This is a genomic window from Saccharopolyspora karakumensis, assembly GCF_004349225.1.
Lineage (GTDB): Bacteria > Actinomycetota > Actinomycetes > Mycobacteriales > Pseudonocardiaceae > Saccharopolyspora > Saccharopolyspora endophytica.
The window spans coordinates 1-115343 of record NZ_SMLA01000012.1 but is presented as its reverse complement, the minus strand read 5'-3'; the positions used below and the strand labels follow the sequence as shown (position 1 = coordinate 115343).

Here is a 115343-nt window from a genome sequence, read left to right as displayed (position 1 = left end):
TGCGCGCGGCACCCGGGGTGCGCATCATCGCGACCAGCCGCGAAGCGCTGCACGTCCCCGGGGAGCACGTCGTCCCCGTTCCGCCGCTCAGCTTCACCAGCTCCGACGAAGGTGGCGGTGACGGGAACCCGCTCAGGTACGAAGCGGTCGAGCTGTTCGTCCAACGGGCGGCAGCCGCGGTGCGCGGGTTCACCCTCGACGCCGAGAACCACGAGGCCATCGCCAGGTTGTGCGCCCGGCTCGAGGGGATGCCGCTGGCCATCGAGCTCGCGGCGGTGCGGCTGCAGTCGATGGGCGTCAACGAGATGCTGGACCGCCTCGAAGACCGGTTCCAGGCGCTGTCCACCGTCGTCCGGGGCGCACCGGCCCGCCACCAGACCCTGCGCGCCGCGGTGGAGTGGAGCTACGCGCTGTGCTCGCCCGCCGAGCAGACCGCGTGGGCGCGGTTGTCGGTCTTCCCCGGGGGGTTCGACCTCGACGCGGCCCTCGCCGTCATCGGGCACGACTCCCTGACCGCGCAGGAGTCCACCGACGCGGTGACGGGCTTGGTGAGCAAGTCGGTCGTGCTCCGCCAGGTCCGCAGCGCCGGAGCCCGCTACCACATGCTGGAGACCATCAGGCAGTTCGGCCAGGAGCTCCTCCGCGGCAGCGACGCCGAGCTCGACGTGGGCCGCCGACACATGCACCACTTCGCCGACCTGGCGGCTCGCGCCTGCCACGACTGGTCGGGACCCCGGCAGCGGGAGTGGTCCTCGATGTTGCGGCGCGAGCAGGTCAACTTCCGGGAAGCGCTCCGCTTCGGCTTCGACAACGACGCGGACCCGTCCGTGGCCGTGCGGACGACGGTGGACCTGCGCCACCTCTGGGTCATGGGCGCCGGCCGCGAGGGCCGGGAATGGATCGACAAGGCCGTCGCCGCGCTCCACGCCGACACGCCGCTGCGGGCCGAGGCGCTCTGGGTGGCGGGATGGGTCCGCCAGGTCCAGGGCGAACCGACCGGTTCCTCGGCGATCTTGACCGAGTGCATCGACGCCGCCCGGCGACACGGCGATCAGGTGACGCTCGCCCGAGCCGAGCTGTTCCTCGGCGTCAACAAGCTGATCGGCGACGAACTCGACGAAGCGGAGATGCTGCTGTCCGGTTCCCGAGCGATGTATCGGTCGCTCGGAGCTGAGGACTCGGAATCGCTGATCGGGTTGGCCGCCCACGGATGGCTGCGCCTGATCGAGGGTGACAGCCGGGAGGCCGAGGAGATCGCCGAGGAATGCCGCCGGCTCAGCCGGGACATCGGCGAATGCTGGGCGGCGACCTGGGCGCTGTGGGTGCTGGGGCTCATCGGCTGGACCCGTTCCGACGACATCCTCGCCACGGCGGCGCTGCGCGAGGCCATCGAGATCAAGCGGGAGCTCGGCGACTGGCTCGGCATCCCCTGCTGCGTGGAGGTGCTGGTCTGGGTGCTGGCGGAATCCGGGCAGCACCGGCGCGCAGCGCGGCTCATGGGCGCGAACCGGGAGCTCTGGGTGCCGATCGGCCAGCCCATGTTCGGATTCGTCACCTACCTGCAGGCCCACGAGAACTACACCGCAACCCTGCGGGAAGCGCTGGGCGATGCGCAGTTCGAGGCGGAGCACACCGCGGGGAGCCACCTCTCACCGGACGCCACGGTCGACTACGCGCTCGGGACACCTCGGCAGACCCGCACTGCCGCTTCATCACCGCTGACCCGCAGGGAAGGGCAGGTCGCACGACTCGTGGCGGAGGGGCTGACGAACCGGGAGATCGCCGAGCACCTGGTCATCTCGCCGCGCACCGCCGAAGCGCACGTCGAGAACATCCTGACCAAGCTGGGCTACACGTCGCGGGCTCAGATCGCCGCCTACGTCCGCGCGGACCACAGCCCTGATTCCCGTCCGGCTCAGTCCCGGTGAGCCGCGTGACCCTCACGCCTGCGCGGGGTCGTCGAGGTCCGGGAATCAAGCGTCCCCGGCCAGCCGGGGCGCGGGAGCCATGGTCACCGCCACGCGGACCGCCTCGAGGTGGGTCCGGCAGACAGTGCGAGCGCTGTCGGGACCAGGACGGGCGCGGGTGCCCACGGAGTCGCAGATCCAGTTGCCGGTGCACGGGTTGCGATACACGTGGGATGTCTGTTGCGAATCGTGGCTCGTGATTCGGGGCGAGGACATGGTCGAAACTTTCTGACGTGATGTCGGGCGCGGTTCTGATGCGCTCCACGCTCCCCCACGGGCTAACGCTCGACCAGGGCAAAACTACCGAGTTTCCTACGTAGGTCGCGCTCGATCTCGGCAGGCTCCCCGGGATGCGCAGCGAACTACGCAGTGCCACGGATGTCTCCAGGGCCGCGACCGAAGACCCTGGACAAGTCCCAGAACGGCCGACCTAGGCACCGCGATGCTCTTGCAGAATGACCGACAGCACCGACCCGCACCCCGCGCGGATCGGCCCGCGCCCGCTGAGACCCTGCGGTTCGGCTCGGACCTGGTCGCTCCGTGCGGCTGCGGCCGCCGTGCAGAGCACGGGTCTTCGGCACCGGCTGAAGCGACGGTTCCGCCTTCCGTGCCCGTCACGCCGTCGGGAGTGGTTCTCGGGTTCGCTTGCGCATCGCGGCCCAGTAGAGGACGCCCGGGACCAGCAGGCCGATGATCCACGCGATGTCGGCGCCACCCAAGTACCTCACCAGGGGCCCGGTGAAAACACCGTCCACGTTGGAGAAGGGAACCTGCACCGCGAAGCCGACGAAGTAGGCGATCAGCGCGGGCGCGCACCAGCGGCCGTAGGCGCCGTCGGGATCGTACATCGCCTCCAGGTCGTACTTCTCCTTGCGCAGCAGGTAGAAGTCGACCAGGTTGACCGCGCTCCACGGGGTCAGGAAGTAGAGCAGGAAGTGCAGGAACAGCACGAAGTTCGACAGGAAGTCACCGCGCCCGAGCACCGCGATCACGCCGCCGAGCACGCCGACCAGCGCGATGTAGCCGATCCGGGCCGCCGGCGACAGCCCGACCTTGCGGGTGAAGGCGCTCATCGTGGTGGCCACCGTCATGTAGCCGCCGTAGATGTTGAGCACGTTGATGGTGAGCTTGCCCAGGGAGATGGCCAGCAGCAGCGGCAGCACCAGCGCGTCCCCGCCGAGGCCCACCACGTAGGCGACCTCGTGGCCCTTGAACGCCTTGCCCGCCACTGCGTACGCGAGCGCGCCGAACGACATCGCCCAGCTGGCACCGAGCACCGTGCCGCCGTAGGTCCACCAGAACGTCGCGCGGAGGGAGGTGTTCGAGGGCAGGTACCGCGAGGTGTCGGCGACGTAGGGACCGAACGTGAGCTGCCACGACGCGGTCAGCGACAGCGCGAGCAGGAACGCGGGCACGTCCAGCTCCGCGTTGGCCAGCACCGGTCCGAGGTCCTGCGTGGTGACCAGCCGGAAGGTCAAGTACACGAACATCACGACAGACACCGTCGACGCCAGCCAGCCGAAGCGGTGGATCAGCTGGTACCCGACGATGGCCATCGTCGCCGACAGCCCCGCGTAGAGCACGATGCTCAGGTCCACCGGCAGGCTGGTGATCGCCGACAGCGCCTGCCCGCCCAGCACGTTTCCGCTGGCGAAGTACCCGAGGTACATCAGCACCACGAGCACCAGCGGTAACACCGCGCCGTACACGCCGAACTGGGCGCGGCTCTGGACCATCTGCGGGATGCCCAGTTTCGGCCCCTGAGCCGCGTGCAACGCCATCGGCACCCCGCCGACGGCGTTGCCCATCGCGATGGCGACCAGCGCCCACAGCGGATGCGGACCGACGAGCACGGTCAGCGCGCCGGTCACCGCCGAGGTGATCTGCATGTTGCCGGCGAACCACAACGTGAAGAGGCTGCGCGGGCTTCCGTGCCGCTCGCCCTCCGGGATCGGGTCGATCGACCTCCGCTCGACCTGCAAGCCACCGGCCATGTGCCACTCCTCACCCCGTCGAGTTCAGTGCGTTCCATTAGTCGCCGCGACGAACCCCGGAGCAATGCCCGAGGTGGGCTCGGCGTCTTGGATTCCAGACGGATGCGCACGAGCTCCGCGATGCCACGGAGCGCGGGAGGGACCGAGCCCGCTCTTGCCGATGCGGGTGGTACCGGAGGACTCTCGTACCAGATCTGACGTTCAGCGCGAGGGCGTTGTGCCACGCCGGGGGTGTCGCGCATGATCGGCCGCGATACCCGCTCGGACGAGGGAGAGAGCTGTGACGCTGGACGACTCGACGATCGACCCCGCGGAACTCGCGGAGCTGGACCTGTCGAAGGCCAGCGCGGCGAGGGTCTACGACTACTGGCTGGGCGGAGCGAACAACTTCGCCGTGGACCGCGAGGTCGGCGACAAGATCGTCAACGCCGTTCCCGGAGTGCCCGCCGCCGCCCTCGCCAACCGCTCCTTCCTGCGCCGCTCGGTGCAGTGGTGCCTGGCCAACGGGATCGACCAGTTCCTCGACCTCGGATCCGGCATTCCCACCGTCGGCAACGTCCACGAAGTGGCTCAGCAGGGCAACCCGTACGCACGCGTGGCCTACGTCGACAGCGAACCGGTCGCCGTCGCCCACAGCCGCAACCTGCTGCGCGAGAACGCGACGACCACGATCCTCCACGCCGACCTGCGCGACGTCGACGAAGTCTGCGCCGCGCAGGAGGTCGAAGGCCTGCTGGACTTCGATCGTCCGATCGCCCTGCTGACGTTGCTCGTCCTGCAGTACTTCCCGGACACCGGGCACACCGCAGAGATCGTGCGCCGTTACTGGGAGAAGCTGCCGCCCGGCAGCGTGCACATCCTCTCGCACGTGACCGACGACGAACCCGCCATCGACGGCGGTGAAGCGGCCAGGCTCAGCCAGGCGATGGCCACCCCGACCTACGCGCGGACGCACGCCGAAGTCCGCACCCTGCTCGGCGACGCGCCCCTGGTCGATCCCGGCCTCGTCTTCGCGCAGCAGTGGCGCCCCGAGGCGAGCAACTTCGAACCGCAGCACTCCTGCGTCTACACCGCCATCGCGCGGATCGGCACCGAGTGACCCGGCCGTTCGAATCGGCCGCTCAGCGCGCCGATTCGAACGGACTCCAACCGAACGAGGTTCGACGCGGTCGCCGCTCAGCTTCGAACGACCACCTCGCCTTCACCTCGATGCAGCGGCTCGACGAGGAAGATCAGCACCACGCGGCGTCAAGGCGCCGGGCGCCACCATCTTCGCCCTGAGCGCGAAAAACGTTCGCCTAGGAGTTCAGCTCTCGACGCCTCCGGGGCGACATGTTCGACGACGACGCCACTTTCGTCGTACGCGGAGTGCGCACCGGGCCTGCGGGTGGAAGTCTGGCAGCGACCCACTCGACGGTTTCTCGACCGGCTACGAGGGCCCCGCGGTCTGAACGGGGCTGCTTGTTCGACGCCGCTCACCCGGTACCCGACCGTTCACGAACGATGTGACGTGCGGGCCGGGCCCGGCGCAGCGCGCACCACGAGGTCGGTCGACGAAGTCGATCCTCTGGAGGAGCAGCAATGAAGTCCATTCCCCTGTGGGTGGCCGTGCCGGTGACCGTCGCCGTCGCCCTGCCTTTCGGCCTGTGGCTGGGCACGTGGTCGCTGCCGGTGTGGCTGGCGTTCATCGTGTGGGCCGAGTACTTCGCCCTGGGCGCGAAGCCGGTGGTGCTCCGCGTGGTGGTCCCGTCTTTCCTGAGCGGCGTCGTCAGCGCGGCGATCGCACTGATCTTCTCGTTGCTCGTGGGCACGGTCGTGGGCGACGCAGCGATCGTCGCCGCCGGCGACGTGTCGTGGTTCGTGGGCCTCCCGCTGGCGCTGGTTCCGCTCATCTACGTCATGCAGTTCCTGCCGTTCGCGCGGGACACCGGGAGCCTTCCCTACTTCAACGGCCTGTCGATGGGCCTGGCGACGTACTTCATCGGGACCTACGCGAACTTCGGCGGACTGTCGCTGCCCGCCGACAGCGTGCTGCTGCCGCTGATCACCTCGGTGCCCGCGGTGCTGGGCGGGCTGCTCGGCGCCTTCCTCGGCTGGTTCAACGTCGCCATCATGACGCCCTTCGGCCGCCCGGCACCCCGGCCGGCCGACACGGTCGTCGACGCCTGACCGCCGAGGCGGTCACCACCCCGAAGGGCGCACGTTGCCCATCACGCGGGTGACGGTGATCTCGATGACCACGCGTTGGGGGTTGGGGCGAGGCGGCCGGTAGCGCTGGGCGTAGCGCCGTTCTGCTTCGGCGACGGATTCCGGATCGTCCCTGACCAGCGCGGTGCCTTCCAGGGTGCTCCACCGTCGCCCTTCGACCTGGCTGACCGCGACCTTCCTGGCGGGACCGCCCGCCAGGACGTTGCGCACCTTCTTGGTCGCGGCGCTGCTGATGATGCGCGCGATGCCCGTTTCAGGATCGAAGGTGGCGCCGACAGGGACGAGGTGCGGGCTGCCGTCGGGACGCTGGGTGGCGAGCATGCAGATCCGGCGTTCCCGCCAGAAGTCGTCGCCCTCCGAGGCAGGCGCAGCTGGATCGGTGGTCATGAATCCGCTCCGTGGTGTGGTGGATCGAGCTCGTCGCACACCAACAGAGGACGCGACCTCGTGGAGCGGGCAACGCGCCAATCCTCCCCAGCCCGGCAAGCGGAGCCCCTCCGGCCCGGTTCGGCGTTCACGGTTGGGCAGCTGGTGGGGCTAGCCTTTCGGCATGCGTTTCGGCTTTGATCTCGGCTGGGTTCGGGTGATCGTGTGAGCGCCGATCTGCGGGCGTTGACCGAGATGATCATCGCCGACCACCCCGTCAGCGAGGGCGAGCTCCGGAGTGCGGCCAGGGGCCTGGATGCGGAGACCACCAGCGTCCTGATGGACGCCCGCGCCCGGCTGGATCGCCTCCGGGCGAGGGACCGGGAGCTGTCGGTGTTGATGTCGAGCCTGCGGGAGCTCGCCGAGGTGCGCGACCTGCAGCCGCTGCTGCAGAAGCTCGTGGACCGCGCCCACGAGTTGATGGGTACCGATCTCACCTACCTCTCGGAGTACGACGAGGGGACCGACGAGCTGTTCGTCCGGGCGAACAGGGGCGCGTTGTCGGCCAACATGCGGGAGCTGCGGGTACCGGCCGGTGTCGGCCTCGCCAGCCAGGTGGTGCGCACGCGCGCCCCGCAATGGACCGCGGCGTACGACGTCGGATCCTTCCCGCACGACAGCGAGGTGACCGCCGCGGTCCGGGCCGAGCAGATGCGGTCGATCCTCGGCGTGCCGCTGATCGCCTCCGAGCGGGTGCTCGGGGTGCTGTTCGCGGCCGACCGCTCCACGCACGGGTTCAGCACCGAGCAGATCGCGCTGCTCACCGCGTTCGCCAACCAGGGAGCGGTGATCCTGCAGACCGCACGGCTGCTGGCGGCCGAGCGCGAAGCCGCTGCCCGGGCGGAGGCGGCCAGTGCCGAGGCCGAGCGTCGGGCGGCGGCGATGGAGGCCTCGGCCAGCTTGCACGAGCAGTTGACCCGCTTGGTGCTCGCGGGCGAGGGGTCGGACGCGATCGCGCGCGTTCTGGCCGACGCGTTGGAGCGACCGGTGGCGATCGCCGACCGGGAGCTGGGCGCTCTGGCCACCAGCGACGAGGAGGCTGCCGCGTGGTGGACCGACGGCCGGCTCTCGTCCGGGGCGCTGGCGGCCGTGGAGACCGGCCGGGGCACCGCCCGCTGGGTCGACGTCGGCGAGGGTGGGGTTCTGGGGCTGGTCGCGGCGATGGCCGGTCGCACCCTGCTCGGTGTGCTGCTCGTCGGCGGTGAGCCTCTCGACGAGGTGCAGCGGCGGACCATCGAACGCGGTGCGCAGAGCCACGCCCTGGTCACCATGCGGAGCGACGCCGTCGCCGATGCCGAGGAGCGGGTCCGCGGTGAGCTCGTCGCCGATCTGGTCTCGGGACGCGACGACTGGGCCTCGCTCCGGCGGCGAGCCCAGCAGCGAGGAGTCGACCTGACCGGGTTCTGGACACCGGTGCTCGCGGTCGGTTGGGAACAGCAGCGGTGGAGCCTCGCTCGGGCTCTGAGCGGACTGGACCCGCGCTGGTTGGTCGCCCAGCACGACGCCGGTGTGATCGCCCTGGTGCCCGGGGAGCCCGATCCGCACGACCTCGCGCGTCGCGTGCACGGCAGGCTCGCCGAGGCCGGGGACCGGGGCCTCGTGGTCGTCGGTGGAACCCACCCCGCGGAGCAGGTCCCGGGCGAGGTCGTCGACGTCACAGCGCTGTCGCGGATGCTGCCCGGCGTCGGGGTGGCCGATGCGGGCGTCGCGGCACGCGACTACGCCCCGTACCTCGCCCTCTTCGGCGCCAACGGGCAACGTGCCCGCACCTTCGCCCGAGGGCTGCTGGCACCGCTGCTCGACTGGGACGCCGCTCACCGGAGCGATCTGGTCGCGACCCTGGACGCCTACTTGGCGCAGAACGCGAGCATCACCCGGTCCGCGGAAGTGCTCTTCGTTCACGCCAACACGGTCAAGCAGCGGCTGGAGCGGATCACCGAGCTGCTCGGGCCGCAGTGGCGACGGCCGGAGCAGCAGTTCCGGCTCGGCATCGCCGTGCAGCTGCATCGGATGTCCGAAACCGACATGTGAACGACGTGATCGTGGCCTGTTCGGACATGTGCGCCCGGTCACCACTGGGGTTCCCTTGGTTCGTCACCCGTTCAAGGAGGAACTACTCGTGGTCAGCAGAATTCCGGGCTTCCGCAACCTGAGCATCAGCGAGCGGCGCAAGATCGTCGTCGAGACGGCGGGGATCGACATCGCCGATCTCGCGGCCTTCGACGCGGACGGCTTCGACGTCGAGGCCGCGAGCCATCTGAGCGAGAACGTGCTCGGCACCTTCGCGCTGCCCGTCGGCGTGGCCACCAACTTCACCGTGAACGGCGAAGACGTGCTCGTGCCCATGGTCACCGAGGAGGCCTCCGTGATCGCGGCGGCCAGCAACGGGGCCCGGTTCGCCCGCGCGCTCGGGGGTTTCCACACCTCCAGCACGGGTTCGATCATGCAGGCGCAGATCCAGCTCGTCGACCTCGTCGATCCGCACGCCGCTCGGCTGCGCCTGCTCGAGGCCCGCACCGAGCTGATGGATCTCGCCGCCGCCCAGGACCCCAAGCTGGCCGAGGTGGGCGGTGGGGTGCGCGACCTCGTGGTGCGCACGGTGAACTTCGACGACGAGACCTACGTCGTCGCCCACCTGGTCGTCGACGTCCGCGACGCGATGGGCGCCAACGCGGTCAACACCATGGCCGAAGCGATCGCCGACCGGGTCGCCGAGGTCGCCGGCGGTCGGGTCGTCCTCCGAATCCTCACCAACAAGGCCGACATGCGGCTCGCGCGGGCGCGGGCCGTCCTCGACGCCGAGACGCTCGGTGGTCCGCCGGTCGTCGACGACATGGTGCACGCCTACAAGCTCGCCGCCGGTGATCCCTACCGCGCCGCGACCCACAACAAGGGCATCATGAACGGCATCTCCGCGGTCGTGCTGGCCACCGGCAACGACACCCGCGCCGTCGAGGCCGGCGCCCACTCCCACGCCGTCGGAGCCGAGGGACGCTACACCTCGCTGTCGACCTTCGAGGAGAACGCCGACGGCAACCTCGTCGCCACGCTGGAACTGCCGATGCCCGTCGGGCTCGTCGGCGGCGCCACCAAGACCCATCCCGGTGCCCGCGCGGCCGTCGCCCTCACCGGGGTGTCCTCCGCGTCCGAGCTCGCCGAGCTGATCACCGCCGTCGGGCTCGCCCAGAACATCGCCGCCCTGCGCGTGCTCGCCAGCGAAGGCGTCCAGCGCGGCCACATGTCCCTGCACGCCAAGAACATCGCCATCGCTGCCGGTGCAGGACCCGATGAGATCGCGCCCGTGGCGGCCCAGCTGATCGCGAAGAGGAACTTCGGGCACGACCAGGCCGAGGCCGCGCTCGCCGAACTGCGGAGCGGTCGATGACGTCGCCATTCGCGCTGGCGCTGCAGGCCGAGGAGGCGGTCGTGCCCGTTGAACTCACCAGGTTCGCCTCGCCCGCGGCCGCCACCGCCCTCAGCCACTTCGATCGAACGGAGCAACGCTGATGTCCCGACTCATCGAGGTCTGGGGTGACACCGTCGACACCAGGCACATGGGCATGTCCATCGCGCTGGGTGCCGGGATCGCGGCCCCGGCCTTCCTGCTCGGCAGGGCCTTCTTCACGGCGACCGTGGCCGACGAGACCCTGGCGGAGTCCTACGCGCTGCTGCTCGGCCTCGTGGCCTGCCTCGTCGCCGCGGTGATCGCGGCCCGGTTGTTCAAGCCGAAGCGGATCGTCCGGGAGAACTCGACGATCACCGAGAGCAGGCGCGAAGCGCTGGAGGCCATCGCCGCCGACGGAGGCGAGTGGACCGACCCCGCCGAGCTCTCCGCCGAGGTGCAGGAGGAACTTCGCCTGCTCGGGCTGTACGACGTGCTCGTCGAGGCCCACGAGGAAGCGAAGCGGAGACAGGAGGTCCACCCATGATGGAAGCGTTCCTGTGGGCCTTGAGCATGGGCCTCGTCGGTGCGATCGTCTTCGCCGCGATCGGCCTGGTGTCGGGCACGGACGAAACCGCTGTGGTGGCACCGCTGACGCTGCTGGTGGTGCTGCTCGGCGTCCCGCCGGCCGGGGTGTTCAGCTTCTTCCTGGCGGCCGTGGTCGCCAAGCACATCACCCACGCCATCCCCACGACCCTGCTCGGCATCCCCGGCGACACGATGACCGTGCCGCTGCTGGGCGATGCGCAGCAGCTCCGCGAGCTAGGGGTGCCGCACATCGCGCTGCGCAAGGCCATCTCGGGCGGCGTGGTCGCGGCGTTCATCGCGGTGCCGCTGGCGGTGCTGTTCGCCTGGATCCTCTCCCCGATCGCCGACGAGATCGGCGATCTCGCGCCGTGGATCTTCGCCGGTGCCGCGATCCTGATCGCGCTCACCTCGAAGGGGCGCTGGGCGGCGGTGGGCGCGCTGTTCCCGTTCGTGCTGCTGATCGTCGGGATCAACCAGTTCGTGTCGACCCAGCTCGGGTACTCGCTCAGCATCAGCTTCTTCCTCGGCATCGCGACCGGCCCGCTGGTGGCGGACCTGTTCCTGGCGCTCTCCCCCACCGGCCGCAAGACCCTGCACCGGGACGGGCCGACCGAGTTCGCCCTAGCCCCGGACGTGCGGACGTGGAGCGGCCGGATGCCGAACCCGTTGAAGGTCCTCGACCGCAAGCAAACGGCCTACACCTCCGGGGCCGCGGTCGTCTCGAGCGCGACGTTCGTGTTCTCGCCGGTGGCGATGACGGTGCTCATGGGCGAGGTGGTCGGTGCCCGGATCAAGAACGGCTATCACAAGCTCACCTCGAAGATGGCCGTGCGGAACGGAACCACGGAGTCCACCTACATCGCCGAGACGATGATCCCGCTCATCGCGCTCGGCCTGCCGCTGTCCCCGATGGCGGCGGGCCCGGCGGCCCCGCTGTTCAACGCACCGCCGGTCTACACCGTCGACACCGGGACCGGGCAGACCCACAACCTGCACAACTTGCTCGAGACCTGGGAGTTCCTGGTCTTCGGCCTGCTGGCGGTGACGATCGCCTGCCTGATCGCGTACCCGTTCGCGATGACCAACGCCCACCGAGCGGCCTCGTGGGTGCTCAAGAACGTCTCGCACGAGGCGATCATCGGCGCGTTCGCAGGCCTGATCCTGGTGATCTGCCTCTACGAGGGCGGCCTGCTCGCCGTGCTGGTGACGCTGACGGTCGGCCTCATCGGCGGACTCATGAACCGCATGTTCGGCATCCACTCGGGCGTCCAGTTCATGGGCTACTACGCAGCCGTCCTGACCGTACCCGCGATCATCGCCCTCGGTTGAGCCAGGCGGTCGGGGACGGGACGTTTCCGGCCCCTGGCCCGCGAGATCCGACCGAGTTCCCGGCCTGGGCGATCCGCTGAGGCCGGGAACCGATGGGCGTCGGCGACGTTGCCGACGACACCCGCGACGGTGCATCCGAGGAGAGTCGGCCGCTGATGCTCGGCGCTCCTGGGATCGGAGCATCGCGACCAGTACGAGCGCCTGCTGTGACGGATCAACCTCGGTCGCGCATCAGCAGCGCCCGCGCCCCCTCACGACCTCCCCGAAGCACACGACTTGTCACACATCGAAGTCGCACGCCGTCCAAGATGTGATGGTTGTTAACCCATCCAAGCTAATGATTTGAAGTAGCGATAACCGTGGGTTACATTCGGGTGGAGCATCACGGTTTGGTCACGGCGCATCGGCCTCTCGGCGGTCGCCTTGTGCGGCGGTTGTGGCCGGATCTGTCCCCGACGTGGAAGGCGCACGTGAGCGAACTGCACAACGCGGGCCGCCCCTCCCCTGGGCCCGCACCGGACGTGCGGCTGACCTGCCGCATCGGCAGCACCTGGACCGCCTGCGAGTCGGACGCGCCGCGTGCCGCCGCTGCCGACGCGATGAGCGTGCGCGCGTGGTGATCAGCCCGCCCTGGGCCGCGCAGGTGCCCGTCGGCGCGCGGGTCCGGATGGCGGTCCGACGCGTGCGCGAGTCGCTGTCCGGCCTCGCCCTTCGGGCCGCCGAGTCCGCACCGGCCGAACACGCGCGAGATGCCCTCGCCGACGTCGATGTGGCGGCTTCGCCTGCCGATGGCGCGCTCGTGTCCGCTGCCGACGGGGTTCCGCTGCACGTCGACGTCGACGGCGATCCGGGTGCGCCGGTGACCGTGGTGCTCTGCCACGGGTACTTGGCGGACAACAACTTCTGGCACTTCCAGCGCACTTCGCTCGCCCGCGACGCCCGAGTGGTCTCCTACGACCACCGGGGCCACGGCCGGTCCGCGGTCGGCGGGTTGGACGGGCTCAACCTCGACCAGCTCGGCCGCGACCTGGCCGCGGTGCTCGACCAGGCCGTCCCGGAGGGGCCGGTCGTGCTGGTCGGGCACTCGATGGGCGGCATGGCGGTCATGGCGCTCGCCGAGCAGCGCCCGGAGCTCTTCGGTGACCGCGTGGTCGGGGTCGGGCTGGTGACGACCGCGGCCGCACCGGTCAACGGCCGGGCCGTGCTGCCACCCGAGGCGGCCAACCTCGTGCTGGCCATCATCGACCGGCTTCGGCTCACCTCGGTCTCCTGCCGGGCCCTCAGGAACGCCGCGCTCGCCGTGGCGCGAGGATTCTCGTTCGCCTCCCGGGTACCGCCGTCGGTCGTCGACTTCGTCCTCCAGCTGACGCGATCGAATCCCGTCCACGCGTTGGTGGCGCTCGTCCCCCAGTTCCTGACGCTCGACAAGCGCGCGGCGCTACCGGTACTGGGCAACGTGGCCACGCTCGTGGTCGGGGCCGAGCACGACGTGACCATCCCGTCGGAGCACAGCGCCGCGATCGCCCGGGAAGTACCGGGCGCCCGGCTCGAGATGATCCCGAACGCGGGCCACATGGTGCCGCTCGAACACCCCGCGATCATCGACGAACTCCTCCACCAGCTCATCTCCCACGCGAGCGCGCCACGCGCCCACCCGGCCTGACCGCCTCGGCAGACTGGTAGGTCAGCTCGTCCCGTAGGCCTTCTCACCTCGGATCAAGGTCTCGGCGACCTGGGTCCGGTCGTTCTGCCGCGGGTCCACGGTGAAGATGTCGCGGTCCAGCACCACGAAGCTGCCTTCGCGTTGTAGGCCTCGCGCAGCACGGCGGCTTTGATCGAGACGAACACGTTGTCGGCATCGGACCAGGCGGTCGCCGGGTTGTCCGAGGCCAGCGCGGTGTGTTCGACGCGGTCGTAGAACGATCTGATCGGGTAGGCGATCTCGAACTGCTCGCGCGAGAGGTTCCGCCGGTACGCCTCGTACTCGGCGAACAGGAAGATCGAGTGGCTGATCACGCCGAAGGACATCCGCGCCGCGACGACCGCAACGCCACCCCCGACCAGATAGTGCACCTGCACCAGCTCACCGAGCGGATGAACGACGCCGCGGACTGGGCCGACTTCCACAAGCTCGACGAGACGTTCCACCTCGCCGTCGCCGCCGCGACCGGGATCGGCGCGGTTCAGCAGGAGTACGCGCAACTGCTGCGCGAGCTCTACCGCTACTACGTGCCCTACCCGTGCAGCACCTGCGCGAGTCCAACCGGGACCACGTCGAACTCGTCGCAGCCCTCCGCAGCCGCGACGCGGCGTCGGCGGGCGATGTCACCGAGCGGCACGTGGCGGCCCTGCACCAGGACATGTACGTCGGGCTCCCACGCCGCGAAGCCGAAGCAGTTGAGCAGCAGCAGGATTGAGCCGAACGCCTTCTCGCACGAGGTCCGTCCCCAGTGGACGCTCGCGGCCGTCGATCCTCAGGCGGAGCGGGCTCAGTCGTTCTCACCAGCCGAGGATCGCGGCTCATGACGCAGCGAAGCGCGCGCCCGGCGGTCTCGCCGCCGGGACGCGCGCCCGTTCTCACCGCTGTGCAGGCACGGGGACGTCGGCCGCTGCGCCGACGTGGAAGGTGAACCGCGCCTTGCCGATCCAGATCTCGTCGGCATCGAACAGCTCGATGCGCTCCACGGGCCGCCTGTTGACGTAGGTCCCGTTGAGCGAGCCGCCGTCGTAGAGGAAGAACCGTCCGTTCTCGATCTCCAGCTCCGCGTGGTACCGGGACACCGTCACGTCGTCGATCACGATGTCGCAGTCGCGGTGCCGCCCGATCACGGTCAGCGGTGCGGAGATCACGAACTCCGCCCCCTCGTGGGCCCCTCGGTCGACCACCAACCGCGTGCTCGTCCCCGCCTCGCGCGGAGTCGGGATCAACTCGCCCAACCGCCCGGTGACGGGAAGCTCCTGCCTCGGCGCGTCGTGCGACGTGCGCTGGTCGAACAGTCCGGCGACCTCGGCGATCTGACCCATCAGCTTTCCCTTCCCGCAACCAGTGGATTCGGCTCTCGAAGCGTTCCCTCCCCGGGGAACCTCCACGAGCATGCAGGCCTGCGAGGTTCCGCCGACCAGGCATTTGGTCCCGGTTCGGCCGTGTTCCGCGTCACGGCAGCTGGGCGCCGGTCCGGCTGACGAGCACCGGAGTGACACGCGGGGCGCATTCGCACGTCTGGTGCCGGGCGTGCGCGCTCAGCCCCGGCTCGCCGTGTAGCGCAGGACGTTCTCGGAGGTCTCGCCGGAGCGGAACATCCGGCCGAAGGTGTTGATCGACTGGTCCACCGCGCTCTGCAGGGAGACGTTGAGCCACTCGTCGATGAGCGCTCGCTGCTCGCGGATCGCCGGCGCCGGCAGGGCCGCCAGCTCGTCCGCCCATTCCGCGGCCACCGTCACCACCCTCTCCCGCGGGACGGTCTTGTTGATCAGCCCGGTGTGCGCCAGCTCCCCCGCGGTCTTCGGCTCTCCGGTCAGCAGCATCTCCTTGGCGGTGGAGAGCCCGACGTAGTGGTGCAGCAGCGCGGCGTCGACGACGGACGGGATGCCGAGCTTGACCTCCGGGAGCCCGACCAGCGCCTCGACGTGGGCGACCCGCAGGTCGGCGGCGAGGGCCAGTTCGAAGGCGGCTCCGATGCACGCCCCTTCGAGCGCCACGACGGAGATCTGCGGTGCGTGGCGGACGGCGCGCAGCAGCGAGCCGATGCCGGCGATGATGCCGCGGGCCTCGGTCTCGGACACGCCCTGGAAGGTGCCCAGGTCCATCCCGGCCGAGAAGTTCCGTCCCCCGGTGCCGGTGAAGACGAGCACGCGGCAGTCCTCGGAAGCCCCGACGACCGCTCGCTCCAGCGCCGCGACGTCGCTCGCCAGCAGGGCGTTGGCCTTGGCCGGGCGGTTGATGGAGAGGGTGCGGACCTGGCCGTTGTCGCTGATGTCGATGGTCATCGGACGGTCTCCTCCGTCGTGCTCGTGTTGCACCGGCGAGCGCCACGAGCTCGAGGAGAAGCGACAGCACATCGGCAACGTCTGACCTCCGAGCGGGACCTCGGGCGAAGCCGAGGCGGCGCGGCGTTCGATGGGTCAGCGGGCCTCGGTCGGGCCGTGGTTGATCGTCGTCAGCGCCTCGTTGACCTCGAAGATCTTTCCCCGGATGCCTTCGACACCCATCGACTGCAGGCGTTCGGAGTGCATCGCCAGGTACCGCTCGGCGTCGTCCTCGGACTCGAAGAGGTAAACGCCGCCGGCTTCCCCGGCGTCGCGGTTCTCCGTCCAGATCTTCCAGATCAGACCGGGCTCGTCGTTGATGCTGTGCGCCAACTCGGCGAACGCCTCCGCCATGGCCGCACCGAACGGCCCGTCCATGGGGAAGTCGACCTGGAGCAGATGTGGCACGTGGGCACTCCTCTCGATGCGGCGGGACGCGCTGCGCTCGGGACCACGGTACGCGAGGCCTGCGGTGGCATCACCGCTGCGATCAGCGGTCGCGGCGAAGAATTCGGCGTTGCCGATCGGTCGGAGCGGGACGATCGACAGCGCCGGGACCGGTCGAGTGTCGAACCTCGAGCGCGCTGGAGGTCAAGGGCGCGGCGAGCGAAATTCCCGTTCCGGAACCAGTTCGTCCTGCTGCGAAGCGACCCGGTTCAGGTGCGCGCGCGAGGCCTCCCGCGCCGCGTCCGCATCGCCCGCGGCGATCGCCTCCAGGATCGCACCGTGCTCGGCCAGGGTCTGGGGCAGGCTCGCGAGGTAGGAGCCGGCGTCCTTGTACGACTCGCGCAAGCAGGTGTTCACCGGGTCCATGAACCAGGAGAAGAACGGGTTCCCGCCTGCGCGCGTGACGATTTCGTGGAAGCGCACGTCCTCCTCGAGGCACACCTGGTAGTCGCTCATGTGCCGTTCCACGCGTCCCAGCGACGCGCGCAGCTCGGCCAGGTCCTCGCCGGTGCGGCGCGCCGCCGCCAGCGCGGTCACCTCGATCTCGATGATCAGCCGGGTCTCCACCAGCTGCTGGAACGTCGTCGCGTTCATCCCCAGCATCAGCGAGTAGTGCCGGACGATCGCCGAACCGTCCGGTTTGGACACCGTCATCCCGCGGCCGGGCCGGATGTCGACGAGCCCGCGCTGTTCGAGGATGCGACCGGCTTCCCGGATCACCGTCCGGCTGACCCCGTAGCGCTCGACGAGCTGCGGTTCGGTGGGCAACCGGTCCCCCGGGCGCAAACCCTGCGCCAGCAGGTCGTTCTGCAGGCGTTCGGCCACGACGTCCGGCAGGCGCGGCGGTCTTTCCGGCGGCGGGCCTGCGGTCCGCGCGCTCGGTGCGGCCGGGATCGGGGGTTGCGACGGGGCCATGGGAGAACTATCGTCCGATCATCATACGAAGTCAACGGACGACACCTGTTCCCCGGTAGCGGGCCGGCAGTTCGGCCACGCCGCGTTCTTCGTCTCGCGTCAGCGCCACGAAAGCAGAACCGGATGCCTCACAACGACGTGATCACCTGCCGGAACTTCCACACGGGCACCTGGCACGACGCCTCCGACGGCGTGATCGAGCGGCACAACCCCGCGACCGGCGAACTGGCCGCGATCGCCCCTCGCTCATCACCGGCGGACGTCGACGCTGCGGTGGCCTCGGCCGCGACCGCCTTCCGGACCTGGCGCAGAACCCTTCCGGCCGACCGCGCCCGGTACCTGCACGAGCTCGCCGCGGAATGCGCGCACCGCGTCGACGACATGGCCGCCGCCATCACGCGGGAGCAGGGGAAGCCGCTGGACGAAGCGCGCGGCGAAGTCCGGAAGTTCATCACCGCGCTGCACTACTACGCCGAAGAGGCGCAGCGGGTGTTCGGGCGGACCATCCCCAACGACGTCGCCGGTTTCACCAGCATCGTGGAGAAGGAACCCATCGGCCCGGTCGCCGGGATCGTCCCGTGGAACTACCCGATCGAGCTGATCGGCTGGAAGCTCGCCGGGGCGACCGCGGCCGGGTGCACCATCGTCATCAAGCCCTCCGAGCACACCCCGGGCTGCGCGCAGGTCCTCTCCGAGTGCATCGCCGCCGTCTTCCCCAGCGGCGTGGTCAACTTCGTCCACGGCGACGGGGGAACCGGTCAGGCACTGGTCGAGCACCCGGCGATCCGCAAGGTCGCCTTCACCGGGTCGATGCGCACCGGCCAGTCGATCTTCCGCTCGGTCAACGGGATCACCGGCCTCTCCCTCGAACTCGGCGGCAGCTGCCCGATGATCGTCACCGAGCGGGCGGACATCGGCGCCGCGATCACCGGCGCCGCGCGCCGTTCGTTCCGCAACGCCGGGCAGATCTGCATCGCCATCAACCGGATCTACGTGCAGGACGGCGTTCACGACGAGTTCCTGACCGGCCTGGCGGCTGCCGCCGACGCGCTGGAAGTGGCCGACGGGATGGAGGTTCCGTCCGCGGACGTCGGTTCGATGACGATGGAGGAGACCTACCGCCGCACCCTCGACCACATCGAGGACGCTCGCGAGCGCGGCGCCTCCGTGGTCGCCGGGGGTGGACCCGTGGCGGAGCTCAAGCCCGGCCTGTTCCTGCGCCCCACGGTCGTCGCCGACGCACCGGACGAGGCGCTGGTGATGCACGAGGAGACCTTCGGCCCGCTCGTCGGCGTCTCGCGGTTCTCCGACCTCGACGACGCCATCGAGCGGGCCAACGCCGCGCCCGGCGGGCTGGCCGCCTACGCCTACACCGACGACACCCGCGAAACGTTCGCGCTCGCCCGCGAACTCGACTTCGGCAACGTCGCGGTCAACAACGTCGACGCCGGAATCATGAACGCGCCCTACGGCGGCCGGCGGGAGAGCGGTTTCGGTTCCGAACACGGCCACGAGGGCCTCGAATCCTACTTGCAGCTCAAGCACATCAGGCTTCGCCACGGCGCGCGGTGAGGCGCGGAAGGACGTAGCAGCATGCTCATCGGCATCGATCTCGGCACCTCCACCTGCAAGGTCATCGCCGTCAACGGCGACGGCGAAGTGGTCGCCAAGCAGAGCCGCGACTACGCCATGATCAACCTCCGGCAGGGATGGGCCGAGCAGGACCCGGCGGAGTGGTGGCGCGCCACCGATGAGGCGATCGCGGCGCTGACCGCGGCGCTGCCCGAGGGCGGGCGGGAGGTGTCGGGGATCGGCTGTGCGGCCAGATGCACGGGCTCACCGCCCTCGACGCCTCTGGCGAACCGCTGCGGCACGCGATCCTGTGGAACGACCAGCGGGCCGCCCCGCAGTGCGACTGGATCACCGAACGGGCAGGCGGGCTCGACGAGCTCCTGCGGATGACCCGGAACCGGATGCTTCCCGGTTTCACCGGCGGCAAGATCGTCTGGTTCCGGGAGAACGAACCGGAGCTCTTCGCGCGCACGGCACGCGTCCTCAACCCCAAGGACTACCTCCGGCTGCGGATGACCGGGACGTGCGCCACCGACGTCTCCGACGCCTCGGGCACCGGCCTGTTCGACGTGGCCCGCCGCGCTTGGTCCGACGAACTGCTCCAGCTGCTCGACATCGACCGCTCGCTGCTGCCGGGCGTCGTCGAGTCCACCGACCGGACCGGGCGGGTGAAACCCGACCTGGCCGAGCGGTGGAACGTGCCCACCGGCACTCCGGTCTTCGGCGGCGGCGGAGACGCGGTCATCCAGACGACCGCGATGGGTCTCGTCGACGCGGGCGCGGTGGGGTTCACCCTCGGCACCGCCGGGATCGTCGCCGGTGGCGCGTCCTCCTGCCCGGACAACCCCGGAGGCCGGGTCCAGGTGTCCTGCGGCAACGCGCCAGGACGCTGGCACTGCATGGGCGTGTCGCTCAGCGCGGGCGGGGCCTTCCAGTGGTTGCGCGACGCGCTCGCGCCCGCCACCACCACCGATCCGATCTCCTTCGACCGGCTCATCAGCCTCGCCAAAGCCGTCGACCCCGGTTCCGACGGCCTCCGCTTCCTGCCCTACCTGCTCGGCGAGCGGTCCCCGCACGTCGCCCCGGAGGCGACCGGCAGCTGGGTGGGACTGACGCCGATCCACCACGTCGGCCACCTGGCGCGCAGCGTGATGGAAGGGGTGCTGCTCAACCTGCGGGAGATCCTGGAGGTGTGCCGCGACGCCGGGCTCGACTGCGAGCGCGTCATCGCCTCCGGCGGTGCGACCAGCGAGTCGCTGTGGCTGCAGATGCTCGCCGACGTGCTCGACCGGGAGATCGCCGTGGTGACCGGGTCCTCCGAGGGCGGCGCCTACGGTGCCGCGCTGGCCGCGGGAGTCGGCGCCGGCGTGTGGAGCGACTTCGACGAGGCGCTGGCCGGGGTGAGCGTGGAGCGCACCTTCGTCCCCCACCCGGGACCTGCGCGGGAGTACGACCGCGTCTTCCCCGCGCACCGGGAGCTCTACGCCGGGCTCAGGCCTGTCTACCAGGCCAACGCCGAGGTCGTGTGATCAGCTGCTTCTCGCCGGCGCCCGCGAGACCTGCGATGTCAACGTCCACACCCCGGGAGGGAACATGACCGACCTGTTCGCGCTCAACGGCAGGAACGCGATCGTCACCGGCGGCGCGCAGGGCATCGGCGAGGCCATCGTGCTCGGTCTCCGCGACGCCGGTGCCCGCGTGTTCATCTGCGACGTCAACCCCGACACCGGCAGGGCGTCGGCCGAACGCCACGGCGTCGAGTTCGTGACCGCGGACGTCACCGATCCCGACAGCGTGGACGCCGCGTTCGAGCACGTGGTGAGCGCGGGCGGTTCCGTCGACGTCGCGGTGAACAACGCCGGCATCGTGCACAACCACCCCAGCGAAGACCTCGATCCCGCGGACTGGCGCCGCGTGATGTCGGTGAACCTCGACGGCGTGTTCTACAGCTGCCGAGCCGCGGGCAAGCGGATGCTCGCGCAGGGGTCCGGGAGCATCATCAACACCGGCAGCATGAGCGGCCACATCTCCAACCGCCCGCAGCCCCAGTCCGCTTACAACGCGGCGAAGGCGGGCGTCATCCACCTCACCAAGTCCCTGGCCGGGGAGTGGGCCGCTCGCGGTGTGCGGGTCAACTCCGTCTCCCCCGGCTACGTCGGCACCGAGCTGACCAAACGCGGCCTGAGCAACGAGGAGTGGCGCCGGTCCTGGATCGACGGCACGCCGATGAACCGCGTCGCCGAACCCGGCGAGATCGCCCCGGCCGTGGTCTTCCTCGCCTCCGACGCCAGCAGCTACTGCACCGGCACGGACCTCGTCGTGGACGGCGGCTACACCGTCTGGTGACCGGCCGTCCCCTCCCCGATGCCGGATTCGGGGAGGGGACGCGGTTTTCAGGACTCTTCGGTCAGGAACGCCAGCAGGTCGGCGTTGATGGTCTCCGCGTGCGTGGTGGGCATGCCGTGCGGGAGGCCCTGGTAGGTCTTCAGGGTCGCGTTCTTCAGCAGCTTCGCCGACAGGGGCCCGGAGTTCTCGTACGGCACGATCTGGTCGTCCTCGGTGTGCATCACCAGCACCGGCACGGTGATCTTGGTCAGATCATCGGTGAAATCGGTTTGGGAGAAGGCGACGATGCCGTCGTGGTGCGCCTTCGCCGCCCCCATCATGCCCTGACGCCACCAGTTCTGGATGAGCGCTTCCACCGGTTCCACGCCCGGCCGGTTGAAGCCGTAGAAGGGTCCCGACGGCAGATCGCGGTAGAACTGCGAGCGGTTGGCCGCCAGCTGCGCCTGCAAGTCGTCGAACACCTGCCGGGGAAGACCGCCGGGGTTGGCGTCGGTCGCGACCATCAGCGGCGGAACCGCGTTGATGATGGCCGCTGTGGACACCCGGGCCTCGCCGTGCCTGGCCAGGTACCGGATCACTTCACCGCCACCGGTCGAGTGGCCCACGTGAACCGCGTCCTTCAGGTCGAGGTGGGCTGTCACCGCGGCGAGATCGTCGGCGTAGTGGTCCATGTCGTGGCCTTCACCGGTCTGGCTGGAGCGCCCGTGCCCGCGCCGGTCGTGGGCGATGACCCGGTAGCCGCGCTCCAGGAAGAACAACATCTGGGCGTCCCAGTCGTCGGCCGAGAGCGGCCAGCCGTGGCTGAACACGATCGGGGTGCCCGAGCCCCAGTCCTTGTAGAAGATCTCCGTGCCGTCGGTGGTGGTGATGGTGCCCATGCAGTTCCTTCCTCGGGTCTGGAGCGACGCGGTGCAGCCGCGTGTCCGGGTGGACTCAACACCGCCCGATGCTCCGCACGCCCCGGCCGCCCCTCCAGGGCCTTAAGTCACTTCGCGCCCGGCACCCACCGTGCCAGGCATGTTTCGAGCCTGCGGCCGGACGGGTAGGTGGGGCGGGTGGCCGCACCGCTGTCCGACGAGTTCGCGCCTCTCGACCGCGCGTGGCTCAACACGGCTCACCAAGGACCCATGCCGCTGGTCGCGGCAGCGGCGGCGCGCGAGGCGATCGAGGCCAAGCTCGACCCGCGCCGGATGTCGGACGAGGCGTTCTTCCAGGTGCCGGCCGCGCTGCGCCGCTCGCTCGGCGAGCTGGTGGGTGCCGGTGGCGACGAGATCGTGCTCGGCAACAGCACCAGCTACGGCCTGAACCTGCTCGCGCACGGCCTGCCCCTGCGCGACGGCGACGAAGTGCTGCTGGTCGAAGGCGATTTCCCGGCCACGATCTACCCGTGGCTGCCCTTGCGGCGCCGAGGGGTGCGCCTGCGCACCGTTCCGGCGCCGTCCGGCGCTCTCGAACCGGAGGACCTGGACGCAGCGCTGACCGACCGCACCCGCGTCGTGTGCACGAGTTGGGTGTTCTCGTTCAGCGGTCATGCCGCGGAGGTGACCGCCCTGGTCGACGTGTGCCGTCAACGGGAGGACGTCACCTTCGTGCTCAACGGTTCCCAGGCGGTCGGCGCCCGCGCCGCCGACGTCTACGACCTGGGCGTCGATGCGCTGGTGAGCTGCGGTTCCAAGTGGCTGTGCGGCCCGTACGCGACGGGTTTCGGCTGGCTGCACCCCGCGCTCGTGCGGCGGCTGGACTACGAGCAGGGGTACTGGCTCGCCCAGGTCGACGAGATCGCGAACCCGCCCGGGCGCTACGCCCTGCGCCAAGACCTGGGCGCCGCCGCCTACGACGTCTTCGGCACCGCGAACCTCTCGGTCTTCCCCGCCTGGCACCGCGCCGTGTCCTTGCTGCTGGAGCACGGGATCCACGAGGTCGAGCGGCACGACCAGGCGCTGATCGACCAGCTCGTCACCGGTCTGCCTGCCGGGTGGACCCTGCGCAGCCCCGAAACCGGTTCGCGCCGTTCCACTCTCGTCTTCGTCGAGCCGGAACCACCGGACACCGTGGCGCGAGCGCTCCGCCGCCTGGACGGCGCCGGCGTCGACGCGGCCGAACGCGCGGGCAGGCTCCGCCTCTCACCGCACGTCCACAACACGCCCGCTGACATCGAGCGCGCCCTCGCAGCGCTGTCCGCCTGAGCGCCCACCCCGCGCGATCCCGGGGTGGGCGCCGGCGGCACCGGATCAGGCGAGGTGGGCGAGGATGGCTTCGACGATCTCGTCGGTCTTGGCGGTTCCGCCGACGTCGGGGGTGAGCAGTCCCGAGGCGGTGGTGGCCTCGATGGCCTCGCGGACGCGCGCGGCCTCGTCGGCCAGGCCGAAGTGCTCCAGCATGAGCGCGGCGCTGCCGATCGCGCCGATCGGGTTGGCCAGGCCCTGACCTGCGATGTCGGGAGCGGAACCGTGGACGGGCTCGAACATCGACGGGAACCGGCGGTCGGGGTTGAGGTTGGCGCTGGCGGCGAGCCCGAGGCTACCGGCCAGGGCCGAACCGAGGTCGGAGAGGATGTCGGCGTTGAGGTTGGACGCCACCACCACCGACAGGTCCTCGGGGTGCAGGACGAACTTCGCCGACATCGCGTCGACCAGCACGCTCTCGGTCTCCACGTCCGGGTAGTCGGCGGCCACGCGCTCGAAGACCTCGTCCCAGAGCACCATGCCGTACTGCTGGGCGTTGCTCTTGGTCACCGACGACACCCTCTTGCGCTCGCGCCCGCGCGCGAGGTCGAAGGCGAACCGCATGATGCGCTCGCAGCCCTTCTCGGTGAACAGCGCGGTCTGCAACGCCACCTCGTTGCCGGGTCCGCGACCGGCGAGGTTGCGCCCCCCGAGCCCGGCGTACTCGCCTTCGCTGTTCTCCCGGACCACCACCCAGTCCAGCGGGGTGTCGTCGGCCTTGCGCAGCGGCGAGGTGATGCCGGGGTGGAAGTGCACCGGCCGGACGTTGGCCCACTGGTCGAAGCTCTGGCAGATCCGCAGCCGCAGGCCCCACAGGCTGATGTGGTCGGGCACCGACGGCCAGCCGACGGCACCGAAGTACAGCGCGTCGAAGTCCTGCAGCGCTTCCAAGCCGTCGTCGTCCATCATGCGACCGGTCTTCTCGTAATACCCGCAGCCCCACGGGAACTCGGTCCAGTCGAAGGCGAAGCGGCCACCGGACCCCGCGGCCAGCGCGTCCAGCACGGCGCGGCCGGCGGCGACCACCTCGGTGCCCACACCGTCTGCGGGGATGGCGGCGATGGTGAACGTGCGCTGTGCTGACATCGGGTGACTCCCTGCTGCGTTTCGACTCGTGTTGTCACCGAGTGAAGACCGGCGGGCGACCGGACGTCCAACACGCGCTACCGATCCGGTTGATAGGTGCTGGCTATGTCGTCTGCTCCAGGTAGTCGACCGGCGCGTAGGAGCGGGCCACGGCCAGGAACGCCTGAGCGGCCGGTGTCAGCGGTGCGGACCGGCTGACCAGCGAGACGTGCAGCTGGGACGGCGGGTCGATGCGCGCGGCCCGGGCCCCGGCCCGGCGGGCCAGGGGTGCCCAGGCCGAGGGCAGCACGGCGAGCCCGACGCCCTGCAGCACCAGCGGCAGGATCGAGGTGCGGTGAGCGACCTCCGCCACGATCTCCAGGTCCTCGCCGGAGGCGAGCATCTCGTCGACGATGCGGCGCATCTGGCTGCCGGGCGGCGAGGCGATCAGCCGGGCGCCCGCCAGGGCCGCCCGCGGCACGGGGTCCTCCTCCGGGAAGCCCGCGTCGTCCGCGCCGACCACGACGAAGTTCTGCGATTCCAGCGGCAGCACGTCCACGCCCGGGGCCAGCACGCTGCCGGGAGCTCCGACCAAGCCGAGTTCGCAGGCACCGTCGCGGACCTTCTGCACCACCTCCTCCGGCGTGAAGGCGGCGTCCGCGCCGACGATCACGCCCGGGTGCTGCCGGGCGAACAGGCGGGTCAGCGTGCTGAGCGGCTCGATGCCGGGCGAGGGCATCGTGACCAGCTCCACGCGACCGCGCTGCACGCCCTTCAGCGAATCCATCGTGGCTCTGGCCGTGCGCAGGTCGCGCAGGACCTCGCGCGCCGGACCGATCAGCTCCTTGCCCGCATCGCTGAGCACCGCGCCGCGCCCGATCCGGTGGAACAGCCGGACTCCGAGCTCGCGTTCCAGACCGGCGACGGCCTGCGACAGCGACGGCTGCGCGATGTGCAGCTTCTGCGCCGCACGGCCGAAGCCGTCGTTGTCCACGATGGCCACGAAGTACTCGAGCTGACGTGCGTCCATCCGCACCTTCCTCGGGAGCCGGCGAACTCGGATCGGCCCAGCTTAATCGGCATGCACGCGGCTCACCGACATCGTGTTCAAGGTCCCGAGCTTCGTGATGAAAGCCGCCCCGCTCGGCGCTTTCGGCGCGATGGCCTACGCCATCGGCAAGTTCGGACTGTCCACGCTGTCCAGTCTCGGATCGCTGATCGCCCTGTTCTACATCACCTCGATCCTGTTCGTGGTGGTCGTCCTCGGTGGACTCCTCGCCGCCTACGTCCGGCTCAACCTCTTCCAGCTCTTCCGCTACCTCAAGGACGAGTTCTTCCTCGTGCTGGGCACTTCCACCGCCGAACCCGCCCTGCCCGGCCTGATGCGCAAGATGACCTTCATGGGCGCCGACCGCACCACCGTCGGCCTCGTCGTCCCGACCGGCTACAGCTTCAACCTCGACGGCGCCGCGATCTACCTGTCGCTGGCCACCCCCTACATCGCCCAGGCCACCAACACCCCGTTGAGCATCACCCAGCAACTCGGGCTGCTCGCCGTCATGCTGCTGACCTCCAAGGGCGCCGCAGGCGTCGCGGGCGGCGGGTTCGTCGCCCTGACCGCGACGCTGTCCACCGTCGGCACCGTTCCCGCCGCGGGCATCATGCTGATCTTCGGCATCGACAAGTTCATGTCCGAGTGCCGCGCCCTGGTCAACTTCTACGGCAACGCCGTGGCGACCCTGGTGATCGCCAAGTGGGACCGGAACCTCGACATCAACCGAGCCAGGCAGGTCCTCGCCGACCCCACCACCGCCGAACGCTCAACAGCACCCGAAGAACCCGACCCCACCACCGGCAGCACCGCCCTCACCCCGGGCGGCAGCCGGTGAGGGCAGTGCACTCGCCCGTTGGATCAGCAGGGATCGGGACCGTCGCTCACCGGGTGAGGACGGTCCCGATCCGGGTGGTCAGCTCGACGCCGCCACCGGTTCCTTCTCGGGGTCTTCGCCCTCGGCGGGGGCGATCACGAGCGAGCGATCGCCCCCTCCCTCGCCGAAGTCGGCTCGCAGCCACCTGACCAGCGACACCGCGACGATCGCCAGCACGAAGATCAGCGGGAACGCGGTGATGATGGACAAGGTCTGCAGGGCTTCGAGACCGCCGGTGTACATCAGCACGATCGACACCCCCGCCAGCACGATCGCCCAGAAGACGCGGTGCCACCTGGTCGGTTCCACGTCCTGCGGCAGGTCCTTGGACGCCACCGCGGCCATGGTGTAGGCCGAGGAGTCCAGCGTCGTGGCCAGGAAGACCACCATCAGCAGCAGGAAGGCCACCACCGCGAACGAGCCGAACGGCAGGTGCGCCAGGGTGGCGATGATGCCGGCCGTGTCGCCCTGGTTCTGCACGATGTCGGCCACCGGCACGATCTTGTTGAGCTCGAAGTACAGCGAGGTGTTGCCCAGCAGCATGAACGCCAGCCAGCACCCGGCGCTGCCGGCGAGGCACATCGCCCCGATCAGCCCGCGGACCGTGCGGCCCTTGGAGATCTTGGCGGTGAACAGGCCGACGAACGGTGCGTAGGCGATCCACCAGCCCCAGTAGAAGATGGTCCAGGTCTCCTCGAAACCGGATCCGCCCACCGGGTCGGTGTAGAAGCTCATCTCCACGAAGTTCTGCAGCAGGATGCCGAAGCTCTGGGTGAAGGTGTCGATCAGGAACACCGTCGGGCCCAGCACCAGGATGAACAGCCCGAGTCCGAGGGCCAGCCACACGTTGATGTCGGCGAGGCGCTTGAGCCCCTTCTGCATCCCGAGGAACACGCTCACGCCGAAAAGCGCCGTCCAGACCACGACGATCCCGATGTCCAGCGGCGTGCCCTTCTCCAACGGGGTCATCGAGGCGATGCCCTCGGACACCAGCGGGACCTCGAGTCCCAGCGACGTGCCCGCGGCTCCGATGAGGCCGAAGATGAACAGCACGTCGATCATCCGCCCGAGCCAGCCGTCGGCCCGGTCCCCGATGACTCCGCGGCACGCGTCGCTGAGCCGCAGGGTCCGCTGCTTGCGCACGTGGTAGACGTAGGCGAGCGCGAGCGCGGGTAAGCAGAACAGGCCCCACGCGGTGAATCCCCAGTGGAACAGCGGGTAGGTGGCGGCCCAGTCGGCCGCTTCGGTGCTGCGGGGCTGGATGCCCATCGGTGGCTCGACGTAGTAGTACGACCACTCGATGACGCCCCAGTAGATGATCCCACCGCCGATGCCCGAGGTGAAGATCATCGCCAGCCAGCTGTGGGTGGAGAACTCTGGTCTGTCGTCGCGACCGCCGAACTTCACCCGGCCGTAGCGGCTGAAGGCCAGCCACCCGAGGAAGCCCGCGACCGCGGCGGCGAACCAGAGATAGAGCCACCCGAACTTCCCGGTCAGCACACCGAGCGCGCTGTCGAGAGCCTGTTGACCACGTTCCGGGGCGACCATGACCGGGACGCAGATCGCGGCCACCAGCAGCACCGAGAACCAGAAGATCCGTCTGTCGATTCGAACTTTTCCGCCTGTCGCAGGGATGACGGAAGCACCTCCACATGTTCGTGGCCGACGACGGCCGGGCGGGTCGTGCCGCGCCGCGCCTCGTCGTCCGTGTCTCGCGGGCCGCCGGGAGCGAGCCGTGGCCGATGCGTGTGTTCCACGCCGGGCAGCAGGCGCTCTCCGAGCGGATGGGCGTTGCGATTCGACTGATGAGTCAGTTGCGCAACGGCGTAAACCTTGAGCCCTTTTGTCCGTCCCGTCAAGTGCCGGTCGCCGTAAGCGCATTTCAACTGGCATTTTTCGAGGCGCGCAACGCTGCGACCAGCTGCTCGCAGCTTTGCGACGAGCTCACGCGTTGCGATTGTCGCAATGCCTGTTAGTGTTCGGGGTCGTGGAGGACATGGAGTCGCCGTTGCGCGGCCGGGTGAAGGACGTGCTGCGCGCGCACCCGGGCAGCCAGCGCGCGTTCGCCGAGCAGATCGGGCTGGACGCCACCAAGCTGTCGAAGTCGCTGGCCGGCACGAGGCGCTTCACCCCCGCCGAGCTCACCCGCATCGCCGAGGTCGGCAACGTGACGGTGAACTGGCTGATCAACGGCAGCGACGAGGCCGACACGGTCGCCGCCGCCCCGCAGCGCTCAGCCGTCCTGGCCCGCACCACCGACGCGCGCGAGGCCGGGCGCCATCAGCAGATCCTCGACGCCGCCTGGCACCTGATCGCCGAGCACGGCTACCACGCGGTGCGGATCTCCGACGTCGCCAAGGCGTGCGGGGTCAGCGCGGCCACCATCCACTACCACTTCCCCGGCCGCGACGACCTGCTCACCGAAGCGCTGCGGCATTCGGTGCGGCAGGCGTTCGACCGGCAGGTCGCCGAACTGCACAGCATCGACGACGCGCACGAACGACTGCTGCGGCTGGTCGAGCTGCAGCTGCCCAAACCCGGCCTGCTGCGGCTGGAGTGGTCGATCTGGCTGCAGGTGTGGAACGAAAGCGCGCGCAACCCGGAGATGGGCGTGCTGCACTCGGATTCCTACACCCGCTGGCACGACACGATCGCCCGCACCATCCGGGAGGGCCAGCAGCAGGGCGTGTTCGTCAGCGACACCGACCCCGACGACCTCACGGTGCCGCTGACCGCGCTCATCGACGGCTTGGGCATCCAGGTGCTCACGTCCAGGCCCGGCCGCTCCGTCGAGCGGATGCGGCAGGTGCTGCACGACCACGTCGAGCGCGAGATCGTCCGGCACTAGGAGCTGGGTGCTGCTTCGCGTGGCGGTGCGGGTCGCGGAACCCGAGCGCCTCCGCGGACATGCGCCACCCCCGGTCCGCGAGCCGGCGGCCTGAGCACCGGGTGCTCAGGCCGCCGGTCTCATGCGGGCAGCGTGACGTGCTCCGGTGTGAGGTCGGTGATCCGGCTGACACCGAGCAGCTGCATGGTGCGGGTGATCTCGGAGCTCAGGATCTCCACCGCGCGGTCGACCCCGCGCTCGCCGCCGGCCATCAGGCCGTACAGGAAGGCCCGTCCGATCAGGCATCCGCTCGCACCGTTGGCGACGGCCGCGATGATGTCGGCACCGCTGAGGATGCCGGTGTCCAGCAGGATTTCGGCGCGGCCCTGGAGCTCGTCGACCACCCGCGGGAGCAGCTTCAACGGCGTGGGCGCGCGGTCCAGCTGGCGACCGCCGTGGTTGGACAGCACCACCGCGTCCGCACCGGCGGCGACGACGTCGCGGGCGTCGGTCGTGCTCTGCACGCCCTTGACCACGAGCTTGTGCGGCCAGAGCTCCCGCAGCCACTCCAGGTCGGCGAAGGTCACCGTGGGGTCGAACATGGTGTTGATCAGCTCGGCGACGGTGCCGTCCCAGGACGACAGCGAGGCGAACGACAGCGGTTCGGTGGTCAGCAGGTTGAAGCTCCACGCCGGGTGCAGCACGCCGTCGACGAAGGTGCGGGCGGACAGCGCGGGCGGGATCGTCAACCCGTTCCGCGCGTCCCGGTGCCGGGCGCCCGCGACCGGGGTGTCGACCGTGAGGATCAGCGTGTCGTACCCGCTCGCCAGCGCTCGGTTGACCAGGTCCTCGCTGGCTTCGCGGTCCTTCCAGAGGTAGAGCTGGAACCACTTCCGCGCGTTCGGCGCGGTGCTGGCCACGTCCTCGATCGACGTCGTGCCCATGGTCGACAGCGAGAACGGGATGCCGACCCGTTCGGCGACGCGGGACACCGCCCGCTCGCCCTCGTGCTGCATCATCCGCGTGAACCCGGTTGGGGCGAACGCGAACGGCAGCGCCGAGCGCGCGCCGAGGATCTCGGCGGACGGGTCCACCGCGGAGACGTCGCGGAGCACAGCGGGGTGGAACTCGACCTGCCGGAACGCCTGCCGCGCCCGCCGCAGGCTGATCTCCTCCTCGGCGGCCCCGTCGGTGTAGTCGAACGGCGCCTTCGGCGTGCGGCGACGCGCCAGCTGCCGGAGGTCGGCGATGGTGTGCGCCCGGGAGAGCCTGCGCCGGGTGCCGTCGAGCTCGACGGGACGTGGCCGCAGGAGGGGTTTCAGCTCTGACCAGCGGGGGATTTGCCGCTCGCTCACGGGTTTCCTCTCTTCGTCGATCGGTGGGTCGGGCGGTCCGCTACTGCGGCAGCATCCAGGCCAGCACGGTCGCCTGGAGGAAGACGAGCACGCAGAGCGCCAGCAGCAGTCCCAAGCTCCACTTCAGAGTGACCCGCAGCAGCGTCGCCTCCTGGTTGACCAGGCCGACCGCGCTCGCCGCGATGCTCAGGTTCTGCGGGCTGACCATCTTGCCCATCACACCGCCGGAGGTGTTGGCGGCCACCAGCAGGGCCGGGTCCACGCCCACCTTCTGCGCGGCCACCTGCTGCAACCCCGCGAACAGCGCGTTCGCGCTGGTGTCCGATCCCGTCACCGCGACGCCGATCCACCCCAGCACCGGGGACAGGAAGACGAACGCCGCGCCCGCGGCGGCCATGGCGGTGCCGATCGTGGTGGTCTGCCCGGACTGGTTCATGACGTAGGCGAGGGCGAGCACGCAGACGACCGCGAGCGCCGACCACCGCAGCGACTTCGCGGTGCCGACCAGGTCGGAGAAGGCGGCGCGCAACGGGATCCGGTAGGCGGCCACGACGCCGAATCCGCAGAGCAGGAGCAGGCTTCCGGGCGAGGACAGCCAGCTCAGGCTGAAAACCGTGGTGCTGGAGGGCTCCCCGGACGCGGTCAGCAGCTCGCCGTGCAGCCCGGGCCACGGGATCTTCACGGTCGTGGCGTCCAGGGCGTCGCCCAGCGGTTCCCACAGCTTGACCACCGAGAACACGACCACGACGAGGACGTAGGGCAGCAGGGCCATCGCCGTCCGGGCGGGGCTGAGCCGCTGCCGCTCGGACACGATCGTCCGCGTGGCGGCGGCAGCGCCGTCTCCGGGACCGTCGGCCGGCGTCGCGCGCCCGATGCGCTCGTGCGCCGCTTCGCCGCCGCGGGGCCGCCAGAAGCGGAGGAGCACCACCAGCGCGACGGCACCGACGAGGGAGGACACGATGTCGGTCAGCTGCACCGACATGTAGTTCGCGCAGACGAACTGGGCGAGGGCGAAACCGACGCCGGTCGCCGCCGCTGCCTGCCAGGTCTCCCGCAGGCCGCGACGTCCGTCGACGATGAGGACGAGCAGGAACGGCACGACCAGCGCCAGCACCGGGGTCTGCCGTCCGACGACGGCACCGATGTGCTCGTAGGGGATCCCGGTCAGCTCACCGGCGGTGATGATCGGGGTGGCCAGGGCGCCGAAGGCGACCGGCGCGGTGTTGGCGAGCAGCACGGTGACGGCGGCGCGCAGCGGTGGGAAGCCGATCGCGACCAGCATCATGCCGGTGATCGCCACGGGTGCGCCGAACCCGGCGAGGGCTTCGAGCAGTCCGCCGAAGCAGAAGGCGATGACCACGGCCTGGATCCGAGGATCGGGCGAGATCATGCCGAAGCACGTGCGCAGGTCCTCGAAGCGCCCGCTGGTCACCGTGAGCTGGTAGAGCCAGATCGCGGTGAAGACGATCCACATGATCGGCAGCAGGCCGAACGCGGCGCCCTGCCCGGCCGAGGACAACGCCATGCCGACAGGCATCCCGTAGGCGGCGACGGCGACGGCCAGCGCCGCCGCGAGCCCGGACAGAGCCGCCCAGTGGGCCTTCACGCGGAATGCGCCGAGCAGCACGAACACGGTGACGAGGGGCAGGGCGGCCAGCACGGCCGAGAGCACCAGGCTTCCGCCGATCGGCGCTAGATCCGGTTGGTACACAGGCGCGACACCTCTCTGAGTCAAGACCGCCAATGTCGACCTTTATGTGGTCGGACCATAAGGTGGCTGTACCCTAAGAGCCTCAGAACGGGATGTAAAGGTTTCGGGGGCACCGATGGCCGGGAGCGAGATCGACGACGATCCCCACGCGGGCGGATCGTGGCGCCCGGTGGCGCGCGCGCGGACCTACGAGCTCGTGATCGAACGGGTCGAAGAGCAGATCGTGACCGGCCAGCTGAAGGTGGGCGATCGGCTGCCCGCCGAGCGCGACCTGGCCCAGATGCTGGGCGTGAGCCGGGGCGCGGTCCGCGAGGCGTTCCGCGCGCTGGAGGCGCAGGGCGCGCTGCGCATGTCGGTCGGCACCGGACCCGACGCGGGGACGACCGTGGCCGCCACTCCCAGCAGCGCCCTGAACCGGCTGCTGCGCCTGCACGTCGCGCTGGCCAACTTCCCCATCCAGCACGTCGTGGACGCGCGGGTGATGTTGGAGCGCGAGAGCGCCCGGCACGCCGCCGAGCGCGCCACTCCGGCCGATCTGGAGGAGATGCGCGAGCTGCTCGAGGCCATGGACGATCCGGACTGCGACCGCGAGCGCTTCAACGAGCTGGACACCGATTTCCACGTCGCGATCGCCGAAGCGGGCGGTAACCGCCTCGTCGCCGACATGACGATCGCGATCCGCGAATCCATGCGCCGGCCGCTGCTGAACGCGTTCCGGGACCTGGGCGACGCGTGGTACCCGATTGCCGACGGGCTCAGGAACGATCACCGCTCGATCCACCAGGCGCTGGAAGCCGGCGACGGCGCCGCGGCGCAGGACCACGTCGAGAAGCACATCCGCGGCTTCTACCGGGACGGCTGGGGAGGCTACTTCTCCAGCTGACCCCGGCGGTCCGCTCGGTCAGTGCTGGTTGAGCCGGCGGTAGCGGGACGGGGTCGTGCCGGTGGCGGCGCGGAACTGGCGGTTGAAGTTCGACAGGTTGGTGAAGCCCACCCGGTAGCAGATCTCCGCGACGGGCAGCCGCGTGGTGCGCAGCAGGCGGGACGCCTCCGTGACGCGCATGCGGCTCACGGTGCGGCTGAAGCCGACGCCGGTGGCCTTGGAGAACAACCGGGAGAAGGCGTCGCGGCTCAGGGCCACCTCGTCGGCCACGTCCCGGAGCAGCAACCGGTCCGCGAGGTGGTCGGTGATGTAGCTCAGCGCCCGGTTGAACAGCTCGGTCTCCTCGACGTCCAGGCGGTAGGAACCGCCGTGGCTGTCGAGGTAGTGGCGGTCGGACTCGGGAGACTCGGCGAGCACGCTGAGCAGCTCGGTGACCGCGGCCAGGCGCCGCAGGCCGAAGGCGCCCTGGACGGCTTCCAGGGCCGCCGTGCCCTCCTCCGCCGACCGGCCGCCGAACTCGATGCCGCGCGCCGCGTCGTCCAGCAACGGACGCAGGGACTCCAGTTCCGGCAGGTTCTCGGCGGCGGCGAAGAACCGGTCCTGGTCGAGCTGCAGGACGGCGTCGCGGTTGCGCACCGGCTCGTCGTCGTCGAGGTGGGAGATCCAGTTGTGCGGGAGGAAGGACCCGATGAGGCACAGGTTTCCGGGCCCGAACGGACCCACGTAGTCACCGATCATCATCGTCCCGGAGGACTCGCGGACGAGGTGGACCTCCACCTCGGGGTGGTGGTGCCAGCGGGCCAGCGGGTGCGGCCAGTCGTGCTGGTGCCACCGCACGGAGCTCGACGGGTCCGGGACCACGAGTTCCCGCACCGGCGAGGCGGTTTCGCCCGTGCTGCTCCGCGCGGCGGCACCCACGGTCAGGCTCCCGCCACTCTGATCTGGATCTTGGTGTCGCCCGGTCGCGCCTCCGCCCCGCGCTCGAAGGCGGCGACGGCCTCTTCCACCGGGTAGGTCGCGCTGATCAAGTCGCCCAGATCTACCGACGGGGAAGCCGCCAGCTCGATGGCCCGCGGGTAGGCGTTGGCGTAGCGGAACACCGTCTCGATGCGCAGTTCCCGGGCTTGCGCGGCGGCGACGTCCAGCGGCACCGGATCCACGGGGATGCCCACCAGCACGACCGTCCCGCCCGGGGCGGGGGTCTCCCACAGCGAGCCGAAGGCGCGCGGGTTGCCGCTGGCCTCGAACACCACGTCCGCACCCCAGCCGTCGGTGGCCTCGCGCACCACGTCGGCCAGGTCCTGCCGGGTGGCGTCGACCGGGTGGATCGTCGGGTACGCCTCGATCTTGGCGAACTTCTCCGCAGCGACGTCCGAGATGTACACGCGGGACGCACCGCTGGCCGCGGCAGCGATGGCGGTGAGCACCCCGATCGTCCCGGCACCCGCGACGGCGACCACGTCACCGGGCGAGATCCCCGCCTTGGTCACCGCGTGGACGGTCACCGCGAAGGGCTCGATGAGCGCGCCCTCCTCTAGGGACAGCTGGTCGGGCAGCTTGTAGGTGAAGTCGGCCGGGTGCACGACCTCCGGCTGCAGGCAGCCGTCCACCGGCGGGGTGGCCCAGAACCGCACGTCGGGGTCGACGTTGTACATGCCCAGGCGCGAGGCGCGGGAACGCGGGTTCGGGATGCCCGGCTCCATGCACACCCGGTCGCCGACGGCCAGGTGCGTCACGCCCTCGCCGACCTCCAGGACGGTGCCGGAGGCCTCGTGGCCGAGCACCATCGGCGCTTCGACGACGTAGGGCCCGATCCTCCCGTGGGTGTAGTAGTGGACGTCGCTGCCGCAGATGCCGACGGTGTGCACGCCGATGCGCACTTCGCCGTGGCCGACCTGCTCCAGGCCGGGGACCGGGCGGATCTGGATCTCGTGCGGGCGTTCGAGGACGACGGCGTCCATCGTCTTCTCCTGCGGGGTGGGGGCGGTCGTGGGGTTCATCGTCGCAGGTCCTCTCAGGCGGCGTTGGCCAGGCGCTCGCGGCGCGGGAGCATCCGGCCGGTCTCGGTGGTGATGCCCGGCTGGGGTGGGTGGATGAAGAACGTGGTGATGGTGCCCAGCACCATCAGGCCCGCGAAGGCCCAGCACACGCCGATCGGGCCGATCACCGGCAGCAGCGCGGTGGCGATGCCCGGGCCCGCGAACGTGGTCAGCCCGGAGGCGAGGTTGTGGGCGGAGATCGCCGCTCCGCGGTGCTCCGGCGCGAGCGCCGGGAAGATCGCGCCCATGGGCACGAAGGCGGTGACCGACAGCGCGAAGAGCACGGCGGGGACGATCATCAGCGCGAAGCTCGCTCCGAACCACACCGGGAAGTAGGCGAAGGCCAGGGTCGCGATCGCCATGCCGCCGAAGCCGTACCAGCGCATCTGGCGCATCCAGCCGAAGCGGTCCCCGAGCCGGCCCCACATGATGTTGGAGGCGATGGTGATGGCGTTGGTGATCGCCCACAGGGTCATCCACTCGGGCAACGAGAACCACGCCTGGCCGCCGACGTCGTCGGTGGTCAGGTAGAGCGGCATCATCATCGGGAACGCGTAGAGCGTCAGGTTGCACAGCACCCGGATGACCACGGACAGCGCGATCTGCCGGTTCTCGACCAGGATCGTCACCCCGCGCAGCAGCTCGCGAGCGCGGCCCTCGCGGGCGAGCTCCCGCGAGCGGTCCGCCTCCGGCGGGGCACCGGGGACGAGGAAGGCGCACATGGCTGTTCCGGCCGCGACGAAGATCAGCGAGGCCCACAGCGTGGCGTACTCGCCGATCACGGGGACCAGCAGGCTCGGCACGTAGGCGCCCATGACGCCGATGCCCAGCGAGAACGAGGCCCAGAACCAGCCCATCGCCGAGGCCAGGCGGCTGGGGTGGACCGACTGGGCGATGAGCACGACGAACGAGTACATGAACAGCGGGTAGGCCACCCCGCGCAGGCTGTAGATCAGGATCGTGCCGACCACGCTCTGCAATCCCACCGTCAGGAAAAGGGCGTGCAGGACCATCCACAGGACGCCGCCGAGCACCATCAGGCGCCGGGCGCCGACGACTTCGGCCAGCACGCCGGTGGTCCACGCCGAGAAGGCGACCACCAGCCCGTACACGGTGAAGACGAGCCCGGCCTGGGTGGGTGAGAAGCCGCTCTCGACGAGGAAGCGGGACAAGAACGTGAGCTCGAAACCATCACCGGTCATGAACACGGCGAGGGCGAGGTAGCCGAACAGCAGGCGCCGCGGCATGCCGAACATGCGGGAGTCACTCCTTTGTGGACACCAATTGGGCAGCACCTGACGTGGGTGCGATCACACGTCAGAGGTGCCTGATGTCCACAAACTATGTCGGCGCGACGAACCGAACTAGACGGATAAACCGCCTGGCACTGATACTTTCGTGCGCCGCGCACCGCATCCGCCCCCGGCCCGGAGCACACATCGCGAGCATGCGGTGGGGATGGCTCCGATTCGGCGCGGACGGCCGGTCGTCAGCGGGCGGTGCCGAGCTCGTCGAGTTTCGGGAAGTACCAGCGCAAGACGCTCCGGAGCTTGTCGGCGCCCGGCCTGCCCCAGTCGCGCTGCAGCTCGGCGACCAGGGAGGTGGCGGTGACCGGTTGGGCGCCCGCGTTGGTCATGCGGACCATGGCCTGCTCGTGGGCGCTGCGGCTGATGCCGCCGATCGCGTCCTCCACCGGGTAGACGTCGTATCCCTCGCGGAGCAGGTCCAGCGTCGGGAACGCCACGCACACCTCGGTCCACAAGCCGGTCATGATGATCTTCTTCCGGCCGGTCGCCTCCACCGCGGCGCGGAAGTCCGCGTCCTCCCAGGAGTTCAGCGTGGTCCGGTCGACCTCCTCGGTGTCGGGCAAGGCGTCGCGCAGCTCTGCGATGGTGCCGGTGTTGACGCCGAGCTCGACGCCGACGGTGCTCAGCACCACCGGCAGCTCGTACGCCCGGGCCGCGCGGGCCACGGCGGTGATGTTGAGCATCATCTCGTCGTGCCCGATCGAGCGGACGGTGCCGACCTGCTCGGGCTGGTAGTCGATGAGCACCAGCGCGGCGTTGTCCGGCGTGAGCAGGTGGTCGTCAGCCCGCTTGGGAGTTACGCCTGCCATGTCGATCACCCCTGAGGTCGCTGCGGCGTGGGCGGTTCACCAGCCGGTCATGCGTCATCCACGATGCCCCGAGCCGCACCGTTGGGCTCGTCGGGAGCGCAGCTGATGAGCAGCTGGGCGGTGTGGGCGATGTGGTCGCGGAGCAGCTCCTGCGCACGATCGGCGTCGCGCGCGATGGCCGCTTCCAGGATCTCCCGATGCTCGGTGTCGAGATCGCGATCAGGTTCGCCGCCGAACGACACCGACCACTGCAGGTAGAGCTCGGCCTCCTGGCGCAACGACCGGGCGGTGTTCAGCAGCCGATGGTTGCCACAACCGGCCAGCAATGCGGTGTGGAACGCGGCGTGGGCCGCCGACCACTCGTCGCTGGGGCGGTCGGGATCGCCGAGGCCGTGGAACGGAGTCCGCGCCAGCGAGTGGTGCGCGGCCACCGCCTGCGACTCCCAGCGCATGTCGCCGTCGAGCACCGAGAGCCGCAGCACCAGCGACTCGACCTCGACCCGCGCTCGGGCCAGGTCCGCCAGGTCCTCGTGCGACAGCGGCGTGACGATGTAGCCCTGGTGCGCCCGGGTCGTCACCAGTCCGTCCGCGGCCAGCTTGGTGAGCGCCTCGCGGCACGCACCGACGCTGGCCCCGCACCGCTCGGACAGCTCCGGGAACTTCAACCGCTCCCCCGGCGTGAACCGCCCGCCCAGGATGTCGGCGCGAAGCCGCTGGTAGACGCCCTCGGTTCGCGTCGATCCACCGTTCTTGACCACATTCGGAACCTACCACGTTACGATTCTTCAGCAAACTTTCGAATCTTTGCCGTCAGTCGGTCCACCTCACGTAGAGGACCATCGCGAGGCTGTGGCTCTCGGTCCACAGCTCGACGCCCTTCATCGGGCCGTCGAGCCAGCGCGACTTGAGCTCCTCGGTGGCGCGCTCCGTGGTGACATCGATGATCTTCTTGATGCCGGCCTGCTCGTTGTCCCGATCTTCGGCGAGCAGTTCCTCGAAGTTGAGCTCGCCGTGGATGCGCTTGACCGTCTCGTACACGTCGAAGGTGTACTCCTCGGTGATCTCGACGTCGTAGCGCCGCGCCACGTCGGCGGTGTGGCCGGAGATGAACGCGTCGAAGTCGTAGGCCAGCAATCGGTCGAAGGCGCCGAGGTAGCGGTACATGTTCTCGGTGATGTCGAACGCGTGCAGCGGCACCCAGCCCGGACCGATCAGGTCGATGGCGACCATGACCTTCTCGTCCGGCAGGTAGACCACCACGTCGCCTTCGGCGGAGTGGAATCCCTCGCGGATCAGCTGGAACGTCCGGAAGCCCTTCCGGATCGTCTGATCGGTCTCGAAGGTCCAGGTGGGCACCGGGCGACGCGGGTCCTGCTTGGACTCGACGAACTCGGCCGTGCTCTTCTCGGCGATGATCTCCAAGTCACCGGAACCGACCAGGTGGGCGCCTCCGATGTGGTCCGAGTGCCCGTGGGAGTAGACCAAGGTGGTGATCGGCTCGTCGGTGACGTCGGCGACCGCCGGCTCGATGAAGCGCACGAGCGGCTCGGGCGCGTCGACCAGCACGACGCCCTCGCCGGTGGTGAAGAACAGGGATTGGTAGTTGCCGTTGGTCAGCACGAACACGCCGGGAGCCACCTCACGCGTCAGGAAGCCTGCGGTGAGATCGGTGATGTGATCGGGCTGCACGTGGGTTCGCGCGAAGGTCGGCATGACGCGCCTTTCCAGGGTGTTCCGCGGGTGAAGTGGTTCGGTTCAATCCGTGCCGGACGTCGTGGTGAGCACCAGCTTTCGCTTGGCCGCTCCGGCGACGAGGCGTCGGTGAGCTTCCGCAGCTCCGGTCAGCGGAACCCGCTCCACCTCGACCTCGACCTCGCCCTGGGCGGCGCGGGCGGCGAGCTCCTCGAACGCGGCGGCGCGGTCTGCGGCGGTGAACAGGAAGTTCGAGTGCGGCAGGAACCGCACTCCCCTGTTCCGGAACGAGGGGGCGTTCAGCGTCGCGTCCGGACCACCGGAGTTGCCGATCTGAACGACCCGGGCGTTCCGCCGGGCCACCGCGAGGGACGGTCCGACGACCGGCCCCCACACGAGGTCGAGGATCAGGTCCACCCCGTCCGGAGCCTCCGCCTGGAGCCGTTCCGCGAGGCCGTCCACGTCCGTCGACGACACCGCCGCGTCGGCGCCCAGCGCCAGCGGCACTCGGCGGCTGCCGTCGTCGCGAACGACGCCGATCACCCGGCCGGCGCCCAACGCCCTGGCCAGCTGGACCGCCACGCGCCCGACCTGACCGTCGGCCCCGAGGATCAGCACGTCCTCCCCGCCGACCAAGCCACCGGTGGCGGTGAGCGAGAGATGCGCGGCCAGCCCGGAGACGCCGAGCGCAGCCGCCACGTCCGGATCGAGGCCCGCAGGCACAGCGGCCGACATCTCGGCCCCGGCCAGCGGCACCGACTCCGCGAAGGAGCCGAAAGGCGGCTCCGGGGCGAAGAAGTAGCGGTGACCGCCGTCCTGCAACCGGGCCACTCCTTCGAGGCCCGCCACGAACGGCGGCGTGAGGCGCCTGAAGGGAATCTGCCCGTTCACGACGGCCAGGTCGACGGGGTTCAAGGCAGCCGCGACGACGTCGGCGGCGCCCATTTCCGGAGCCGGGTCCGCGAACTCCTCGACGACCGGCTCGGACCCCAGTTCCCGGACCACGGCGGCTAGCACTGCCATCAGCTCCCCTCGGACTCCACTCTGATCGCGGACGGTCTCGGCGCCTTCATCGCGAGGTTCCGCGGAGGGTGAGCCGCTGGAGCCACGACGGGTGGCTCCAGCGGCTCACCGTTTCCACCTGCGGACGTTCACTCCGCCCCGCGGGCGGCCTTGTCCTGGTGGTATTCGATGCCGACGCCGAACACGCCCTGGTACTTCTTGGCGATCGCGATGACGTCGTTGTACTTGTCGGCGTTCGCCCAGTCGCGGTGCAGCTCGTACAGGTACTGTGCCGACGTCACCGGGACGCCACCGGCCTGCACCATCCTGTCGACGGAGGCGCGGTGCGCCGTCTCGGACACACCACCGCTCGCGTCCTCGACGAAGTACACCTCGAATCCGGCTTCGATGGCCGACAGGACCGGGAACGCCACGCACACCTCGGTCCACAGACCGGCGATCACGATCTTCTTCCGGCCCGTGCTCAACACCCAGTCGACCACCCGCGGGTCCTCCCAGGCGTTGACCGTCGTCCTCTCGACGCGGTTGCGCACGACGTCGTCGTCCAACTCCGCGGTGACCTTCTCGAACACCGGTCCGCTGAAGGACTCCGCGACCGTGGTCAGCAGGGTGGGCACCCCGAACAGCCGTGCCGACGCGGCCAGCTGCGCGGTGTTGTCGGCGACCTCCGCGATGGTCGTGCTCTGCACGGAGAAGGCCATCTGCGACTGGTGGTCGATGAGGATCAGCACCGAGTCATCCGGTGTCAACAGGCTGCTCGCCGGGCGAGCCAGCTCGTTCGCTTCCTTCGCCATCACCATCTCCAACCTCGGAGTAGTTCCATGTGCATGCATCAAAACATTGGGCCGTTCCCGGTTATTCCAAGGGGTTTCGTGACTGGCGACACGCATCGGGAAGTGGTGGGGTGAACTCCGCTTCAAGCGCCCTTCTGCAGGCCCGCCGGTACCCCCGGGACTCAGGAGGAGCGCTTGAGCCACGGGTAGCGGCCCGTGTCCTGATCCCCGTAGTCGGGATCGATGTAGATGTGCAGCCGGTGGATCTTGCCGTCCCTGATCTCGAAGACGTTGCAGAAGCGGCCGCCGAGCCCTTCCGTCGCGCGCCAGGGCGTCCCGTCCGCGAGCTCGCCGTGCGTGACGCCCTCGACCACCACGCGGTCGCCTTCGGTGATGTAGTTGAAGTAGGGGACCTCGTGGACGATCGAGCCGAACAGCTCGAAGACGTCCGCGAACAGCGCCCGGACCTCCTCGATCCCGCGTGCCGGAGCGTGTTTGGGGAAGTAGACGTAGGAGTCTTCGGCGAACAGCGGCAGGAAGTCCTGCCCGGCGTCCATCTTCTTGAAGTACGCCTCGGCGACCGCGGTGCGATCACCGGACGGGTCATCGTGATGGGTCATCTCGTCACACCTCGCAGCGTGGGAAATTCGAGTCAGCGCGTGAGCGCGTGAGCACGGCGACGGAGTCGGGGCTTTCGGCGGCACCGGCTTCCCGCGGCAGGGACAGGAGCTGGCGCACGACGTTCCGGAGGGTGCTGACGGGGTCGGCCACGAGATCGTGGCTGCGCCAGGCGATGTGCCGGTCCGGGCGCACCAGGACGCATCCGCGGTCCCCCACCTCGCGCAGGCGGGACCACTCACCGAAGAGGTCGTCGTACTCGCAGCCGTACCCGATGCGGTGGCCGACCAGCCCGATCGACATCTCGTCCGCCACGGCGCTCGCGGCGTCGATCCACGGCGCACCACCGATTCCGGCGATGAGCGCGAACCGTCCGCCACCAACGATGTCCACAGTGGAAGCCCTCTGGTTCCCGCGCTGCAACCACGCGTGCGGGATGGGTGATCCGGGATGAGTGCTGGGCTGGTGGTAGAGCTCGGGATCCTCGTGGCGCGGCGGGAGAGACGTGCCGTCGTCGACGATCGCGGTCGAGGTGTAGTGCTGGCCGAGCTCGACCCCGTGCGCGTTGAACTGGTAGTTCTGCAGCGCGACCGCTTCGGCGAGCGCCTCGCGGCGCTGCCGTCCGGTCGGCGTGTCCGACTGCAGTTCGTCGAGGCTGCGCCAACCGTCCTCCGCGCTCTGGCCGGGGGCGAACCCGAACGCCTGGGAGAGCGGACGCATGTCCTGGACGCTCTTCATCGCCCGGTCGACGACCTGGCGGCCCACCGGGTGCCGCTCGGCGTGGTAGGTGTCCAGCAGGTCCTCCCCCGCCTCACCGCGCAGCACGGCGGCGATCTTCCAGACGAGGTTGTAGGAGTCCTGCACCGACGTGTTCGTCCCCAGCCCGTTGGCCGGCGGGTGGCGGTGCGCGGCATCCCCGGCGAGGAAGACCCGGCCCTCCCGGTATTGCCTGCTGATCAGGTGGTTGATCTGCCACTGGCTGACCTGCTTGATGCGCACCGCGACGTCCCGGTCGCCGATGGTGGCGTGAGCGCGCTCGGTCACGGCCTCCTCGGAGAGGTCGGGCTCGCCGTCGGCCGGGTCGTACATGTAGAGCATGACCCACTCGGTCCAGGGCTTGACGCAGATGAACGTGCCCGATCCGACCCAGTAGTCGTTGCCCGGCTGGCAGATCCAGTACAGCGTTCCCGGACGATGCCGGGTGTAGCGGCTCAGGTCGGCTTCCAGCCACACGTTGACCGCGCACCCGAGACCTTCCTCGCCGTCGAACTCGAAGCCGAGCTGCTTGGCCGTCGTGCCGCCGCCGCCATCGGCCGCGATGGCGTACCGGGACCTGATCGTGTACTCGGCTCCGGTGCTCCGGCGGCGGACGAGGCCGGTCACGCCGTTCTCGTCCTGGGAGATCTCGACGAGCTCGGTGTCGAACCGGATCGCGGCGTCGCGCTCCCGAGCCGCTTCGAGGATCACCGGTTCCAGGACGTGCTGCGGGATGTTGCACATCGAACACGGGCTGGCGCGGTCGTAATCGGCTTTGCGATCGACACCGCTGCCCCACGTCATCAGACGCGCGAGCTCGCGCCCGGCGAAGCTGGTCGCCCAGACGTTGTTGCCCATGAGCTCGTTCGGGACGGCGAGTTCCTCGACCCGCTCCTCGATCCCGAGGTCCCGGAAGACCTCCATGGTGCGCTGGTTGGTGATGTGCGCGCGCGGCGAGTGCGCCGTGCCCGCGTGCTTCGAGATGGTGATGGCGTTGATCCCGTGCTCGGCCAGCAGTGCCGAGGCGGTGAGCCCGGCCGGGCCGGCACCGATGACGAGCACGTCGGCGTCGAATTCGGCGGTGTTCATCGGGGACATGGGACAGACCTCCGGTGGTGCTTCGGCGGAAGCGTGTGGCGGGGTGGCGGCGGCTCGTCAGCCGGCTTGGTGAGCACCGGTCATCAGTGCGGCCAGGTCCTCCGGGTGGAGGAAGGACGGCGGAGGCGGAGGCCCCCAGTTGAACAACCCTCTGGCACCTTCCAGCGTCTCCGGGGTCCACAACTGGTCGTCGACGATGCAGTCCATGTCCGAGTAGTACTCGGAGAAGTTGCCGGCCGGGTCCTTGAGGTACCAGAAGAAGTTCGAGCCGGCGTGGTGACGACCCAGCCCCCACACGTGCCGGTCGGGGTTGTCCTCCAGCATCGCCTGCGCCCCGCGGCCGACCTCGTCCACGTCGTCGACCTGCCAGGACGTGTGGTGCAGGAAGTTCACCGGTGCCGCCATCACGAGCACGTTGTGGTGGTCGGTCGAACACCGCAGGAAGGCGCCGTGATCCTTGATGTAGTCGCTGACCTTGAACCCGAGGCCCTCGACGAACAGCCGCATGGTCGTTTCGTGGTCGGTGGTGCCCACGACCACGTGGCCGAGCTTGCGCGGTGCGACGCCGCCTTCGCGCAGCACGCCCGGCGCGCGTCCGGAGCGTTCGATGCGCCCGGGACCGTTGTACGGTGTGGGCGGTAGTTCCTCCTGGGCGATTCGGGCTGCGATGCGCGCGGTGATCTCGAATCCCGCCACGGGTTCGCGCGCGGTGACGGAGTTCTCGCCCCGCAGGACCGCGATTCCGAGTCGCTCGACTCCCCTGGCTATCCGGTCCAGGTCGTCGTGGTCGTCCACCCCGATGCTCAGTTCGAGCAAGCGGCGCGTGGGAGCTTCGACGATCTTCAGCTGGGCTCCGCCGTCGCGGGTGTGGAACCAGCCCTCCGCACCCCGGGTCAGTCCGAAATCATCGTAGTAGGAACGGGTTTGGGCGACGTTGGGCACGCCGACCGTGAGTGAGTTCAGCCTGTGCAATGGCATCGTTGCCACGCTCCTCTCGGCTAGGCACCGGCCTTCGCCGGGTTGGGGACCATCCGCTGCCGCATCTCACCGATTCCGGTGATGTAGCTGACCAGCTCATCGCCTGCGGACAGGAATCGCTGCGGAGTCCGCCCGAGGCCCACGCCCGAGGGCGTACCGGTGAAGATCACGTCGCCGGGCAGCAGCGGCGTCACCGCCGACAGGCGCGCGATCAGGGCGGGAACCGGGAAGACCATGGCGGAGGTGCGGCCCTTCTGCACCTGCTCACCGTTGATCGAGCACCCCAGTTCGAGGTCGTCCTTGTCGGGGAACTCGTCCGGCGTCACCAGCACCGGGCCGATCGGCCCGAACCCGCGGTGCGACTTGCCCAGGCTGAACTGCGGAGCGGGACCGGACAGCTGCAGGCGTCGCTCGGAGAGGTCCTGCCCAACGGTCAAGCCCGCGACGTGCGACCACGCCTGCTCCTCGGCGACGTTGTCGGCGTACCGGCCGATGACGGCGACGAGCTCCACCTCCCAGTCGACGTCCCCCTCGGGCAGGACGACGTCGCCGTTGGGACCGGTCAGCGACGAGGCGAACTTCGTGAACACGGTCGGGCTGTCGGGCACGTCGAGCTTCGACTCGGCGGCGTGCTCGACGTAGTTCAGGCCGATCGCGAACACCTGGCGCGGCTGCGGCGCGGGATTGCCGAGCCGAGCTGGTTCCACCGGCTCGCCCGGCAGCGCTGCGAGGTCGAGCGAACCGGCCCACTCGACCAGCTCGTCCCACCGCTGGAAGGCGTCAGCCACGTCGGGGTCGAACAGACCGGCGCTGGCCGTGTGCACGTCCACCATCGTGTCAGCGCCCTTGACCAGGCTCAATCGTCCATCCACGTTAGCCAGCCGCATGGCCGACCTCCTCGTTCTCGTTGCACGTGCATCGTTCTCCTCAACTGTGTACCCGGCCACATTCGAACCGTCAACAGACTTTCGAAAGTTGGTCTCCCGAGGGCTCACCGCGCACCCAGGTCCCAGGTCAAGCCGGTGGGGGCGACCCGGCGGCCGGTGGAGCCACTCGGATGCGCAGGCCACGGCCTCTGGATGCATGCAGTTGCATCTAGTACCCTGTGGCGATGAGCGAGGCGCCCGAGCAGGAAGCATCCACGCGCTACAAGGTGGCCGTGTGGCGCTCGTTGATGGAGGTCCACCAGTCGGTGCTCCAGGAGATCGAGCGGGACCTCGCGAGTGCGCACGCCCTGTCGAGCACCGAGTTCGACACGCTGATCAACATCCCGCCTCAGGGCATCCGGTTCAACGACCTCAGGGAGCAGGTCATCCTGAGCCAGAGCGCCCTGAGCCGCCTCGTCACGCGCCTGGAGCAGCGCGGCCTGGTCCAGCGCACCAGCTCGGTGAACGACCTGCGCGGCGTGGAGGTCGAGCTGACCGCGGAGGGCAAGAACCTCCGCCGCAAGGCCGCGCGCACCAACGCCGCAGCGGCCAAGCGCGCGTTCGCCGACCACCTGACCAAGGCCGAACTCGACACGCTCTACGACATCTTCTCCCGCCTGGAGAAGGTGGCGAAGGACTCCTGACGCCTGGTCAGCCCGCACCACGGCGCTTCTGATCGTCAGCGGACTCCAGCGGCTCCGCACTCCTGGCCACGAGCGCCGGAATAAACTGCCGCTCCTCGCGGTTTGCTTGCATGCGCATCGAACGTCCCGGCATCGGGACGGCCGCGCGAACCCGCGCGGGAGGAGCTGAGGAGGTGGCGAGGTGACGCAGGGAAAGTTCGACTTCACCGGCCGGGCGGTTCTGATCACGGGCGGATCCACCGGGATCGGCCGCGCGACGGCTCTCGCCTTCGGGCAGGCGGGCGCCTCCGTCGCGATCGGCAGCCGCGACGAGGAGGCGGGCCACGAGCTCGCACGGGAGATCGAGCAGGCAGGCGGCGCGGCGTTCCACCTGCGGACCGACGTGGCGAAGGACGAGGAGGTGGCTCGCCTCGTCGAGAAGACGGTGTCCAGGTTCGGCGGGCTCGACGCCGCTTTCAACAACGCCGGGACCTTGCCGCCCACCGGCGCGCTCGCCGACCAGACCGACGAGGACTGGGAGCGCACGATCGCCGTGGACCTCTCCGGCGTCTTCTACTCGATGCGGCACGAGATCCGCGCCATGCTCGCCGGCGGTGGCGGTTCGATCATCAACACCTCGTCGGTGGCCGGTCTCATCGCGGATCCGGGGATGTCGCCCTACGTGGCCGCCAAGCACGGCGTCGTCGGGCTCACCAAGGCCGCGGCGCTCGACTACGCGACGCAGGGCATCCGCGTCAACGCCATCGCCCCGGGACTCGTGCGCACCGGGATGATCGAGGGCTGGATGAACGATCCGGAGATGCGAACCACGGTGATGGGATACTCGCCGCAGCAGCGCGTCTCCGAACCCGAGGAGATCGCCGGTCTGGTGCTCTTCCTCGCCTCCGACCTGTCGCCGTTCATCAACGGAGCGGTCTACCCGATCGACGGAGGCCAAACCGCGCACTGACCCGAGCACGCGGGACGAACCGGCTCCACCAGGTCAACGTGCACGCACCCGACCGGGCCGTTCTCATTCTCGGGCGCGAGCGTCTCCAGCTCGACTTCCAGGGCGCCTGCCCTTCCCCGCCGCGGTGGGCTGCAGATCAGCAGCACGGGCCGTGCACGCCGTTGAAAATGATCACATCACCGTTGCGGTCGAGGCTGCCCCTACCCCACCTCCTCACCCGCCGGCCACGCCTTGGCAGTGGCACCGGCATTCGGCCACCTCCTGGCGAACGCCTCCGGCTCTCAGTTGCCTCGGATGGGCAGCTGCGACGTTGTCGCGTGCGCACCTGAGCACATATCGTGGAGGCAACCCGCCACGAGGTAGGAGTCGCGATGAGTCAGCCTTCCCCCACTCACGACCACGGGCATGGGCACGGGCATGGCCACGGGGGAACGCGGCTTTCGCGGCTGTGGGCGCGGTTCAAGCACGCGGTCATGCCGCACAGCCACGACAGCACCGAGATCGTCGACAACACCCTCGAGGCCAGCAGGCAGGGCATGCGCGCGCTGTGGATCTCCTTCGCGGGGCTGATGGTCACCGCCGTCTTCCAGGTGGTCATCGTCAGCTTCACCGGATCGGTCGCACTGCTGGGCGACGCCCTGCACAACTTCGCGGATGCGCTGACCGCGGTGCCCCTGGCGGTCGCGTTCGCGCTGGGACGCCGGGCGGCGACGCGGCGGTTCACCTACGGGCTCGGACGCGCCGAGGACATCGCCGGTCTCATCATCCTGGTGATCATGGCGGCCTCGGCCGCGTACGCGGGCTGGGAAGCGCTCCACCGCTTGATCGAGCCCCGGGAGATGAGCAACATCGGCTGGGTGGCCGCGGCGGGACTGGTCGGATTCGCCGGCAACGAGATCGTGGCCCGCTACCGGATCACCGTCGGCCGCAGGATCGGCTCCGCCGCCCTGGTCGCCGACGGGCTGCACGCGCGGACCGACGGGTTCACGAGCCTGGCCGTGCTCCTGTCCGCCGGCGGGGCGTGGATGGGCTGGCAGTGGGCCGATCCGGTCGTCGGCCTGGCGATCACGGTGGCGATCGCCTCGGTCCTGTGGGGCGCGGCCAAGGAGGTCTTCGCCCGGTTGCTCGACGCGATCGATCCGCGGCTCATCGACCAGGCCGAGTCGACCCTCGCCGGTACCGACGGCGTTCGGGCGGTCACCGGGGTCCGCATGCGATGGATCGGCCACTCCCTCACCGCGGAAGCCGAACTCGACGTCGACCACGACCTCACGCTGTCCCAGGCGCACACCATCGCCCACGACGCCGAGCACCGCCTGCTCCACGCGCTGCCCCGCCTGTCCCGGGCGCTCATCCACGCCCACCCGCACGGACAGCACGGCGACGCCGACCACGACGCCCTGCGCCACCACCGACCAACAGCCGCCATGGGATAGGAGCCGGAGCTCGGATTGCCCTGCACCTCCGACGTGCGGCAACATGCGTGCCCATGTACGCACACGAGGACTCCGCTGCGGAGATGTGGCGGGACCTTCCCGACCCGGACCACGTCGAGGCGGCCGCGACCGCGTTCAGGATGTTGTCCGACCCGACCCGCGTGCGGATGCTGTGGCTGCTGTGCGGATCCGAGCACGACGTCACCAGCCTGGCCAACAAGATCGGCGCCGCCCGCCCCGCCGTCTCGCAGCACCTGGCGAAGTTGCGCCTCGCGGGCCTCGTCTCCCTCAGGCGCGAGGGACGCCGAGCCGTCTACGCGGCGAGGGGCGGGCACGTCCGCCGCCTGCTGGCCGAAGCCGTGGAAGCCGCCGACCACCACCTCACCGGCACCGCGGACCACGACTGAACCCCAGCCCCGACGACAACGGCGCTCGACCGGCCGTGCGCCGCCGTTCGCGAAGAACCCGATCTTCCGGTCGCCGCTCTCGGCGGTTCCACTGTGGACGCGACGAGGAACCTCACCGCGCAGCGGTGTCCGTCCGCCATCCGCGCAGTGCCGCTCGCGCGGCGTAGTCGAAGCCTTCCGCCTCGTGCCGGAGCAAGTCGCTCAGCTCCAGCGTGACGAGACCGTGCACCAGCGCCCACAACGCCGAGGCGATCGCCATGGGATCTTCGTCGACGAGCTTGCCCGCGCTGATGCCGCGTTGCACGGCCTCCAGCAACGGCCCGAAGGCGCCGGCGCCCGCAGTGGCGACCTCCTGGTCCTGGTCGTCGTGACCACGACCGAAGATGGCCCGGTAGTAGTTCGGGTCGGCCAGCGCGCTGGAGCGGTACGCGTGGGCCAGCTGCACGAGCTCCTCGACCGGGTCGGGGTCCGGGTCCACAGACCGAAGTCGCCGGCTCAACCGGCGGAACCCCTCGATGTAGAGCGCGCGCAGCAGATCGGGCTTGCCGCCGAACAGCGAGTACACCGCGCTGGTCGAGGTACCTGCGGACTTGGCGAGATCGCGCAGGCTGAGGGCGTCGCTCCCGCCCTCGGTCAAGAGCTCACCCGCGCGATCGAGCAGCCGCAGGCGAAGCGTCTCGTCGTACACCTTCTTCCGTCCCATCAGCAGGACTGTAACCCAACGCCGTTTCGCAACGCTGCCTGCGCTCCACCCCTGTCGCCCCCAAAGAGGCTGCGCGTGTTGACCAATCAATCGAAACGTTGTTACATAAAGCTGTTACAAAACTCTGGTACCCGCACGGCAGCACGAGGTGGCGCCCAGCCGCGCAACGCTGTCGCCCAACCCCGAGGAGCAGTTGTGCAAGGTCTGGAACTCACCGACGCGTCGCGCTACATCGCCGGATTCGTGCTGCTGACAATCGTGGGGATCGAGTTCGGCGGGTGGTTCATGACCCAGGTGGTCCGCGGCAAGGTGCCGATGACCGCGTTCCAGAAGGACTTCGCGCGGGCCGGTCACGCGCACGCCGGAGCGCTCGTCACGTTGAGCCTGGTGACGCTGGTGCTCACCGACCTGGCCGGCATGCAGGGCGCGTGGGGGTGGATCGCCCGGATCGGAGTCCCCGCGTCGGCAGCGCTCATCTCCGCCGGATTCTTCTTCTCGTCGATGGGACGCGGCGAGGTGACGCAACCGAACAGGTTGATCTGGCTGGTCTGGCTGGGCTCGCTCTCACTCGGCGCGGGCGTGGCCACCCTGGGAATCGGTCTCCTGGCGGGGTGAACGGGCAGAACCCGAACCTGAAGCTCGTCGATCGCGCCCTCTTCTCCCTCGTCCGCTTGAGCCGCGCCCTGTACATGTGATCCCACGACGTGGGCGGGACACCAACGGGCGTCCCCGCCCACGTGTTCGTGGGACAGCTCGGTCAGCCTTCGGACCGCCTCGTCGCCAAGATCAAGCTTGGCACGAGGTGCGTGTCACCTGTGGGGCCCTCTTGGCGGGCGGGCGTCCAGGAGGACGGCGCAGGTGATCACCAGCGCCGCCAGGATGAGTGCGGTCGCGCCGAGTTCGGCGAGGGTTTCGGTGAGCATGGTCAGCTCCCGGGTGCGGGTTTCTCGGCGTCGCTGCGGACGCGCAGGCTCGTCAGCGTGACGGTCGCCAAGACCAGCACGATGACGCCGAGGGAGATCGGGGTCGGAATCTCGGGTACTGCGGGCCAGATTCCGTGGGCCCAGTGCAGCACCAGTTTTGCGCCGATGAACGCGAGGATGATCGCGAGGCCGTGGTTGAGGTAGGTGAGCTTGGCCAGGGCGGCGTGGAGCACGAAGTACAGGGCGCGAAGACCCAGCAGGGCGAACGCGTTGGTCGCGAACACCAGGTACGGGTCGTCGGTGACCCCGTAGACCGCGGGAACGGAATCGACGGCGAAGACCACATCGGTGGCGAACACCGCGACGACCACGATCGTGAACGGGGTCAGGGCTCGCCGTCCGCCCTCGCGGACCGTCAACCGGGTTCCGTGGTAATCATCGGTGACCGGCATCGCCCACCGCAGAAGTCGTACCGAGCGCATTTGCGACACGTCGCGTGCGTACTCGGCCCCGGTGAGCGCTTCGTGCATGATCTTGACCGCGGTGACGAAGAGGATTCCTCCGAACACCAGAAACGCCCAGGTACCGGCCTGCAGCAGGGCAGCACCGGCGGCGATGAAGACACCACGCAGCACCAGCGCGCCGACGATCCCGAAAAGCAGCACGCGCTGCTGCACGTCCGCCGGTACGGCGAAGCCGGCCAGCAACAGCATGAACACAAACAGGTTGTCCACCGACAAGGACTTCTCCACCACGAATCCCGTGATGAACTCAACGGCCTGGACACCGCCGAAGACCGCCCACAGCGCCAGGCCGAACACCAGCGGCAGCGCGAGGTAGAACACCGACCAGCCCACGGCCTCACGCATCGAGACCGCGTGCGGGCGGCGGGTGACCATGAAGTCCGCGACCACCAGGACGACCAGTCCGGCGATGCTGGAGGCCCACAACAAGGGTGAGCCGATCGAATCCGACGCAGCGGCGAGAACGAACACGGGAGTCTCCTCGAACATCGTCACGTCCGAGGTCTCCTTCGCCCGCCCGGGGCGGCCTCCCGGGGACACCAGCGGATGTCCGTCCTGACCAGGCAGGCCTTGGGAAGTACTCCCCTCCACCCGCAGTATCAGCCGCCCTCGGTGAGCCTGCCATCCGAAAGCGTGACGGATTCACACCAGCCCCACCCGAGCGTCCTGACGGGAACGGTCACCAGCACCTCTACCGGCTCACAAAACTGCCACCGCACATCGGAGCGCTTGATCGCGAGAGTCGCGCAGGAATGCTGATGCTGCGCATGTCGCTCGTCCGAGTGTCGGGTCGATGCGCGCAGTGGCGTTCGCGCCTCTAATGGGGTGTGGGCATCGAACCTCGGTAGATGACGGGACGTGGTAGCGGTGGTCGAGCGGCCGGGGGAAACGCGAAGCACGGAAATCGACAGCGACGAGTCCGGTTGGTCCACCACTGCTGCCGGCGGGGCGACGGCCCATCGCCGTGAATCCGCACCAGCGGGACAGGACCAAAAGGGGCGAACAACGATCGCGCCGACGGTGGTGCAGCAGATCGCACGCATCACCACCGAGGAGGTCTTCGGGGTCTACGCCGTCGGCGGTGGCATGGAGCGCGCGTTCGGCGCGATTCGAGAACGGATTCCAGGTGCGAGTGCCTCACGAACCTCCGGAGTGGTCGTGGAAGTCGGCGAAACGCAGTCGGCCATCGACCTGGAGATCGTGGTGGAGCACGGGACTGCGCTGATGGATCTCGCGCAGGCGGTCCGCAGCAACGTCATCACCGCAGTGCAGCGCATGACCGGCCTGGACGTGGTCGAGGTCAACATCGCGGTCAACGACGTTCACCTGCCCGACGAAGAGGATCAACAATCGGCGGCACCGACGCGCGTCGAGTAGCCATCCGGAATGGTGAGGCTAGCCCGCCAGACCGGAGCGGAGAGCGTCGTGCCGTACCGGGCTGGCGCGTCGGGACGTTCGTGCGAACGACGGCCCGGTCAAGCCCGTTCACCGCCTTCGCGGCGGTTGGTGGCGTAGACCGCTGCGGCGGCCTGAGCGAGTTGTGCCCATATCGCGGCCTCGGTCAGGCGGGCCTGCCGGATCTCATCGGTCGAGTGCTCCTTGGCCTGCTGCAGGCATTGCTCGGCCGATTGCGCGTACTCCTCGGGGTGCTTCATGCCGCACTCCCCTTCATCGCAGGTGCGCTCTTGAGGGCTGGATGCCATACCTGCTGACGGATGATGCGTCTGCCGACCCGATTCTAGTCCGGCACCGCAGCCTGCTCCACGCACGGCGACGCCTGCGGCGATCGAGCGCCGCGCTCGTCGGTCACCGGTGACACTTCTGTGGTGGGTGTGGGCAGAGGTGGCGGTGTGCACGTGGTTCCGGCGTGTTCCTCGGAAGAGCAGGCGCCTGCGGAGCTCGCCGGCCAGCGTTAGCCTTTTGAGCACACCACTGAGGTTGCTTCGGCAATACGGGTCTTGGGAGTGGTGGGGGGAGATCATGAATTCTGATGCAGTGCCCGCTGCTGGTGGGCCACGGCGGAGCCAGCGGCGTAGCTCGGGGAACGTCTTGCAAACCGCCGGGGGACCGGGCGACGTGCCCCCGGCGGGTGGCAGCGCGGGGCGCGGCAGCGACTTCTCCGAGCTCGTTCGATTGGTCAAGCAGAGTGGTCTGCTGGATCTCCGACGCACTTACTACGCGGCGAAGATGGCGGTCAACGGCGTGATGTTGGTGGTCGGGGCGGTGATGTTCGTCTTGCTGGGTGATTCCTGGTGGCAGGTGGTCACCGCGGTCTTGCTGGCAGGAGTGTTCACTCAGCTGGCCTTCGTCGGACATGACGCCGGACATCGTCAGATCTTCCGCTCCCGGCGGGCCAACGACGTGGTGGGGCTCGTCCACGGGGGCATGACGGGGATCAGTTACGGCTGGTGGGTCGGAAAACACCGGCTCCACCACAACAACCCGAACCACGAGGACGCCGACCCCGACATCGAGATCCCGGCGCTGGCGTTCTCCGCCGACCAGTCCCGCACCAAACGCGGCGTCCTTCGGTGGATGGTCAAGTACCAGGCTTTCCTGTTCTTCCCCCTCCTGCTGTTGGAGGGGATCCTCCTGCACGTCCACAGCATCCGGGCCGTGTTCAAGCGGGAGATGAAGGCGCACCGTGTGGAAGCCGTTCTGCTCGCCGCTCATGTGGTGGTCTACCTGGCTGTGGTGTTCCTGGTGCTCTCACCTGTCAAGGCGGTGGTGTTCATCGCGGTGCACCAGGGGCTGTGGGGCGTGTACATGGGTTGCGCGTTCGCGCCCAACCACAAGGGCATGCCCATGCTGTCGGCGGGACAGAAGCTGGACTACCTGCGCAAGCAGGTCCTCACCTCGCGCAACGTTCGCGGTGGCCGGTTCGTGGACTTCCTGCTCGGTGGCCTGAACTACCAGATCGAACATCACCTCTTCCCCAGCATGCCGCGGCCGAACCTGCGCCACGCCCAACAGCTGGTGAACGAATTCTGCACCAGCCGCGGAGTGTCGTACAGCCAGTGCGGCCTGTTCCGCTCCTACGCCCTGGTGCTGCGGCACCTGCACGCCGCCGGCGCGCCACTGCGGCACCCGTCGGTTTCGCAGCAGTGCTAGGCGTGTCCCGTGGATCATGAATGATTCGCGGATGGTGTGCGTTCGAACACGGTGCGGGGATGAGTTTCCGGCTGGCAGTGTGCATCGAGCACCCACGGGTGTTGCTCGCCCGCTGCGCGTCACCGAATGGCCAGACCAGCTGGACGCTTCCGGGCGGAAGGGTCGAGCACGGTGAGGATCCGTTCGACGCGGTGATCCGAGAGGTTGCCGAGGAGACCGGCTGCGACGCGGTGGTCGAGCGCTTTGTTGGGTGTGGACTCGAGGGGCATTCCCGTGGTTGAACACCGCTCGCCCGGGCCGATCCCGCACCAGAACGTCGACGTCTTCTACCGGGTCCGCATCACCGGCGGCGAACTCCGGCCCGAGCCGAACGGTGAGATCGCCGAGTCGGTCTGGACGCCGATTCCCGCCGTCCACCCACCTGTGCCGGTCATCGCTGGTCGACATCGGCCTCGCTCTCGCACAGGACCTTCCAGCAACGGGCCACGTCGCTCCCCGGTCGGCGGTCTGATCCAGCACTGAGGCCGAGGCCGGCCGCGAACGACCTCGAACAGGCGCTGGCCAAGCTCGCACCCACGGGCTCGCCGCCGCTTCCGCCGATGTCAGCGATCTTCCCGAAACTGACGTCGAGCGCGTCGAGGACCGCGTCGCCGTTGCCCACTTGGTCAGAACGTGGATCGGGTCGATCAGCGTCGCACCCAGCGGGGTGAGCTCGTACTCCACGCGTGGCGGCACCTCGGCGTAGGCCTGGCGGCGGACGAGTCCGTGCGCTTCGAGCCGACGGGCCAAGAGCTCCGCCCACCCAGCCACGTTGAGGATCTGTCGGGTTTCAGAGGGAGTTCTTGGTCCTCGCGTTCCAGGCCGAGAAGCCGGCTCGTTCTGCGTCGGCTGCGGAGCGGAACCAAACGCTGGCCTTGGTGCGCTCGTAGTAGGGCGACTGCATCGTGTGGTAGCGCTTGGACCGGGTGTTGCCCTTGATCCGGTAGCCGCTGCGCGGGGACTGGCCGTTCGGCTTCGCCTTCACCGCGCCCGGGTAGGGACCCGAAACCGGTTCTTCCGCAGGGGTTCCCGGATCAGGGATGTCCTCGCCGGTCTTCTGGACCGGGATGCCTTCGACGACGTACTCCTCGCTGAGGTCGGCGAGGCCGGCACCGGCGAGTTCCCCGCCCGCCTGGTCCGATCCGTCGTTGCCGGAGATCAGCACCGTGACCTCAAGGGTGCCGTCGGTCTCGCTGAAGGACGTGAAAGCGGGAGCGTCGTCCTCGGACCGCTTGGTGCGGGGGCCGGCTGAGACGGGCAAGGGTTTCATCGGCTCGGCCGGGGCCTGTTCGATCGCCTCGGGCTCTCGGATCGCGGGGAAGACCATGTGCCCGCCCTGCCGCAGCGGCCGGGACAGGAACATCGCGTTGGCCAGCGAACCCGTCGCGAAGCACAGCAGGACGAGCAGGAAGGTCCACACGACGGGCAGAGTTCCGCCGCCGAGCGGTGAGGCGAAGGCGAATGCGGCGGTGACCAGCAGCGCTGCCACTCCCCAGACGATCCATTGGCGCAAACAGGCGGTGGGCGCCCGGTGTCTTGACTTCGGCACGAAACACTCCTAGGTCTCCTGAAGAGTGAAATGATCGGCTGCCGAACGTTCTAACCACCCCTGTCGCGCACAGCCACCGGAGATCACCCGTCCGTGCTCGTACGGTGCGCAATTCACACGGCCGTGTGACGGTCATCGCTTCAGGCCGCAACGACGTCGGAAAACCCTTCGCGTCAGCGGCGGATCAGCCCGAGTTGCGCCGCGGAGGCGATCGCGGCGGTGCGGGAGTCGACGCCGAGCTTGGTGTAGATGCGGGCCAGGTGGGATTTGATGGTCCCCTCGGTGAGGTAGAGGCGACGCCCGATCGCTTGGTTGGACAGGCCGTCGGCGACCAGGGTGAGGACCTCGGTTTCGCGCTTGGTCAGCGTCGTTCCGGGCACGCGGAGCCGGTTCATCAGCCGGTCCGCGACCGCCGGGGCGAGGGTGGTGCGCCCGGACGCTGCGGTGCGCACCGCAGCTGCGAGCTCGTCGGGCGGGGCGTCCTTGAGGAGGTAACCGGTGGCGCCCGCCTCGATGGCGGGCAGGGTGTCGGCGTCGGTGTCGTAGGTGGTGACGATCAGGACGTGGGGCGCGCCGGGTGTGGCCGTGATGGCGGCGGTCGCTTCGGCGCCGTTCATCCCGTCGCGGAACTGCAGGTCCATCAGGACCACGTCGATGCCGCCGTCAGCGGCGATCCTGACGGCTTCTTCGGCCGTGGCGGCTTCGGCCACGACCGTCATGCCGTCCTCGGTTTCGAGCACGGCGCGCAGTCCCGCGCGCACGACGGGGTGGTCGTCGGCCAGGAGCAGGCGGATCTCGGCGTCGGTCACGGACGGGCCTCGGCAACGGTGTCGAAGGGCAGGTGCGCAGCCAGGGCGGTGCCGTGGCCGGGGGTGGATTCGACGGTGAAGGTGCCGCCCAGGGCGCGCACCCGTGCGCGCATGGCGGCCAGCCCGAACCCGCCGGATTCGGGGTCGGGTGCGGGCAGCTGGTCCGGGTCGAAGCCGTGCCCGTCGTCGACGACGTCGACGGCGATCTCCTCACCGAGGTAGCTCAAGGTCACCTCGGCGGAGCCGGCCTTGCCGTGGTGGACGCTGTTCGCCAGGGCCGACTGGACGATGCGCAGCAGCGCGACCTCGTGCGAGGGCGGCAACGGCACGGGATCGCCGGCCAGGTGGAACCGCGCGGCGATGTGGTGCCGGGTGCTGGTGGTGGCGCACAGCCGTTCCAGCGCTCCCGCCAGCGTGGCGCCTTCCAGCGTCGGCGGGGTGAGCGCGGCGACGAAGCGGCGGACCTCCGCGAGGTCGTCGGCCGCGGCCTGCCGCGCCTGGTCGACGTAGCGGGCGGCGTTGTCGGGCGCGGTGGGAAGCGCGCGTCCGGCGGCGCGCAGCAGCAGCTGGATGCTGGACAGCCCCTGGGCGACGGTGTCGTGGATCTCGCGGGCCAGGCGTTCGCGCTCGGCCAGCATCCCGGCGGTGTGCTGGGCCGCGGCGAGATCGGCGCGGGTCTCGGTGAGCTCCTGGATGAGGCGTCTGCGCTGCTCGCTCTCCCGGTACAGCGTCTGGTAGCCCCGCACGACGGCGACCGCGACCGCCGCGCCGAGTGCGGGGCCGATGGCCATCGCCGCCCCGAACTCGCCCTGGTGCGCGCCGTACCCCAGGATGGCCGCCACCGCCGTGACCACCACGACGACCAGTCCGGCGCGGCGCGGCAGCAGGTGGAGCTGCAGGAAGTACAGCGGGAACGCCAGCCACACGCCGTCGGCGGACAGGGCCAGCAGCGCCAGCCAAGCGGCTCCCACCAGCACCAGCCACAGCGCCGCGGCCTTCCGCGACCGGCGCACCCGGGGCACCACCGGCCCGGCGGCGTAGACCAGCCCGAAGGCGACCGCGGCGGCGACCACGAGGCCGGTGTGCGGGCGATCGCCGGCGATCGCCCGGCCGACGGCCAGGGCGAGCAGGCCGAGCACCAGCAGGTGCAGGCACAAGGTCAGTGCCCGGAGAGCGGGAGCGCGGGCCGGAACGATCGTGGTCACAGTCCGTCAAGTCTAGGGCGCGGCAGAACGCCCGGCCTCTGTCGAAAGTGACAAGCGGCGTGGCGACCTTCGATGCGGCGAGTGCTGCCCTGCGCCAGATGCCCGCGCACGGGGTCGACGGCGAGAGTCGACGTGTACCTCGCAGACCCAACGAAAGGACAGGCGGAAACCGTGTTCGTCGCCTGGAGAGACCTGAAGTTCGCCAAAGGGCGGTTCGCCCTCATGGGCGTCGTCATCATCCTGATTACCCTGCTCGTCGGCCTGCTGTCCGGTTTGACCGCCGGACTGGGGCAGCAGAACATCTCCGCGATCACGTCGCTGCCGGCGGAGCGGATCGCGTTCAACCAGCCCAGCAGCGGCGAGGACCTGTCCTACGCCAACTCCACCGTCACCGAGCAGCAGTGGCGACGGCTGGCCGAGGCGCCCGGGGTGACCAGCGCCGAGCCGTTGGGCATCACCACCACCAAGGCCACCGCCGGGGTCAAGAGCACCGGTGTGTCGGCGTTCGGGGTCGAACCCGGCTCGGCGCTCGCCCCCGAGAGCAGCAAGATCGGCGACGGCGCGGCGGTGCTGTCGGCCACCGCTGCCGAAGAGCTCGGCGTGGTCGCGGGCCAGAAGTTCACCCTCGCCGGCCAGGAGCTGGTGGCCGCCTCGGTCAGCGGTGACGACTCGTTCAGCCACACCCCGGTGATCTGGACCAGCCTGAACACCTGGCAGAAGACCGCGCCGCCCACCGACCGCGGCGACGGCCCGACCGCCACCGCGATCGCCTTGACCGCCGCACCCGGCACCGACCTCGCCTCGCTCGACGAGGCCGCGGGCACCACGACGGTGACGAAGGCCGACTCGCTGACGGCGATCGGTTCCTACTCGTCGGAGAACGGCTCGCTGCAGCTCATGCGCGGGTTCCTCTTCGCGATCTCGGCACTGGTCATCGGCGCGTTCTTCACCGTGTGGACCATTCAGCGCAGCGGCGACGTCGCCGTCCTCAAGGCGCTGGGCGCCTCGACCGGCTCACTGCTCAAGGACGCGCTCGGACAGGCCGTCGTGCTGCTTACCGGCGGAACCCTGATCGGCACCGGAATCGCGGCGGGGCTCGGTGCGCTGGTCGCCGGATCGGCCGTCCCGTTCACCCTCACGCCCGCCACCGTGCTGGTGCCTGCCGCGGTGATGATCGCGCTCGGCGCGCTCGGAGCCGCCCTGTCCATCCGCCGCATCACGTCCGTCGACCCGCTGACCGCCCTGGGGAGCGCCCGATGAGCCTCGAACTGAACGACATCACCCTCACCTACCCCGACGGGGATTCCGAGCTGACGGCCCTCGACCGCGTCAGCCTCCAGGTCCCGGCCGGAAGCCTCACCGCCGTGGTCGGCCCGTCCGGGTCCGGCAAGTCCAGCCTGCTGGCCGTCGCGGCGACGCTGATCACCCCGGATTCGGGTGCCGTGGCCATCGACGGGGCGTCCACCACCGGCCTGTCCCGCGGCGAGCTGGCCGAGCTGCGCCGCACCAAGATCGGCATCGTCTTCCAGCAGCCCAACCTGCTGGCGTCGCTGACCGCCGCCGAGCAGCTGCAGGTGATGGCCCAGATCGACGGCCGCGAGCCGCGCGCGGCTCGGGGCCGGGCGATGGAACTGCTCGACGCCGTGGGGATGGCGGACCTGTCCGGCAGGCGCCCGCACCAGCTCTCCGGTGGTCAGCGCCAGCGCGTCAACATCGCCCGCGCGCTGATGCACGACCCGACGGTGCTGCTGGTGGACGAACCGACCAGCGCTCTCGACCACGATCGCGGTGCGGCCGTCATCGACCTCATCACCGAGCTCACCCACCGGCAGGCCACGGCGACGGTGCTGGTCACCCACGACCGCACTCACCTCACCGCGGTGGACCAGATCGCCGAGGTGCACGACGGGCGGCTGCAGCAGCCCGCTCACCTCTGAAGCGGGCGGTTCCGGGAGACCGCAGGGCCTCCCGGAACCACGTCCTCAGTGGACGGTCACTCGTCGTCGGGCTTGGCGTGGTCCGCCTTGCCCGGGTTCGGGTCGCGGGAGAGGTCGATGAGCGGGTCGAGTCCCGCGCCTTCGGGAGCGGCGTGGTCGGGGACGCCGGGGTTGGGGTCGCGCGAGAGGTCGATCTCCGGGCGCTCGTCGCCGGTGCTCACACGGTCCTCCTGCGGTATCCAGGCGCCACTGCCGCGCCTGCTCTTTCGAACACCAGGATGCCTGTCCCCGGAACAGCGACGACCAACGCCCCGCCGCTCCGGGGCGCCTCGATGGTGCGAGCCGGGGCGTTCGCGCTCCTAGAGTGGGCGGGCCCGCTCCGCCACCTCCGGCAGGAAGGATTCCGCTCCGATGAGCACCGACCTCGTGACCTGCACCGTCGAGGACCACGTCGCCGTGGTGACGTTGAACGATCCGCCGATGAACGTCACCACCCTCGCACTCACCCGGCAGCTCAACGCCGTGCTGCGCCGACTCGCCGACGACCCGGCGACGCGCGTGCTGGTGCTGACCGGAGCGGGCGACAGGGCCTTCTGCGCGGGGTCGGACATCAAGGAGTTCCCGTCGCTGATCGCAGACGGTGACGTGGTGGACCGGAAGCTGTCGTTCGAGAACGAGACGTTCGGCCTCGTCGACGAGTTCCCGAAGCCCACGATCGCCGCGCTCAACGGGCTCGCCTACGGCGGCGGGCTGGAGCTGGCGGTGTGCTGCGACCTGATCATCGCCGAGGCGGGCACCGAGGTCGCGCTGCCCGAGATCAAGCTCGGCGTGATCCCGGCTTCCGGCGGGCCCGTTCGCGTCACGCGCCGGGTGGGTGAGGCCCGCGCCGTGGAGATGATGTTCTTCGGCGACCCGCTGCCGGTCGAGACGGCGCTGACCTGGGGCCTGGTCAACCGCGTCGTCCCCCGCGGCGACGCGCTCACCACCGCCCGCGAGCTGGCCTCGCGCCTGACCGAGCTCCCCGCCACGGCGCTCGCGCTGGTCAAGCAGGCGGTGCACAACGGCCGGGACGGTGACCGGGAGGCGATCCTGTCGACGTTGCCGCTGTCCGAGCGGGCGTTCGCCGCACCCGACGCGGCGGAGGGGGTGCGGGCCTTCCTCGGCAAGGAGGCACCGCGGTTCAACTCCGCACCCGAGCGGTGAGGACCAGGTGTTCGAGTGCGCGCCTCGAACACCCGGTCCCCTCCCCCGCGGTTCTGGGATCTCGTCCGCCCGCGAAGCGCTGACGATCTGAGAGCCGGGGCACAGTGCCGTGACGCGGTGACGCAGCAGGGCATCGCACCACCGAACGCTCCGGAGGCGCCAACCCCGCCACCGAGCTGCACCCAGAGGGGCGCACACCCGACGCCCCCTTCGCCGAGTGGAGATGCATGACATGACCGAGGTTCACGGCGTCGCCGACGTGAGCGCATTCGTCGGCCCATTCGGACGGTCGCTGGACAACTACGCCGTTTACACGCTCGACGCGACGGGAGTCGTCACCAGCTGGAACCACGGTGCGGAGCGGATCATGGGCGCCACCGCGACCGAGGTGATCGGCAGCAGCACGAAGGCGTTCTACACCCCCGAGCAGATCGCCAACGGTCATCCCGAGAAATCGCTCGAACAGGCGCGCGAGCACGGCTCGCACGTCTACGAGGACTGGCGCGTGCGCAAGGACGGCAGCTGGTTCTGGGCGAACGTGGTGATCACCGCGCTGTGGTCGCCGGACGGTGACCTGCTCGGCTACGCCAAGCTGACCCGGGACGACACCGCGCTCCACCGGCAGGTGGAGACCTCGCTGCGGCAGTTCCGCGATCTCTACGAGCTCTCCCCGGTCGCGATCGGCCTCTTCGACCGGTTCGGCCGCGTCATCGACTCGAACACGGCGTTGTGCGAGCTGCTGAACTACTCGCCGGAGGAGCTGCAGGGCATGCACGCGACGGCGCTGCTGGATCCGAACACACCGGGACTGGACGACATCTCCGCATCGTTCGCGCACGGGGCGCCGCCGGACGACCAGGCCGTGTACGAGCGGGCGTTGTCCCGGCCGGACGGCCAGACCGTCCACTGCGAGCTCCACATCGCGAAATCCCAGCAGTCGTGCGGTGATCCGTTCTGGATGGTGGTCTTCGAGGACGTCACCGACCGGAGACGCGAAGCGGAATCGCTGCGCTATTGGGCCTACCACGACGAGCTGACCGGCCTGTGGAACCGGGCGGCGATCCCGCAGCTGGTCGCCGGTACCGATGTGGCCCGGGCCGCGGTCCTGTACTGCGACATCAGGAACTTCAACCGCATCAACGAGGCGCTCGGCTACGAGGCGGGCGACGAGGTCCTGATCGCCGTGGCCCAGCGCTTGCAGGACGAGCTGCCCACGGGGTGGTCGGTGGCCCGCACGGCTGCCGACGAGTTCGCCCTCGTGTGCCCGGACGTCGCGGCGGAGGGCGGGATCTCCCAGATCGTGGCGACGGTGGCCGAGCTGACGCACGTGACGATCCCGGTGCGGGACCAGCGCGTCCAGCTCTCGGCCATGATCGGTGCCGCCGTGGGTTCCGAGTGCGGGGGCACCAGTGCCGATGACCTCGTCCGGTGGGCGTTCTCGTCCTTGCAGGAGGCCAAGAAGGCCGGGATGGCCAGCATCGCGTTCGCCGGCCGCAAGCTGATCGACTCGATCGACGGCCGGCTGGAGCTGGAGACCGAGCTCCGCGACGCGATCGACAACGACGAGCTGACGCTGCACTACCAACCGGTGGTGGGGGCCGACGGCGCGATCCGCACCTGCGAGTCGCTGCTGCGCTGGGAGCACCCCGAGCGCGGGATGTTGTCGCCGGGCACGATCCTGCCGGTCGCCGAGCGGGCCGGGATGCTGGCCGACCTCGACGCGTGGGTGCTGGGAAGGGCGCTGCACGACGCGGCGAGCTGGCCGGTGCCGCCGGGCGGCAAGCCCGTGAGCGTGGCGGTGAACGTCGCCGAGCTCATGCCCGGCGACCCGGCCTTCAACGACCTGCTCGAACGGCACGTCGCCGAGACCGGCATCGCCTGGGACCGCATCGTCATCGAGCTGGTCGAGACCGCGATCGTCGACCTGCCCTCCCGGATGCACGACAGCATGAACGACCTCCGGGCTCTCGGCGTGCGCTTCTCCGTCGACGACTTCGGCACCGGGTACTCCTCGCTCACCCGCATCCGGGACTTCCCGGCGCAGTCCATCAAGATCGACAAGGCGTTCGTCCAGGACATCACCACCAGCCGCGTCGACCGGAAGCTGGTCAGCACGGTCACCGACCTCGCTCAAGCGCTGGACTGCGTCACGGTCGCCGAAGGCGTCGAAACCCCGGAGCAGTTCGAGGTCCTGCGGTCCCTGGAGGTCGACGCCTACCAGGGCTGGCTGTTCTCCAAGGCCGTCCCCGTCCCCGACCTGACCCAGCTCATCGAAGCAGGCCCGATGACCTGGTGAGCTCGGGAGAAGCCTCGTTCGGCATCGTCTGCGGGAGTTGAGGTTCCAGGTCCCGGCGAGGCCGCTTCGCGCGGGGAAGCGGCCTCGCGGGGGGTGGGGTCAGGCGGGGCTGTGGGTCTTCGTGCCGTCGCGGCGCTCGGCGACCTCGGCGGTCATGTCGCGGAAGCGCTTCTCGGTGAGCGGGTAGAAGACCATGATCGCGATGCCGACCGCCGCGCAGCCGATCGGAACGATGCCCGCCGCGGCCCGGATTCCCCAGAGCGCGGTGGCGCTCTGCACCTCCGCGCCGCCGACGTAGCCGGCGAGCCCGATGGTGTAGGCCGCCGCGGCACCGCCGAGCGCCTGGCCGACCTTGCGGACGAACGAGAACACCGCGTAGGTGGTGCCTTCGGTGCGCGCCCCCGTTCGCCACTCGCCGTACTCGACCGTGTCGGCCTCCAACGACCACATCAGCGTGTTGACCAGGCCCAGCCCGGCGCCGATGAGCACGAACGCGCCGAGGGCGAGAGAGGGCGTCGAGGCGGGCGCGAACATCGCGACCGCGGAGCCGGCGGCCGTGACCCCGCCTCCGGCAATGTAGCCCGCCCGCTTGCCGATCGTGCGCACCACGAAGGGGACCACCGGCGCGATCAGGAACATCAGTCCTGTTTGGAGCACCGTGAGCACGATGTAGAGGTTGGCGTCTCCCAGGACGTCCCGCGCGTAGTAGACCCCGATGGTCTGGATCGAGAACATCGCGGTCAGGAAGAACAACGAGCTCGCGCACAGCAGTTGCAGCGGTGTGTTCTGCCGCAGCGTGCGCAGGCTCGTCCGCAACCCCACGGTGACCACGTCGCGCTGGACGGTCTCGCGAGCGGTGAAGAAGGTGAACAGGTACAACGCCGAGCCGATGACCACGAACACCAGCGTGGTCAGCTGCAACGACGCCTGCAGGTTCTCCGCGTTCTTGATCTGCGGTGCGACGACGAGGCTCAGCAGGAGCATCGTCGCCGCCGACCCCATGGACCGCGCGCTGGCGAGCTTGGCGCGCTCCACCGGTTCTTGGGTCATCGCCGCCGCCAGCGACCCGTAGGGGATGTTGACCAGGCTGTAGACCGTGCCGACCGCCGCGTAGGTGAGGTAGGCGTAGATCAGCTTCGCCGTCAGGCTGCCGTCCGGCACCGAGAACGTCGCCACGCTCAGCAGCAGCAGCGGGACCGATCCGAACAGCAGCCAGGGGCGGAACTTGCCCCACCGGCTCGACGTCCGGTCCACCAGGCGACCCGCCACGAGATCGGCGACGCCGTCCCACACCCGGACGATGAGGAAGAGGGTTCCCGCTGCGGCGGCGGGGATTCCGGCCACGTCGGTGTAGTAGAGCAGCAGGAACATCGAGGCCATCGAGAAGGCCAGGTTGTTGGCGGCATCCCCGGCCGCGTAACCGAGGAGCTGTTGCGCTCTGAGCTTCATCAGGACCACCCCCGTCACTCGATCGCGTCGCCGCGCGCGTGCCAGCGGCGCTTCAGCGAGAACGCGGCGGCCTTCGGGCGTCGGTCGCGGGTGAACACGCCCTTCTTGTTGCCGTCCACGCGCGCGTAGCCCGCACTGGTGGCGAAGTCGGCGAAGTTCCAGACCTGCTCCCCGACAACGGCTTCCACCCGGTCGAACACGCGGTGGTACATCTCCAGCAGCTCGGCCTGGTACTCCTCGGTCCACGGCTGGGACACCGCGGAGTGCAGGCCCGCCTGGGCGTCCGCGCCGTACTCGGTCATGATGATCGGCTTGCCCTCGCACCGCGCCCACTCGTGGAGCTCGGCCTCCAGCGCGCGCTCCGCGGCGGCCAGGTCCCCGGCCTGGACGTACCAGCCGTAGTAGCGGTTGATCATCACCACGTCGGAGAACTCGGCGACCTTGCACTCGCCCGCCGGGGCGAACATGACGTTGACGAACCCGACCGGACGGGACGGGTCGACAGCGCGCGCTTCGGCGAACAGCGGCTTGAAGTAGTCGCGGGCGGCGTCGGTGTGCGACTCCGGTTCGTTGGCGATGCTCCACAGCACGACGCTGGGATGGTTCTTGTCCCGTTCCACCAGCTCGCGGATCGCCTGCCGGTGCGCCTCCTGGGTGCGGGCGCTGACCGTCTGGTCCGAGTAGGTCTCCTGCGTGCTGGAGGAGATGATGCCGCCGCCGATGCCGAGGTTGAGGCCCACCGCCGCGGTCTCGTCGATCACCACGATGCCGTGCCGGTCGGCGTAGTCGAGCACCTCCTCCGCGTACGGGTAGTGCGAGGTGCGCAGGGAGTTGGCACCGATCCACTCCAGCAGGGCGAAGTCGTGCACCATCGACGCGTCGTCGTGGCCCTTGCCCCGCACCACGTGGTCCTCGTGCATGCCGAAACCGGTGAAGTAGAACGGTTCTCCGTTGATCAGGAAGTTCGTCCCGTCGACGGCGACGGTGCGCACGCCCACGTTCAGCGAGTACCGGTCGACGACGGCCTCAGCGGCGCCGAGCAGCTCCACGCGCAGCTCGTACAGGTAGCCCTCGCCGGGCCGCCACGGGCGCACGTCCTCCACCCGCAGCCGACCCGACAGGCCCTCGACCCGCGCGACCTCGGTCCCCTCCGCGTCGTGCAGCGCGACGCGCGCCCGCTCGCCCTCCGAAGCGCGCACCTCGTAGTCGACCGTTCCGGCGAGCCCGTCGAGGTCGGTCGTCACCGTCACGTCGGTGATGTGCGCGGCCGGGGTCGCGTACAGCGACACCGCGCGGTGCAGGCCGGCGTAGTTGAAGAAGTCGTGGTGGTAGCGCTGCCGCGGCCCGTCGGGGGTGTCCTCGACGTAGCCGGGCGGGATGGACTCCCAGTCCAGCCGGTTGTCGACGACGACGGTGATGCGGTGGGCCTCGCCCAGCCGGACCAGGTCGGTGACGTCGGCTTCGAACGGGGTGTAGCCACCGATGTGCGAGACGACCTGCTGGTCGTCGACCCACACCGTGGCGCGGTGCGCCGCGGCGTCGAAGCGCAGCACGATCCGCTGCCCGCTCCAGGTCGCGGGCACGTGCGCGGAGGTCTGGTACCAGACCTCGCCGACGTGATCGCGCACCGCCGCATCGGCTGGGATGTCGTTGTAGCTGGCCGGAACCGGCATCTCCGCTGTGCCCGGCAGCGCGCCGCGCCACCACTGCTGGTCGCGCCCGACCCCCTCGGCGTCGACCGCGAACCGCCACAACCCGTCGAGCGCGCGGCAGTCGCGGAAGGCGTTGGTGAGAGGACGAAGCATCGTTGCTCCCTTCATTCTTCGGGTTCCGCGCCCGGTGCAGCCGTGGTGCGGCTGCACCGACGCGGGGTCAGGGCCGGGCCTGCTCGGCGCAGGCCCGGGTGTCAGCGGCGGGGCATCAGCACCGAACCGCGGCCGGTCGTGGACCGCAGTTCGGTTCCGACGGCGGAGACCAGCTCGTCGTCCGCACCGATCTCCGGGTCCAGGGCGAGCAGCGACCGGCGGACGGCGTCGGTCGACCGCGCCGCCTCGGCCAGCTCCTCGGCGCGCGGGTCCCGAACCTGCCCGGTCTGGAGGTGGCGCAACCACGCCGCGAGCCCGAACACCACCGGTGCGGGCAACCGGCCCGCGGCTCGCTCGGCGCGGAACACCGGCAGCAGGCGGGCCGGGATCTTCTGCGATCCGTCGTGGGCGATCTGCGCCAGTTCGTGCCGGATGCCCCGGGCGGCGAAGCGGATCAGCAGGTTCCGCCGGTACTCGGCGATCTCCGCCGGGTCCACGGTGAGGTGCTGGGCCGCGGTGTCCCACCACTCCTGCACGAGCGCGGCGAGGCGCCCGTCGTTGACGGCGTCGCGGATGGTGCGGTGGCCGCGCGCGAGACCGGCGTAGGCGAGCAGGGTGTGCGCGCCGTTGAGGAACCACAGCTTCCGGCCGGCGTAGACGTCGACGTCGTCGACGAACCGCGCTCCGCGCCGTTCCCACTGCGGACGCCCGGCGGCGAAGCTCCCGCACAGCAGCCATTCGGTGAACGGCTCGGCCACCACGGGCGCCTCGTCGGAGAGCCCGCTCAGGCGAGCGGCGGCCTCCGCGTCGCCGCTGACCGGTGCGGGGGTGATCCGGTCGACGACCGTACTGACGATGCTGACGTGGTCCTCGATCCACCCGGCGAACCGGGCGTCGTCGCTCGCCGACGCGCGGAGCACCGAGCGCAGCACCGCGCCGTTGGCCGGGAGGTTGTCGCAGGGGACCAGCGTGATGGGCGCGCCGTTGGCCCGGTACCGCCCGCGCAGTCCGGCCAGCAGCCGGGCCGTGGCGGAGTCCCGTCCGGGTTCCGGTGGCGCGTAGGCCGCCTCGGTGACGGTCAGCGTGAGCACCTCGACCTCGGGCGAGGCCAGGTCGCGCAACCACGGCTCCACCTCGGCGCCCGCGTGCGCCCGGCTGATGGCACCGATCGCCTCGACCGCGTCCGTCTCGCCCGGCACCCGCAGCGTGTACGCGCCCTCCTGCGCGTTGAGGGCGCGCGGCAGCTCAGTGTTGCGGAAGGTGTAGGCGGCGATCCCCCAGTCCGGCGCGGCAGCGGTGTACCACGCCTGGTGGGAGCGGTGGAAGCTTCCCAGCCCCAGGTGCACGGCGCGCACCGGCGCGGCGGGGGCGAGCTTCGCCGCGGCCCGCGTGATCGCGGCCGTCACAGCCGGAACGCCTTGCGCGGCAGGGCGTCGTTGAGGTCGCGCAGCACGGCGGCCGCGTCCTCCTCGGTCATGACGTGCTCGGCGACCAAGCTCGCCAGGTGACCGGCATCGACCCGTCGAGCGGTGTCGTGGCGGGCGGGGATCGAGCAGAAACCCCGGGTGTCGTCCACGAAGCCGGCGGTGCGGTGGAAACCTGCCGTCTCGGTCACCGCGTCGCGGAACCGGCGCATCGCGCGCGGCGCGTCGAGGAACCACCACGGAGCGCCCAGGTACAACGCCGGGTAGAACCCGGCCAGCGGCGCCAGCTCCCGCGAGAACACCGTCTCATCGAGCGTGAACACCACCGACTGGAAGCGCGGGTGCGTGCCGAAGCGCTCCAGCATCGGCCGCAGCGCCAGGGTGAACTCGTTGCGCATCGGGATGTCGTGGCCGGTGTCCGCGCCGTAGCGCGAGAACGTCGGCGAGTGGTGGTTGCGGCAACTCCCGGTGTGCAACGCCATCACCAGACCGTCCTCACTGGACATCCGGGCGTTCTCCCCCAGCAGCTGCCGCGACAGCAACCGCGCCTCCTCGGGCGTCGCTGTTCCGCCCCGGACGGTGTCGAAGAGCCGGGACGCCTCCTCGGCGGGGAGGAAGGCCATCTCAGGGTCCGGCGCGCTGTGGTCGGTGGCCGTGGCGCCGTGCTCCCGGAAGTGGTCGCGCCGCGACTCCAGCGCCCGGACCAGGCCCTGGTAGCTGTCGGTGCCGACACCGCTGACCTGCGCGAGCTGCTCCAGCGCCCGCAGCCATCCCTGGCCGGTCGCGTCGAGGTAGCGATCCGGGCGGAAGGTCGGCACGACCCGCCCCGACCAGCTCGGATCGGCCGCCAACGCCTGGTGGTGGCGCAGGTCGTCGGCCGGGTCGTCGGTGGTGGCCAGCACCTCGATGTTGAACGACTCGAACAGCGCGCGCGGCCGCAGGGCCGGTTGCGCGAGCTTGTCGACCAGCTCGTCGTAGAGCTCGTCCGCCGTGGCCTCGGACGGCTGGGACCGCACGCCGAGCACGTCGTGCAGTTCCGCTTCGATCCACTGCCGCGAGGCCGTGCCCAGGAAGTGGTGCCAGTGCGAGCAGAACGCCCGCCACACCTCGCGCGGTTTCGCGGCGGGCGCGCCCTCGCCATCGCCGAGGCCGAGCTCGTTGAGCGACTTGCCGTGGGCGTGCAGCAGGCGGGTCACGTAGTGATCCGGTGTCACCAGCAGCGATGCCGGGTCGGTGAAGGGCTCGTCGGCGGCGAGCAGCGCGGGGTCGACGTGGCCGTGGGGGCTGATCAGCGGGAGATCCCGCACGCTGTCGTACAGCCGGCGGGCGATCGCTCGCTGCGCCGGGTCCACCGGGAGCAGGCGGTCGGGGTGCGGGTTCAGCGGCGTGCGGGCCGTGGTTGATGCTGTGACACCGTCCATGAGCGGAGCTTCAGCTCCGGACGGGCCCGCTGACAACCGGTTGCCAGCAGTTGCCAGCCGCTACCTCCCGGCCGGTCCCGTCGACCCCCGGATGACCATGTGCGAGTCGAAGGTGAGCGAGCCCGGCCCGTCGCCGTGCCCCGACAACCGCGCGTGCAGCGCGTCCACCGCGTAGGACCCGAGCTTGTCGGCGGGACCGGCGATCGTCGTCAGCCCGGGAGCGGTAAGGTCGGCGCCGAAGATGTCGTCGCAGCCGATCAGCGACAGGTCGTCGGGCACCCGGACGCCGGTGGCCCGCAGGCGTTGCAGCGCACCGATCGCGATGAGGTCGTTGTAGCCGATCGCGGCCGACACCTTCCCCAGCACCAGCGCGTCCGCGGCGTCCTCGCCTCCCTTGCGGTTGGGCGCGAACGGCCCGAGGAACGAGACCTCGATGTCCAGCTGCGCCGCCTCGTCGCGGACCGCCTGCCAGCGCTGCCCGTTGATCCAGGAGTTGCGGGGGCCCGACAGGTAGGCGATGCGGCGGTGGCCGAGCACCGCGAGGTGGCGCACGGCCTTGCGCATCCCGGCGGCGGTGTCCACGACCAGGCTCGGCACGCCCTCGACCTGCCGGTTGATCATCACCAGCGGCCGGTAGTCGGCGATCTGCCGCACGGCCTCGTCGGAGAGCCGCGAGGTGGCCAGGATTCCGCCGCTGGTGGTGGCCAGCAGCTGGCGCAGGTTGTTGGCCTCCAGCCGCGCCGACTCGTCGCTGTCGGTCAGCGCGAGGGTGAAGTTGCGCTCGATCGCCCGGCTCTGGGCCGCCTTGATCACGGCCGCGTAGTACGGGTTGGAGATGTCGGTGACCACCAGCGTCAGCACCCGGATGCGCCCCGGCGCCTCCGCCCTGGCCAGCGGGCGCGGCTCGTAGCCGATCGCGTCCGCGGCGGCCTGGACGAGCTCCCGGGTGGCGGGGCTGACCCGCGCGGGGTTGCTGAAGGTCCGGGAGACGGTGGAGGCGGCGAGGCCGCACTCGCGCGCCACGTCGTAGATCGTCGGTCGTGCCTGCTTCACTCGGCCTCCGCGACCCGCTCGGTTGACAACAATCGGCAACAAGTTGTCATGGTAGCCGGGCCTCCTTAGCTTGGGGAACCAGTCCACGCTCGAAGTCCCGTTCCCCAGAGGAGTCCGCTGTGCGCATCGACCGCGCCGACGTCATCGTCACCAGCCCCGGACGAAACTTCGTCACCTTGAAGATCACGACGTCCGACGGTGTGACCGGTTTCGGCGATGCCACGCTCAACGGCCGCGAGCTCGCGGTGGCCTCCTACCTCCGGGACCACGTCGCGCCGCTGCTGCTCGGCCGCGACGCCCACCGCATCGAGGACACCTGGCAGTACCTGTACCGGGGCGGCTACTGGCGGCGGGGTCCGGTGACGATGGCGGCCATCGCCGCGGTCGACACGGCTCTGTGGGACATCAAGGCCAAGGCCGCGGGCATGCCGCTGTACCAGCTGCTCGGCGGCGAGAGCCGCGAGCGCTGCCTGGTCTACGGCCACGCCAGCGGGCGGGAGCTGCACGAGCTCTTCGACTCGATCCGGGCGCACCTCGACCTCGGTTTCACCGCGGTGCGGGTGCAGACCGGCGTTCCCGGCCTGCCCTCGGTGTACGGGGTCGCGTCGAGCTCTGCGGCGGGTGACGGAGGCGGGCGCTACGACTACGAGCCCGCGCGCAGGTCGGCCCGGCCCGCCGAGGAGACCTGGGACACCCGCGCCTACCTGCGTCACGTGCCGAGCGTCTTCGAGGCGGTGCGCAACGAGTTCGGCCCCGACCTGGCGCTGCTGCACGACGCGCACCACCGGCTCACCCCGATCCAGGCGGCGCGGCTGGGGCGGTCGCTGGAGCCGTACGACCTGTTCTGGCTGGAGGACGTGACGCCGGCCGAGAACCAGGAGGCGCTGCGGCTGGTCCGCAGCCGCACGACCACTCCGCTGGCGATCGGCGAGGTGTTCAACACGATCTGGGACTACCAGACGCTCATCAGCGAGCAGCTCATCGACTACGTGCGCTCCCCCGTCACCCACGCGGGCGGCATCACCGGCGTGCGGCAGATCATGGACTACGCCGCGATGTACCAGATCAAGTCCGGGATGCACGGTCCGACCGACGTCTCGCCGGTCGGCATGTCGGCGGCCGTGCACCTGGGAATCGCGTTGCACAACTTCGGGATTCAGGAGCACATGCTCCACGACGAGCGGACCAACGCCGTGTTCGGCCCGACGGTCGAGTTCGCCGACGGCGGCCTGCGGCCGAGCCAGGAGCCCGGTCTCGGCATCAACTTCGACGAGCAGCTGGCCGAGAAGTACCCGTACGAACCGGCTTACCTGCCGACCAACCGGCTCCTGGACGGCACCGTCCACGACTGGTGAGCATCGGTTCCCCGCGGAAGACCTCGCGGGAGAACCGGTGTCCGCTCAGGAACTGCCCTGGGGCACCATCCATCCCAGGACGGGCAGCGACTGCAGGTAGGCCAGGGCGCACATCAGGACGAGGAAGATCAGGCTCCACGGCAGGACCCGGCGGAAGATGTCGCCTTCCCGGCCATGCCGACCGCGCCCGCGGCGATGGCGAGGTTCTGCGGCGAGATCATCTTGCCCAGGAGCCCGCCGGAGCCGTTCGAGGCGGCGGCCAGCGCGGGATCCATGCCTGCCCACCTGGTTGGCCGCGGAGACCTGCAGCGCGCCGAACAACGAGTTCGACGAGGTGCCGGAGCCGGTGACCGCCGTGCCCAGCCACCCGAGCACCGGCGAGATCAGCGCGAACACCCCACCGGCTCCGGCCATCCAGGTGCCCAGCGTGGCGGTCTGGCCGGAGGCGTTCATGGCGTAGGCGATGGCGAGCACCGACATCACGGTGACGATCGGCCACTTCAGCTGGGCGTAGGTGGCCAGGTAGCGCTCGGCGGCGCGGCCCGGGGCGCCGATGGCCGGGATGCTCAGCAGTCCGGCGATCAGCAGGAGGCTGCCCGCGCTGGTGAGCCAGTTGAACTTGGACTCGGCCAGCGACAGCTCGTCGCCGCCGGCGTCGGTGATGTGCAGGCCCGGCCAGTCGAACTTCACCGTCACGGCGTCGAGGAGGTCGTGGACGACGCTGATCTGGGCGACGACGAACACCGCGATGATGATCAGGTACGGCAGGTAGGCGCGCACGACCTCGCCGCGGGAGTCGACCTCGGTGCTGGGCTCGGCCTCCAGGCCACCACGCGGCGTCCACACCTTCAGCAGCAGGACCGTCGCGCCCGCGGCGACGAGCGAGGCGACGATGTCGGCCAGCGGCACGGAGATGTAGTTTGCGGAGACGAATTGCGCGAGACCGAAGGTGATGCCGCACGTCAGCGTCGCGGGCAGGGTCTGCCGGACGCCCTTGCGGCCGTCGAGGACGCCGACCAGCACGATCGGCACGAACACCGCCAGCAGCGGGGTCTGCCGACCGGTCATCGCACCCAGGTCCTCCAGCAGCAGGTCGGTGACGCTGGCGAGGGTGACCAACGGCGACGCCGGAGCGCCGAAGGCGACCGGGGCGGTGTTGGCGACCAGCGCCACGACCGCCGAGGTGATCGGCGAGAATCCCAGCGCCAGCAGCATCACCGTGGTGATCGCAACCGGCGTGCCGAATCCGGCCAGGGCTTCCAGGAGCGCGCCGAAGCAGAAGGCGGTGATCACCGCCTGGATCCGCCGGTCACCGCTGACCCGCGTGAACGACCGCTGCAGGACGCCGAAATGCCCTGTCGTGACGGTCATGTTGTGGACCCCAGATCGCGTTGATGACGATCCGCAGGATCGGGAAGAACCCGAACGCCGCGCCCAGCGACGCCGACAGCAGCGCTGGGACGACCGGCATCGGGTAGACCAGCACCGCGACGGCCAAGGCGACGACCAGCGCGACGAGCGATGCCTTCCACGCCGCCATCCGCACGATGCCGAGCAGGACGAACAGGACCAGCAGCGGCAGCGCGGCGGCGAGCGCGCTCAACCCCAGCGAACCGAGCAGCGGATCCAGGACCTGTTCGTACGCAGCCACTCCCTCGGGGCGTCGAACCGTTCCGGCGCAACATAACGGCCCGTTCGCCCGCAGGAAGTCACACGACTGCAACGAACCCGGCGACAACACCGGAAGAGGTGGCTCAAGAGCCCGATTTCTCCCGACTTCGGAAGGTGAGGAGACCTTCGAGCCCGCGCAGGAACGTCTCGCAGATGGGCTGCGGATCGGTGAGGCAGCCCGCGGTCATGGCGCCGTCCCGCAGCATCACGAAGTGCCGTGCGGCGGGTTCGGGGTCGATCTTGCCGATCCCGGAGAAGAGCTCGGTCATCGTGTCCAAGAACCACTGCCGGTGGGCGAGCACGGCGAGGTGGACCGGGTGGCTCGGATCGGGGTACTCGGCCGCGGCGTTGAGGAACGCGCAGCCTCGGAAACCTGAGTTCTGGATGTCGCCGGTGATGGTCCGCCCCACGGTTCGGACGGCGTCGGCAGAGCTGCGCTCGGCGGCGCGCGCCTCGTCCACCCGCGCGCGGAACGCCTCGTCGGCCTGCGTCAGGTAGGCGACCAGCAGGTCGTCCTTGCTCGGGAAGTGCCGGTAGAGCGTGGCGCGGGTGACCTGCGCGTGCGCGATGACGCGATCGACGCCCACCGCGTGCAGGCCTTCGGCGTAGAACAGCTCGGTGGCCGCGTTGAGCAGGCGAGCCCGCGCCTCCGACATCCGTCCCCCCGTTCGATCATCCGCCTGACTTGCTCCGAGGCTAGCAGATAGAACGATCGGTCTTGACAATCCGCTCCCAGCGCAGCAGGCTCAGGTGCACCGATCGTTCTATCCACTTGCTCCCGAGGGGATCGACCTGATGACACGTCCTGCCGACACGACCCACGTCGACGGCACCGGCACGCACCCGGAGGCGAGCAGCGGCGCGACGTCGCTGCGCACGCTCTACTTCATCCGCTTCGGATTCGCCGTGGCGTGGGCGGTTCTCACGGTGGCGCTGGCCACGACCCTCAACCCGGGAGTCGTCGCGCTGCTGGTGATCTACCCGCTGTTCGACGTCGCGGCGGCCGTGGTCGACTACCGCTCCTCCGGCACCACGCGCCCGAAAGCACCGCTGTACCTCAACATGACCTTGAGCCTGCTGGCCGCGATCGGTCTCGCCCTCGCCGCCACCTCCGGCATCCCCGGCGTGCTGCGCGTCTGGGGCCTGTGGGCGATCACCGCCGGCATCGTCCAGCTGATCGTCGCGGTCCTGCGCCACCGGCTCGGCGGCCAGTGGGCGATGATCCTCAGCGGCGGCATCTCCGTCCTCGCCGGCATCAGCTTCATCCTCATGGCCGGGATGCCGAACCCCTCGCTCACCGGCATCGCGGGCTACGCGACGCTCGGCGGCATCTTCTTCCTCATCTCCGCCATCCGCCTGCACCAGGCGGCCAGGCGCACCCGGTGACCGCCCGGGGTCTTCGACCGTCCTCGATCGAAAGACCCCGCCCGGATTTCCACTGTGGAGAGGGTGAATCGCGCTGTCGCTGAACGCTTGTACGACCGCTTCCCCCTGCGGCGACCGGGATGCGGCGGGCCGGGTTGAGACCTACGCTCCTTCATGAGGTCCGTCCCGACGGGCAAAGTTGCGGCGCCGATGGTGTTCGCTCGCGCGTCGCCCGCGTGATGGAGAACCGATGGCTGAGCCGAAACAACGCCGCGCCGGTTACGGCAAGGGACTCACCGGCGAGCTGCTGGCGGAGTTCCTGGGAACCTTCGTGCTGATTCTGCTGGGCTGCGCGTCCGTCGCAGTCGCCGTCGCCGGGCTACCGGGGTCCGGACGGCAAACTGATTCCTTCGGTGCCGCGAACTGGCTCATCGTCGCCTTCGGCTGGGGATTCGCCGTGGTGTTCGGCGTGTACGTCGCGGGCGGGGTGTCCGGCGCGCACATCAACCCGGCGGTGACGCTGGCGTTCGCGGTGCGGCGGGCGTTCCCCTGGGTGAAGGTCGTGCCCTACATGCTGGCCCAGCTCGTGGGCGCGTTCGCGGCCGCCGCGGTGGTGTACTCCGTGTACAGCTGGGCGATCGACGCCTTCAACGCGAAAGCCGGTGTGCCGCGCACCGAATCACTGGACACCTTCGCGATCTTCGCGACGTTCCCGGCCGAGTACTTCGGCGGGTCGTGGTGGGGCCCGCTGCTGGACCAGGTCGTGGGAACGGCTGTTCTCGTCCTGCTCATCTTCGCGTTGATCGACGCGCGCAACAGCGCTCCGGCGGCCAACCTCGGGCCGTTCCTGATCGGCATGGTGGTGACCACCATCGGTTTGACGTTCGGCCCCAACGCGGGCTACGCGATCAACCCGGCACGTGACTTCGGCCCGCGGTTGTGGACGTTCCTCACCGGCTGGGGTGAGCTCGCCCTACCTGGGACCCACGAGTGGTTCAGCTTCTACTTCTGGATCCCGATCGTCGGCCCGCTCATCGGGGCGGTGGTCGGAGCCGTGGTGTACGACCTGTTCATCGGCCAGGTCGTCGCGGCCCGCACGAGCGCGCCGGAACCCGGCCGAGCGGGCGACACGTCGTCCTGAGGCACCCGGCCCTGCCGTGAGCCCGAGCAGCCCCTACCGAGTGCCCGGGATCGGTTCGTACTGGTGTTCCGGGCGGCCGCTGGCGCCGTAGCGCAGGGTCATGATCGCCTGGCCCTCCTGGGTGAGGGAGGCCAGGTAGCGCTGCGCTGTCGCGCGGGAAATGCCGAGCTCGTCGGCGACTTCGGCGGCCGAGCGGGCTCGCCCGTCGTTGCGCAGCGCGTCGAGCACGAGTTGCGTGGTCAGCGACGAGCGCCCCTTCGGAGCCGCAGGCCGGTCGCCCTCGCGCAGCAGTCGGAGGGCGCGGTCGATCTCCTCCTGGTCGATGGCGCCGCCGGTCACCGGCAGCCGCGCGTGGTAGCGGGCGAAGGCGTTGAGCCGTTCGGCCAGCTGTTCGGCCGTGAACGGCTTGATGAGGTAGTTCAGCGCTCCGGCGGCGAAGGCCGCGCGCACGGTCGCCGGATCGGTGGCGGCCGTGAGCATGATGGCGTCGGTCTCGAGCTCGGCGAGCAGCGCGATCCCGTCGTGGTCGGGCAGGTAGTTGTCGAGCAGGACCAGGTCGGGGTTCTGCTGGTCGATCAGCTCGCGCGCCTGCGCCGCCGTGTGGGCGATGCCCAGCACGCGGAACCCGGAAACCCGATCGGTGAACTCGGCGTGCACCTGCGCCACCCGGAAATCGTCGTCCACCACGACCACGCCGATCACGACTTCTCCTCCTCGCTCGCTGGGGAACCGTCTTCGAGAGCGCCCGGCAGCTCCGCCACGAACAGCGCGCCGGACTCCTCGCCGGGGCCGACGACGCGCACGTCGCCGCCGAGGCTGCGCGCCGCCTGCCTGCACAGCGCGAGCCCGAGCCCGTTGCCGGCGGACCGCTTCGAGGAGACGCCCTCGACGAAGATCTCCTCGCGCAACTCCTCCGGAACACCGTCCCCGCTGTCCACAACGGACACGTGCAGCGTGGTCCCGTCGGCCAGCAGGTCCACTTCCACGCGCGGGCGGGCAGCACCCACGCGCGCGGCGTCGATGGCGTTGTCGACCAGGTTGCCGACCACGGTCATCACCTCGACCGGTGCGCGCAGCGGCGCGGGAACCCAGCTCGTCTCGGCCAGTTCCAGCTCGACGCCCTTCTCCAGCGCCACCGACTTCTTCGCGGACAGGAACGACACCAGGTAGGGGTCGCGCACCGCTTCGGCGGCCGGTCCCAGGCCGGTGACCTGCCCGTGGGTGAGCGCCTGCACGTACTCGACGGCTTCCTCCTGCCGGCCGGTCTGCAGCAGCCCGGACAGGGTGTGCAGGCGGTTGGTGAACTCGTGGCGCTGCGCGCGCAGCGTGTTGGTCGTGCTCCGCACGTTGTCGAGCTCGCGGTTGAGCGATTCCAGGTCGGTGCGGTCGCGCAAGGTGAGCACGCTGCCGAGCTCGACGCCTCCGCGCCGCACCGGCCGGTGGTGGGCCACCAGGACCCGGTCGCCGGACAGCGCGATCAGGTTGTCGGCCTGGCGACCGCTGAGCAGCAGGTCCCGCAGCCGCGGCGGGATGTCCAGCGCGGTCGTCGGCGTGCCGACCTCCAGGGGCGTGCCGAGCAGCTTCTCGGCCTCGCCGTTGCGGACCGAGACGTCGCCGGCGGCGTCGACGGCGAGCACGCCCTCCCCGATCCCGTAGAGCACGGCTTCGCGCTGGCGGACCAGTTCGGCGAGCTCCTCCGGTTCGAGCCCGAGGGTGCGCCGCTTGAGCAGGCGGGTCAGCCACGCGGCCCCGGCGATGCCGACCAGCAGGGCACCGCCGGTGAACGCCGCGGTGGTGCCGATCAGCCGCAGCAGCGCGGTGTTGATGTCCTCGGCGTCGAACCCGACGCTGACCTGACCGATGATGCCGCCGTCGGGTCCGCGCAGCGGGACCTTGCCGCGCGCGGAGAGCCCGAGGGTGCCGCGCTGCACGTTCACGATCTCGTGGCCGGCGAGGACCTGGCGCGGATCGGTGCTGACCGGCTCGCCGATCTCGTCGGGGTTGGGGTGCGACATCCGGATGCCGCGGCGATCGGTGACGACCACGAACAGCGCCCCGGAGGCCGCTCGGGCCCGGTCGGCCTGCGCGCGCACCCCGGGCTGGTCACCGCGCGCCACCGCGCCCGCCAGGTCGGTGTCGGTCGCCAGGACCTGGGCCGCGGTGAGGGCGCGCTGACCGTACTGGTCGACGAGGTGGCGGTCGAGCAGCGACGCGACGAGGAAGAACCCGATCGTGGTGACCAGGGTGATCAGACCGATCTGCATGAGCAGTGCTTGTCGCGCGAACCGCATCGGGCGGTGGGGCATGTCCCGACGATACGTCGTGAGCAAAACGCGCAGAACGTTCTCAACGCGAGATATGCGGACAACATCGACAAATCTCGTCAGAGCGACGTAGCTCACCTACGGTTCCCCGGAACGCAACGGCGCTGCAAGTGGGACCACCGGAGGTCCGCAGGGAGGAGGACGCGTTGATCGCGCTACTCGGCTTGAGCATGGTGACGGTTTTCCTCTACTTGGTGGTGAGCAAGCGGCTGTCACCGATGGTCTCGCTGATCGCGGTCCCCATACTCTTCGCCGTCATCGGCGGCTTCTCCCCGGACCTCGGCGACATGATCACCGACGGCATCAAGTCGGTCGCCCCGACGGCGGCGATGCTGCTGTTCGCGATCCTCTACTTCGGGATCATGATCGACGCCGGGTTGTTCGACCCGATCGCGCGCGGCGTGGTCCAGCTGACCCGCAACGACCCGCTGCGCCTGATCATGGGCACGGTCGGCCTGGTGGCGCTGGTGTCGTTGGACGGTGACGGCACGACCACGTTCATGATCACGGTCTCGGCACTGCTGCCGATCTACCGCAGGCTGGGCGTCAGCCCGGTGCTCATGACGGGCCTGGCGTGCTTGACCAACGCGATCCTCAACGTCGTGCCGTGGGGCGGTCCCGCCGCTCGCGCCGCGAGCGCGCTGCGCCTGGACCCGCAGGAGCTGTTCGTGCCGATGATCCCGGCGCTGGCCGCCGGACTGGTCACCGTCTTCGCCCTCGCCTACGTCCTGGGCCTGCGGGAGCGCGCCAGGCTGCGCACCGCCGAACCGGTGCTGGTCGGCGCGGGCGGTCCCCCGGCGGGTGGTTCCGGTGACGCGGCGTCCTCCGACGGCGGCTCGGCGGACTTCGACGTGCTCGCCCCGGACCGAGAGTCGCTGCGCCCGAAGCTGTACTGGTTCAACGCCGGTCTGACGATCGCGCTGCTGACCGCGCTGATCATCGGCGTGCTGCCGATCTCGGTGCTGTTCATGATCGGCTGCGCGCTGGCGCTGCTCGTCAACTACCCGCGGCTGGATCAGCAGCGCGACCGCATCGCCGCGCACGCCGACAGCGTCGTCGCCGTGGTCGCCATGGTGTTCGCCGCAGCGGTGTTCACCGGCGTCCTCTCGGGCACGGGCATGATCGAGCAGATGGCGCAGTACCTGCTCACCGCGCTGCCCGACGGCCTGTTCCCGTTCTTCAGCATCATCGTCGCGGTGCTGAGCGTGCCGTTCACGTTCTTCATGAGCAACGACGCCTTCTACTTCGGCGTGATGCCGATCCTCGCCGAAGCCGGCGCCCAGCACGGGATCGGCGCGATGGAGATCGCACGGGCTTCCCTGCTCGGCCAGCCCATCCACATGCTCAGCCCGCTGGTCCCGGCGATGTACGTCCTCATCGGACTGGCCAAGGTCGACCTCGGCGACCACCACCGCTTCGCGATCAAGTGGGCCCTGCTCGTCTGCGCGGTGGTCATCACGACCGGCCTCGGCCTCGGCCTCATCAACATCCACTGACCCACCCACCCCTCCGCCCTCGACGCCCCCACCCGTCGAGGGCGGAGGCAGTTCCGGCCGGGTTGAGGCTCGGTGTTCTTACAGCAGCCCTGCGAGGCGGGCTTCGTGGACTGCTGCTGTGCGGTTGCGGACCGCGAGCTTGCGGGTGGCGTTGCGGAGGTAGGTCTTGACCGTCTGGGGGCTCAGGCCGAGACGGGCCGCGATCTCCACGTTGGACGCTCCGATCTCGACGAGGCGGAGCGCTTCGATCTCGCGGGGTGCGAGGGTCACGTCGCTCGTCGTGGTCGGTGCTGCGCTCCCGCGGAGCCGGTGGTGGATCCGGCGCAGGCGGGCGCGCATGGCCTCGTCTCCGGTCTCCTCGATGACCGCGGCCAGTTCCGCCAGGGGGTCGGGTTCGTGCAGCTCCGGGTCCGGGCGCAGCCGGTCCTCGACGTCCCGGGACAGCTGCGCGGTGACGACCTCCGCCGTGCGCAGCGCGCGGTCGCCGACCGGGCGGTGGTCGCGGGCCGCGCCGTAGAGGACGCCGCACACCGCCTCGCCGACCGTGATGGGCAGCGCGAACACCGAGGTGAGGCGTTCCTGCCGGACGACGATCGGGTCGTACTCGTGGGTGATGTCGGAGGTGCGGGCGTAGTCGTTGACGCGGTGCGCCGCGCGGTCGCGCAGCACCCTGCCGCCGAGACCGCTGCCCGGGCGCACCTCCAGCCCGCGCAGCCCCGACCCGAAGGTGCCCTTCATCCGGCCGATCACCAGCCGCTGCGGCGTCGTCGACGTGCTGCCGCCGAACACCACGGGAATGCCCGTCGACCGGGAAAGCCAGTTCAGTCGTTCCGGGAGGAGCCGGTCGATCCAACCGGCCGCTCTGACGTCTTCGTCCATGTGCGCTCCCTCACCACGTCAACTGGGTGAATACCCCGCACCTCCCGCTCCGCGCTACCCCCGTGAGTGGGTATTCGATCCTCCGGTGGTCGGTGCACCCTCGTCCCGACAGCGTCGTCCGATCGAAGGGGATGCGGCACATGGACGTCACCGGCGCCTACCGAGAAAGCCGTGACCAGCTCTTGGCGCTGCGCGGCGAGCACCCGCGCGCCGTCGCCGAGTTCCGCTGGCCGGAGCTGGGCGAGCGGTTCAACTGGGCGACCGACTGGTTCGACGCGATCGCGCGCGGCAACGACCGCCCGGCTCTGGTGATCGTCGAGGAGGACGGGTCCGAGCTGCGGCGCAGCTTCGACGACATGGCCACCGCCTCCGACCGCCTCGCCGGCTGGCTGGCCGCGCAGGGCGTGCGCCGCGGTGACCCGGTGGTGCTCATGCTCGGCAACCAGGTCGAGCTCTGGGAGTCGATGTTGGCGATCATGAAGCTGGGCGCGGTGATCGTGCCGACCACCACCGCCGTCGGCCCGGCCGAGCTGGTCGACCGGATCATCCGCAGCGGGGCCGAGCACGTCATCGCCAACGCCGCCGACACCGGCAAGTTCACCGACGTGCCCGGTGACTACGGGCGGATCAGCGTCGGTGCGGCCGACGGGTGGGTGAACCTGCGCGAGGCGGAAGCGTTGCCCGCCACGCCGCTGCCCCACCCCGGAACCGCTCCCGGCGATCCGCTGCTCTACTACTTCACCTCGGGCACGACCTCGCGGCCGAAGCTCGTCGAGCACACCCAGACCTCCTACCCCGTCGGGCATCTGACCACCATGTACTTCCTCGGTCTGCGGCCCGGCGACGTGCACCTCAACATCTCCTCGCCCGGCTGGGCCAAGCACGCGTGGTCGTCGTTCTTCGCGCCCTGGATCGCCGAAGCCACGATCCTGGTGTGCAACTACGGCCGGTTCGACCCGGCGATGCTGCTCGACCGGCTGCGGACCTGGGACGTCTCGACGTTCTGCGCGCCGCCGACCGTGTGGCGGATGCTCATCAACTCCGACCTCGGCGCGCGCCCCGAGTCGCTGCGCGAGGTGATCGGTGCGGGTGAGCCGCTCAACCCCGAGGTCATCGAGCAGGTGCAGCGCGCGTGGGGACTGACGCTGCGCGACGGCTTCGGGCAGACCGAGACGACCGCGCAGGTCGCCAACACGCCCGGATCGCAGATCCGCCCCGGCTCGATGGGCCGGGCGCTGCCCGGTGTCCCGGTGGTGCTGGTCGACCCGGCGACGGGACGGCCGGTCGACGGCACCGGTGAGGGCGAGATCTGCCTCGACCTGGCGCAGCACCCGCTGCCGCTGATGACCGGCTACCGCGACGACGCCGAGCGCAACGACACCGCGATGGGCGGCGGTTACTACCACACCGGCGACGTGGCGACGATCGACGCGGACGGCTACATCACCTACGTCGGGCGCACCGACGACGTCTTCAAGGCCAGCGACTACAAGATCAGCCCGTTCGAGCTCGAATCGGTCCTGATCGAGCACCCCGCGGTCGCGGAGGCCGCCGTGGTGCCCGCGCCGGACCCGGTGCGGCTCGCCGTGCCCAAGGCCTACGTCGCGCTGGCTCCCGGGCACGGACCGGACAAGACCACGGCGTTCGAGATCCTCAAGTACGCGCGCGAACACCTCGCGCCCTACCAGCGGGTTCGCCGGCTGGAGTTCTTCGAGCTGCCCAAGACGATCTCCGGCAAGATCCGCCGCGTCGAGCTGCGCGCCCGCGAGGAGGACACGGGCCCGCGCGACGAATGGCGCGACGACCAGTTCCCCGAACTGCGCTCCTGAGAGGCGCTCGAGCGCGGAGGCGGTCGAGAACCGCCTCCGCGCTTGATGTTTCAGGAACTCAGCACCGGCTTCCCGAGCGGCAGTCCTCGACCACCCGTCGCCGCCGACATCACGTGGAGGAACAGGTAGCAGCCCAGCGCCGCGAAGGTGAAGACCACGAAGCCGCCCACCGCCTTCAGCTGCGCCGAGTCCTGCACGGTCGCGACCAGCACGAGCACCAGCGCCGCGGCGATCAGCGCGAACAGGATCGTGTAGGCGGCCGGGAGCCGCAGCGTCGCCAGTGCGAGCAGCGCGACCGTGACGGCCCACGACGTCAGGAACAGCGCTTGCGTGGCCGTGGCGCTGCCGTCGGGAACTCCGAACCAGCCGTGGGTCAACCCGAGCACCAGGAGCCCGTAGCTGAGCCAGAACCCCGAGAACGTGCCGAAGATCGAGGCGACCGCGCTCTGCCCGATCGCGGCCGCCCACAACGCCGCGACGAGCTGACCCGTTCCGGTGGCGGCGAGGATGATCGCCACGGGTGCGCCGACCGCTTCCGGGGGGACGAAGCCCACCAAGGTCATGCCGAGGGCGATCGAACCCACGACGAACGTGGGCACTCCGATCAGCGCGGGGTCACCGGCCAGCGGCCCCGGTACGGGCTCCGGCTTGCGGTGCGTGGTTCGGTCCTGGTCCGTTGTCGCTGCGTCCGATGCGGTCACGATCCGCTCCTTCGCGATGTCCGGTGCGCGTTCCCGCGCCACCGCGGCCGGATCGACCTCGCCGACTCCGAGCGGACGGCGAACTTCCCCCGACCGCGGCGTTCCCGGCGACGAAAGTCCCCGGGATTTCCCGTTTCTGCAGGTGGAGCTGAACATGCCACGCCCGCGTCTGCGCGGGCAATGCGGTGGGAACGAACGGATCCCGATCCGACACGGAGGGATTCGCGACGGCCCCGAACGGCGGACGCCTCACGCAGCGTTGGAGCCCCCGATCCGGCCCCGCAGACGACCGGTTCAGTCAGATCCCGACACCGGAGAACCGCCGTAAACACGCACCGGAAAACTGCCGCAATCCGGACCCGGAAAACCGCCGTCATCGGGGTGCGTGGAGGGGCGAGAGCTCCGCGCTCCCGTGGGGCACGTGTCCGTGCTTCGCGGGAGCGCGGCGATCACGCGATGGTGGGGACGCGCTCGTCCTCCGGGGGTGGTCCCGGCGGAGTGCCGTTGCCGAAGGGGCGGCCTCCGAGCTTGTCCCGGCCGTGGGGTTGCAGAAGACCGGTGAGGTCGGGGCCGGCGGGGATGATGCCGGTCGGGTTCACGTTGCGGTGCACCACGTAGTAGTGCTCCTTGATCTGCGGGAAGTGGATCGTGTCGCCGAAACCCGGGGTCTGGAACAGGTCTCGCGTGTAGTCCCGCAGCACCGGCATCTCGGTGATCTTGTGCCGGTTGCACTTGAAGTGCCCGTGGTAGACGGCGTCGAAGCGCACCAGGGTCGGGAACAGGTGCACGTCGGCCTCGGTGATCGTGTCGCCGACCAGGTAGCGCTGACCGGAAAGCCGTTCGGCGAGCAGGTCCACCGCCTCGAACAGCTCGTGGAAGGCCTTGTCGTGGGCTTCCTGGCTCTGCGCGAAGCCGGTCTTGTAGACCCCGTTGTTGACCTTGAACACCAGGTCGCCGACCTCGTCGATCTCGGCGCGCAGGTCCTGCGGGTACAGCTCGGGCGCTCCCGGCCGGTGATGCTCGCGCCACTCGGTGGAGAAGTCGAGGGTGATCTGCGGGAAGTCGTTGGTGACCACCTGGCCGGTGGGGATGTCGACGATCGCGGGCACCGTGATGCCCTTCGCGTAGTCCGGGTCCCGGGCCAGGAACGCCTCGCGCAGCCGCTCGATGCCCAGCACCGGGTCCCGGCCGCCCGGGTCGAGGTCGAACTGCCAGCTGCGCTCGTCGTGGGTCGGCCCGGCGATGCCCATCGACAGCACCGGTTCGAGGCCCAGCAGCCGCCGCACGATGACCGCCCGGTTCGCCCAGGGACACGCCCTGGCCACCACCAAGCGGTACCGACCGGGTTCGACCGGGTAGCCGTCTCGCCCGTCGGCGGTGATCCGCGTGGCGATGTAGTTCATGTCCCGTTGGAATTCACCAGCCATGCCCTCGATCGTCCACCGAGGGCCCCGTCCCCGCCAAACGCCCGCGCCGGAACGCGGGAGGGGACTTCCGGGGGTGCGGCCCGGAACGGGCCGAGCCGCACCCCGGCGTCATCGGGCAGGCGCCTCCTCGGCGACTTCCGCGCGGGCGGGTTTGGTGGAGGTGTCGGCCAGCGCGAACGCCGCCAGCACCGACACCGCGGCCACCGCGATCAGGTAGTAGGCCGGCGACATCGGGTTCCCGGTGGTCTCCACCAGCGTCGACAGGATCAGCGGCGTCGAACCGCCGAAGATCGACACCGCGGCGCTGTAGGCCAGCGACAGACCGCTGTAGCGCACCTCGGTCGGGAACGCCTCGGCGATCGCCGTGGAGATCGCCGCCAGGCTCGGCGCCATCAGCAGTCCCAGCAGCACGTAGGCCAGGACGATCAGCGCGAACGAGCCGGACAGGATGAGCTGGTACATCGGGATGGCCAGCACCATCAGCGCCAGCGGAGTGGCGATCAGGAAGGGCTTGCGCCGCCCGATCCGGTCGGCCAGCAGCGCCCACGCCGGGCAGGTCAGCAGCAGCGCGGAGATGCCCACCATCATCGCGATGAACATGTCGGCCTGCGGGATGCCGAGGTTCTTGACCAGGAACGCGGGCCAGAACGCCTGGACCATGTAGGTGCAGGTCGTGCCGGAGATGATCAGGCCGATCACCTTGAGCACGTTCGGCCAGTGCTTCCGCAGCGTGATCATCAGCGGTGCGCCGCTGTCCTCGGGGGACGAGGCCTGGAACTCCGGGGTCTCGTCCAGGCGCAGCCGCAGGTACAGGCCGATCGCGCCCAGCGGCAGCGTCACCAGGAACGGCACCCGCCAGCCCCAGTCGGTCAGCGCCTCGGGCGTGAGCGCCATCGACAGCAGCGCGCCGATCACGGTGGCCACCAGCGTTGCCGCGAACTGGGTGAACATCTGCCAGCTGCCGTAGAACGTGCGCCGGTGGGCCGGCGCGTACTCGACCATGAACGCGGTGGCGCCGCCGAACTCGCCACCGGCCGAGAAGCCCTGCACGACGCGGGCGACCACCAGCAGGATCGGCGCGGCCAGGCCGATGCCGTCGTAGTTGGGCAGCAGTCCGATGACGAAGGTCGCCGCCGACATCCCGATGATGGAGATCGACAGCGTGGTGCGCCTGCCCATCCGGTCGCCGAAGTGGCCGAAGATCAGCGCGCCCAGCGGGCGCAGCACGAACGACACGCCGAAGGCGGCGAAGGTGGAGATCAGGCTGTGGCTTCCCGGGAAGAAGTTCGCCGCGATGGCCGCGGCGAAGAACCCGTAGAGCCCGAACTCGAACCATTCGATGAAGTTGCCGATGGCCGCTGCGAGGACCGCCTTGCGGCGCACCGGCGCTGGCACGGATGCGGTCATGATCAGTTCTCCACGTGCGTTCTGGTCAGGGCGAGTTCTGCGTAGAGGGTGGCGCCGTCGGCGAGCACGGCGTCGTCGAACAGCGCGGTCGGCGAGTGGTTGTAGTCGGCGGTGTCGGGGTCGAGGCCGTCGGGAACCGCGCCGAGGCCGACGAACCCGCCGGGCACCTCGTCGAGCACCCGCGAGAAGTCCTCCGACCCCGACAGCGGGTTGGGCAGGGTCTGGTGCCGCTCGCTGCCGAAGAGCTCGTGGATGGTGCGGTCGACGAACGCGGTCTCCTCGACGTCGGTCCGGGTGGGCGGGTAACCCTGCCGGTACTCGACCTCGACGTCCACCCCGTGCGCGGCGGCCACCGCGCGCAGCACCGCTTCCGAGCGCTCCCGCATCCGCTCGCGCGACTCCGGCGAGAACGTGCGCACCGTGGCGCCGAAGGTCGCCGACTCCGGGATGACGTTGACGGCGTTGCCCGCGCGCAGCGAACCGACGCTGAGCACCACCGGGTCGAACATGTCGAACTGGCGGGTCACCATCGTCTGCAGCGAGGTGATCATCTCGCTGATCGCGGCGACCGGGTCCTGCGTGCGGTGCGGAGCCGAGCCGTGCCCGCCGGATCCGTGCACCGACACGTGCAGCTCGTCGGACGCCGAGAGCATCGTGCCGGGCCGGGTGACGAAGCGGCCCTGCGGCGCGTCCGAGGAGAACACGTGCAGGCCGTAGGCCGCGTCCACCCGGCGGCCGGAGGCCTCCAGCACGCCTTCCTCGACCATGATCCGCGCGCCGTCGTAGCCCTCCTCCCCCGGCTGGAACATCAGCACCACGTCGCCGCCCAGCCGGTCGCGGTGCGCGCACAGCAGGCGGGCCGCGCCGATGAGCATCGTGGTGTGCAGGTCGTGACCGCAGGCGTGCATGGTGTCGCCGGTCTGCGAGGCGAAGTCGAGCCCGGTGCGCTCCCGCACCGGCAGCCCGTCCATGTCACCGCGCAGCAGCACGGTCGATCCACCACCGCCGCCGCGCAGCACCGCGGTCACCGAGCTCACGTCCCGACCGGTGCTGATCTCCAGCGGCAGGTCGTCCAGGGCCGCCAGCACCCGTTCCTGGGTGCGCGGCAGCTGCAACCCGACCTCGGGTTCGCGGTGGAACTCGTGACGCAGCGCGATCAGATCGTCGCGCATCGCCAGCGCGTCCTCGTGCACACTCAACTGCTACCTCCGGAAGTGACCTGCTTCATAACGACTCCAGGGCGCGTCAGTGTGCGATGTCGACTCGGCCCGACGTGGAGAATCGCAGGATTCGTGCGCAACGGACTCCCAGACGAGGTGATTCGTGCATCCCAGCTCCCCGGAACTGGCGGAAGAGGACCTGGCGCTGATCCACGCGCTGCAGATCGCGCCGCGGGTCAGCTGGGCGGAAGCCGCCCGCGTGCTCGGCTCGTCCCCGACCGCGCTGGCCGCCCGCTGGGAGCGGTTGCGGGCGGCGGGACTGGCGTGGCTGACGGTGCACTCGGGCGAGCAGTCGCGCGACGTGGTGGCCTTCGTCGACCTGCGGGTCGAACCGTCCTGGCGGACCGAGGCCATCGAGCGCATCGCCCGCGATCCGCGAGCGGCCTCGGTGGAGGAGACCGCGGACGGCCGCGACCTGGTGCTGACGGTGATCGTCCCGGACTACGACTCGCTGGCCGCGTTCACCCTCGACGACCTGCCGACGACTCCGGGAGTGCGGGCGGTGGACACGCACGTGGTCACCAAGGTGCACCGGCAGGGCGCGGACTGGCGGCTCGACGCCCTCGCCCCCGACCAGCAGGCGGCGTTGCGCGAGGCCGCCCGGCACGCCAAGAGCCCGGTCGGCGGCCGCATCCCGGACTCCTACTGGCCGGTGGTGCAGCGCCTGGCGCACGACGGCAGGCAGAACGCCGCCGAGATCGCCCGCGCGCTCGGTCGCGACCCCGCGACGGTGCGCAGGCAGGTCGCCCGCCTGCTGGCCACCGACGCCCTGGCCTTCCGCTGCGAGGTCGCCGGGCTGCGCACCCGCTGGCCGATCGTGTGCACGTGGTTCGCGCAGGTGCCGATGACCGAGCTGGACCACACGGTCCGCTCGCTGTCGACGCTGCCGGAGCTCCGGCTGCTGGTGTCCACCGCGGGCCAGTCGAACCTGATGTTCCTGCTGTGGGCGAGGTCGGCCGGCGATCTCATGCGCATCGAGCGGCTGGTCAACGAGAAGCTGCCGTCGCTGCGGCTGTCGGAATCCGTCCTGACGCTGCGCACCCGCAAGCGGATGGGCTGGCTGCTCGACCGGCACGGCCGCGCCACGGGAGAGGTCGTGCTCCCCCACTCGTTGCTGCCGCGATGATTTCACATCTGGTGACGTGATGGCGGTTATCCGCCACTGTCCGTATCGGTCCGGGACTCCTGCCTAGCCTCCGGTCGTGTTGATCGTTTCCACGTGAACGACCGCCCACAGGAGGAGTCGACATGTCCAGGTTCTCGATGACGACCGCGATCGCCGGCGCGGCGACGGCGTTGCTGCTGGTGGCAGGCGCGCCGCTGGCCGGTGCGGTCACCAGCGACGCCGCCGAGCCGCGCATCGTCACCTACGACGCCAGCCAGGCCGAGGAGTTCCAGGCGGCCATCGACGAGGCGGCCGAGACCTGGAACGGCCAGGTCGCCAACGTCAAGCTGGAGAAGGCCACCGACGGCCAGGCCGACCTGACCGTCCTCGCCGACGACGGCTGGCCGCGCGCCCAGACCGAGTCGCTCGGCGTGGGCACGGTGTGGATGGGGCGCCAAGCCGTCAACGAGGGGCACCACATCCCGCGCATCGCCACCCACGAGATCGGCCACATCCTCGGGCTGCCCGACGACCGCACCGGCGTCTGCGAAGACCTGATGTCGGGCGCCAGCGCCGGGACCGACTGCCAGAACAACCTCCCCAACCCGACCGAGAAGGCCCAGGTCGACGAGAACTTCGCGCAGGGCCTGGTGATCGCGCCGCAGCTGTTCACCGAGGCCCCGGCGCTCGCCGGGAGGTGACGGCTCTCAGCTGGGCAGCGCCGGTAGTTCCCGCTGGTCCAGCCACGCGGTGAACAGCGGCTCCAGGCGGCGGTTCGCGTGCTCGGCGGCCAGCGAGGTGAAGTCCTCGGTGGTCGCGGTGCCGTGGCGGTGCTCGGCCGCCCAGCCCCGCAGCAGCGCGAAGAACGGCTCGTCGCCGATCTCGTGCCGGAGCGCGTGCAGGGTCAGCGCACCGCGCTTGTAGACCTGCGGGTCGAACATGCTGGACACGCCCGGGTCGCCGATGCGGAGATCCGCGGCGACCTGGGCGTGCCAGTCCGCGGCGTGCTCCTGCGCCGACGGGCCGCCCGAGCGTTCCGACCACAGCCACTCGGCGTAGGTCGCGAAGCCCTCGTTGAGCCAGATGTGCCGCCAGTCGGCGATGGTGACGCTGTTGCCGAACCACTGGTGGGCGAGCTCGTGCGCCACGAGACGTTCGTGGGTGCGCCGCCCGTCGACGTGGTTGGCGCCGAAGATCGACATGCCCTGCGCTTCGACGGGGTCTTCGAGCTCGTCGTCGGTGACCACCACGACGTACTCGCCGAACGGGTAGGGGCCGAACAGCTCGCGGAAGCAGTCCATGATCTGGCCGTGGCGGCCGAAGTCGACCGCGAAGTCCTCCTTCAGCCGCGGTGGGATCGCCGCCCGCTGCGGGACCTGGCCCTCGGCCAGCTCCGCGTCGGTGTAGGGGCCGACCTGGACGCTCATCAGGTAGGTCGAGGTCGGTTCCGGCCGCTCGAAGACGTGGGTCGTGGTGCTGCCGCGCCGCTGCTGCGACACCAGGTTTCCCGTCACCTGCACCGAGAACGGCGAGGCAGCGGTGAACGAGACCCGGTACGCGGCCTTGTCGGACGGGTGGTCGTTGCAGGGGAACCACGACGGCGCCCCGATGGGCTGCGCGGCGACCATCGAGCCCTCGGTGAGCTCCTCCCAGCCGATCTCGCCCCAGCGGCCCGCGATCGGGTGAGGCGTGCCCGAATACCTGACCTCCACGCGGAATTCGGCGTTGTCGCCGATGGGTCGCTGCGGCCTGATGCGCAACTTCCCGCCGCTGTGGGTGAACTTCGCGGGCTTGCCGTCCACCAGCACCCGCCGCACCCGCAGGTCGGCGAGGTCGAGGCTGAACCGCGACAGCGCCTGCGTCGAGGTGGCCGAGATCCGCGCGGTGCCGCTGAGCCGGTTGGGCCCCACCTGGTAGTCCAGGTCGAGGTCGTAGTGCTCGACGCGGTAACCGCCGTTGCCGTGCTCGGGCAGGTAGGTGTCGGCCGACCGGTCCGCACCCGGTGACGGAGCGCTCGTGCTCGGAGAACTCACCGGTTGCGTCCCCTCTGCCAGTTCGTGATCGGGTTCCCGAGCCAGCGCGTGCCCGCGGGCACCTCGTCGCCGCGGGTGACCAGCGAGCCCGGTCCGATGGTGGTGTCGGCGCCGATGCTCGCGCCGGGCAGCACGATTCCGTGCGGGCCCAGGGTAGCGCCGGGATCCAGCCGGACCTCGTCGAGCCGCATGACCCTGTCGTGGAACAGGTGGGTCTGCACCACGCAGCCGCGGTTGACCGTCGAGCCGGCCCCGAGCCGCACCAGGTCCGCTTCGGGCAGCCAGTAGGTCTCCAGCCACACGCCGCGGCCGATCTTCGCGCCCATGCTGCGCTGCCACATCGTCAGCAGCGGGGTTCCGGTGGCCGAACCGATCAGCCACGGCACCGCCAGCACCTCGACGAACATGTCGGCCAGCTCGGTGCGCCACACGAAGGAGCACCACAGCGGACGCTCACCGGCGCGGTAGCGGCCGACCAGCAGCCACTTCACCGCGGTCGCCACGACGCAGGCCAGCAGCCCGGCGCCCAGCATGACCGGTCCGGCGAGCAGCGCCGCGCCCAGCAGTCCCGCGGTGGCGTGCAGCTGCGCAAGCGCCGCCAGCACCAGCACCGACAACCCGATGCTGAGCACGACCGGCACGAACCGGAACAGCTCGACGACGGCGCGGGCGAGCTTGAGTCGCAGCGGTGGCGCGAAGGTGCGGCTGCGGTCGCCCCGATCGACCGACCTGCGCAACGGCATCGGCGGCATCCCCAGGTACGACGAGCCCTTCTTGGCCTTGCGCGGCGTCGACGACAGCACGCCGACCAGACCGCGCTTGGGCACCCGGCGACCCGCCGCGGTCATGCCGGAGTTGCCCAGGAACGCCTGCTTGCCGATGCGCGCCGGGGCCACGTGCAGCCAACCGCCACCGAGGTCGTAGGTGGCGACCATGGTGTCGTCGGCGAGGAACGCGCCGTCGGCGACGTTGGTCATCTTCGGCAGCGCGAGGACCGTGGAGGCTTCGACGTCGCGGCCGACCTTGGCGCCCAGCAGCCGCAGCCACACCGGCGTGATCAGGCTCGCGTACAGCGGGAACAACCCGACGCGCGCCATGTCCATCAGCCGCTCGGTGGCCCACACCTGCCAGGCCACGCGGCCGTGGACCGGGTGGAACCCCTCGTGCATGCCGATGCTCAGCGCGCGGACGCAGATCACCACCAGCAGCGCGTAGCCGAGGAAGTAGGCCGCGCCCACCGGCGGCACCACCGGCGCGGCGCGCAGCAGCGCCGAGCCCAGGTCGGGCGAGCCGGAGATCGCGCGGGCGAACAGCAGGACGCCGGGCACCGCGGCCACCGCCGGGACCAGTCCCAGCAGCATCGAGGCCAGCCCGTACATCGCGACCCAGCGGCGCGAGCGCGGCGGGCGGCTGGACGGCCAGGTCAGCGCGGACTTGCTCACCTTGGTCGCCGGGGAACCCGACCAGCGCTGCCCTGCCGGGACCGAGCCGTGCACGGTGGAGCCTGCGGCGATCTCGGCCCGCTTGCCGATGCGCGCACCGGGGAGCAGCGTGCTGCGCGCGCCGACGCGCGCGCCCGCACCGATCCGGACCTTGCCGATGTGCACCCGGTCGCCGTCCACCCAGTGACCGGAGAGGTCCACCTCGGGTTCGACGGCGGCTCCCCTGCCGATCTTGAGCATGCCGGTGATCGGCGGCGGCGAGTGCAGGTCGACGTCGTCGGCGACCTGGGCGCCCAGCGCCCGCGCGTAGAACGACGTCCAGGACGCGCCGGAAACGCCCGTGGCGCCGGAGAACTCGGCGAGCTGCTGCGCGGTCCACAGTCTCAAGTGGACGCTCCCGCCGCGCGGGTAGGTGCCCGGCCGCACGCCGTCGAGCAGGAACCGGGCGCCGACCGCGGAGATCGTGATGCGACCGGCGGGTGTGAACAGCACCAGCCAGGCCGCCGCGATCCCCCACCACGGCACCGTGGGCAGGAAGCTCACCGAACCGGCCCAGGTCAGCACGTTGCTGATCGCCGCGAGCGCGGTCAGCCACCGCAGTCCCACCAGCGAGAGCATCGGGATCATGATGAGCAGTTGCAGCAGGCCGGTCCGGCGCGGTGTCGGCGCGACCTCGCGCTGGGCGTTGCCGGTGTCGGCGTCGAGCGCGTCGAGGTGCGCGGCCAGTCCGCCGAGCGTGGGCTCCTGGTAGATGTCGGCGACCGAGACCTGCGGGTGGCGCAACCGGATGCGGGCGATGAGCTGGGCGGCGGTGAGGCTGCCACCGCCGTGCGCGAAGAAGTCCGCGCCCGGGTCGGAGACCTCGACGCCGAGGATTTCCGCCCAACCCTCCGCGAGCCACGACTCGGTGCCCGACAGGGCCGAGGTCTCCCCCGGGCCTGCGGTGGGCAGCGGCCACGGCAGGGCCGCGCGGTCGACCTTGCCGGAGGTGCGGGTGGGCAGGTCGTCGATGATCGCCAGCAGCGGCACCAGCGCGGCGGGCAGGCGCTCCTGCAGCTGCCGCACGGAGGCGTCGTGGTCGACGTCCTCGCTGCTCGGCACGACGTAGCCGACCAGCACCTGGTTCCCCGCCGCGGTGGTCTGCACCGCCGCCGCGGCTCCCGCCACGTCGGGCAGGGCGGCCAGGGCGGCGTCGACCTCGCCGAGCTCGATGCGGCGGCCGCCGAGCTTGACCTGCTCGTCAGCCCGTCCGACGAACACCAGGCCCTCGGGTTCGGCCCGCACCACGTCGCCGCTGCGGTAGGCGCGGGACCAGCCCAGCGACGGCAGCGGCGCGAACTTCTCGGCGTCCTTGTCGGCGTCGAGGTAGCGGGCGAGACCGGCGCCGCCGATCACGAGCTCACCGGTGCCGCCCATCGCGACCGGGCGGCCCTCGTCGTCGACGACCGCGAGGTTCCAGCCGGCCAGCGGCAGCCCGATCCGGACCTCGTCGTCGCCGCTGAGCCTGGCCGCCGAGGCCACCACGGTCGCCTCGGTGGGCCCGTAGGTGTTCCAGACCTCGCGGCCCTCGACGTCGAGCCGTTCGGCGAGCTCCTGCGAGCACGCCTCGCCGCCGAGGATGAGCAGCCGGATCTCCTCCAGCGCCTCGACCGGCCACAGCGCGGCCAGGGTCGGCACGGTGGAGACGACGGTGATGCGCTGCGCGACCAGCCAGGGTCCGAGGTCGACGCCGGTGCGCACGAGGGCGCGCGGCGCGGGCACCAGGCATCCTCCGTGCCGCCACGCCAGCCACATCTCCTCGCACGAGGCGTCGAAGGCCACCGACAGCCCGGCCAGCACCCGGTCGCCCGGGCCGACGGGTTCCTCGGTGAGGAACAGGCGCGCCTCGGCGTCGACGAACGCGGCGGCGGAGCCGTGGCTGACGGCGACGCCCTTGGGCTTTCCGGTCGAGCCGGAGGTGAAGATGATCCACGCGTCGTCGGACGGGGTGGGGTCGCCGGTCTTGCCGCCGGGGGTGCGGCGCAGCCGCAGCTCGCCACCGGTGCTCAGCACCGCGCACACGTCGGCCTCGGTGAAGACCAGCTCGACGCGGTCCTCGGGGTCGTCGGCGTCGACGGGCACGTAGGCGGCGCCGGCGGCGAGCACGCCCAGGATCGAGACGTAGAGCTCCGCGGTCCCGGAAGCGATGTGGATCCCGACCCGGTCACCGGCACCGATGCCGGATTCGGCGAGGCGCCGGCGCACGGCGTCGACCCGGCCGGTCAGGCGGCGGTAGGTCAGCGCGGTCGTGCCGTCGTCGATGGCGGGCGCGTCGGGGTGCCGCTCGGCGGTGGTGGTGAGGACGTCGATCAGGGTGCGCTGGTCCGGCGCGAAACCCGACCAGTACACGGCGCTGGTCGTGGACCCGGGGACGTCGTCGAGGGATTCGTGCGCCGTCGTCAGCGTCACCGAGGCCGCCGTTCGGCCGGCGGCACGGCTGGGGAACTGCGAACAGGACCTGAACCCACGGCGTCTGTCTCCTGTCGTCAGAGCGCGCACTCCGGATGACGCACGCGCGGCAGACCGACCAGCCTACGATCTCCGGGAGATCAACGCCCGCTCCAACCCCTGTTCACGTGCTGGTGCTCACAGCGAACAGCTGTTCTGCAACGCCCCGTGACGGCGCCTCGCGTTCCCGGGTTCAGGGTCCATAGCCCCTGGCCCGCCCGCGCTGGCGGGGTCATGGTTGCGGGGGTTTCTCTCTGGGGTGAGCTTTCATGATCAACGGAACACGATCGGCCGCGAGCGCGCTGCTGTGCGTCCTCGCGATGACCGCCGGGCTGATGACGGCGACAGCGCCGCCCGAGGCCGACGCCGCTCCCGGGCTGCCGCCGGGGTTCGTGTTCCGCGACCAGCCGAGCGGGCAGGCCGCGTTCGACCTGACCGACTTCACCTACTTGCCGGACAACAGCGCGCTCAGCACCGGCAAGCAGGGCAAGGTCGCCTGGGTGTCCACCGGCGGGAAGGTCAACACGCTGGCGACGCTGCCGGTGGACACCGCGCAGGACCTCGGGCTGGTCGGCGTCGCCGCCGCGCCCGACTACCAGACGTCCCGGCAGATCTACCTCGCTCGCGCGGTGCCGGACGCCGCCGACGGCTACCTCCTGCGGCTGTCCCGCTGGACGGTCGAAGGCAGCCCGGAACCGACCCGGATCGTCGACGAGCGGGTGATCTTCGAGACCAAGAGCTTCTCCGACGTGCACGCCATCACCGGCATCATCGCCGCGCCGGACGGCACGCTGTGGGTCTCCATCGGCGACCTGGCCAGCTACCGGTTCACCGACGCCGCGGCGTTCCAGACGTTCGACCTGGACTCGCCCGCGGGCAAGATCGTGCACATCACGCCGGACGGCCGCGGGGTGGCGAGCAACCCCTTCTACCAGTCGTCGAACCCGTCGTCGTGGCGCAGCCGCGTCTACGCCAGCGGTTTCCGCAGCCCCTTCCGGCTCTCGATCGACCCGTCCACCGGGACTCCGATCGTCGGCGACGTCGGGTACGGGACGTGGGAAGAGGTCGACTTCGTGCGCCCGGGCCAGAACTACAAGTGGCCGTGCTGGGAGGGCAACCACCCGGCTCCCGGGTACGCCGACCGGCCGGAGTGCGCCAACGTCGCCAACACTCCCCCGGTGTGGGAGTACCACCACGGCAGCGGCGTCGACGAGGGCAACAGCGTCACCGGCGGCATCATCTACCAGGGCGAGAGCTACCCGGAGTCCTACCGGGGCGCCTACTTCTTCGGCGACTACAGCCAGCGCAAGCTCTGGACGCTGCGGCTCGACGCGCAGGGCGCGCTGGTGCAGCGACCGCAGAGCCCGCCGCTGGGAACCGACATCGGCGGTCCGGTGAAGTTCGAGGCGGCGCCCAACGGCGACATCGTCTACGCCGACATCTACAGCGGTTCGCTGCGCAGGCTCAGCTACTCCGCGGCCAACAACCCGCCGGTCGCGGCGGCCACCACCACGACCGATCCGGCCACCCGCACGGTCACCTTCGACGGCTCGGGCTCGATGGACTTCGACGGCGACACCCTGCGCTACGACTGGGACTTCGGCGACGGCACCACCGCGACCGGGGTGCGCGCCACGCACACCTACGCGCCGGGAACACAGCGGTTCACCGCGAAGCTGACGGTGCGGGACCCGCTCGGTGCCTCCGACCAGGTCGACGTCGTGGTGGTCCCCTCCAACCACTCGCCGGAGCTGACGCTGACACCACCACCGCAAGCGGACTTCGCGGTCGACGACCCGATCAGCCTCACGGCCGAGGCCACCGATGCCGAGAGCGGCCCGCTGGAGGTGACCTGGACGAGCTCGGTCGTGCACTGCGCCGAGGAGACGACCTGCCACGATCACCCGGGACCCGGCGCGCAGGGCCCGGCGTTCGACACCGCGTTCACCGCGCACCCGGACGCGCGGATGACGTTCACCGCCACCGCGACCGATGCCGAGGGCGTGTCGACGTCGAAGACCTACACCGCACTGCCCCGCGAGCACCTGCTGACGCTGGCCAGCAACATCCCCGCGGTGCTGCAGATCCCCACCGAAGGCGGGGCCAGCTCGGCGATGGTCACCGAGGGCGCGAAGCTCGACGTGCTGGCAGCCGAAACGGCCACCGACGGCGGGTCGAAGTTCACGAGGTGGACCGACGGGCCGACCGCGCGCTCCAGGCTCATCACGATGGGGCCCGCCGACCAGACCCTCAACGCCGAGTACCGGTCCGCGATCGACCAGCGGTACGACTCCGATCCCGGGCTGCGCGCGCTTCTGGGCACGCCGACGGGACCGGAGACCACCGACGGCCCGGTGCACTTCCGGACCTACCAGAACGGCAGGCTGTACTGGAGCGCGGGAACCGGGGTGCACGAGGTGCACGGCGGCAACCTCGCCAAGTACCTCGAACGCGGCGGGCACGCCGTCTTCGGCGCTCCGACCACCGACGAGACCGCCACACCGGACCAGGTCGGCCGGTACAACCACTTCGCGCTGGGCGCGTCGATCTACTGGACGCCGCAGACCGCGTCGCACGCGGTGTGGGGCTCGATCCGCGAGCAGTGGAGCAGGCTCGGCTGGGAAACCGGCCCCATCGGCTACCCCACCACCGACGAGTCGATCACTCCGGACCAGGTGGGGCGCTACAACCACTTCAGCAAGGCCGCCTCGATCTACTGGACGCCCCAGACGGGGGCGCACGGGATCTGGGGGGCGATCCGCGACAGGTGGAGCCGGATCGGCTGGGAGACAGGGCCTGTCGGCTACCCCACCACGGACGAGTCGATCACTCCGGACCAGGTGGGGCGCTACAACCACTTCAGCAAGGCCGCCTCGATCTACTGGTCGCCGCCGACCGGTGCGCACGAGGTGTACGGCCGGATCCGCGAGCGGTGGGTGGCGCTGGGCTGGGAGCGGTCGTACCTGGGTTACCCGACCACCGGGGAGTTCTCGGTCTCCGGGGGCAGGCAGAACAACTTCCAGCACGGCTTCATCCGCTGGATCGCCGGCAACAACTCGGTCATCGACAGGCGGTACTGAACCACCGGCTCAGGTGGTCTCCTCGTGCCCGCTCAACGCCGTGTAGCCGGCGACGAGGTTCTGCCGGAACGCGGCTTGCTGGTCTTCGGGGATCGCGCCGAGCACCTCGTCCTCGATCGCCTCGATCACGGGGTCGCAGCGCTGCAGGACCTCGCGCCCGGATCCGGTGAGCGAGATCAGCAGCACCCGCCGGTTGTCGGGGTCGCGGTGGCGTTCGATGTGCCCGCGGTCCTCCAGCCAGCGCACCATCTCGTTCATGGTCTGCGGGGTGACGAACGAGCGGCGGGCCAGCTGGGCGGAGCTGAGGCGGTCGCGATGCCGCAGCGCGGTGAGCGCCGTGAACTGCAAGGTGGTCAGACCGTGCGGGCGCAGCGCCTCGTCCATCCGCGCCCGGATCGCCAGCTGCAGGCGCTTGACGAGGTAGAGGGTGCGCGGTTCGGCGTTGTCGTGGCTGGTCACCGACACATCATCGCGCACGTTCGCGGTGGCCCGCTCGGGTGTCATGCCAACCGCTCCCGCACCGACGTCTGCTGGGCCTTCCCGGAACCCGTGCGCGGCAGGTCGCCCCAGAACTCCGGCCGCTCGGTCGCCTCGCGCCCGGCGAGACCTGGGCGGTAGGACTTCTCGACGAGGAACCGGGACTGCTCCAGCTTGGCGCAGAGGTGGTCCTCGGCGTGCTCCCACGGCATGTCGCGCGAGACCTCGCAGCCGACCTCGGCCGTCGGCAGCACCACCGGGTTCATCGAGGCGAGCTCGAGCGCCGGCTCGCGGGTGCGGTCGCTGCCGACCGGCCCGGGCATCGCCGGGCCGGTCCGGGGGTCAGCGGGCGGCGGCGTTGGCCACGGCTCGGTCCGACAGCGCCCGCTGCGCGGCCTGCCACCGGCTCGCGTCGCCGCGCCAGGTCTCCAGCGCGGGGCCGACCAGCGCGCGCCCGAACGAGTAGGTCAGCTCCCAGGGCAGCGGTCCGCAGTTCTGCATGGCGCCGAGGTGGCGGGTCGCCAGCTCCGGGCTCTGCCCGCCGGAGAGGAACGCGATGCCCGGCACCTCCGGCGGGACCGTCTCGCGCAAGGTGTCCACTGTGGTCTGCGCGACCTCCTCGATCCCTGGCTGCTGCGGGCAGTCCTTGCCCGCGACCACCATGTTGGGCTTGAGGACCATGCCGTCGAGCCGCACCTGCATCAGGGCGAGCTCGTCGAACAGCGCCCGCAGCACCACGCGCGTCACCTGCTGGCACCGGGCGAGGGTGTGGTCGCCGTCCATCAGCACCTCGGGCTCGACGATCGGCACCAGTCCCCCTTCCTGGCAGAGCCCGGCGTAGCGGGCGAGCCCGTGCACGTTCGCCCGGATCGAGCGCTCGGACGGACGTCCGTCGCCGATGGTGATCACCGCGCGCCACTTGGCGAAGCTCGCCCCGAGGCCCACGTACTCGGTCACGCGGTCGCGCAGACCGTCGAGGCCTTCGGTGACCTTCTCGCCGTCGGCCCCGGCGAGCGGCTTGGCCCCGGTGTCGACCTTGATTCCGGCGAGGATGCCCATGTCCGCGAGCGCCGCAGGGAAGGTGCGCCCGTCCGACAGCTCCTGCCGCAGGGTGTCGTCGGCCAGGATGATCCCGCTGATCGAATCGGCCAGATCGGGAGTGGTGACGATCAGTTCGCGGTAGGTCCGCCGGTTCTCGTCGGTCGGAGCCACACCCACGCCTTCCAACCGCGAGGACATCGTGGAGATGCTCTCGTCCGCGGCGAGCACTCCCCGCCGGTCGGAGACCATCCTTCGAGCGATTTCGTTCAAGGTAGCCATGTTCCGCTTCGCCTCCTAGCGCACCGCGCGAGAACCCGTGTCGATCGGCATCCGGTGCCGTCGGGAGATGTGCCCGAATCGCAAGGCTGCACGGCTCCGAACTCCCGGTCAACGCGCTGAGCACGAAGCGGCGAACACGTGGCACGAACGGTTGTCAACACCCTCCGGGCGGATCGATCAGATCGATTCCATTGCACGATCCAGCCAGCACGCGTATTCTTCACCCGGCGACAAAAACAGCGTGTTTTCACTGATTTTCGCGTCGACCACATGCGACTGCACCCGCTCCGCAGCACGGCGACCACTCTGGACGAAGGCGGCCGTGATCGCAGAACGGGTGCAGCAGCGAGAGATCGAGTTCTCCTTGGCGCTAGAGCCCGAGGGCTTCGGTGACGAACTTCGCGCGCCGGCGCGAGACCGGCACGATCCACCCGTAGTTCTCGACGGTGAGTTCGAGCTCGCCACCGTCCTTGCGCGTCACTTCGCGGACGCGGTTGAGGTTCACCAGGTAGCTCCGGTGCACCCGCACGAACCCGCAGGCCGCGTACTTGTCGTCGATGTTGTCTATTCCATCGGTCGCGCACCGGAAACGCCCGAGATCGGTTCTCAGCCAGACGGCCCTCCCGACGGATTCGGCCACGATCACCTCGGCGATGTCGAACAGGACCTGCCGGTCCCCTCTGATCCCGACAACACGTCGCGTCTCACCCAACGCATCCTCCCGTTGCAGTGTTCCGGAAGCCACTCGCTCGTCCGACCCCGTCCAGGACGCGGTGCCCGGACCTGCCCGATCAACGGTGTTCCCGCGATGTACCAACGCGTTTCGGCGGACGGTCACATGATCCGCCCGCCGGCCCGTCTCGCACCTGATGAATTAGGCGCGGGGTGAAGGAGAGCTCCGGTGGGTGCGGGCGCCGTGCGCTCGCACCCCGGCCGGATGTCTCCTTCACCCCACCGCACCGCCGATCGCGGTGCGGTCGTCACTCCCGCCGATCAGTCCGGCAGCGTGAACACGATCAGCGCGCTGCCGTGGCCCGCGCCGAGCATGCCGGGGATGATGCCCTCCAGCCAGCCGCCCCAGCCGACCGGAACGGCGACGTACTGCTTGCCGTCGATCGAGTAGGTCATGGGACTGCCGTGGTGGCCGCTCCCGCACTGGAACTTCCACAGCTCCTCACCGGTCCGGGCGTCCAGGGCCAGGAACTCGCCCGTCGGCGTGCCGGCGAACACGACGTCACCGGCAGTCGCGAGCACGGAGGAGGCCATCGGGTACGGGTTGCGCCAGCGCCACTTCTCCTCCCCGTGGGAGTCGAACGCGCTGACCGACCCGGCCATGTTGTCGATGTCCACCTGCACGGCGGCACCCCAGTACGGCATGCCTTCCTTGAACTCGCGACGACGCCGGGTCGCGGTCGCGCCCACGTCGGCGACCGGCACGTAGAACATGTCGGTGCGCGGGCTGTAGGCGGCGTGCGTCCACTCCTTCGCCCCGGCCGGGCCGGGGTAGAAGTGGACGGGCTCGCCCTCCTTGTCCGGGTACTTGCGCGGGGTCACCTTGCCGTCGCGGGTGATGGTGCCCCAGTCGATCCGGTCGACGAACGGCGTCACGTGCTGCAGCTCGCCGTTGGTGCGGTCGAGCACGAAGAAGTAGCCGTTCTTGTCGAAGTGCCCGAGGAGCTTCTTCCCGTCCCGCTCGAACAGGGTCATCTCCATCGTGGAGTCGTAGTCCCACAGGTCGTGCGGGGTGAACTGGTAGTGCCAGCGGATCTGGCCGGTGTCGACGTCGACCGCGACGACGCTGTCGGTGTAGAGGTTGTCGCCCTCGCGCACCGCGCCGTCGAAGTCGGGCGCCGGGTTGCCGGTGCCCGCGTAGTACAGGTTCGTCTCGGGGTCGTAGGTGCCGGTGACCCAGTGGTTGGCGCCGCCGCGCGCCCACGCCTCGCCGTCAGCCGGCCAGGTCTCCGAGCCCGGCTCACCGGGCTTGGGCACGGTGTAGCAGCGCCAGCGCTGCTCACCGGTCTCCAGGTCCCAGCAGTCGATGTGCCCGCGCACGCCGAACTCGCCGCCGGCGCTGCCGGTGATGATCGTGTCCTTGATGACCAGCGGGGCCAGCGAGGCGCTCTCGCCCGCGCGGACGTCGCCGATGGTCTTCTCCCAGACCTTCTCGCCGTTGGTGGCGTCCAGCGCGAGCAGGTGGGCGTTGGGGGTCACGAAGTAGACCTTGCCGTTGGCCACCGCGGAACCGCGGTTGACGTTGCCGCAGCACAGCGAGACGTCGAAGGGAACCGCGTGCTTGTAGCGCCAGAGCTGCTCACCGGTCTTGGCGTCCAGGGCCCAGAACCAGCCGTCCCAGCCGGTCACGTACATGACGCCGTCGACGACCAGCGGACAGGTCTCGAAGGCGTAGGTCGAGGCACCGGCGATCTGCCCGGAAGTTCCCGCCTGGAAGATCCAGGCCGGACCGAGGCGCTTGACGTTCTCGGTGTTGATCTGGTCCAGCAGGCTGTACCGCTTGCCGTCGTAGTCGCCGTAGTAGGTGATCCAGTTGTGCGATTCCGAGCGCGCGTTGAGGATGCGCTCGTAGTCGATGTTGTCGGTGACGGCCGGAGCGGTGCCGGAAACGGCGCTCAGCGCTCCGTGATCGATCGCGTCACCGGCGTCAACGTATTCGACTGTCATCAGTTCGATCCTTTCTACCGGCGCGGCTGGTCGGGGCGGTCGAGACGGGCTTCCGGCGGTACCTCGCCGAGCACCACGATGGCGGCGGTCAGGCCGCGACCCTCGTCGTTGCCGCCCGGGGAGCTGTACCAGTAGTAGCCGGGGCCGTCCAGGTTGAGCTTCGCCCGACCCTTCGAGTGGTTCAGCAGCCAGATGAACTTCTTGTCGCCGTTGCTCGGGAGCAGGCAGGCGTGCGTGTTCTTGTCGTCGTTGATGATCGTCAGCTCGACGTCGCCACCGTGCGGCAGCACGAGAATCGCCGGGTCCCAGCAGATCTCGTCCTCCCTGATCCGGATGGTCGCCTCCATCGTGCCGTCGGCCCGCTCGGTGGCCCGCAGGATGTTGCCGGTGCCCAGCACGCGGCCGATCGCTGCGCTGTTCTGCGCGTCCAAGCCGAGTTCACTCAGAAGGTCTTCACGCTCTTGGGTTGACGTCATTGGACCTCACCTCCTCGTTCGAATCCCGATTCCGGATCACTCACGCCACGCCGATGTGCTCGCGGAACGCGGACACGGTCGTCGCGACGGCGCGGGACGAAAATCAGCCGCCATCAGCGCGTCTCGGCTGGAGCAGCGTTCCCCGCCACAGGTTCTCAGCGGCCCGGTCAACGGAGGTTCCGAATGTGATCGCCAGGCCGGAGTGCTGTTCGATTCACCCTGTGATACTCATCAATTTTACGGTCCGCACAACGACTTCGGAAGAGTTGACCGCTAACCGGTTCGCGTGCACCGCTCGCCCGGAATCAACTACCGCCCAACGGAGTTGGGCCCCGGAAGGACCTCGGCGACCAGCGCTCACGAGCACCTTTCCGCAATCGGAGAAGGCAGTCCGGGGAATCGATTCACCGCCGAATTCCACTTGGTAGAAGACACCTTCGGGCGCGCTGATGATGCGTTCCACGGCGAATTTTCCCCGAATGCGCGCGGCGTCAGCGCATTTCCGGTCGACCGAGGTTCATGACCTTGTCCCAGGCCGATGCGAAATCGCGCGAGAACTGCTCCGGTTCGGCGGCGTAGAACTCCGCTGGAGCGCGCAATTCGGAGTGCGAACCGAAGACGAGATCGACCCGGCCGGCCGTCCACCGGAGTTCTCCGGTAGCGCGATCACGCCCTTCGAAGGTGGTGGCGATCCCGCGCGTGACCGACCTCGGTGCCCATTCGACGTTCATGTCGAGGAGGTTGGTGAAGAAGTCGTTCGTCAGCTCGCCCGGTCGTGCGGTGAGCACGCCCAGCGGCGTGCTGCCGTGATGGGCTCCGAGAGCGCGGAGTCCACCGACGAGGACCGTCATCTCGGGGGCGCTCAACCGCAGCTGGTTCGCGCGGTCGATCAGCAGGTGTTCGGCCGGCAGCTGCGGTGTCCGGCTGATGTAGTTGCGGAAGCCGTCCGCGGTGGGTTCGAGCGCGGCGAAGGAGTCGACGTCGGTCCACTCCTGGGTCGCGTCGGTGCGTCCGGGGGTGAAGGGCACCCGGAGGCCGTGAGCCGCGCGCTCGATCGCCGCGCAGCCGGCGAGGACGATGAGGTCGGCGAGCGAAATCCGCTTCCCCTCATCGCTTTCAGCGTTGAACTCCTCCTGGATGCCCTCCAGCGCGGCCAGCACGGGCCCGGTGGTGGCGGGGTCGTTGGCTTCCCAGTGGCGTTGGGGTGCGAGGCGGATGCGGGCTCCGTCGGCGCCGCCGCGCCTGTCGCTGTCGCGGTAGGTGGACGCGGAGGCCCAGGCGGTGAACACCAGCTGCGGGATCGGGATCCCGCTGGCCGCGATGCGGTTCTTGAGGTCGGTGATGTCGGTGTCGTCGACGAGGTCGTGGTCGACCTCGGGCAGCGGGTCCTGCCAGATCGTCCGCTCCGCGGGAACCAGCGGTCCGAGGTAGTTGTGCCGGGGTCCCATGTCGATGTGGGTGAGCTTGAACCACGCTCGCGCGAAGGTGTCGGCGAGCTCGTCGGGGCGGGCGAGGAACCGGCGGGCGATCGGGGCGTAGCCGGGGTCTTCCTGCAGCGCCAGGTCGGTGGTGAGCATCGTCGGCGCGTGCCGCTTCAACGGGTCGTGGGGGTCCGGGGCCGTGCCGTGCCCCTGTCTCTCGCTCGGCACCCACTGCCAGAGCCCGGCCGGGCTGAGCACGACGTCCCACTCGTAGGCGAAGAGGGTTTCCAGGAACGAGTTGTCCCACCGGGTCGGGGTGGGCGTCCAGATCCCCTCCAACCCCGTCGAGATCGTGTCCGGCCCCTTGCCGGTCCCGTAGCTGTTCCGCCAACCCAGGCCCTGTTCCTCCAAGCCCGCGCCCTCGGGTTCGGCCGCGAGGTGGTGCAGGTCGGCGGCGCCGTGGGTCTTGCCGAAGGTGTGCCCGCCGACGATGAGCGCGACGGTCTCCTCGTCGTTCATCCCCATCCGCCGGAACGACTCCCGGATCGCACGGCCCGCCGCGATCGGATCGGGCAGCGTCGAGGGCCCCTGCGGGTCGACGTAGATCAAGCCCATCTCGTCGGCGGCGAGGGGCTCCTGCAGATCCCGCACCCCGGTGTGGCGCTCGTCGGCGAGCCAGGCGCGTTCCGGGCCCCAGTAGACGTCGGCCTCGGATTCCCACACGTCCTCGCGGCCTCCGGCGAAACCCAGGGTCGTGAAGCCCATGGACTCCAGAGCGCGGTTGCCGGCGAAGACCATGAGGTCGGCCCAGGAGATGCTGCGGCCGTACTTCTGCTTGACCGGCCACAACAAGCGCCGGGCCTTGTCCAGGTTCCGGTTGTCCGGCCAGCTGTTGGTCGGCGCGAAGCGCTGCATCCCGGTGCTCGCGCCACCTCGGCCGTCGCCGATGCGGTACGTCCCCGCGCAATGCCACGCCATGCGCAGCACCAGCGGCCCGTAGTGCCCGAAATCGGCCGGCCACCAGTCCTGCGAGGTCGTCAGGACCTCGTCGATGTCGCGGGCCACCGCGTCGAGGTCGAGCTTCGCGAACTCGGCCGGGTAGTCGAAACCCGCGCCCAGCGGGTTCGCCGCCGGATGGTGCTTGGCCAGGATCCCCAGGTCCAGCCGACCCGGCCACCAGTCGCGGTTGTCACCACCCGCCGCCGGATGGTTCCGCGACCGCTCGACGCGCCGTCGCACGCTCTGGTCGTAGTTCCGCGTGACCGCCACCGCATCCGGGTTCTCCGGCATCGCGCACCTCCCTCCCAGGCGACCTCAGATGCCCAGCTCGCGCCGCACCGCCGGGGCGTTGCGCCGCGACACCGGCACCATCGCGTCCGCCTGGCCGTCCATCACCAGCGCCAGCTCGCCCTTGAAACCGCGCTCGACCTCCCGGACGCGGTCGAGGTTGACCACGTACTGGCGGTGCACGCGGAGGAATCCGCTGCCGCCGAGCTCCCGTTCGAGCTTGTCCAGCGCCGGCGTCGCCGCGCGCAGGCGGCCCTGGTCGGTGGACAGCCAGACGTCGTTGCCGTCCGACTCGGCGAAGGAGACCTCGGGCGGGCGCAGCAGCACCATCCGGTTCTCCCTGGTCGCGACGATCCGCGGCGCGTGGCACTGGCCGAGGGAACCTCCCCCGCTGTCCGCGCGCGGCAACTGCTCGCCCTCGGAGAGCCCGAACGACACGAGGTTGCCGACCAGGTGCCCGGACAGGAACACCGGCCGGAAGCTGATCGGTGTCGGATCGTCGGCGAGGTGCGTGAAGACCTGCGTGGAACCGACCCAGGACGGGTTGTGCGACGCCTGCTTGGCGGCGTACCGGGCGGCTTTGATCAGCTCCGGAAGCCTCGGGTTCCACCGCACCGCCGGGTCGGGCGCGGGCGTCGCGCTCGGCACGCCGAGCAGCACGCTCGCCTTGTCGTCGGCGATCACCACGCGACCGGCGGGATCCAGCGCGGCCACCGACGCGCCCGAACGAGAACGCGCGTGGTTGTAGGCCGCGACCAGCTCCGCTCCGGCGTCGCGGGCGCGGCGGCGGAGCATGAACTGCGTCCGGCTGGCGGCGTTGCTCAGCCACGCACCCGCGGCCTTCGGCAGCTCGCTGCGCCAGCACGAGATGTTGAGGACCGCGACCGGTTCCTTGGTCACCACGTCGCGCACCGCCACGCCCGCGCAGGTCCAGTCGTGGAAGGCCTGGCACCAGTGCTCGGCACCCCTGATCACCACGGGAGACGTCGTCTCCAGCGCGGTTCCCATGCCGTTGGTGCCGGTCGCGCACTCCGACCAGCAGTACCAGGGCGCCAGGTTGGCCTTGGCGGCGAAGGAGCGCGTGGCCTTGTCGCCCCACTCGGCCAGGACCCGGCCGGAGGCGTCGGCGACCGTCACGACGCCACCGATGTTGCTCACCTCGTCCACGACCGAGGCCGCGCGAAAACCCAGTTCGGCGAACACGACGTCGTGCTCCAGCGCGTGGTCGACGTCGGCCGTGGCGACCGGCGCCTCGGTCAGCGACGGGTCGACGCCGTACTGGTCCCGGCAGCGGTGCCAGGACAGCGCCACCTCCGGCCGCACGCCGCGGACGTCGTCCTCACCCCGCACGAAGCGCTCCCACGCTTCGTACACCGTGGCCTTGCGCGGTTTGCGGGCCGGGAGGTCGAGCCGGTGCATGTCTACCATCTGGGGACCGCCTTTGGTCTTCTCACCAACCCGGAACGCGTGCGGACGTGGGTACTCGCGCACCGGGACGAACCGCGTCGCGCGCGGACCGCCGGCTCGTGGGGAGCACGTCACGAATCCCGAGGCGAACGGGCTTTTGAGGGTCTCGCGCTCCGGCCTTCATGACCTCGGGCCGAAAGCTACGTCGTGCGAGTTTCGCGGGGCAAGCAGAACGCGACGACCGCTGGCGAACGGCGCACGAGCGGCGGCCCGGCGACAACCAGCGGTGGTCCGGGTCACCTCTCGACGAGCAGCGGGGGCTGCGGTGCCGGGTCCAGGACGAGGTCGCCGGTCGCTTCGAGCACCGACATCCACAGATCGCCGTCCGGATCGACCTGGTTGCGGTGGCTGATGATCAGCGGCATCGGCACGTGCACGAACCGCCGCCGCCAGCGCACCACCGCGGTCTCCGTGCGACCGGCCATGGCCGCGTGCACCGCGGCATGGGCCAGGCGCAGGCAGTAGACGCTGTCGTAGGCGTTGGCGGTCACGCTGCGGATGGCGTAGCTCGGGTCGATGTAGCGCACCGTCGGCGCCAGCCCGGCCGCCGTCAGGTGCGCGGTGATGGTCTCCCGGAGCAACCCGCCGATGTCGCCGAGCTTGGCGTTGCCGGAGGCGTCCGTGGCGCCGCCCTCCAGCAGGCCCCGCTCGGCGAGCAGGTCCTGACCCGCCCCTTCGGCGACGACGATGACCACGAAGCCCTTCGACCGCACGTGCCGCTCGACGCGGGCCAGCAGCCCGTCCTCGCCCTCCAGGGCGAAGGGGACCTCCGGGATGAGGACGATGTCCGCCGCGTTGCGGGCCAGCGAGGCGTAGCAGGCGATGAACCCGGAATGCCGGCCCATCAGCTTCACGATGCCGATCCCGTCCGGGCTGGCCGCGGCCTCGATGGAGACCGAGGAGATGAAGTTGGCCGCCTGCGCGAAAGCGCTCTGGAACCCGAAGGACTGGTCGGTGTAGGGCAGGTCGTTGTCGATCGTCTTGGGCACGCCGATGACCGCGATGTCCAGCCCGCGCGCCCGGATCGCCGCGGCCAGGTTCGTCGCGGCGTTCATGCCCCCGTCCCCGCCGATGACGAACAGGACGTTGATGCCGCGCAGCAGGAGGCTGTCGACCATCTCCTCCGGGTCCTGCGCGCCCCGCGAGCTGCCCAGGATGGTGCCGCCCGCGTTGTGGATGTCGCGCACGCGGTCCGGGGTCAGCTCGATGGTGTCGTCGCGGTGCCGGGCGGTCAGGCCGCGAAGCCCGTTGCGGAAGCCCACGATGCGCTTGACGTCGTACTGCACGGTCAGCTCCTGCACCAGGCCGCGGATGACGTCGTTGAGCCCGGGGCACAGCCCTCCGCAGGTGACGATGCCGGCGGTGACCCGCGCCGGGTCGAAGTAGATCTTGCGGCGCGGACCGGCGGCCTCGAAGCTCGGCAGTTCCTCGGGCGGGAGGCCGTGCTCGGCGAGCATCGACACGGTGTCCTCCAGCAGGACCCGGTCGCCCTCGGCCACGTAGTGCGGCGAGGTCCGCTTGGCGGCGAGCAGCGCGGACAGCGGCGAGTCGTGGCGGCATTCGCCGAGGTGGCGGACCCGCAGGTCGTCCAGGTGCAGCGTCATCGGATCCCACCCCTGTTCGGATGCGCGCCGGTGTGCGCGATGCGACGCACCTGGCCGTTGGAGATCAGCATGGACTCGGCGAGCACGGTGCCCTCGGACTCCCGGGGACGGCTCAGCAGCGACCCGCCGGTGACGCCGGTGGCGGCGAACAGCGCATCGCCGCCGACGAGCTCGTCGCAGGTGTAGACGCGGTCGACGTCCATGCCCGCCGCGCGGATGGCGGCCGCTTCCTCCTCGCGCTGCGGGGCGAGACGACCGAGCATGTCACCGCCCAGCGCCCGGACCGCGGCGGCCGTCATCACGCCCTCGGGCGTGCCACCGATGCCGAGCAGCAGGTCGGCATCGCCGGTCGGCAGCAGCACTTCGAGACTGCCCGCGACGTCGCCTTCGGCCGGGGTGTGCACGGACGCGCCGGCTCGCAGCAATCGGGCGATCAGCTCCTGGTGGCGCGGCTTGTCCATGACGACCACGCGCAGCCGGTGGACCGGCTTGCCGAGGGCGTGGGCGACGTTGGCCAGGGTGCGCTCGGGCGTGTCGGCGAGGTCGACGACGCCCCTCGCCCGCGGCGGCACCACGACCTTGTCCATGTAGAAGCCGGGGCCGGGCGACCAGAGCGTCCCTGGTTCGGCGAAGGCGATGGTGGCCATCGCACCCGGGTGGTTCTTGGCGCAGAACGAGGTGCCTTCGAGCGGGTCGACGGCGATGTCGAAGTCCGGGCCGCAGCCGTTGCCGACGGTCTCGCCGTTGTAGAGCATCGGAGCCTCGTCCTTCTCGCCTTCCCCGATGACGACCGTTCCCCGGCCGGGGGCGTCGGCGAGCACCTGGCGCATGGCCTCGGTGGCCGCTGCGTCGGCGGCGTTCTTGTCGTGCCGCCCCACCCAGGCGCGGCTGGCGATGGCCGCGCTGTGCGTGGCGGCCAGCGCGATCGCCTCCAGGGTGCGGACGTCGGTGCGGGTTCGCGGTGCGGTCCGGTGCATCTCGACTCCTCAGTTTCGGCTGGCCTGCCTGCGTTTCCGGCTCCGGTCACTCCAGATTCGCGTGCAGCCGCCACAGGTCGCGGGCCTGCACGCCGCTGGACCGCCACAGCGCGTGGAACAGCGCGTCGCTGAGCAGCAGGACCGACTGCTCGAACAGGCTTCCCGCGTACTGCTCCGACGCCTTGCCCTCGAAGTCCTGCTTGTCGGCGGCGGGGATGACCAGCACCTCGGTCGCGAGCGCGGCCAGCGGCGAGTCGGGCGCGGTGGTCAGCGCGATGACGTTCGCGCCTTGCGCGCGCGCGGTTTCGGCCGCCCGCACCACGCGGGAGGTGGTGCCGGAGCCGGATGCGGCGACCAGGACGTCACCGGCGCCGATCGCCGGTGCGGTCGTCTCCCCCACGACGTGCGCGGAGAGCCCGAGGTGCATGAAGCGCATCGCGGCCATCTGCAGGGCCAGTCCGCTGCGCCCGCCGCCGACGGTGAACACCGCCGTCGCGTTGAGCAGCATCGCTCCGGCGCGGGCCCAGGCCGCGGGCTGGACGTCCCGGCGCACGCGGTCCACCTCGCCGCTGATGGCCAGCGTCGCGTAGCTGAAGTGCGGCGGGTTGAGCCTGTCGCCGATGTTCTGGTCAGCGGTGTCCGTTCCGGTCATCTGAGCCACTCCCCACTGCGTTCGTCGAAGAACTCCAGGCACGCATCGGCGATCGTGAAATCGCGCGTTCCCATTCCTGGATTCCGCCCTCGTGGCGAATCCGCGGTTCCCGCGGTCGCATTTCCGGGACGCATTCTGCGGTTGTGAGACTGCACCGACGCCCGGACCCGGTCAACAGAGCGGTCACGAACAGCCATCCGGGCGGAACGAACGGCCCGGAAGCCCGCTCAAACGGCCGTTCTCGCTCGTCAGCGGACTGGAGATCACCATCGGCGCACTCCCGCGAATTGCCTTCCGGGAGGGCGTTCCGGCCGTTTGTTCCGCCGTGGCATCCGTTCGTTCCTCCGCCGTTGACCGGGTTGTGGAGATCGGTGCACTGTCACAAGCCGTTGCTCGTTTCCGAAATCGCGGAATCGCACGAAACCCTGAAATCCGCCGAGCACCACGAATTGAGGAGATTGCCGTGAAGCTGCAGGTAGCACTGGACGTCGCCACCCTCGAAGACGCGCTGACCCTCGCTCGCCAGGCCGCGGATCACGTGGACATCCTCGAGCTGGGAACGCCGCTGATCAAGGCCGAGGGGCTCGACGCGATCAAGGCGATCAAGGCCGCGCACCCGGACAAGCTCGTCTTCGCCGACATGAAGACCGCCGATGCCGGTGAGCTGGAGGCCGACCTCGCCTTCGCCGCGGGCGCCGACCTGGTCACCGTGATGGGCGCCGCCGACGACGACACCGTGCGCGGGGCCGTCGCCGCCGGCCGCAAGCACGGCAAGGACGTCGTCGCCGACATGATCACCGTGGTGACCGACCGGGTGGCCCGCATCCGCGAGGTGTCGAAGATGGGCGTGTCGTTCGTGGAGATCCACGCCGGGCTCGACGAGCAGGCCAAGCCCGGCTACACGATCCAGGCGCTGCTCGACGACGGGCGTCAGGCCGGGGTTCCGTTCTCCATCGCCGGTGGCATCACGGGTGAATCCATCGCGGCGGTGCAGGACGCCGGCGCGACCGTCGCGGTCGCCGGTGGCGCGATCCGCAGCGCCAAGGACCCGGCCGCGGCCGCGAAGAACCTCAAGAGCCTCATCCGCTGACCGCACCACGACCGCGGCACGGCCGGGAGTGCCCGAGCGCCCTCCCGGCCGGATGTCGCGGCAGGAGAAGGGGGAAGTGACATGGGGAGCTCCCACGGCGATGCGGACCTGCGCGAAGCGCAGCGCGCCCTGCTGCTGGACGCCGCGGCGGTGATGCGGCGGCGCCACGCGCGCGGCGGCGACGGCAGCACGTCCCCGAACGCGGCCGAAGCCCTGGCCAACGTCCTGGAGGGCGTCGCCAGGTCCGAACCGGCCCTCCACGAGATCGACCGGGACGAGGCGATCGCGCTGGCGCATCGCCTCGTCGACGACGACCATCCCGAGCTCTCCCGGATGTGGCCGGCCTGACATCCGCGGCAGCTCTCCGCCAACACCGAGCATCAGGAGTGCGCGTCCATGATCGCGAACCAGCCCACCGCCCAGCACCGGGTGAGCGACGAGCTCGACCGGTTGACCACCGCACACCTGCCCGACGACTGGACCGACCTGGACCGGCGCGCGATCGACACCGCGCGCGTGCTGGCCGCCGACGCCGTGGAGAACTGCGGCAGCGGGCACCCCGGCACCGCCATGAGCCTGGCTCCGGTCGCGCACGCGCTGTTCCAGCACGTCATGCGGCACGATCCGAACGACGCGAACTGGCTCGGGCGCGACCGCTTCGTGCTCTCGGCGGGGCATTCGAGCCTCACGCTGTACGTGCAGCTGTTCCTGTCGGGCTACGGTCTGGAGCTCGACGACCTCAAGGCGCTGCGCAAGTGGGGCTCGCTGACCCCGGGCCACCCGGAGCACGGCCACACCGCGGGTGTGGAGACCACGACCGGTCCGTTGGGCCAGGGACTGGCCAACGCGGTGGGCATGGCGATGGCCGCACGCCGCGAGCGCGGGCTGCTGGATCCCGATTCCGAGCCCGGTGACAGCGTTTTCGACCACCACGTCTACGTGATCGCCTCCGACGGCGACATCGAGGAGGGCGTGACCTCCGAGGCGTCCTCGCTGGCCGGCACGCAGCGGCTGGGCAACCTCACGGTCATCTACGACGCCAACGAGATCTCCATCGAGGACGACACGAGGATCGCGCTGTCCGAGGACACCGCCAAGCGCTACGAGTCCTACGGCTGGCACGTCGCCACCGTCGACGGCGGCGAGTGCGTCACCGGCATCCTCGACGCGCTGGCGGCCGCTCGCGCCGAGACCGAGCGGCCGAGCCTCGTCGTGCTGCGCACGGTCATCGGCTACCCGGCACCGACGAAGATGAACACCGGCAAGGCCCACGGCGCGGCGCTGGGCGCCGAGGAGCTGGCCGAGGTCAAGGCGCTGCTGGGCTTCGACCCCGAGCGGTCGTTCCAGGTCGACGACGAGGTGCTGGACCACACCCGCGCGGTCGCCGAGCGCGGCAGGGCCGCCCACGAGAAGTGGCAGATCGCCTTCGACGCGTGGGCCGCTGCGAACCCCCGGCGCAAGGCGCTGCTGGACCGGATGCTGGCCCGCGATCTGCCCTCCGGGTGGTCCGACGGGCTGCCCAGCTGGGAACCCGACGAGAAGGGCATCGCGACCCGCAAGGCGTCGGCGGAGGTGCTGGTGTCCCTGGCCGAAGCGCTTCCCGAGCTGTGGGGCGGTTCCGCCGACCTGGCGGAGAGCAACAACACGACGATGAAGGGCGCGGACTCGTTCGGCCCGGAGAGCATCTCCACCAGCACGTGGAACGCCCAGCCCTACGGGCGGACGCTGCACTTCGGCGTCCGCGAGCACGCGATGGGTTCGATCCTCAACGGCATCGCGCTGCACGGCGGAACACGGCCCTACGGCGGCACTTTCATGGTCTTCAGCGACTACATGCGCCCCGCGGTCCGGTTGGCGGCGTTGATGCGGCTGCCGGTGATCTACGTGTGGACCCACGACTCGATCGGGCTCGGCGAGGACGGTCCGACGCACCAGCCGGTCGAGCACCTGGCGAGCCTGCGCGCGATCCCCGGTCTGGCGGTCGTGCGCCCGGCCGACGCCAACGAGACCGCTGCGGCGTGGAAGACCGTGCTGGACGCCCCCGACGGCCCCGCCGGTCTGGCGCTGACCCGTCAGGGAGTGCCGACGCTTCAGGGCACGGACCCGCGCGGCGTCGCCCGCGGCGGTTACGTGCTCGCCGAGGCCTCGTCCGGCAGTCCCGAGGTGCTGCTGATCGCGACCGGGTCGGAGGTGCAGCTGGCGGTGGCGGCCAGGAAGTCCCTGGAGGCCGGGGGAATCCCGACGCGCGTGGTGTCGATGCCGTGCGTGGAGTGGTTCGACGCCCAGGACGACTCCTACCGCCGGTCCGTGCTGCCCCCATCGGTGCGGGCGAGGGTCGCGGTGGAGGCGGGCATCGCCCAGCCGTGGCACCGCTTCGTCGGCGACGCGGGCGAGATCGTCTCGCTGGAGCACTTCGGCGCCTCGGCCGACCACCAGCGGTTGTACGCCGAGTTCGGCATCACGGCCGAGGCGGTCACGACCGCGGCGCGGCGCTCGCTGAACGCGCTCCGGGCGGGCTGAGCCCGACGACGATCCGCCCGCTCCACCCGGCGTTCGCCGGCGGCCGGTTCAGCCGTCGGCGACTTCCTTGGCGTACTTCTCCGTCATGCGCTCCACGGCCGCCAGCTGCTGCTGGGCGTGATCGCTGCGGGTGTCGCGGGCGCGTTCCTTGGCGCGCACGGTCGACTCGTGGTGGCTGATGCCGTGTCCCTGGAAGTGCGGCAGGACGTCCTGCGCGATGAGTTCGTAGGAGCGCTTCGTGGCCTCGGGGTTGGCCCACTCGTGGGCCAGCAGGAGCATCGCGCCGAAGCCGCCGGACTGGTCGGCGAGGCGCTGCACCTGCGCGCGGGCGTCCTCCGGCGTGCCGATGGCGCCGATGCCTGCCTCGTTGATGAAGTCGATCATCTCGCGGATGTTCGAGCCGTCCACGGCCATCTGCGGGAACGCGGCCACCTTCTGGAAGTAGGTGAACCACTGCTCGATGCCGTGCTCGACGTCCTTGTACGCCTGCTCCCGGGTTTCAGCGATGTGCATGAGCCCGACCAGACGCCACCCGGAGCGATCCGGCGCGGGCTGCCCGAAGTGGGAGGCCCGCTCCTCCACCACGCTCCAGTGGTGCGCCAGCGCGTCGAAGCCCTCCTGGGTGAGCGTGGCGCCGATGGACAGCAGCCCGGCACCGTGGCGACCGGCCAGCCGCGGGCCGGTGGGCGAGGCGACGGCGGCCACGGCGACGTCGAAGCACGGCTCGGTGTAGGGCCGCAGCTGAAGCCGGGCGTCGACCAGCCTGTGCGTCGGGGTCTGCTCGGTGACGGTGTCTCCCGCCAGCAGCCGCATGATGATGTCGAAGTTGATGTCGAGCAGTTCGCGCGTGTCGGTCGGGTTGAGCCCGATCATCGCCGAGTCGGTGGGCAGCGAACCGGGGCCCACGCCGAGCATCGAACGACCCCTGGTCAGGTGGTCGAGCATGACCATCCGGTCGGCCACCCACAGCGGGTTGTGGTAGCTGACGGAGGTCACGCCGGTGCCGAACCTGATGTTGCGGGTGCGCTCGGCGGCGGCGGCGATGAAGATCTCCGGCGAGGCGATGATCTCGCTGCCCGCGGAGTGGTGCTCGCCGATCCACGCCTCGTCGAACCCGATGTCGTCGAGGTGCTCCATCAGCCGCAGGTCCCGCTGCATGGCCAGGGTCGGGTTCTGCCCGGCCGGGTGAAAGGGGGCGAGGAAAACCCCGAACCGCAACCTGCTCATGACCGTCTCCTTCGTCCGCGATCCACGCGAGTCAGTAACCCAGGTCACATCATCGGCTGATCCTTTGCAAGCCGGAGGCCGCCGCGAATCGAGATGCATTCCGAAACTCGTTCGAGCAGGTAACCTGCCCGGCATGGGTTCCTTCACCGAGGCGACGACCACGACGGAGCTCCGCGACGGGGTCTACGAGTCCACATTGGACGACGAGTGGTCGCTCGGGAAGAACCCGCACGGCGGGTACATGATGGCGCTGCTGACCAAGGCCGCGCTCACCACCGCCGGCCGCACCCACCCGCTCGCCGTCAGCACGCACTTCCTGCGCTCACCGGACGTCGGCGCGGTCGAGCTGCACACCGAAGCGGTCAAGCGCGGGCGGCTGTACACCACCGTGCACGCCCGCATGGTGCAGAACGGCAAGTCCTGCATCGAGGCCGCGGTCACGGCGGGCGAGATCTCCGACGCAGCCCACGAGTGGGAAGCCCACCAGCAGCCGCCGATCACACCGTTCGACGAGTGCGACGAGCACCGCACCCCGGCCGAGAACCTGCTCGGCCACATCGACGTGCGACTCGACCCGCACGCCACGGCGTTCCTGCGCGGCGAGACCTCCGGCGACGAGGTGCGCGGCTGGATGCAGCTCACCGACGGCACCGACTTCGACCCGCTGTCGCTGATCGTCGCGGTCGACCTGCTCCCACCCACGGTGTTCGGCCTGGGCCACGGAGGGTGGTGCCCGACCGTCGAGCTGACCTACCAGCTGCGCGGACTCCCCGCGCCCGGCCCGATCGCCGCCTACACCCGCTGCGGCGCGCTGAGCGCCGACGGCTGGTTCAACGAGGACGCGGCCGTCTACGACTCCCGAGGCCGCCTGGTCGCCCAGAGCCGCCAACTCGCGCTCTCGGGAAACGCCCTCAACCACCGCTGAACGACCTCGATCACACCCGAGGAGCCCGAATACTGCGGTATTCCGGGTCCCCGGCGCGCTACAGGTCGAGGAGGCGGCGCGCTTCTTCGCGCATCTCGACCTTGCGGACCTTGCCGGTCACCGTCATCGGGAACTCACCCACCACGTGCACGTAACGCG

Annotated in this window: 104 protein-coding genes and 2 pseudogenes (1 of these 106 running past the window's edge); 44 read left to right on the top strand and 62 right to left on the bottom strand. The window is 70.2% G+C overall.

Features of this window, described 5'->3' with window-relative positions:
* Nucleotides 1-1928: the 3' portion of an ATP-binding protein gene (locus tag E1202_RS11480; RefSeq protein ID WP_132682815.1), read on the top strand. Its footprint begins 397 nt before the window's first position; the window shows 1928 of its 2325 coding nt (coding positions 398-2325); its start codon lies off the left edge, out of view; its stop codon occupies nt 1926-1928.
* A gap of 653 nt (nt 1929-2581) precedes the next feature.
* Here E1202_RS11480 and E1202_RS11470 read toward each other — a convergent pair.
* On the bottom strand, nt 2582-3961 hold the full coding sequence (locus tag E1202_RS11470; protein ID WP_132682812.1) for a purine-cytosine permease family protein: 1380 nt from the start codon (nt 3959-3961) through the stop codon (nt 2582-2584).
* A 280-nt stretch (nt 3962-4241) separates the two neighbouring features.
* Here E1202_RS11470 and E1202_RS11465 point away from each other — a divergent pair, with 280 nt between their 5' ends.
* Together E1202_RS11465 and E1202_RS11460 are read left to right on the top strand one after the other, a co-directional pair.
* Complete coding sequence (locus E1202_RS11465; RefSeq protein ID WP_235878073.1) at nt 4242-5060, top strand: SAM-dependent methyltransferase; 819 nt, start codon at nt 4242-4244, stop codon at nt 5058-5060.
* 482 nt (nt 5061-5542) lie between these two features.
* The gene (locus tag E1202_RS11460; protein ID WP_132682810.1) at nt 5543-6130 is read left to right on the top strand and encodes a DUF1097 domain-containing protein; all 588 of its coding nucleotides are present in this window, start codon (nt 5543-5545) and stop codon (nt 6128-6130) included.
* A gap of 12 nt (nt 6131-6142) precedes the next feature.
* On the opposite strand, the gene E1202_RS11455 is transcribed toward E1202_RS11460, so the two are convergent.
* On the bottom strand, nt 6143-6556 hold the full coding sequence (locus E1202_RS11455) for a pyridoxamine 5'-phosphate oxidase family protein (protein ID WP_132682809.1): 414 nt from the start codon (nt 6554-6556) through the stop codon (nt 6143-6145).
* 204 nt (nt 6557-6760) lie between these two features.
* Between E1202_RS11455 and E1202_RS11450 the strand changes: the two genes are divergently transcribed.
* The 7 genes from E1202_RS11450 to E1202_RS11430 all read left to right on the top strand — a co-directional run bounded on the left by E1202_RS11450 (nt 6761) and on the right by E1202_RS11430 (nt 13557).
* Nucleotides 6761-8626, top strand: a complete 1866-nt coding sequence (locus tag E1202_RS11450; protein WP_132682807.1) for a helix-turn-helix domain-containing protein — start codon at nt 6761-6763, stop codon at nt 8624-8626.
* Nucleotides 8627-8714: 88 nt separating this feature from the next.
* Nucleotides 8715-9980: a hydroxymethylglutaryl-CoA reductase, degradative gene (locus tag E1202_RS11445; protein WP_235878063.1), complete on the top strand. Its 1266-nt coding sequence runs from the start codon at nt 8715-8717 to the stop codon at nt 9978-9980.
* Entirely contained in the window at nt 9977-10102 is a 126-nt protein-coding gene (locus E1202_RS32580; protein ID WP_268952315.1) for a hypothetical protein, read from the top strand. Before E1202_RS11445 ends, E1202_RS32580 begins: the two co-directional genes overlap by 4 nt.
* Nucleotides 10102-10524: a hypothetical protein gene (locus tag E1202_RS11440; protein WP_132682804.1), complete on the top strand. Its 423-nt coding sequence runs from the start codon at nt 10102-10104 to the stop codon at nt 10522-10524. The genes E1202_RS32580 and E1202_RS11440 overlap by 1 nt, the downstream gene beginning before the upstream one ends.
* The gene (locus E1202_RS11435; RefSeq protein WP_132682803.1) at nt 10521-11894 is read left to right on the top strand and encodes a tripartite tricarboxylate transporter permease; all 1374 of its coding nucleotides are present in this window, start codon (nt 10521-10523) and stop codon (nt 11892-11894) included. The genes E1202_RS11440 and E1202_RS11435 overlap by 4 nt, the downstream gene beginning before the upstream one ends.
* 470 nt (nt 11895-12364) lie before the next feature.
* The gene (locus E1202_RS31405; protein WP_165943828.1) at nt 12365-12514 is read left to right on the top strand and encodes a hypothetical protein; all 150 of its coding nucleotides are present in this window, start codon (nt 12365-12367) and stop codon (nt 12512-12514) included.
* Nucleotides 12508-13557 (top strand): alpha/beta fold hydrolase, encoded by a 1050-nt coding sequence (locus tag E1202_RS11430; protein WP_132682801.1) that lies wholly within the window; start codon nt 12508-12510, stop codon nt 13555-13557. Before E1202_RS31405 ends, E1202_RS11430 begins: the two co-directional genes overlap by 7 nt.
* Before the next feature lie 53 nt (nt 13558-13610).
* On the opposite strand, the gene E1202_RS31400 is transcribed toward E1202_RS11430, so the two are convergent.
* A complete protein-coding gene (locus E1202_RS31400) occupies nt 13611-13910 on the bottom strand; it encodes a hypothetical protein (RefSeq protein WP_165943827.1) in 300 nt (99 codons plus the stop codon).
* Between E1202_RS31400 and E1202_RS11425 the strand changes: the two genes are divergently transcribed.
* A complete protein-coding gene (locus E1202_RS11425) occupies nt 13899-14420 on the top strand; it encodes an FCD domain-containing protein (protein ID WP_165943826.1) in 522 nt (173 codons plus the stop codon). The two genes, E1202_RS31400 and E1202_RS11425, sit on opposite strands and share 12 nt — an antisense overlap.
* A 51-nt stretch (nt 14421-14471) precedes the next feature.
* Here E1202_RS11425 and E1202_RS11420 read toward each other — a convergent pair whose 3' ends face one another.
* The 4 genes from E1202_RS11420 to E1202_RS11405 all read right to left on the bottom strand — a co-directional run bounded on the left by E1202_RS11420 (nt 14472) and on the right by E1202_RS11405 (nt 17282).
* On the bottom strand, nt 14472-14918 hold the full coding sequence (locus tag E1202_RS11420) for an FHA domain-containing protein (RefSeq protein WP_132682798.1): 447 nt from the start codon (nt 14916-14918) through the stop codon (nt 14472-14474).
* A gap of 216 nt (nt 14919-15134) precedes the next feature.
* The gene (locus tag E1202_RS11415) at nt 15135-15881 is read right to left on the bottom strand and encodes an enoyl-CoA hydratase/isomerase family protein (RefSeq protein ID WP_165943825.1); all 747 of its coding nucleotides are present in this window, start codon (nt 15879-15881) and stop codon (nt 15135-15137) included.
* Between the two features lie 135 nt (nt 15882-16016).
* Nucleotides 16017-16328, bottom strand: a complete 312-nt coding sequence (locus tag E1202_RS11410) for a monooxygenase (protein WP_132682795.1) — start codon at nt 16326-16328, stop codon at nt 16017-16019.
* A 183-nt stretch (nt 16329-16511) separates the two neighbouring features.
* On the bottom strand, nt 16512-17282 hold the full coding sequence (locus tag E1202_RS11405; protein WP_132682793.1) for a FadR/GntR family transcriptional regulator: 771 nt from the start codon (nt 17280-17282) through the stop codon (nt 16512-16514).
* 123 nt (nt 17283-17405) lie between these two features.
* Here E1202_RS11405 and E1202_RS11400 point away from each other — a divergent pair, with 123 nt between their 5' ends.
* The 4 genes and pseudogenes from E1202_RS11400 to E1202_RS11390 all read left to right on the top strand — a co-directional run bounded on the left by E1202_RS11400 (nt 17406) and on the right by E1202_RS11390 (nt 21200).
* Nucleotides 17406-18854, top strand: coding sequence for an aldehyde dehydrogenase family protein (locus tag E1202_RS11400; RefSeq protein WP_132682792.1), 1449 nt, complete (start codon nt 17406-17408; stop codon nt 18852-18854).
* 21 nt (nt 18855-18875) lie between these two features.
* Nucleotides 18876-19540 (top strand): annotated as a pseudogene (locus E1202_RS32980) (FGGY family carbohydrate kinase); the annotation flags it as partial.
* 72 nt (nt 19541-19612) lie between these two features.
* Nucleotides 19613-20383: an FGGY-family carbohydrate kinase gene (locus E1202_RS32975; protein ID WP_408006241.1), complete on the top strand. Its 771-nt coding sequence runs from the start codon at nt 19613-19615 to the stop codon at nt 20381-20383.
* Nucleotides 20384-20447: 64 nt separating this feature from the next.
* Nucleotides 20448-21200, top strand: coding sequence for an SDR family NAD(P)-dependent oxidoreductase (locus E1202_RS11390; protein WP_132682790.1), 753 nt, complete (start codon nt 20448-20450; stop codon nt 21198-21200).
* A gap of 47 nt (nt 21201-21247) precedes the next feature.
* Here E1202_RS11390 and E1202_RS11385 read toward each other — a convergent pair whose 3' ends face one another.
* Entirely contained in the window at nt 21248-22078 is an 831-nt protein-coding gene (locus tag E1202_RS11385; RefSeq protein WP_132682789.1) for an alpha/beta fold hydrolase, read from the bottom strand.
* Between the two features lie 177 nt (nt 22079-22255).
* Here E1202_RS11385 and E1202_RS11380 point away from each other — a divergent pair, with 177 nt between their 5' ends.
* Nucleotides 22256-23386 (top strand): aminotransferase class V-fold PLP-dependent enzyme, encoded by a 1131-nt coding sequence (locus E1202_RS11380; protein ID WP_132682787.1) that lies wholly within the window; start codon nt 22256-22258, stop codon nt 23384-23386.
* A gap of 45 nt (nt 23387-23431) precedes the next feature.
* Here E1202_RS11380 and E1202_RS11375 read toward each other — a convergent pair whose 3' ends face one another.
* Together E1202_RS11375 and E1202_RS11370 are read right to left on the bottom strand one after the other, a co-directional pair.
* Nucleotides 23432-24511, bottom strand: a complete 1080-nt coding sequence (locus E1202_RS11375; RefSeq protein ID WP_132682786.1) for a tartrate dehydrogenase — start codon at nt 24509-24511, stop codon at nt 23432-23434.
* A 103-nt stretch (nt 24512-24614) separates the two neighbouring features.
* Nucleotides 24615-25520 (bottom strand): LysR family transcriptional regulator, encoded by a 906-nt coding sequence (locus E1202_RS11370; RefSeq protein ID WP_132682784.1) that lies wholly within the window; start codon nt 25518-25520, stop codon nt 24615-24617.
* A gap of 64 nt (nt 25521-25584) precedes the next feature.
* On the opposite strand from E1202_RS11370, the pseudogene E1202_RS11365 reads away from it, so the two are divergent.
* Nucleotides 25585-26379: pseudogene (locus E1202_RS11365) on the top strand (cation:dicarboxylate symporter family transporter); the annotation flags it as partial.
* Between the two features lie 78 nt (nt 26380-26457).
* Here E1202_RS11365 and E1202_RS11360 read toward each other — a convergent pair.
* A complete protein-coding gene (locus E1202_RS11360) occupies nt 26458-28014 on the bottom strand; it encodes a BCCT family transporter (RefSeq protein ID WP_268952316.1) in 1557 nt (518 codons plus the stop codon).
* Between the two features lie 56 nt (nt 28015-28070).
* Here E1202_RS11360 and E1202_RS31770 point away from each other — a divergent pair, with 56 nt between their 5' ends.
* Together E1202_RS31770 and E1202_RS11355 are read left to right on the top strand one after the other, a co-directional pair.
* Nucleotides 28071-28394, top strand: a complete 324-nt coding sequence (locus tag E1202_RS31770) for a hypothetical protein (RefSeq protein WP_207918560.1) — start codon at nt 28071-28073, stop codon at nt 28392-28394.
* Between the two features lie 20 nt (nt 28395-28414).
* Nucleotides 28415-29266 carry a TetR/AcrR family transcriptional regulator gene (locus tag E1202_RS11355; RefSeq protein ID WP_132682860.1) on the top strand — a complete coding sequence of 284 codons (852 nt, stop codon included), beginning with the start codon at nt 28415-28417 and terminating at the stop codon, nt 29264-29266.
* A 119-nt stretch (nt 29267-29385) separates the two neighbouring features.
* Here the strand turns inward: E1202_RS11355 and E1202_RS11350 are convergent, their stop codons facing one another.
* Both E1202_RS11350 and E1202_RS11345 read right to left on the bottom strand, forming a co-directional pair.
* The gene (locus E1202_RS11350; protein WP_132682781.1) at nt 29386-30600 is read right to left on the bottom strand and encodes an alpha-hydroxy acid oxidase; all 1215 of its coding nucleotides are present in this window, start codon (nt 30598-30600) and stop codon (nt 29386-29388) included.
* A 40-nt stretch (nt 30601-30640) separates the two neighbouring features.
* Nucleotides 30641-32311, bottom strand: a complete 1671-nt coding sequence (locus tag E1202_RS11345; RefSeq protein ID WP_132682779.1) for an L-lactate permease — start codon at nt 32309-32311, stop codon at nt 30641-30643.
* A 115-nt stretch (nt 32312-32426) separates the two neighbouring features.
* Here E1202_RS11345 and E1202_RS11340 point away from each other — a divergent pair, with 115 nt between their 5' ends.
* Complete coding sequence (locus tag E1202_RS11340; RefSeq protein WP_132682777.1) at nt 32427-33194, top strand: FadR/GntR family transcriptional regulator; 768 nt, start codon at nt 32427-32429, stop codon at nt 33192-33194.
* 18 nt (nt 33195-33212) lie between these two features.
* Here the strand turns inward: E1202_RS11340 and E1202_RS11335 are convergent, their stop codons facing one another.
* From E1202_RS11335 to E1202_RS11280, 12 genes are all read right to left on the bottom strand, one after another.
* Nucleotides 33213-34112, bottom strand: coding sequence for a helix-turn-helix domain-containing protein (locus E1202_RS11335; RefSeq protein WP_132682776.1), 900 nt, complete (start codon nt 34110-34112; stop codon nt 33213-33215).
* 2 nt (nt 34113-34114) lie between these two features.
* On the bottom strand, nt 34115-35194 hold the full coding sequence (locus E1202_RS11330; protein WP_207918559.1) for an NAD(P)-dependent alcohol dehydrogenase: 1080 nt from the start codon (nt 35192-35194) through the stop codon (nt 34115-34117).
* A gap of 14 nt (nt 35195-35208) precedes the next feature.
* Nucleotides 35209-36489, bottom strand: coding sequence for an MFS transporter (locus E1202_RS11325; protein WP_132682774.1), 1281 nt, complete (start codon nt 36487-36489; stop codon nt 35209-35211).
* 233 nt (nt 36490-36722) lie between these two features.
* Nucleotides 36723-37349 carry a hydrolase gene (locus E1202_RS11320; protein WP_132682772.1) on the bottom strand — a complete coding sequence of 209 codons (627 nt, stop codon included), beginning with the start codon at nt 37347-37349 and terminating at the stop codon, nt 36723-36725.
* 47 nt (nt 37350-37396) lie between these two features.
* Nucleotides 37397-38107 carry a GntR family transcriptional regulator gene (locus E1202_RS11315; RefSeq protein WP_132682771.1) on the bottom strand — a complete coding sequence of 237 codons (711 nt, stop codon included), beginning with the start codon at nt 38105-38107 and terminating at the stop codon, nt 37397-37399.
* Nucleotides 38108-38159: 52 nt separating this feature from the next.
* On the bottom strand, nt 38160-39062 hold the full coding sequence (locus E1202_RS11310) for an MBL fold metallo-hydrolase (protein WP_132682769.1): 903 nt from the start codon (nt 39060-39062) through the stop codon (nt 38160-38162).
* A 42-nt stretch (nt 39063-39104) separates the two neighbouring features.
* The gene (locus E1202_RS11305) at nt 39105-40064 is read right to left on the bottom strand and encodes a quinone oxidoreductase family protein (protein WP_132682768.1); all 960 of its coding nucleotides are present in this window, start codon (nt 40062-40064) and stop codon (nt 39105-39107) included.
* Nucleotides 40065-40192: 128 nt separating this feature from the next.
* Entirely contained in the window at nt 40193-40858 is a 666-nt protein-coding gene (locus E1202_RS11300; RefSeq protein WP_132682766.1) for a hydrolase, read from the bottom strand.
* 161 nt (nt 40859-41019) lie between these two features.
* A complete protein-coding gene (locus E1202_RS11295; protein WP_132682765.1) occupies nt 41020-41457 on the bottom strand; it encodes a nuclear transport factor 2 family protein in 438 nt (145 codons plus the stop codon).
* A 4-nt stretch (nt 41458-41461) separates the two neighbouring features.
* Nucleotides 41462-43300 carry an FAD-dependent oxidoreductase gene (locus tag E1202_RS11290; RefSeq protein ID WP_132682763.1) on the bottom strand — a complete coding sequence of 613 codons (1839 nt, stop codon included), beginning with the start codon at nt 43298-43300 and terminating at the stop codon, nt 41462-41464.
* Nucleotides 43301-43366: 66 nt separating this feature from the next.
* Nucleotides 43367-44287, bottom strand: coding sequence for a VOC family protein (locus tag E1202_RS11285; protein ID WP_132682761.1), 921 nt, complete (start codon nt 44285-44287; stop codon nt 43367-43369).
* A 20-nt stretch (nt 44288-44307) separates the two neighbouring features.
* Nucleotides 44308-45174, bottom strand: coding sequence for a fumarylacetoacetate hydrolase family protein (locus tag E1202_RS11280; RefSeq protein WP_132682760.1), 867 nt, complete (start codon nt 45172-45174; stop codon nt 44308-44310).
* A 224-nt stretch (nt 45175-45398) separates the two neighbouring features.
* Between E1202_RS11280 and E1202_RS11275 the strand changes: the two genes are divergently transcribed.
* The 4 genes from E1202_RS11275 (at nt 45399) to E1202_RS11260 (ending at nt 48649) form a co-directional block, all read left to right on the top strand.
* Nucleotides 45399-45857 carry a MarR family winged helix-turn-helix transcriptional regulator gene (locus tag E1202_RS11275; RefSeq protein WP_207918558.1) on the top strand — a complete coding sequence of 153 codons (459 nt, stop codon included), beginning with the start codon at nt 45399-45401 and terminating at the stop codon, nt 45855-45857.
* Nucleotides 45858-46038: 181 nt separating this feature from the next.
* A complete protein-coding gene (locus E1202_RS11270) occupies nt 46039-46806 on the top strand; it encodes an SDR family NAD(P)-dependent oxidoreductase (protein WP_132682758.1) in 768 nt (255 codons plus the stop codon).
* Between the two features lie 371 nt (nt 46807-47177).
* Nucleotides 47178-48242, top strand: coding sequence for a cation diffusion facilitator family transporter (locus E1202_RS11265; protein WP_132682756.1), 1065 nt, complete (start codon nt 47178-47180; stop codon nt 48240-48242).
* A gap of 53 nt (nt 48243-48295) precedes the next feature.
* Nucleotides 48296-48649, top strand: coding sequence for an ArsR/SmtB family transcription factor (locus E1202_RS11260; protein WP_132682755.1), 354 nt, complete (start codon nt 48296-48298; stop codon nt 48647-48649).
* Nucleotides 48650-48761: 112 nt separating this feature from the next.
* Here E1202_RS11260 and E1202_RS11255 read toward each other — a convergent pair whose 3' ends face one another.
* Nucleotides 48762-49352, bottom strand: a complete 591-nt coding sequence (locus tag E1202_RS11255) for a TetR/AcrR family transcriptional regulator (RefSeq protein ID WP_132682753.1) — start codon at nt 49350-49352, stop codon at nt 48762-48764.
* Nucleotides 49353-49547: 195 nt separating this feature from the next.
* Here E1202_RS11255 and E1202_RS11250 point away from each other — a divergent pair, with 195 nt between their 5' ends.
* Nucleotides 49548-49967: a hypothetical protein gene (locus E1202_RS11250; protein WP_132682751.1), complete on the top strand. Its 420-nt coding sequence runs from the start codon at nt 49548-49550 to the stop codon at nt 49965-49967.
* Between the two features lie 310 nt (nt 49968-50277).
* Here E1202_RS11250 and E1202_RS11245 read toward each other — a convergent pair whose 3' ends face one another.
* Nucleotides 50278-51288 (bottom strand): TerC/Alx family metal homeostasis membrane protein, encoded by a 1011-nt coding sequence (locus tag E1202_RS11245; RefSeq protein WP_132682855.1) that lies wholly within the window; start codon nt 51286-51288, stop codon nt 50278-50280.
* 369 nt (nt 51289-51657) lie between these two features.
* On the opposite strand from E1202_RS11245, the gene E1202_RS11240 reads away from it, so the two are divergent.
* Nucleotides 51658-52176 carry an Asp23/Gls24 family envelope stress response protein gene (locus E1202_RS11240; RefSeq protein WP_235878052.1) on the top strand — a complete coding sequence of 173 codons (519 nt, stop codon included), beginning with the start codon at nt 51658-51660 and terminating at the stop codon, nt 52174-52176.
* A gap of 98 nt (nt 52177-52274) precedes the next feature.
* On the opposite strand, the gene E1202_RS11235 is transcribed toward E1202_RS11240, so the two are convergent.
* A complete protein-coding gene (locus E1202_RS11235; protein ID WP_132682748.1) occupies nt 52275-52454 on the bottom strand; it encodes a hypothetical protein in 180 nt (59 codons plus the stop codon).
* A 394-nt stretch (nt 52455-52848) separates the two neighbouring features.
* Here E1202_RS11235 and E1202_RS11230 point away from each other — a divergent pair, with 394 nt between their 5' ends.
* Nucleotides 52849-53910 (top strand): fatty acid desaturase family protein, encoded by a 1062-nt coding sequence (locus E1202_RS11230; protein ID WP_235878050.1) that lies wholly within the window; start codon nt 52849-52851, stop codon nt 53908-53910.
* 59 nt (nt 53911-53969) lie between these two features.
* The gene (locus tag E1202_RS32125) at nt 53970-54191 is read left to right on the top strand and encodes an NUDIX hydrolase (RefSeq protein ID WP_235878048.1); all 222 of its coding nucleotides are present in this window, start codon (nt 53970-53972) and stop codon (nt 54189-54191) included.
* 149 nt (nt 54192-54340) lie between these two features.
* Here the strand turns inward: E1202_RS32125 and E1202_RS32970 are convergent, their stop codons facing one another.
* From E1202_RS32970 to E1202_RS11205, 4 genes are all read right to left on the bottom strand, one after another.
* Nucleotides 54341-54571 (bottom strand): hypothetical protein, encoded by a 231-nt coding sequence (locus E1202_RS32970; RefSeq protein WP_408006211.1) that lies wholly within the window; start codon nt 54569-54571, stop codon nt 54341-54343.
* Nucleotides 54572-54739: 168 nt separating this feature from the next.
* The gene (locus E1202_RS11215) at nt 54740-55438 is read right to left on the bottom strand and encodes a sunset domain-containing protein (RefSeq protein ID WP_132682745.1); all 699 of its coding nucleotides are present in this window, start codon (nt 55436-55438) and stop codon (nt 54740-54742) included.
* A 233-nt stretch (nt 55439-55671) separates the two neighbouring features.
* Complete coding sequence (locus E1202_RS11210; protein WP_132682743.1) at nt 55672-56307, bottom strand: response regulator; 636 nt, start codon at nt 56305-56307, stop codon at nt 55672-55674.
* Nucleotides 56304-57512 (bottom strand): sensor histidine kinase, encoded by a 1209-nt coding sequence (locus E1202_RS11205; protein ID WP_132682741.1) that lies wholly within the window; start codon nt 57510-57512, stop codon nt 56304-56306. Before E1202_RS11205 ends, E1202_RS11210 begins: the two co-directional genes overlap by 4 nt.
* A 171-nt stretch (nt 57513-57683) precedes the next feature.
* Between E1202_RS11205 and E1202_RS11200 the strand changes: the two genes are divergently transcribed.
* Nucleotides 57684-58772 (top strand): ABC transporter permease, encoded by a 1089-nt coding sequence (locus E1202_RS11200; RefSeq protein ID WP_132682740.1) that lies wholly within the window; start codon nt 57684-57686, stop codon nt 58770-58772.
* Nucleotides 58769-59449 (top strand): ABC transporter ATP-binding protein, encoded by a 681-nt coding sequence (locus tag E1202_RS11195; RefSeq protein WP_132682738.1) that lies wholly within the window; start codon nt 58769-58771, stop codon nt 59447-59449. Before E1202_RS11200 ends, E1202_RS11195 begins: the two co-directional genes overlap by 4 nt.
* 56 nt (nt 59450-59505) lie before the next feature.
* Here the strand turns inward: E1202_RS11195 and E1202_RS31395 are convergent, their stop codons facing one another.
* Nucleotides 59506-59670 (bottom strand): hypothetical protein, encoded by a 165-nt coding sequence (locus tag E1202_RS31395; protein WP_165943822.1) that lies wholly within the window; start codon nt 59668-59670, stop codon nt 59506-59508.
* 190 nt (nt 59671-59860) lie between these two features.
* On the opposite strand from E1202_RS31395, the gene E1202_RS11190 reads away from it, so the two are divergent.
* Together E1202_RS11190 and E1202_RS11185 are read left to right on the top strand one after the other, a co-directional pair.
* Nucleotides 59861-60652 carry an enoyl-CoA hydratase/isomerase family protein gene (locus E1202_RS11190; RefSeq protein WP_132682737.1) on the top strand — a complete coding sequence of 264 codons (792 nt, stop codon included), beginning with the start codon at nt 59861-59863 and terminating at the stop codon, nt 60650-60652.
* A 232-nt stretch (nt 60653-60884) separates the two neighbouring features.
* The gene (locus E1202_RS11185; RefSeq protein WP_132682735.1) at nt 60885-62948 is read left to right on the top strand and encodes a sensor domain-containing protein; all 2064 of its coding nucleotides are present in this window, start codon (nt 60885-60887) and stop codon (nt 62946-62948) included.
* A 99-nt stretch (nt 62949-63047) separates the two neighbouring features.
* Here E1202_RS11185 and uidB read toward each other — a convergent pair whose 3' ends face one another.
* The 5 genes from uidB to E1202_RS11160 all read right to left on the bottom strand — a co-directional run bounded on the left by uidB (nt 63048) and on the right by E1202_RS11160 (nt 70100).
* Nucleotides 63048-64397, bottom strand: a complete 1350-nt coding sequence (gene uidB / locus E1202_RS11180) for a glucuronide transporter (RefSeq protein ID WP_132682733.1) — start codon at nt 64395-64397, stop codon at nt 63048-63050.
* Between the two features lie 14 nt (nt 64398-64411).
* Nucleotides 64412-66202 carry a beta-glucuronidase gene (uidA, locus tag E1202_RS11175; protein WP_132682732.1) on the bottom strand — a complete coding sequence of 597 codons (1791 nt, stop codon included), beginning with the start codon at nt 66200-66202 and terminating at the stop codon, nt 64412-64414.
* Between the two features lie 101 nt (nt 66203-66303).
* Entirely contained in the window at nt 66304-67608 is a 1305-nt protein-coding gene (locus E1202_RS11170; protein WP_235878046.1) for a mannitol dehydrogenase family protein, read from the bottom strand.
* Nucleotides 67605-69047 (bottom strand): glucuronate isomerase, encoded by a 1443-nt coding sequence (uxaC, locus tag E1202_RS11165; RefSeq protein WP_132682730.1) that lies wholly within the window; start codon nt 69045-69047, stop codon nt 67605-67607. Before uxaC ends, E1202_RS11170 begins: the two co-directional genes overlap by 4 nt.
* Before the next feature lie 60 nt (nt 69048-69107).
* On the bottom strand, nt 69108-70100 hold the full coding sequence (locus E1202_RS11160; protein WP_132682728.1) for a LacI family DNA-binding transcriptional regulator: 993 nt from the start codon (nt 70098-70100) through the stop codon (nt 69108-69110).
* 119 nt (nt 70101-70219) lie between these two features.
* Between E1202_RS11160 and manD the strand changes: the two genes are divergently transcribed.
* Nucleotides 70220-71455, top strand: a complete 1236-nt coding sequence (gene manD / locus E1202_RS11155) for a D-mannonate dehydratase ManD (protein ID WP_132682727.1) — start codon at nt 70220-70222, stop codon at nt 71453-71455.
* A 45-nt stretch (nt 71456-71500) separates the two neighbouring features.
* On the opposite strand, the gene E1202_RS32805 is transcribed toward manD, so the two are convergent.
* From E1202_RS32805 to E1202_RS11145, 3 genes are all read right to left on the bottom strand, one after another.
* Nucleotides 71501-72826: an L-lactate permease gene (locus E1202_RS32805; protein WP_456238805.1), complete on the bottom strand. Its 1326-nt coding sequence runs from the start codon at nt 72824-72826 to the stop codon at nt 71501-71503.
* On the bottom strand, nt 72765-73106 hold the full coding sequence (locus tag E1202_RS32800) for an L-lactate permease (RefSeq protein ID WP_328590970.1): 342 nt from the start codon (nt 73104-73106) through the stop codon (nt 72765-72767). The genes E1202_RS32805 and E1202_RS32800 overlap by 62 nt, the downstream gene beginning before the upstream one ends.
* Nucleotides 73107-73209: 103 nt before the next feature.
* The gene (locus E1202_RS11145; RefSeq protein WP_132682725.1) at nt 73210-73782 is read right to left on the bottom strand and encodes a TetR/AcrR family transcriptional regulator; all 573 of its coding nucleotides are present in this window, start codon (nt 73780-73782) and stop codon (nt 73210-73212) included.
* Between the two features lie 139 nt (nt 73783-73921).
* Here E1202_RS11145 and E1202_RS11140 point away from each other — a divergent pair, with 139 nt between their 5' ends.
* Nucleotides 73922-74512, top strand: coding sequence for a hypothetical protein (locus E1202_RS11140; RefSeq protein ID WP_132682724.1), 591 nt, complete (start codon nt 73922-73924; stop codon nt 74510-74512).
* A gap of 229 nt (nt 74513-74741) precedes the next feature.
* Complete coding sequence (locus tag E1202_RS11135) at nt 74742-75632, top strand: MIP/aquaporin family protein (protein ID WP_132682722.1); 891 nt, start codon at nt 74742-74744, stop codon at nt 75630-75632.
* 33 nt (nt 75633-75665) lie between these two features.
* On the opposite strand, the gene E1202_RS11130 is transcribed toward E1202_RS11135, so the two are convergent.
* Both E1202_RS11130 and E1202_RS11125 read right to left on the bottom strand, forming a co-directional pair.
* Nucleotides 75666-76334, bottom strand: a complete 669-nt coding sequence (locus E1202_RS11130) for a response regulator (protein WP_132682720.1) — start codon at nt 76332-76334, stop codon at nt 75666-75668.
* Nucleotides 76331-77938: a sensor histidine kinase gene (locus E1202_RS11125; RefSeq protein ID WP_235878044.1), complete on the bottom strand. Its 1608-nt coding sequence runs from the start codon at nt 77936-77938 to the stop codon at nt 76331-76333. Before E1202_RS11125 ends, E1202_RS11130 begins: the two co-directional genes overlap by 4 nt.
* Before the next feature lie 164 nt (nt 77939-78102).
* Between E1202_RS11125 and E1202_RS11120 the strand changes: the two genes are divergently transcribed.
* A complete protein-coding gene (locus E1202_RS11120) occupies nt 78103-79452 on the top strand; it encodes a CitMHS family transporter (RefSeq protein WP_132682719.1) in 1350 nt (449 codons plus the stop codon).
* Nucleotides 79453-79530: 78 nt separating this feature from the next.
* Here E1202_RS11120 and E1202_RS11115 read toward each other — a convergent pair whose 3' ends face one another.
* Nucleotides 79531-80331: a LuxR C-terminal-related transcriptional regulator gene (locus E1202_RS11115; protein ID WP_132682717.1), complete on the bottom strand. Its 801-nt coding sequence runs from the start codon at nt 80329-80331 to the stop codon at nt 79531-79533.
* Between the two features lie 140 nt (nt 80332-80471).
* Here E1202_RS11115 and E1202_RS11110 point away from each other — a divergent pair, with 140 nt between their 5' ends.
* Nucleotides 80472-82160: an AMP-binding protein gene (locus E1202_RS11110; RefSeq protein ID WP_132682716.1), complete on the top strand. Its 1689-nt coding sequence runs from the start codon at nt 80472-80474 to the stop codon at nt 82158-82160.
* A gap of 50 nt (nt 82161-82210) precedes the next feature.
* Here E1202_RS11110 and E1202_RS11105 read toward each other — a convergent pair whose 3' ends face one another.
* From E1202_RS11105 to E1202_RS11090, 4 genes are all read right to left on the bottom strand, one after another.
* Nucleotides 82211-82861 (bottom strand): GPR1/FUN34/YaaH family transporter, encoded by a 651-nt coding sequence (locus tag E1202_RS11105; RefSeq protein WP_235878042.1) that lies wholly within the window; start codon nt 82859-82861, stop codon nt 82211-82213.
* A 449-nt stretch (nt 82862-83310) separates the two neighbouring features.
* Entirely contained in the window at nt 83311-84288 is a 978-nt protein-coding gene (locus E1202_RS11100; protein WP_132682713.1) for a glutathione S-transferase family protein, read from the bottom strand.
* Nucleotides 84289-84396: 108 nt separating this feature from the next.
* Nucleotides 84397-85695, bottom strand: coding sequence for an MFS transporter (locus tag E1202_RS11095; RefSeq protein ID WP_132682711.1), 1299 nt, complete (start codon nt 85693-85695; stop codon nt 84397-84399).
* 2 nt (nt 85696-85697) lie between these two features.
* Nucleotides 85698-86894 (bottom strand): M20 metallopeptidase family protein, encoded by a 1197-nt coding sequence (locus tag E1202_RS11090; protein ID WP_132682710.1) that lies wholly within the window; start codon nt 86892-86894, stop codon nt 85698-85700.
* Between the two features lie 124 nt (nt 86895-87018).
* Between E1202_RS11090 and E1202_RS11085 the strand changes: the two genes are divergently transcribed.
* Nucleotides 87019-88041: an Lrp/AsnC family transcriptional regulator gene (locus tag E1202_RS11085; RefSeq protein ID WP_207918557.1), complete on the top strand. Its 1023-nt coding sequence runs from the start codon at nt 87019-87021 to the stop codon at nt 88039-88041.
* Nucleotides 88042-88163: 122 nt separating this feature from the next.
* Complete coding sequence (locus E1202_RS11080) at nt 88164-88721, top strand: snapalysin family zinc-dependent metalloprotease (protein ID WP_132682709.1); 558 nt, start codon at nt 88164-88166, stop codon at nt 88719-88721.
* 6 nt (nt 88722-88727) lie between these two features.
* Here E1202_RS11080 and E1202_RS11075 read toward each other — a convergent pair whose 3' ends face one another.
* Both E1202_RS11075 and E1202_RS11070 read right to left on the bottom strand, forming a co-directional pair.
* Entirely contained in the window at nt 88728-90053 is a 1326-nt protein-coding gene (locus E1202_RS11075) for a M1 family metallopeptidase (RefSeq protein ID WP_132682707.1), read from the bottom strand.
* Entirely contained in the window at nt 90050-93943 is a 3894-nt protein-coding gene (locus E1202_RS11070; protein ID WP_132682705.1) for a Pls/PosA family non-ribosomal peptide synthetase, read from the bottom strand. Before E1202_RS11070 ends, E1202_RS11075 begins: the two co-directional genes overlap by 4 nt.
* Before the next feature lie 308 nt (nt 93944-94251).
* Between E1202_RS11070 and E1202_RS11065 the strand changes: the two genes are divergently transcribed.
* Entirely contained in the window at nt 94252-97062 is a 2811-nt protein-coding gene (locus tag E1202_RS11065; protein WP_132682704.1) for a PQQ-dependent sugar dehydrogenase, read from the top strand.
* Nucleotides 97063-97071: 9 nt separating this feature from the next.
* Here E1202_RS11065 and E1202_RS11060 read toward each other — a convergent pair whose 3' ends face one another.
* From E1202_RS11060 to hxlB, 11 genes are all read right to left on the bottom strand, one after another.
* Nucleotides 97072-97566, bottom strand: a complete 495-nt coding sequence (locus E1202_RS11060; RefSeq protein ID WP_132682702.1) for a MarR family winged helix-turn-helix transcriptional regulator — start codon at nt 97564-97566, stop codon at nt 97072-97074.
* Nucleotides 97563-97862 (bottom strand): Clp protease/crotonase-like domain-containing protein, encoded by a 300-nt coding sequence (locus E1202_RS11055; RefSeq protein ID WP_132682701.1) that lies wholly within the window; start codon nt 97860-97862, stop codon nt 97563-97565. Before E1202_RS11055 ends, E1202_RS11060 begins: the two co-directional genes overlap by 4 nt.
* 19 nt (nt 97863-97881) lie before the next feature.
* Nucleotides 97882-98859, bottom strand: a complete 978-nt coding sequence (locus E1202_RS11050; RefSeq protein ID WP_132682700.1) for a class I fructose-bisphosphate aldolase — start codon at nt 98857-98859, stop codon at nt 97882-97884.
* A 370-nt stretch (nt 98860-99229) separates the two neighbouring features.
* Entirely contained in the window at nt 99230-99571 is a 342-nt protein-coding gene (locus E1202_RS11045; protein ID WP_165943824.1) for a LytTR family DNA-binding domain-containing protein, read from the bottom strand.
* A 281-nt stretch (nt 99572-99852) separates the two neighbouring features.
* Nucleotides 99853-101538, bottom strand: coding sequence for a PQQ-dependent dehydrogenase, methanol/ethanol family (locus E1202_RS11040; RefSeq protein ID WP_132682697.1), 1686 nt, complete (start codon nt 101536-101538; stop codon nt 99853-99855).
* A 14-nt stretch (nt 101539-101552) separates the two neighbouring features.
* Nucleotides 101553-102014, bottom strand: coding sequence for an MSMEG_3727 family PQQ-associated protein (locus E1202_RS11035; protein ID WP_132625630.1), 462 nt, complete (start codon nt 102012-102014; stop codon nt 101553-101555).
* A gap of 491 nt (nt 102015-102505) precedes the next feature.
* Nucleotides 102506-104725: a catalase/peroxidase HPI gene (gene katG / locus E1202_RS11030; RefSeq protein ID WP_132682696.1), complete on the bottom strand. Its 2220-nt coding sequence runs from the start codon at nt 104723-104725 to the stop codon at nt 102506-102508.
* Nucleotides 104726-104749: 24 nt separating this feature from the next.
* On the bottom strand, nt 104750-106150 hold the full coding sequence (locus tag E1202_RS11025) for a DNA-binding protein (RefSeq protein WP_132682694.1): 1401 nt from the start codon (nt 106148-106150) through the stop codon (nt 104750-104752).
* A 275-nt stretch (nt 106151-106425) separates the two neighbouring features.
* Nucleotides 106426-107793 carry an ATP-dependent 6-phosphofructokinase gene (locus E1202_RS11020; protein ID WP_132682692.1) on the bottom strand — a complete coding sequence of 456 codons (1368 nt, stop codon included), beginning with the start codon at nt 107791-107793 and terminating at the stop codon, nt 106426-106428.
* Nucleotides 107790-108770 (bottom strand): class II fructose-bisphosphatase, encoded by a 981-nt coding sequence (gene glpX, locus E1202_RS11015; RefSeq protein ID WP_132682691.1) that lies wholly within the window; start codon nt 108768-108770, stop codon nt 107790-107792. The genes E1202_RS11020 and glpX overlap by 4 nt, the downstream gene beginning before the upstream one ends.
* Nucleotides 108771-108816: 46 nt before the next feature.
* Nucleotides 108817-109422, bottom strand: coding sequence for a 6-phospho-3-hexuloisomerase (gene hxlB, locus E1202_RS11010; RefSeq protein WP_132682689.1), 606 nt, complete (start codon nt 109420-109422; stop codon nt 108817-108819).
* A gap of 463 nt (nt 109423-109885) precedes the next feature.
* On the opposite strand from hxlB, the gene hxlA reads away from it, so the two are divergent.
* The 3 genes from hxlA (at nt 109886) to tkt (ending at nt 113032) form a co-directional block, all read left to right on the top strand.
* Complete coding sequence (hxlA, locus tag E1202_RS11005) at nt 109886-110512, top strand: 3-hexulose-6-phosphate synthase (protein ID WP_132682688.1); 627 nt, start codon at nt 109886-109888, stop codon at nt 110510-110512.
* 81 nt (nt 110513-110593) lie between these two features.
* Nucleotides 110594-110860, top strand: coding sequence for a hypothetical protein (locus tag E1202_RS11000; protein WP_207918556.1), 267 nt, complete (start codon nt 110594-110596; stop codon nt 110858-110860).
* 48 nt (nt 110861-110908) lie between these two features.
* Nucleotides 110909-113032, top strand: coding sequence for a transketolase (gene tkt / locus E1202_RS10995; RefSeq protein ID WP_207918555.1), 2124 nt, complete (start codon nt 110909-110911; stop codon nt 113030-113032).
* Nucleotides 113033-113080: 48 nt separating this feature from the next.
* Here the strand turns inward: tkt and E1202_RS10990 are convergent, their stop codons facing one another.
* Nucleotides 113081-114259: an LLM class flavin-dependent oxidoreductase gene (locus tag E1202_RS10990; RefSeq protein ID WP_132682686.1), complete on the bottom strand. Its 1179-nt coding sequence runs from the start codon at nt 114257-114259 to the stop codon at nt 113081-113083.
* A 133-nt stretch (nt 114260-114392) separates the two neighbouring features.
* Between E1202_RS10990 and E1202_RS10985 the strand changes: the two genes are divergently transcribed.
* Nucleotides 114393-115184, top strand: coding sequence for a thioesterase family protein (locus E1202_RS10985; RefSeq protein ID WP_165943823.1), 792 nt, complete (start codon nt 114393-114395; stop codon nt 115182-115184).
* Nucleotides 115185-115343 lie beyond the last annotated feature (159 nt).

Bases quoted from the DNA above. Each gene is read 5' to 3' on its own strand.
- E1202_RS11470 (WP_132682812.1), bottom strand. From the start codon at position 3,961: ATGGCCGGTGGCTTGCAGGTCGAGCGGAGGTCGATCGACCCGATCCCG.
- E1202_RS11460 (WP_132682810.1), top strand. From the start codon at position 5,543: ATGAAGTCCATTCCCCTGTGGGTGGCCGTGCCGGTGACCGTCGCCGTC.
- E1202_RS11455 (WP_132682809.1), bottom strand. From the start codon at position 6,556: ATGACCACCGATCCAGCTGCGCCTGCCTCGGAGGGCGACGACTTCTGG.
- E1202_RS32580 (WP_268952315.1), top strand. From the start codon at position 9,977: ATGACGTCGCCATTCGCGCTGGCGCTGCAGGCCGAGGAGGCGGTCGTG.
- E1202_RS11440 (WP_132682804.1), top strand. From the start codon at position 10,102: ATGTCCCGACTCATCGAGGTCTGGGGTGACACCGTCGACACCAGGCAC.
- E1202_RS11435 (WP_132682803.1), top strand. From the start codon at position 10,521: ATGATGGAAGCGTTCCTGTGGGCCTTGAGCATGGGCCTCGTCGGTGCG.
- E1202_RS11420 (WP_132682798.1), bottom strand. From the start codon at position 14,918: ATGGGTCAGATCGCCGAGGTCGCCGGACTGTTCGACCAGCGCACGTCG.
- E1202_RS11415 (WP_165943825.1), bottom strand. From the start codon at position 15,881: ATGACCATCGACATCAGCGACAACGGCCAGGTCCGCACCCTCTCCATC.
- E1202_RS11405 (WP_132682793.1), bottom strand. From the start codon at position 17,282: ATGGCCCCGTCGCAACCCCCGATCCCGGCCGCACCGAGCGCGCGGACC.
- E1202_RS11400 (WP_132682792.1), top strand. From the start codon at position 17,406: ATGCCTCACAACGACGTGATCACCTGCCGGAACTTCCACACGGGCACC.
- E1202_RS32975 (WP_408006241.1), top strand. From the start codon at position 19,613: ATGGGTCTCGTCGACGCGGGCGCGGTGGGGTTCACCCTCGGCACCGCC.
- E1202_RS11390 (WP_132682790.1), top strand. From the start codon at position 20,448: ATGACCGACCTGTTCGCGCTCAACGGCAGGAACGCGATCGTCACCGGC.
- E1202_RS11385 (WP_132682789.1), bottom strand. From the start codon at position 22,078: ATGGGCACCATCACCACCACCGACGGCACGGAGATCTTCTACAAGGAC.
- E1202_RS11375 (WP_132682786.1), bottom strand. From the start codon at position 24,511: ATGTCAGCACAGCGCACGTTCACCATCGCCGCCATCCCCGCAGACGGT.
- E1202_RS11370 (WP_132682784.1), bottom strand. From the start codon at position 25,520: ATGGACGCACGTCAGCTCGAGTACTTCGTGGCCATCGTGGACAACGAC.
- E1202_RS31770 (WP_207918560.1), top strand. From the start codon at position 28,071: ATGTTCGTGGCCGACGACGGCCGGGCGGGTCGTGCCGCGCCGCGCCTC.
- E1202_RS11355 (WP_132682860.1), top strand. From the start codon at position 28,415: ATGGAGTCGCCGTTGCGCGGCCGGGTGAAGGACGTGCTGCGCGCGCAC.
- E1202_RS11340 (WP_132682777.1), top strand. From the start codon at position 32,427: ATGGCCGGGAGCGAGATCGACGACGATCCCCACGCGGGCGGATCGTGG.
- E1202_RS11330 (WP_207918559.1), bottom strand. From the start codon at position 35,194: ATGAACCCCACGACCGCCCCCACCCCGCAGGAGAAGACGATGGACGCC.
- E1202_RS11325 (WP_132682774.1), bottom strand. From the start codon at position 36,489: ATGTTCGGCATGCCGCGGCGCCTGCTGTTCGGCTACCTCGCCCTCGCC.
- E1202_RS11320 (WP_132682772.1), bottom strand. From the start codon at position 37,349: ATGGCAGGCGTAACTCCCAAGCGGGCTGACGACCACCTGCTCACGCCG.
- E1202_RS11310 (WP_132682769.1), bottom strand. From the start codon at position 39,062: ATGCCGACCTTCGCGCGAACCCACGTGCAGCCCGATCACATCACCGAT.
- E1202_RS11305 (WP_132682768.1), bottom strand. From the start codon at position 40,064: ATGGCAGTGCTAGCCGCCGTGGTCCGGGAACTGGGGTCCGAGCCGGTC.
- E1202_RS11300 (WP_132682766.1), bottom strand. From the start codon at position 40,858: ATGGCGAAGGAAGCGAACGAGCTGGCTCGCCCGGCGAGCAGCCTGTTG.
- E1202_RS11295 (WP_132682765.1), bottom strand. From the start codon at position 41,457: ATGACCCATCACGATGACCCGTCCGGTGATCGCACCGCGGTCGCCGAG.
- E1202_RS11290 (WP_132682763.1), bottom strand. From the start codon at position 43,300: ATGAACACCGCCGAATTCGACGCCGACGTGCTCGTCATCGGTGCCGGC.
- E1202_RS11285 (WP_132682761.1), bottom strand. From the start codon at position 44,287: ATGCCATTGCACAGGCTGAACTCACTCACGGTCGGCGTGCCCAACGTC.
- E1202_RS11280 (WP_132682760.1), bottom strand. From the start codon at position 45,174: ATGCGGCTGGCTAACGTGGATGGACGATTGAGCCTGGTCAAGGGCGCT.
- E1202_RS11275 (WP_207918558.1), top strand. From the start codon at position 45,399: ATGAGCGAGGCGCCCGAGCAGGAAGCATCCACGCGCTACAAGGTGGCC.
- E1202_RS11265 (WP_132682756.1), top strand. From the start codon at position 47,178: ATGAGTCAGCCTTCCCCCACTCACGACCACGGGCATGGGCACGGGCAT.
- E1202_RS11260 (WP_132682755.1), top strand. From the start codon at position 48,296: ATGTACGCACACGAGGACTCCGCTGCGGAGATGTGGCGGGACCTTCCC.
- E1202_RS11255 (WP_132682753.1), bottom strand. From the start codon at position 49,352: ATGGGACGGAAGAAGGTGTACGACGAGACGCTTCGCCTGCGGCTGCTC.
- E1202_RS11245 (WP_132682855.1), bottom strand. From the start codon at position 51,288: ATGTTCGAGGAGACTCCCGTGTTCGTTCTCGCCGCTGCGTCGGATTCG.
- E1202_RS11235 (WP_132682748.1), bottom strand. From the start codon at position 52,454: ATGAAGCACCCCGAGGAGTACGCGCAATCGGCCGAGCAATGCCTGCAG.
- E1202_RS32125 (WP_235878048.1), top strand. From the start codon at position 53,970: ATGAGTTTCCGGCTGGCAGTGTGCATCGAGCACCCACGGGTGTTGCTC.
- E1202_RS11195 (WP_132682738.1), top strand. From the start codon at position 58,769: ATGAGCCTCGAACTGAACGACATCACCCTCACCTACCCCGACGGGGAT.
- E1202_RS11190 (WP_132682737.1), top strand. From the start codon at position 59,861: ATGAGCACCGACCTCGTGACCTGCACCGTCGAGGACCACGTCGCCGTG.
- E1202_RS11185 (WP_132682735.1), top strand. From the start codon at position 60,885: ATGACCGAGGTTCACGGCGTCGCCGACGTGAGCGCATTCGTCGGCCCA.
- uidB (WP_132682733.1), bottom strand. From the start codon at position 64,397: ATGAAGCTCAGAGCGCAACAGCTCCTCGGTTACGCGGCCGGGGATGCC.
- uidA (WP_132682732.1), bottom strand. From the start codon at position 66,202: ATGCTTCGTCCTCTCACCAACGCCTTCCGCGACTGCCGCGCGCTCGAC.
- uxaC (WP_132682730.1), bottom strand. From the start codon at position 69,047: ATGGACGGTGTCACAGCATCAACCACGGCCCGCACGCCGCTGAACCCG.
- E1202_RS32805 (WP_456238805.1), bottom strand. From the start codon at position 72,826: ATGACCGTCACGACAGGGCATTTCGGCGTCCTGCAGCGGTCGTTCACG.
- E1202_RS11145 (WP_132682725.1), bottom strand. From the start codon at position 73,782: ATGTCGGAGGCGCGGGCTCGCCTGCTCAACGCGGCCACCGAGCTGTTC.
- E1202_RS11140 (WP_132682724.1), top strand. From the start codon at position 73,922: ATGACACGTCCTGCCGACACGACCCACGTCGACGGCACCGGCACGCAC.
- E1202_RS11135 (WP_132682722.1), top strand. From the start codon at position 74,742: ATGGCTGAGCCGAAACAACGCCGCGCCGGTTACGGCAAGGGACTCACC.
- E1202_RS11125 (WP_235878044.1), bottom strand. From the start codon at position 77,938: ATGCCCCACCGCCCGATGCGGTTCGCGCGACAAGCACTGCTCATGCAG.
- E1202_RS11115 (WP_132682717.1), bottom strand. From the start codon at position 80,331: ATGGACGAAGACGTCAGAGCGGCCGGTTGGATCGACCGGCTCCTCCCG.
- E1202_RS11110 (WP_132682716.1), top strand. From the start codon at position 80,472: ATGGACGTCACCGGCGCCTACCGAGAAAGCCGTGACCAGCTCTTGGCG.
- E1202_RS11100 (WP_132682713.1), bottom strand. From the start codon at position 84,288: ATGGCTGGTGAATTCCAACGGGACATGAACTACATCGCCACGCGGATC.
- E1202_RS11095 (WP_132682711.1), bottom strand. From the start codon at position 85,695: ATGACCGCATCCGTGCCAGCGCCGGTGCGCCGCAAGGCGGTCCTCGCA.
- E1202_RS11080 (WP_132682709.1), top strand. From the start codon at position 88,164: ATGTCCAGGTTCTCGATGACGACCGCGATCGCCGGCGCGGCGACGGCG.
- E1202_RS11065 (WP_132682704.1), top strand. From the start codon at position 94,252: ATGATCAACGGAACACGATCGGCCGCGAGCGCGCTGCTGTGCGTCCTC.
- E1202_RS11060 (WP_132682702.1), bottom strand. From the start codon at position 97,566: ATGACACCCGAGCGGGCCACCGCGAACGTGCGCGATGATGTGTCGGTG.
- E1202_RS11055 (WP_132682701.1), bottom strand. From the start codon at position 97,862: ATGCCCGGGCCGGTCGGCAGCGACCGCACCCGCGAGCCGGCGCTCGAG.
- E1202_RS11050 (WP_132682700.1), bottom strand. From the start codon at position 98,859: ATGGCTACCTTGAACGAAATCGCTCGAAGGATGGTCTCCGACCGGCGG.
- E1202_RS11040 (WP_132682697.1), bottom strand. From the start codon at position 101,538: ATGACAGTCGAATACGTTGACGCCGGTGACGCGATCGATCACGGAGCG.
- E1202_RS11035 (WP_132625630.1), bottom strand. From the start codon at position 102,014: ATGACGTCAACCCAAGAGCGTGAAGACCTTCTGAGTGAACTCGGCTTG.
- katG (WP_132682696.1), bottom strand. From the start codon at position 104,725: ATGCCGGAGAACCCGGATGCGGTGGCGGTCACGCGGAACTACGACCAG.
- E1202_RS11025 (WP_132682694.1), bottom strand. From the start codon at position 106,150: ATGGTAGACATGCACCGGCTCGACCTCCCGGCCCGCAAACCGCGCAAG.
- E1202_RS11020 (WP_132682692.1), bottom strand. From the start codon at position 107,793: ATGACGCTGCACCTGGACGACCTGCGGGTCCGCCACCTCGGCGAATGC.
- glpX (WP_132682691.1), bottom strand. From the start codon at position 108,770: ATGCACCGGACCGCACCGCGAACCCGCACCGACGTCCGCACCCTGGAG.
- hxlB (WP_132682689.1), bottom strand. From the start codon at position 109,422: ATGACCGGAACGGACACCGCTGACCAGAACATCGGCGACAGGCTCAAC.
- E1202_RS11000 (WP_207918556.1), top strand. From the start codon at position 110,594: ATGGGGAGCTCCCACGGCGATGCGGACCTGCGCGAAGCGCAGCGCGCC.
- tkt (WP_207918555.1), top strand. From the start codon at position 110,909: ATGATCGCGAACCAGCCCACCGCCCAGCACCGGGTGAGCGACGAGCTC.
- E1202_RS10990 (WP_132682686.1), bottom strand. From the start codon at position 114,259: ATGAGCAGGTTGCGGTTCGGGGTTTTCCTCGCCCCCTTTCACCCGGCC.
- E1202_RS10985 (WP_165943823.1), top strand. From the start codon at position 114,393: ATGGGTTCCTTCACCGAGGCGACGACCACGACGGAGCTCCGCGACGGG.